The 115,343-nt window shown below is 38.7% G+C and carries 95 protein-coding genes and 1 pseudogene; 23 read left to right on the top strand and 73 right to left on the bottom strand.

Annotated features, from left to right (window positions below):
• Positions 1–295 precede the first annotated feature (295 nt).
• On the bottom strand, positions 296–973 hold the full coding sequence (locus ACYSNQ_RS02705; RefSeq protein WP_426081259.1) for a PRD domain-containing protein: 678 nt from the start codon (positions 971–973) through the stop codon (positions 296–298).
• 371 nt (positions 974–1,344) lie between these two features.
• Between ACYSNQ_RS02705 and ACYSNQ_RS02700 the strand changes: the two genes are divergently transcribed.
• Positions 1,345–2,163 (top strand): MerR family transcriptional regulator, encoded by an 819-nt coding sequence (locus ACYSNQ_RS02700; protein WP_426081257.1) that lies wholly within the window; start codon positions 1,345–1,347, stop codon positions 2,161–2,163.
• A 52-nt stretch (positions 2,164–2,215) separates the two neighbouring features.
• Here the strand turns inward: ACYSNQ_RS02700 and ACYSNQ_RS02695 are convergent, their stop codons facing one another.
• The 11 genes from ACYSNQ_RS02695 to ACYSNQ_RS02645 form a co-directional block, all read right to left on the bottom strand.
• The gene (locus ACYSNQ_RS02695; RefSeq protein ID WP_426081256.1) at positions 2,216–2,746 is read right to left on the bottom strand and encodes a dihydrofolate reductase family protein; all 531 of its coding nucleotides are present in this window, start codon (positions 2,744–2,746) and stop codon (positions 2,216–2,218) included.
• Positions 2,747–2,999: 253 nt separating this feature from the next.
• Entirely contained in the window at positions 3,000–3,746 is a 747-nt protein-coding gene (locus tag ACYSNQ_RS02690) for an SDR family oxidoreductase (RefSeq protein ID WP_426081255.1), read from the bottom strand.
• Between the two features lie 351 nt (positions 3,747–4,097).
• Positions 4,098–5,597 (bottom strand): DUF1846 domain-containing protein, encoded by a 1,500-nt coding sequence (locus ACYSNQ_RS02685; RefSeq protein WP_426081254.1) that lies wholly within the window; start codon positions 5,595–5,597, stop codon positions 4,098–4,100.
• 566 nt (positions 5,598–6,163) lie between these two features.
• Entirely contained in the window at positions 6,164–6,421 is a 258-nt protein-coding gene (locus tag ACYSNQ_RS02680) for a hypothetical protein (RefSeq protein WP_426081253.1), read from the bottom strand.
• Positions 6,415–6,762 (bottom strand): hypothetical protein, encoded by a 348-nt coding sequence (locus tag ACYSNQ_RS02675; protein ID WP_426081252.1) that lies wholly within the window; start codon positions 6,760–6,762, stop codon positions 6,415–6,417. The genes ACYSNQ_RS02680 and ACYSNQ_RS02675 overlap by 7 nt, the downstream gene beginning before the upstream one ends.
• 19 nt (positions 6,763–6,781) lie before the next feature.
• Positions 6,782–8,029 (bottom strand): hypothetical protein, encoded by a 1,248-nt coding sequence (locus tag ACYSNQ_RS02670; RefSeq protein ID WP_426081251.1) that lies wholly within the window; start codon positions 8,027–8,029, stop codon positions 6,782–6,784.
• Positions 8,030–8,347, bottom strand: a complete 318-nt coding sequence (locus ACYSNQ_RS02665; RefSeq protein WP_426081250.1) for a hypothetical protein — start codon at positions 8,345–8,347, stop codon at positions 8,030–8,032.
• Between the two features lie 345 nt (positions 8,348–8,692).
• On the bottom strand, positions 8,693–9,109 hold the full coding sequence (locus ACYSNQ_RS02660) for a hypothetical protein (RefSeq protein WP_426081249.1): 417 nt from the start codon (positions 9,107–9,109) through the stop codon (positions 8,693–8,695).
• 174 nt (positions 9,110–9,283) lie between these two features.
• A complete protein-coding gene (locus ACYSNQ_RS02655; protein WP_426081248.1) occupies positions 9,284–9,664 on the bottom strand; it encodes a hypothetical protein in 381 nt (126 codons plus the stop codon).
• Positions 9,665–9,761: 97 nt separating this feature from the next.
• Complete coding sequence (locus ACYSNQ_RS02650) at positions 9,762–10,151, bottom strand: hypothetical protein (RefSeq protein ID WP_426081247.1); 390 nt, start codon at positions 10,149–10,151, stop codon at positions 9,762–9,764.
• A gap of 99 nt (positions 10,152–10,250) precedes the next feature.
• Positions 10,251–10,637, bottom strand: coding sequence for a hypothetical protein (locus ACYSNQ_RS02645; RefSeq protein WP_426081246.1), 387 nt, complete (start codon positions 10,635–10,637; stop codon positions 10,251–10,253).
• Positions 10,638–10,872: 235 nt separating this feature from the next.
• Here ACYSNQ_RS02645 and ACYSNQ_RS02640 point away from each other — a divergent pair, with 235 nt between their 5' ends.
• The gene (locus tag ACYSNQ_RS02640; protein WP_426081244.1) at positions 10,873–11,304 is read left to right on the top strand and encodes a hypothetical protein; all 432 of its coding nucleotides are present in this window, start codon (positions 10,873–10,875) and stop codon (positions 11,302–11,304) included.
• Between the two features lie 272 nt (positions 11,305–11,576).
• Here ACYSNQ_RS02640 and ACYSNQ_RS02635 read toward each other — a convergent pair whose 3' ends face one another.
• The 4 genes from ACYSNQ_RS02635 to ACYSNQ_RS02620 form a co-directional block, all read right to left on the bottom strand.
• A complete protein-coding gene (locus ACYSNQ_RS02635) occupies positions 11,577–14,063 on the bottom strand; it encodes a polysaccharide lyase 8 family protein (protein WP_426081243.1) in 2,487 nt (828 codons plus the stop codon).
• A gap of 433 nt (positions 14,064–14,496) precedes the next feature.
• The gene (locus ACYSNQ_RS02630; protein WP_426081242.1) at positions 14,497–15,297 is read right to left on the bottom strand and encodes a PTS system mannose/fructose/sorbose family transporter subunit IID; all 801 of its coding nucleotides are present in this window, start codon (positions 15,295–15,297) and stop codon (positions 14,497–14,499) included.
• Positions 15,290–16,081, bottom strand: coding sequence for a PTS mannose/fructose/sorbose/N-acetylgalactosamine transporter subunit IIC (locus ACYSNQ_RS02625; RefSeq protein ID WP_426081241.1), 792 nt, complete (start codon positions 16,079–16,081; stop codon positions 15,290–15,292). The genes ACYSNQ_RS02630 and ACYSNQ_RS02625 overlap by 8 nt, the downstream gene beginning before the upstream one ends.
• 18 nt (positions 16,082–16,099) lie before the next feature.
• Positions 16,100–17,026, bottom strand: a complete 927-nt coding sequence (locus ACYSNQ_RS02620; protein WP_426081240.1) for a PTS mannose/fructose/sorbose transporter subunit IIAB — start codon at positions 17,024–17,026, stop codon at positions 16,100–16,102.
• A 437-nt stretch (positions 17,027–17,463) separates the two neighbouring features.
• Here ACYSNQ_RS02620 and ACYSNQ_RS02615 point away from each other — a divergent pair, with 437 nt between their 5' ends.
• On the top strand, positions 17,464–18,171 hold the full coding sequence (locus tag ACYSNQ_RS02615) for a GntR family transcriptional regulator (RefSeq protein WP_426081239.1): 708 nt from the start codon (positions 17,464–17,466) through the stop codon (positions 18,169–18,171).
• Positions 18,172–18,197: 26 nt separating this feature from the next.
• Here ACYSNQ_RS02615 and ACYSNQ_RS02610 read toward each other — a convergent pair whose 3' ends face one another.
• The 12 genes from ACYSNQ_RS02610 to ACYSNQ_RS02555 form a co-directional block, all read right to left on the bottom strand.
• Positions 18,198–19,979: a glycoside hydrolase family 35 protein gene (locus ACYSNQ_RS02610; protein ID WP_426081238.1), complete on the bottom strand. Its 1,782-nt coding sequence runs from the start codon at positions 19,977–19,979 to the stop codon at positions 18,198–18,200.
• A gap of 11 nt (positions 19,980–19,990) precedes the next feature.
• Positions 19,991–21,154, bottom strand: coding sequence for a glycoside hydrolase family 88 protein (locus ACYSNQ_RS02605; protein ID WP_426081237.1), 1,164 nt, complete (start codon positions 21,152–21,154; stop codon positions 19,991–19,993).
• Positions 21,155–21,430: 276 nt separating this feature from the next.
• Positions 21,431–22,258: a hypothetical protein gene (locus tag ACYSNQ_RS02600; protein WP_426081236.1), complete on the bottom strand. Its 828-nt coding sequence runs from the start codon at positions 22,256–22,258 to the stop codon at positions 21,431–21,433.
• A gap of 3 nt (positions 22,259–22,261) precedes the next feature.
• The gene (locus ACYSNQ_RS02595; protein WP_426081235.1) at positions 22,262–23,995 is read right to left on the bottom strand and encodes a DUF2264 domain-containing protein; all 1,734 of its coding nucleotides are present in this window, start codon (positions 23,993–23,995) and stop codon (positions 22,262–22,264) included.
• Positions 23,996–24,275: 280 nt separating this feature from the next.
• Positions 24,276–25,169: a helix-turn-helix transcriptional regulator gene (locus tag ACYSNQ_RS02590; RefSeq protein WP_426081234.1), complete on the bottom strand. Its 894-nt coding sequence runs from the start codon at positions 25,167–25,169 to the stop codon at positions 24,276–24,278.
• 234 nt (positions 25,170–25,403) lie between these two features.
• Complete coding sequence (locus ACYSNQ_RS02585; RefSeq protein WP_426081233.1) at positions 25,404–26,225, bottom strand: hypothetical protein; 822 nt, start codon at positions 26,223–26,225, stop codon at positions 25,404–25,406.
• A gap of 741 nt (positions 26,226–26,966) precedes the next feature.
• Complete coding sequence (locus tag ACYSNQ_RS02580; protein ID WP_426081232.1) at positions 26,967–28,415, bottom strand: glycoside hydrolase family 1 protein; 1,449 nt, start codon at positions 28,413–28,415, stop codon at positions 26,967–26,969.
• 38 nt (positions 28,416–28,453) lie between these two features.
• Positions 28,454–30,334, bottom strand: a complete 1,881-nt coding sequence (locus ACYSNQ_RS02575) for a beta-glucoside-specific PTS transporter subunit IIABC (protein WP_426081231.1) — start codon at positions 30,332–30,334, stop codon at positions 28,454–28,456.
• A 134-nt stretch (positions 30,335–30,468) separates the two neighbouring features.
• Entirely contained in the window at positions 30,469–31,317 is an 849-nt protein-coding gene (gene licT / locus ACYSNQ_RS02570) for a BglG family transcription antiterminator LicT (protein ID WP_426081230.1), read from the bottom strand.
• A 454-nt stretch (positions 31,318–31,771) separates the two neighbouring features.
• Positions 31,772–32,677, bottom strand: coding sequence for a magnesium transporter CorA family protein (locus ACYSNQ_RS02565; protein ID WP_426081229.1), 906 nt, complete (start codon positions 32,675–32,677; stop codon positions 31,772–31,774).
• 229 nt (positions 32,678–32,906) lie between these two features.
• Positions 32,907–34,253 (bottom strand): PTS sugar transporter subunit IIC, encoded by a 1,347-nt coding sequence (locus ACYSNQ_RS02560; protein ID WP_426081228.1) that lies wholly within the window; start codon positions 34,251–34,253, stop codon positions 32,907–32,909.
• A 144-nt stretch (positions 34,254–34,397) separates the two neighbouring features.
• Positions 34,398–35,111 carry a GntR family transcriptional regulator gene (locus tag ACYSNQ_RS02555; RefSeq protein ID WP_426081227.1) on the bottom strand — a complete coding sequence of 238 codons (714 nt, stop codon included), beginning with the start codon at positions 35,109–35,111 and terminating at the stop codon, positions 34,398–34,400.
• A gap of 178 nt (positions 35,112–35,289) precedes the next feature.
• Here ACYSNQ_RS02555 and ACYSNQ_RS02550 point away from each other — a divergent pair, with 178 nt between their 5' ends.
• Positions 35,290–36,708, top strand: coding sequence for a glycoside hydrolase family 1 protein (locus ACYSNQ_RS02550; protein ID WP_426081226.1), 1,419 nt, complete (start codon positions 35,290–35,292; stop codon positions 36,706–36,708).
• A gap of 212 nt (positions 36,709–36,920) precedes the next feature.
• Here ACYSNQ_RS02550 and ACYSNQ_RS02545 read toward each other — a convergent pair whose 3' ends face one another.
• Both ACYSNQ_RS02545 and ACYSNQ_RS02540 read right to left on the bottom strand, forming a co-directional pair.
• A complete protein-coding gene (locus tag ACYSNQ_RS02545) occupies positions 36,921–38,231 on the bottom strand; it encodes a sensor histidine kinase (RefSeq protein ID WP_426081225.1) in 1,311 nt (436 codons plus the stop codon).
• Complete coding sequence (locus tag ACYSNQ_RS02540) at positions 38,228–38,917, bottom strand: response regulator transcription factor (RefSeq protein WP_426081224.1); 690 nt, start codon at positions 38,915–38,917, stop codon at positions 38,228–38,230. Before ACYSNQ_RS02540 ends, ACYSNQ_RS02545 begins: the two co-directional genes overlap by 4 nt.
• 212 nt (positions 38,918–39,129) lie before the next feature.
• Here ACYSNQ_RS02540 and ACYSNQ_RS02535 point away from each other — a divergent pair, with 212 nt between their 5' ends.
• Entirely contained in the window at positions 39,130–40,089 is a 960-nt protein-coding gene (locus ACYSNQ_RS02535; protein ID WP_426081223.1) for a WD40/YVTN/BNR-like repeat-containing protein, read from the top strand.
• A gap of 410 nt (positions 40,090–40,499) precedes the next feature.
• Entirely contained in the window at positions 40,500–41,630 is a 1,131-nt protein-coding gene (locus tag ACYSNQ_RS02530; protein ID WP_426081221.1) for a glycerate kinase family protein, read from the top strand.
• A gap of 86 nt (positions 41,631–41,716) precedes the next feature.
• Here the strand turns inward: ACYSNQ_RS02530 and ACYSNQ_RS02525 are convergent, their stop codons facing one another.
• The 10 genes from ACYSNQ_RS02525 to ACYSNQ_RS02480 form a co-directional block, all read right to left on the bottom strand.
• Positions 41,717–43,555, bottom strand: a complete 1,839-nt coding sequence (locus tag ACYSNQ_RS02525; RefSeq protein WP_426081220.1) for a glycoside hydrolase family 13 protein — start codon at positions 43,553–43,555, stop codon at positions 41,717–41,719.
• 343 nt (positions 43,556–43,898) lie between these two features.
• Positions 43,899–46,307, bottom strand: a complete 2,409-nt coding sequence (locus ACYSNQ_RS02520; RefSeq protein ID WP_426081515.1) for a glycogen/starch/alpha-glucan phosphorylase — start codon at positions 46,305–46,307, stop codon at positions 43,899–43,901.
• Between the two features lie 262 nt (positions 46,308–46,569).
• Positions 46,570–48,003: a glycogen synthase GlgA gene (gene glgA, locus ACYSNQ_RS02515; protein WP_426081219.1), complete on the bottom strand. Its 1,434-nt coding sequence runs from the start codon at positions 48,001–48,003 to the stop codon at positions 46,570–46,572.
• Positions 48,000–49,154: a glucose-1-phosphate adenylyltransferase subunit GlgD gene (gene glgD / locus ACYSNQ_RS02510; RefSeq protein ID WP_426081218.1), complete on the bottom strand. Its 1,155-nt coding sequence runs from the start codon at positions 49,152–49,154 to the stop codon at positions 48,000–48,002. Before glgD ends, glgA begins: the two co-directional genes overlap by 4 nt.
• The gene (locus ACYSNQ_RS02505) at positions 49,144–50,286 is read right to left on the bottom strand and encodes a glucose-1-phosphate adenylyltransferase (RefSeq protein WP_426081217.1); all 1,143 of its coding nucleotides are present in this window, start codon (positions 50,284–50,286) and stop codon (positions 49,144–49,146) included. The genes glgD and ACYSNQ_RS02505 overlap by 11 nt, the downstream gene beginning before the upstream one ends.
• A gap of 114 nt (positions 50,287–50,400) precedes the next feature.
• On the bottom strand, positions 50,401–52,314 hold the full coding sequence (gene glgB / locus ACYSNQ_RS02500; protein ID WP_426081514.1) for a 1,4-alpha-glucan branching protein GlgB: 1,914 nt from the start codon (positions 52,312–52,314) through the stop codon (positions 50,401–50,403).
• A gap of 632 nt (positions 52,315–52,946) precedes the next feature.
• Positions 52,947–54,953 (bottom strand): ABC transporter permease, encoded by a 2,007-nt coding sequence (locus tag ACYSNQ_RS02495; protein ID WP_426081216.1) that lies wholly within the window; start codon positions 54,951–54,953, stop codon positions 52,947–52,949.
• Positions 54,946–55,704 carry an ABC transporter ATP-binding protein gene (locus ACYSNQ_RS02490; RefSeq protein ID WP_426081513.1) on the bottom strand — a complete coding sequence of 253 codons (759 nt, stop codon included), beginning with the start codon at positions 55,702–55,704 and terminating at the stop codon, positions 54,946–54,948. Before ACYSNQ_RS02490 ends, ACYSNQ_RS02495 begins: the two co-directional genes overlap by 8 nt.
• Before the next feature lie 145 nt (positions 55,705–55,849).
• Entirely contained in the window at positions 55,850–56,860 is a 1,011-nt protein-coding gene (locus ACYSNQ_RS02485) for a sensor histidine kinase (protein ID WP_426081215.1), read from the bottom strand.
• A complete protein-coding gene (locus ACYSNQ_RS02480) occupies positions 56,857–57,522 on the bottom strand; it encodes a response regulator transcription factor (protein ID WP_426081214.1) in 666 nt (221 codons plus the stop codon). Before ACYSNQ_RS02480 ends, ACYSNQ_RS02485 begins: the two co-directional genes overlap by 4 nt.
• A gap of 1,084 nt (positions 57,523–58,606) precedes the next feature.
• Between ACYSNQ_RS02480 and fabF the strand changes: the two genes are divergently transcribed.
• Both fabF and fabZ read left to right on the top strand, forming a co-directional pair.
• Positions 58,607–59,845 (top strand): beta-ketoacyl-ACP synthase II, encoded by a 1,239-nt coding sequence (gene fabF / locus ACYSNQ_RS02475; RefSeq protein WP_426081213.1) that lies wholly within the window; start codon positions 58,607–58,609, stop codon positions 59,843–59,845.
• A 1-nt stretch (position 59,846) separates the two neighbouring features.
• On the top strand, positions 59,847–60,281 hold the full coding sequence (fabZ, locus tag ACYSNQ_RS02470; RefSeq protein ID WP_426081212.1) for a 3-hydroxyacyl-ACP dehydratase FabZ: 435 nt from the start codon (positions 59,847–59,849) through the stop codon (positions 60,279–60,281).
• Between the two features lie 110 nt (positions 60,282–60,391).
• Here the strand turns inward: fabZ and ACYSNQ_RS02465 are convergent, their stop codons facing one another.
• From ACYSNQ_RS02465 to ACYSNQ_RS02430, 8 genes are all read right to left on the bottom strand, one after another.
• Positions 60,392–61,063, bottom strand: coding sequence for a methyltransferase family protein (locus ACYSNQ_RS02465; protein WP_426081211.1), 672 nt, complete (start codon positions 61,061–61,063; stop codon positions 60,392–60,394).
• A 296-nt stretch (positions 61,064–61,359) separates the two neighbouring features.
• Positions 61,360–62,682, bottom strand: a complete 1,323-nt coding sequence (locus ACYSNQ_RS02460) for a PTS sugar transporter subunit IIC (protein WP_426081210.1) — start codon at positions 62,680–62,682, stop codon at positions 61,360–61,362.
• Between the two features lie 12 nt (positions 62,683–62,694).
• Positions 62,695–63,969, bottom strand: a complete 1,275-nt coding sequence (locus ACYSNQ_RS02455) for an apiosidase-like domain-containing protein (RefSeq protein WP_426081209.1) — start codon at positions 63,967–63,969, stop codon at positions 62,695–62,697.
• 15 nt (positions 63,970–63,984) lie between these two features.
• Positions 63,985–64,854, bottom strand: a complete 870-nt coding sequence (locus tag ACYSNQ_RS02450; protein WP_426081208.1) for an alpha/beta hydrolase — start codon at positions 64,852–64,854, stop codon at positions 63,985–63,987.
• Positions 64,855–64,900: 46 nt separating this feature from the next.
• Positions 64,901–66,325, bottom strand: a complete 1,425-nt coding sequence (locus tag ACYSNQ_RS02445; RefSeq protein WP_426081207.1) for an FGGY-family carbohydrate kinase — start codon at positions 66,323–66,325, stop codon at positions 64,901–64,903.
• A gap of 1 nt (position 66,326) precedes the next feature.
• Positions 66,327–67,268: a transketolase family protein gene (locus ACYSNQ_RS02440; protein ID WP_426081206.1), complete on the bottom strand. Its 942-nt coding sequence runs from the start codon at positions 67,266–67,268 to the stop codon at positions 66,327–66,329.
• Entirely contained in the window at positions 67,255–68,091 is an 837-nt protein-coding gene (locus ACYSNQ_RS02435; RefSeq protein ID WP_426081205.1) for a transketolase, read from the bottom strand. The genes ACYSNQ_RS02440 and ACYSNQ_RS02435 overlap by 14 nt, the downstream gene beginning before the upstream one ends.
• A 2-nt stretch (positions 68,092–68,093) precedes the next feature.
• Positions 68,094–69,500 carry an L-fucose/L-arabinose isomerase family protein gene (locus ACYSNQ_RS02430; protein ID WP_426081204.1) on the bottom strand — a complete coding sequence of 469 codons (1,407 nt, stop codon included), beginning with the start codon at positions 69,498–69,500 and terminating at the stop codon, positions 68,094–68,096.
• A 278-nt stretch (positions 69,501–69,778) separates the two neighbouring features.
• On the opposite strand from ACYSNQ_RS02430, the gene ACYSNQ_RS02425 reads away from it, so the two are divergent.
• The gene (locus ACYSNQ_RS02425; protein WP_426081203.1) at positions 69,779–70,798 is read left to right on the top strand and encodes a LacI family DNA-binding transcriptional regulator; all 1,020 of its coding nucleotides are present in this window, start codon (positions 69,779–69,781) and stop codon (positions 70,796–70,798) included.
• Between the two features lie 169 nt (positions 70,799–70,967).
• Here ACYSNQ_RS02425 and ACYSNQ_RS02420 read toward each other — a convergent pair whose 3' ends face one another.
• From ACYSNQ_RS02420 to ACYSNQ_RS02405, 4 genes are all read right to left on the bottom strand, one after another.
• Positions 70,968–71,267, bottom strand: coding sequence for a hypothetical protein (locus tag ACYSNQ_RS02420; RefSeq protein ID WP_426081202.1), 300 nt, complete (start codon positions 71,265–71,267; stop codon positions 70,968–70,970).
• A 15-nt stretch (positions 71,268–71,282) separates the two neighbouring features.
• Positions 71,283–72,224 (bottom strand): pre-toxin TG domain-containing protein, encoded by a 942-nt coding sequence (locus ACYSNQ_RS02415; RefSeq protein ID WP_426081201.1) that lies wholly within the window; start codon positions 72,222–72,224, stop codon positions 71,283–71,285.
• Positions 72,225–72,675: 451 nt separating this feature from the next.
• A complete protein-coding gene (locus ACYSNQ_RS02410) occupies positions 72,676–74,958 on the bottom strand; it encodes a family 78 glycoside hydrolase catalytic domain (protein WP_426081200.1) in 2,283 nt (760 codons plus the stop codon).
• Positions 74,959–74,982: 24 nt separating this feature from the next.
• Complete coding sequence (locus tag ACYSNQ_RS02405) at positions 74,983–76,299, bottom strand: PTS sugar transporter subunit IIC (protein WP_426081199.1); 1,317 nt, start codon at positions 76,297–76,299, stop codon at positions 74,983–74,985.
• A gap of 176 nt (positions 76,300–76,475) precedes the next feature.
• Here ACYSNQ_RS02405 and ACYSNQ_RS02400 point away from each other — a divergent pair, with 176 nt between their 5' ends.
• Positions 76,476–77,459, top strand: a complete 984-nt coding sequence (locus ACYSNQ_RS02400) for an AraC family transcriptional regulator (protein WP_426081198.1) — start codon at positions 76,476–76,478, stop codon at positions 77,457–77,459.
• A 491-nt stretch (positions 77,460–77,950) separates the two neighbouring features.
• Here the strand turns inward: ACYSNQ_RS02400 and ACYSNQ_RS02395 are convergent, their stop codons facing one another.
• On the bottom strand, positions 77,951–78,949 hold the full coding sequence (locus tag ACYSNQ_RS02395; RefSeq protein WP_426081197.1) for an aldo/keto reductase: 999 nt from the start codon (positions 78,947–78,949) through the stop codon (positions 77,951–77,953).
• A 72-nt stretch (positions 78,950–79,021) separates the two neighbouring features.
• Here ACYSNQ_RS02395 and ACYSNQ_RS02390 point away from each other — a divergent pair, with 72 nt between their 5' ends.
• A complete protein-coding gene (locus ACYSNQ_RS02390) occupies positions 79,022–79,435 on the top strand; it encodes a MerR family transcriptional regulator (RefSeq protein ID WP_426081196.1) in 414 nt (137 codons plus the stop codon).
• A gap of 166 nt (positions 79,436–79,601) precedes the next feature.
• Here ACYSNQ_RS02390 and ACYSNQ_RS02385 read toward each other — a convergent pair whose 3' ends face one another.
• Positions 79,602–79,955: a hypothetical protein gene (locus ACYSNQ_RS02385; RefSeq protein WP_426081195.1), complete on the bottom strand. Its 354-nt coding sequence runs from the start codon at positions 79,953–79,955 to the stop codon at positions 79,602–79,604.
• A 375-nt stretch (positions 79,956–80,330) separates the two neighbouring features.
• Between ACYSNQ_RS02385 and ACYSNQ_RS02380 the strand changes: the two genes are divergently transcribed.
• Complete coding sequence (locus ACYSNQ_RS02380) at positions 80,331–81,023, top strand: phosphoribosylaminoimidazolesuccinocarboxamide synthase (protein ID WP_426081194.1); 693 nt, start codon at positions 80,331–80,333, stop codon at positions 81,021–81,023.
• Between the two features lie 305 nt (positions 81,024–81,328).
• Here the strand turns inward: ACYSNQ_RS02380 and lepA are convergent, their stop codons facing one another.
• Positions 81,329–83,164, bottom strand: coding sequence for a translation elongation factor 4 (lepA, locus tag ACYSNQ_RS02375; protein WP_426081193.1), 1,836 nt, complete (start codon positions 83,162–83,164; stop codon positions 81,329–81,331).
• 268 nt (positions 83,165–83,432) lie between these two features.
• Here lepA and ACYSNQ_RS02370 point away from each other — a divergent pair, with 268 nt between their 5' ends.
• The 4 genes from ACYSNQ_RS02370 (at position 83,433) to ACYSNQ_RS02355 (ending at position 86,444) form a co-directional block, all read left to right on the top strand.
• Entirely contained in the window at positions 83,433–84,653 is a 1,221-nt protein-coding gene (locus ACYSNQ_RS02370) for a GNAT family N-acetyltransferase (RefSeq protein ID WP_426081192.1), read from the top strand.
• A gap of 201 nt (positions 84,654–84,854) precedes the next feature.
• On the top strand, positions 84,855–85,337 hold the full coding sequence (locus ACYSNQ_RS02365) for a nucleoside 2-deoxyribosyltransferase (protein WP_426081191.1): 483 nt from the start codon (positions 84,855–84,857) through the stop codon (positions 85,335–85,337).
• A 35-nt stretch (positions 85,338–85,372) separates the two neighbouring features.
• Positions 85,373–86,059, top strand: a complete 687-nt coding sequence (locus tag ACYSNQ_RS02360) for a hypothetical protein (protein WP_426081190.1) — start codon at positions 85,373–85,375, stop codon at positions 86,057–86,059.
• 31 nt (positions 86,060–86,090) lie between these two features.
• Positions 86,091–86,444 carry a hypothetical protein gene (locus ACYSNQ_RS02355; protein ID WP_426081189.1) on the top strand — a complete coding sequence of 118 codons (354 nt, stop codon included), beginning with the start codon at positions 86,091–86,093 and terminating at the stop codon, positions 86,442–86,444.
• A 57-nt stretch (positions 86,445–86,501) separates the two neighbouring features.
• On the opposite strand, the gene ACYSNQ_RS02350 is transcribed toward ACYSNQ_RS02355, so the two are convergent.
• On the bottom strand, positions 86,502–87,308 hold the full coding sequence (locus ACYSNQ_RS02350) for a WxL domain-containing protein (RefSeq protein ID WP_426081188.1): 807 nt from the start codon (positions 87,306–87,308) through the stop codon (positions 86,502–86,504).
• 238 nt (positions 87,309–87,546) lie between these two features.
• On the opposite strand from ACYSNQ_RS02350, the gene ACYSNQ_RS02345 reads away from it, so the two are divergent.
• The 3 genes from ACYSNQ_RS02345 to ACYSNQ_RS02335 all read left to right on the top strand — a co-directional run bounded on the left by ACYSNQ_RS02345 (position 87,547) and on the right by ACYSNQ_RS02335 (position 90,729).
• Complete coding sequence (locus ACYSNQ_RS02345; protein WP_426081187.1) at positions 87,547–88,485, top strand: alpha/beta hydrolase; 939 nt, start codon at positions 87,547–87,549, stop codon at positions 88,483–88,485.
• Positions 88,486–88,848: 363 nt separating this feature from the next.
• Positions 88,849–90,222 (top strand): MATE family efflux transporter, encoded by a 1,374-nt coding sequence (locus ACYSNQ_RS02340; protein ID WP_426081186.1) that lies wholly within the window; start codon positions 88,849–88,851, stop codon positions 90,220–90,222.
• Positions 90,223–90,282: 60 nt separating this feature from the next.
• Entirely contained in the window at positions 90,283–90,729 is a 447-nt protein-coding gene (locus ACYSNQ_RS02335) for a hypothetical protein (RefSeq protein ID WP_426081185.1), read from the top strand.
• Between the two features lie 98 nt (positions 90,730–90,827).
• Here the strand turns inward: ACYSNQ_RS02335 and ACYSNQ_RS02330 are convergent, their stop codons facing one another.
• From ACYSNQ_RS02330 to ACYSNQ_RS02265, 14 genes are all read right to left on the bottom strand, one after another.
• Positions 90,828–91,748, bottom strand: coding sequence for a TMEM175 family protein (locus tag ACYSNQ_RS02330; RefSeq protein ID WP_426081184.1), 921 nt, complete (start codon positions 91,746–91,748; stop codon positions 90,828–90,830).
• A gap of 159 nt (positions 91,749–91,907) precedes the next feature.
• Positions 91,908–94,520 carry an ATP-dependent chaperone ClpB gene (gene clpB / locus ACYSNQ_RS02325; RefSeq protein ID WP_426081183.1) on the bottom strand — a complete coding sequence of 871 codons (2,613 nt, stop codon included), beginning with the start codon at positions 94,518–94,520 and terminating at the stop codon, positions 91,908–91,910.
• Positions 94,521–95,039: 519 nt separating this feature from the next.
• Positions 95,040–95,513: a hypothetical protein gene (locus ACYSNQ_RS02320; protein WP_426081182.1), complete on the bottom strand. Its 474-nt coding sequence runs from the start codon at positions 95,511–95,513 to the stop codon at positions 95,040–95,042.
• A gap of 129 nt (positions 95,514–95,642) precedes the next feature.
• The gene (gene dnaI / locus ACYSNQ_RS02315) at positions 95,643–96,572 is read right to left on the bottom strand and encodes a primosomal protein DnaI (protein WP_426081180.1); all 930 of its coding nucleotides are present in this window, start codon (positions 96,570–96,572) and stop codon (positions 95,643–95,645) included.
• Positions 96,572–97,984: a replication initiation and membrane attachment family protein gene (locus tag ACYSNQ_RS02310; RefSeq protein WP_426081179.1), complete on the bottom strand. Its 1,413-nt coding sequence runs from the start codon at positions 97,982–97,984 to the stop codon at positions 96,572–96,574. The genes dnaI and ACYSNQ_RS02310 overlap by 1 nt, the downstream gene beginning before the upstream one ends.
• Positions 97,985–97,996: 12 nt before the next feature.
• Entirely contained in the window at positions 97,997–98,482 is a 486-nt protein-coding gene (gene nrdR, locus ACYSNQ_RS02305; protein WP_426081177.1) for a transcriptional regulator NrdR, read from the bottom strand.
• Positions 98,483–98,710: 228 nt separating this feature from the next.
• On the bottom strand, positions 98,711–99,307 hold the full coding sequence (coaE, locus tag ACYSNQ_RS02300) for a dephospho-CoA kinase (RefSeq protein ID WP_426081176.1): 597 nt from the start codon (positions 99,305–99,307) through the stop codon (positions 98,711–98,713).
• Position 99,308: 1 nt separating this feature from the next.
• Positions 99,309–100,148: a DNA-formamidopyrimidine glycosylase gene (mutM, locus tag ACYSNQ_RS02295; RefSeq protein ID WP_426081175.1), complete on the bottom strand. Its 840-nt coding sequence runs from the start codon at positions 100,146–100,148 to the stop codon at positions 99,309–99,311.
• 102 nt (positions 100,149–100,250) lie between these two features.
• Positions 100,251–102,896 (bottom strand): DNA polymerase I, encoded by a 2,646-nt coding sequence (gene polA, locus ACYSNQ_RS02290; RefSeq protein WP_426081174.1) that lies wholly within the window; start codon positions 102,894–102,896, stop codon positions 100,251–100,253.
• Between the two features lie 593 nt (positions 102,897–103,489).
• Positions 103,490–104,197 carry a hypothetical protein gene (locus ACYSNQ_RS02285; protein WP_426081173.1) on the bottom strand — a complete coding sequence of 236 codons (708 nt, stop codon included), beginning with the start codon at positions 104,195–104,197 and terminating at the stop codon, positions 103,490–103,492.
• Positions 104,198–104,217: 20 nt separating this feature from the next.
• On the bottom strand, positions 104,218–105,129 hold the full coding sequence (locus ACYSNQ_RS02280) for an aldo/keto reductase (protein WP_426081172.1): 912 nt from the start codon (positions 105,127–105,129) through the stop codon (positions 104,218–104,220).
• A gap of 59 nt (positions 105,130–105,188) precedes the next feature.
• Positions 105,189–106,664, bottom strand: a complete 1,476-nt coding sequence (locus ACYSNQ_RS02275; protein ID WP_426081171.1) for a helix-turn-helix domain-containing protein — start codon at positions 106,662–106,664, stop codon at positions 105,189–105,191.
• A gap of 165 nt (positions 106,665–106,829) precedes the next feature.
• Positions 106,830–108,923: a heavy metal translocating P-type ATPase gene (locus ACYSNQ_RS02270; protein ID WP_426081170.1), complete on the bottom strand. Its 2,094-nt coding sequence runs from the start codon at positions 108,921–108,923 to the stop codon at positions 106,830–106,832.
• 96 nt (positions 108,924–109,019) lie between these two features.
• On the bottom strand, positions 109,020–109,580 hold the full coding sequence (locus ACYSNQ_RS02265; RefSeq protein ID WP_426081168.1) for a hypothetical protein: 561 nt from the start codon (positions 109,578–109,580) through the stop codon (positions 109,020–109,022).
• Between the two features lie 222 nt (positions 109,581–109,802).
• Here ACYSNQ_RS02265 and ACYSNQ_RS02260 point away from each other — a divergent pair, with 222 nt between their 5' ends.
• From ACYSNQ_RS02260 to ACYSNQ_RS02250, 3 genes are all read left to right on the top strand, one after another.
• Positions 109,803–110,423, top strand: a complete 621-nt coding sequence (locus tag ACYSNQ_RS02260; RefSeq protein WP_426081167.1) for a helix-turn-helix domain-containing protein — start codon at positions 109,803–109,805, stop codon at positions 110,421–110,423.
• A gap of 280 nt (positions 110,424–110,703) precedes the next feature.
• Positions 110,704–112,008, top strand: coding sequence for a murein hydrolase activator EnvC family protein (locus ACYSNQ_RS02255; RefSeq protein ID WP_426081166.1), 1,305 nt, complete (start codon positions 110,704–110,706; stop codon positions 112,006–112,008).
• A gap of 143 nt (positions 112,009–112,151) precedes the next feature.
• On the top strand, positions 112,152–113,204 hold the full coding sequence (locus tag ACYSNQ_RS02250) for an acyltransferase family protein (RefSeq protein ID WP_426081165.1): 1,053 nt from the start codon (positions 112,152–112,154) through the stop codon (positions 113,202–113,204).
• Between the two features lie 107 nt (positions 113,205–113,311).
• Here ACYSNQ_RS02250 and ACYSNQ_RS02245 read toward each other — a convergent pair whose 3' ends face one another.
• Genes ACYSNQ_RS02245 through ACYSNQ_RS02235 form a run of 3 tightly spaced genes read right to left on the bottom strand, consistent with a single transcriptional unit; the run spans position 113,312 to position 114,714 of the window.
• Entirely contained in the window at positions 113,312–113,377 is a 66-nt protein-coding gene (locus ACYSNQ_RS02245) for a hypothetical protein (protein WP_426081512.1), read from the bottom strand.
• Between the two features lie 39 nt (positions 113,378–113,416).
• On the bottom strand, positions 113,417–114,187 hold the full coding sequence (locus tag ACYSNQ_RS02240; RefSeq protein ID WP_426081511.1) for an IS3 family transposase: 771 nt from the start codon (positions 114,185–114,187) through the stop codon (positions 113,417–113,419).
• Positions 114,157–114,714, bottom strand: a complete 558-nt coding sequence (locus ACYSNQ_RS02235) for a transposase (protein WP_426081164.1) — start codon at positions 114,712–114,714, stop codon at positions 114,157–114,159. The genes ACYSNQ_RS02240 and ACYSNQ_RS02235 overlap by 31 nt, the downstream gene beginning before the upstream one ends.
• A 316-nt stretch (positions 114,715–115,030) precedes the next feature.
• Between ACYSNQ_RS02235 and ACYSNQ_RS02230 the strand changes: the two are divergent.
• A pseudogene (locus tag ACYSNQ_RS02230) lies at positions 115,031–115,343 on the top strand (lysozyme); the annotation flags it as partial.

Below are 115,343 nucleotides of genomic sequence, written 5' to 3'. Positions count from 1 at the left end.
ACTGAACCTGCTAAAGAAAATCTTTTCAGGTTCAGTATTCGTTTTTTATTCACTTTCTTTCGTTCTTTATAAAATCAAATAATGACTGGAACGATACAGTTACCCAGGCAGGGATAACCCTTCACTCGTAACCTTATGGTGTACTTCAGCAATAAGAAAAATTTTCTTTGAAATCGCTCGATTTTGAAGAAAGCTCGACTTAGTATCGTAGCGAGCTAGTTTGTGATGCTAACCATTAGCTGAATGGTTTTGCTTTTTCATGCTACATTTTTTCAGTATTAAATCTACTATTCTGCTAATTTTTACGCTGATAAACGAGTGAATGGATATGGATTGTCAAAAAGAGAATTTCTGTTTCTGTCAGCTCAAACTGATATTTTTTCTTTAAAAATTCAGCAATATCGACTGAGCATTGATAAGCTAGCCTGAATTTTTCTTTTGCATGCGGGGACCATTCATCAATGGTATCAACATCTTTTTGATTTGTGATTATTCGAACGGAGAGGTGCTTAAGATGCTCAATGAAACTGTGCCCCGCGGGAGAATTATAGTCCAAATGGAACATGAAGCGGTATTTAACTAGTTTAATCATCTCATTCATTTGAGTAATAATCGTGTCTATCTGGTCCGTACTGATTCGAAACTCAGCCGCTGCCGCCAGCACAGTAATTTCTGCTGCATGAAACTCATTTAACACCAAACCAAAAGAGCTGTTCATATCTGCTACAATCTTTTGAGCCAGTTCAAATTCCTGATTGAAAAATAAAGCTGTATTATGAATTTTTGGCTGATTCCTTTCAATAATGGTTCTATGAGTCAGACACTGCAGCAAATAATTATACAACGTGATATAGATAGATGAATCAAGGGTATTTGCTATGCCGCTTTTCAAAATGATTACGTATTTCTTAGTATACTCAGCATATATCGGTTTGTAGTGAAAATTACTTGTGTCAAAGATTCTGTCTTCCATATTCAACACATCCTTTACTTAAATTATTAGCTATATAAAACTCATGGGCGGAGTAGCCAGCTCCATTTGAAACAGCCCCCCTAATGGTACGCCACACAAAACAAAAGAGTAGCTGTATCGATGAACACTCAATGTCTAATTCCAAGCTTGCTTGTATAAAAACCTCCAACTTAGACTGCATACCTGCGAGAATTACAAAAACTTTTCTACTTAGGGGTTGGCTGATTAGGGCACTACTTTTATGCATAGTATAGGTAAGGGGAGCAAAACCACCCCATCGCTCAAAGCTTTATCTATTTAAAGTGTAAACTGTCCAGCCTCTTGACAGTCAAGTGATACCTAAATAAAATGAAGAAGAGGTGTTTATTATTATGAAGGAATTAGATAAAAGCATGTATTTATCCACCGGTGAATTTGCAAAAGCTGCAGGAATTCAGCGCAAACACTTGATTTACTACGATCAAATTGGGCTGTTTTCACCAGAATTGATTTTGGATAACGGGTATCGTTATTATTTTTACCGGCAGCTCTATACGCTAAACTTGATATTGACTCTTAAAGAAATTGGCATGTCCTTAAGTGACATCGGTAATTTCATTAAAGAGCGAAATCCCGAAAAAATGATTGCCTTATTTGAACAGCAGCAGCTGGTTATTCAAGAAGAAATCGACAAGCTTCTTCAAATTAAGAATATGATGACCATGCAGATTAACTCAACAAAACTGGCCCAGTCTGTATCTGTGGGAACGATTCAAATCATTGAGTGCGATGAGGAACCTATTTTTCTAGGTGATATTCCTTTATTCGTTGAGGGGGAACAGCCGCTGCTCTCTAAAATGATTTCGCGCTTTTACCAATACGCTTCTTCTCAAGGCTATGAATGTACTTTTCCCTGGGGAATGAGAATTCAGCTCAACAGGCAGCAAAATATACCTGTAGAAAAATCGGCTCAATTTTACTATCGAGTACCTGAATCAACAACCTATAAACCAGCCGGTCGCTATATTGTCCTTTACAGTTACGGCATCCACGGAGACCGAGAGGAGACTTACAAAAAAATCACCGATTATGCTAAAAAATATCACTATCAGCTAACAGATTTTGTTTATGAAGACAGCCTGCTAAACGAAATTTCTACCTGCTTTCCAGAAAATTACATTTTACAGATTTCTGTAAAAATTGATGAATAAAACAGAAGTATTTCGGATTGTTTTTATCTCCGGAATACTTCTGTTTTGTAAGCTACGGTATTTTAGTTGGATTAGGCTTTTCCAAAACAAGCTCAGCAAACTGACCATACTGATGAACTTCTTTCAGCGTATATCGTTTTATTCCTTCCTGCTGAGTAAAAAGCGGAATCCCGTCACCCAATAGCACTGGTGCAAACTGAACAATTAGTGTATCTATCAGATTTTCATCAAGTAATGAGGCTATCAACTGATTGCCTCCGATAATCCAGATATTTTTTTCTTTTGGAAACTGTTTAACAAATGCAGTGACATCTCCCGAAATGGGTGTGAAAGTCTCTGAATCAAGCCCTTCTCGATGAGTAAAAACATAATTTTCAGTTGCTTCATAATAAGAATCGAAGTCAGACATACTGCTGGTTTCATCATAGGTTTTACGCCCCATAATCGTGATGTCCATCTTGTCATAGAATTCCTGATAGCTGGTTTCCTCTGGTGTACCCGTTTCATGAAGCCAGTCGATTCGATGATGGCTATCTGCCAGGTAACCATCTAAACTAACACAGCCATAAAAATAAATACTCATTTAATTATCTCCCCTACTTATTTTTTAGCGTAATAATAGATTACATCTAAAGAGATTTTATCTTACTCTGTAATAATTTAGCAGAAATAATCAAACTACACCAGAAAATAAGAACTAGCTTGCAGCCTTTGTGTAAAGTACAAAGTTTTAACCTTATCAAGCTATTAAACCGCTAAATAATGCCAATTATTAGCTGTCCTGTTTTTTCGTCATCTATAAATATTAAATATTTTTTAACTGCTAACTCTATTAATTACCAAGGCTGTGTAGTCGGTCCAATCGTGAACTCATTAATAGTTGTGTCTTCCGGCTGGTCAATCGCAAATTCTACCACCCCAGCTACCCGCTCAGGCGTGATGCCATGCTGGGCATATAGGGCACTCATCCCTGCCATCGTTGAATCATCGGTAATCGTCTCCAGCAGCTCCGTATTAATTGCAGCTGGGTAAATAGTCGCTGTACGGATGTTGGTTCCTTCTTGAGCAGATTCCATACGTAAAACCTCCATCAAATCACGAACCGCCCATTTTGTCGCGCCGTATACTGCACCGCCAGGATAGGCTTTCAAACCTGCTACCGATGAGGTCGTAATAACATGACCGGATTTTTGTTCAATAAAGGTTGGTAAAACTGCAGCGATTCCATTCAAAACACCTTTAATATTGATATCAATCATTTGATCCCATTCATCCACCTTTAGCGCAGATAAGGGAGCACTCGGCATAATACCTGCATTCAGAAAAATGACATCTACTTTACCATAAGTAGCTAGTGCCAGTTTTACTAGCTCTGCATTATCTTGTCGCTTAACTACATCCGTTACGCGATACACTGCTTGACCATCCAACGCTTCAATCTGGCTCACTAAGTCCTTCAGCCGATCCTCCCGTCTTGCTCCAAGAACTACTTTTGCGCCTTTTAGTGCAAGGCGTTTAGCTGTAGCCTCCCCAATTCCAGAAGATGCACCGGTAATAATTACTACTTTGTCTTTAACTGTCATGATAATCCTCCACCTTGCTGTATTTTTTTATTACATTTGAACTATAGCACTTAAAGTCGGGTTTAAGTCAAGCGTTTTTATAAAATCAACTATTCAAAACAGTTAAAACGATTCAGAAAAATAACAGCCAATAAAATACTTTCTCTAAATCAATAGTAAAAAAGGAAGCTTTTGAACCCTCTTTTTATTTGGTTTTTAGACGTAGAAAGCAATGCTGATTTATTAATGACTACTCACACTATTTAAGTTCCTCCTACATAAAAAAGAACCAGCGGACTTCCCTTTTTCAAGGTAAGCCTACTGGCACATTTTTCTTCTGTACTATATTAAATTTTTTAGAATACACCCTTATTAATAATACAGCTGTTCAGATGGATAAGCCGGTGTACAGGTAATGTCAATCCCCAGCTTTTTCAGATTTTGTTCATTATTCTTATTAATTAAAACAGTGGAATGCGCTTGAGCCCCTTCCAGTTCAACCAGTTTTTCATATGCACGCTGAGCGGTTGGATTCGTCACTGCGCTGATTGCCAATGCAATCAGAACCTCATTAACGCTCAAAGAGTGGTCCTTCATATGAAGTTCATTTTTCTTTAGCTTTTGAATTGTTTCAAGAGTGATTGGCGACAGTAGGTGAATATCATCATCAATTTTAGCTAATAATTTCACAGCATTCAAAATAACCGAAGCCGCTGCCTCCATCAATGATGTTGTTCTTCCAGTGATAATCTCTTTCGAAGGAAGCTCTAACGCAATGACTCCAACCGGATCTTTTGTCAGCGATTCATACTTTTCTGCATAGTCATGAGCAGGCGCAACCACTGTTCGATCCTCTGGCTTCAGTCCCAGCTCCTCCATAATCAAGCTAATCCGATTAACTGCTTCTTCATTAACAAGCCCCTTCTTGAAGTCGCATTCTGTCTGGAAATAACGGCGAATGATTTCTTGTCTGGAAGCCTCCTTTATAATCTCATCGTTAACAAAGCCTGCTGAAATCCGATTGACTCCCATATCCGTTGGAGACTTGTAGACAGACTCTTGATTTGTTATTTTTTCAATAATCCGTTTGATAACCGGAAAGGTCTCAATATCACGATTATAGTTCACTGCCATCTGTCCATAAGAATCTAAATGGAAAGAATCAATCATATTCACATCCCCTAAATCTGCTGTTGCGGCTTCATAAGCCACATTCAACGGATGCTTCAACGGTACATTCCAAACTGGAAATGTCTCGAATTTTGAATAGCCTGCCGCATGCCCCAGCTTACTTTCATGATACAGCTGATTCAAGCAAGTCGCCAGTTTACCGCTGCCAGGTCCTGGTGCTGTCACAATAACAATCGGTTTTTCTGTTTCAATGTATTCATTTTTACCAAAACCATCTTGAGAAACGATTTTCTCCACGTTTAAAGGATAATTTTCAATAGCTTCATGCTTGTAGACTTTGATATCTCTACGTTCCAGCTTATTGATAAATACCTTGGTTGCCGGCTGATTATTATACCGTGTAATAACCACACTGTTAGTCGATAAACCATACCCTCTCAGCTCATCAATCAAACGCAGAATATCCATATCATAAGTAATTCCATAATCTCCGCGAATTTTATTACGTTCAATATCGCCTGCATAGAGACAAATCAGAATTTCTGCCTGATCCTTCAGCTTCTGCAGCAGCTTTACCTTGATGTCTTCTTCAAAGCCGGGCAGCACCCGTTTCGCATGCTTATCATCAACAAGCTTGCCGCCAAATTCCAAATATAATTTATCATATTGATTTACTCGTTCCAGAATGTACTCCGATTGCTCCGTCAAGTATTTTTCTGAATCAAATCCAATTTCTCTCACTCAAAAATTCCTCCTCGCCTGCTCCTTAACCATTCTTCCATTAATACATACATTCGTCAATATAAAACTGTTAGAAATAAAGGATTTTTTTCTTAGCTGTTTTCCACTATTTTTTTAGTAGATTGATTATTAGTTTTAAACCAAAAATGAGAAATTAAGTATCTCTAGCTGTAGTCTTTGAAAAAGGGAATTAGTCTCATTTGTGCTGCTTCCTGTATTTTAAATAGAGACTGGCGGAACAAGCTTCAGGACATTCATCTTCTAGGAAAACGCATTTGATTTTAATCAAGCATGCTGATTTTCACTCCCAAAAAAGCTGCTTTATTTCCTGCTTCGTTTAGATAAGCTTCGATGGCACATTTTCTAAAGTGATTCTCATAGTAATTCATTGAAAAACCCCTTAAGTTAGATTTTTAGTCCAACTTAAGGGGCATACCTGATGGAGCTATGTTCGTATAGTCCGGCTTATTGCTGAGAAGCGCAGGGAGCTGTGAGCTATGTTGAACACTACCTCTCTGGTCCTTAAAACAAAATACTTTTGGTCCAGCCTCTTCTCATTTTATCTGCTAAAATCCTTTTAACGACTCGCTATGTTGTTTTAAAGACTCCTGCGCTTTCTTGCCAAACTGTCCTTTTATTGAACTTCCCAAAGTTTCAGACGTGCCTCGAATGCTTTTCTTTAGCGCTTCAATCTCTTCTTCAGTATTTTTCGCAACATCACTCCGGTTTGCCGCACTTTCTTGGCAAGCAGAACCAGCAGCTGAAAAGCGAATCATTAACTTTTCACCGTTCTTACGTAATTCTTTTAATAGCTCATCTACCATTGAGAAGCTTCCTCCTCATTTTTATCGATTTGTTCAGTTAACTTCTGATAATTACGCTGATAATCTGACGCTACTTCCTCTAGCTCACTATCCAGCTTTTTTATTTCATTCTGACAGGTATCTTGAAACTCATCACCAAGTCCATTTAATGCTCGGAGACCCTCTTGTAGAGCAGACTGATCATCGGTAATTGTTTTTATATAATAGCGGCTAGCTTCAGCAAGCTCTTCTAAAATCTGTTCGCCTTTATGTTTGGCAACCCGCAAATCATCCATTTTATCTTCATATTGCTGTTTTTGCTTTAGGTAATTTTCCTCCAGCTGTTCGATTGTCTGACTCAATTCGAATTCTCCTTTATCCTTAAATCTGTCCCGCTAATAATTGATCCTTAGCAATCAGTTGAGCAATACTTGTTTTAATCTCAGAAATAAGTGATTCATACGCCTCTGCTTGGCTTTCCATTTGAGTAATTTTGTCTTTATATTCTGAGACTGGTTCATCTACGATACTTCGCTTAGAAGCGCCGCCAGATTCTAAAGCGTCCATTACTTCTGTATGATTAAGTGTTGTTCCGATATTTTTAGCCGCTTGCTCTGTTTTTTGCCATAATTGTTCCGCTTTATCAATAGCGTTCTGATATTTCTTTTTTATCGAATCGGACATCGTTTTATTCATAGCTGATGCTGCCTCAACTGCAATCAACGCCTCACTGTCATCTAAATAGATTTGTTCATTAGCAGAAAGTCCACCACCGCTAGCAGTGAATTTTTTCTTTAATTGAAATAATGCCCATTTTTGGAGTGAAGCCTGACGGGCAATCTGAGACATCTTTACGGTTGGATTCTCTGTTTTTCCAAAGACAACATTACCATCCTTATCAAACGTCCAATCCTTAATACTATGACTATCCCCATCTAACCAGAAGATAGTCCCGAAATCTGTGATTTTATCTCTTTTGTTGCCGTCCAACAAATTAACCGTTGAATCATCCAGTTTGCGGTAATTCCTAAATAACTCCGGATTTTCCAACATAAACTTCTTTTCATCTTCATTAAGAGAATCATATAAGAACCAGCCATTAAAAACAGTCGTTGGAATTTTCCATTTTGCTCCGAGCTTCAGCATATAGGCTCCTTGGCTGTAGCCACTCAACTGAGTAACGTTATAGCCTTGTTTATTAACAACGAAATCCAAAAAATCATCAGCTTGCTTCGTTTGTAAGGAGCCGCCATTTTTAGTATCTTTCGCAGTAAAAGCCGTAAAAAAATCCATCCAATCATCTGAACCTTCACCACCAACCAAAGAAGGCGGTGTTGTCCCAGCAGAAATAACCGCGACATTATTGGGATCCCCCTGAGGATAAGCATCAGTGATAGGGGCAACAGCAAATCCTTGATAGCCGTTGTTGTCAATATCTGCAGAGGCGACAACTTTGTATTTCTTTTCTATCACCTTATTGTTGTCATAACATTGGACTATGACTACATTTTTTTCTTTTCCAGTTAATTCATTATCTGGCTTAGTTACATAGGTTATACTTTCTCGATAACTAGGATCTACATTGTATACTTTTTGATTCAAATCATTTAATATCTCATCATTATACAATTATATTTCCTCCTCAGACTGATCAGAATAAATAACGTTAATCTTTTTTATGGTTTTTCCAACCTCAATTTTTATAGGACCACCATATGAACCTATACCATAATCTTCATTCTCCGGAACTGGTAAGTCAACATCAATAGTATCTATCCCATTACTAGTTATAACCTCAACGTTAACTGCAACAAAACCAGCTAAGTGATTATAGTTATACTTTTCTAAAAAGCGAATTTCTTCTATATTTGCAAATTTATTCTTTAGACGTTGAGCCGCCACTTTTTCCCATTCTACAACTTGTACCTGTTCATTCTTCTTAAACATGAGAAACCCTCCTCCAATACTTAGTATTAGTACTAACACAGCAACTACGCTTAAAATAATTTTTTTATTCATTTTTTCGTCCTTAATGTTAATTTTTAATTACTAAATTTATTATACTTGTAAGTAAAGATGAAGTCTATGTATTAAAAAAATATTATAATTAAAGTTGTCGATATCTGTCGAAGCAACTATCTATACTCACTTCTTTCAACAGTAGCATGTTTATTTGATTATTTTCCAGTTCAGAATCTATTTTAGCAACTTAAGTTTCTGAATGTTTGTTATATCCTGGATTAATATGAGATACTTTTTTGTTCAATTTATTAAATCCTTTTCAATATACAATCAAATATCCTCTTCCTTACTATCTGTATAGATTACTTTAACTGCTGAATCAGTCTTTCCCTCAATTATTTTTCCGTCTCTTAAATTAGTCTCTGCCTCAATAGTAAGAGTATTCTTCAAATCTTCCTTATCGTTAATCGGGATATTAAGAATAAGTTTTGTGCTTTCACTATTCGCTGTTTCGATATAGCAACTAACCCCAATAAAGCCAGCCGGCCAATAATTATCTGCATAATCCTTTGAAAATTTTATCTCTTTTACATCTGTAAAAGTATTTTTAATTTGTTTCGCAACAGTTCTTTCCCATTCAACAATCTGAGCTTCTTTTTCTTTCTGTTTAAACACATAAAATCCCCTACCAATACTAATTATTAGCACTAACACAGCAACTACGCTTACGACTATTTTTTTCTTCATTTTTTTATCCTTACTGTTATTTTTTATCTTTAATTATTGATTTTATTATATTTTTAATTAGCAGTAACTATTTGTGATTGAAGCGACGTAAAGTCTGAGTAATCATTGTTACTTATGTCCACAAAAGTGATTACTTATTGAAAATATTCAATTTTTACCAGTATAGCTAGACAATCAAATGTCCTCCTCACTTAAATCACTATAAATAACTTTGACTTTAGCTTCCGTTTTGCCGTCTTTCAATCTTGTTGCTCCTCCATACCCGTATGCCCCAGCTTCTTCTATAGGTAAACTAAGTTCAATAACATCTTGAGTATTTTCAGTTATAATATCTGCTCCAATCGAAACAAAACCAGCTAAGTGATTATAGTTATATTTATCAGAAAAATGTATTTCTTTAATATCTACAAATTGCTTTTTTAGACGTCGAGCAGCTACTTTTTCCCATTCAACGACCTGTGATTGTTCATTTTTCTTCAGCACATAAAATCCTCCGCTAATACTTGAGATCAACACTAACACAGCAATTATACTTACAATAATTTTTTTATTCATTTTTTCATCCTTAATTTTTAATTGCTAATTTTTTTTACTTATAATTAAAAGACAGTTAACTGTCAATGGAGATATTCAGTTTCTCATCTGTATACTCTCAGATTTCTTCCTCACTTAAGTCACTATAAACCACTTTCACTTTGTCTTTAGTCTCACCTAGTTTAAGTTTTATAGGTTTACCGTATGCACCAATACCTTCGTCTTTATTTTCTGGAACAGGCAAGCTGATTACAACAATATCTTTTACATCATTCGTTGTAATCTCAGCGCTAACCGAAACAAAGCCAGCCAAATGATTGTAGTTATATTTTTCTAAGAAATATATTTCTTTAATATTTACAAATTGCTTTTTTAGACGTCGAGCAGCCACTTTTTCCCATTCAACGACCTGTGATTGTTCATTTTTCTTCAACACATAAAATCCTCCGCTAATACTTGAGATCAACACTAACACAGCAACTATGCCTACAATAATTTTTTTATTCATTTTTTCGTCCTTAATGTTATTTTATCTTTTTCAGTTTATTGTCCAATTTTGCATTACAAGTGAATTCATCATCATATTGAAAGGAAACGAGCCATACAATCAAATTTCCTCCTCGTTGCCATCTGTGTAAATCACCTTTATTCTATTTTCTGTAACACCTTTTTGAGGAGCTATGCCGACATAAGACCGCAAAGTAGAATTTTCTATGTCAGGCGGTAACGTTACGCTCAGTTCCATACTGTCTTTATCAGTAACAATATTTACACTTACACCAGTCATGCCTGATATACTATTTTCACTTGTCATTTCAGAAAAATGAACTTCTTTTACATCTGCAAAAGTATTTTTAATTTGTTTAGCTACAACTTTTTCCCACTCAACAATCTGTGCTTCTTTTTCCTTTTGTTTAACCACATAAAATCCCCCGCCGATACTTAGTATCAGCACTAACACAACAATTATACTTACAATAATTTTCTTATTCATTTTTTCGTCCTTAATGTTAATTTTTAGTCACTTATTTCATTATACTTGTATTTAAAGATAATATCTATCTATTCAAAAATGATTAAGATTGGTTCGAACTAAGCAATCTTTAGATTATTAAAAAGCAAAAAAATCTTTATATATGAAGGTGTATATATTTTCAAAGGTTTTACTAATTTATGAAAAATGATATAATGCGAAGGTTAATAAAAATATCTAAGGGGTATTAACTAAAATGAAAAAAATGTTTGAAACAAGGGTTATCATTCTCTGCGCCTTAATTATTGTCGTTCTGGTTACAGATATTATTTCTATGTTCTCTTTCTTTATCAGTCTTCCCGGTGTATACAGATCAGCACTTTTCGGAGAGGTTCTAAAAAACTATGCCATCCACATTGTTATTCAAGGAGGCATTATTGGTTTGTCTCTATGGTCAATTAAAGAGGAAAAAATCCGTCCTGTACTTGCTATTGGACTGCTTTACTTTCTTTATAGTCTTGGTAGATTATTGTTTAATATCTCAGCAGACGTTCAAGGCTACCTGGGAAGCCTTGACTTGTTAAGAGGTCTTAATTTGATCATTGAACTGTTGATTATCCTTCTTTTAGCTTCCTTTTTTATAAGCAAAAAAATGCGTAATTATGTTTTCAATAAAGCTAGCCAATGATTCACTAAAGGAACTGTTTTCGCATCTATAATCTCACTTAGTTGTATTTTTGAAGCTGGGAGCATCATTGAACTACGGAATGGCTGATTTTTCAGAAATGGTACATCGTCGTCTTAAGTGATGTTCTAGTTCTTTTTTTATCCGTATAATCCCTTATCATAGAAATCAATTTCTTACTGTTTAAGTAATTTCAGATAAAAAAACACTTCTCGAAAAAATCGAAAAGTGTTTAAAGTAGTATATTCTTTATAGCGAACTAAGCTTCTACGTATTTATTCCACAACAATCTGTTTACTCTGCCCACTGCAGTTTGTAAAATCAACACTAAAGGTGTCAGTTGAGCTATCGTAAGCGATGCCTTCACTCATCGATAAAATTCCATTGTAGTCTTTGGGAATTTTGATTTTCATTCGGCTATTGGACTGCGTTGGATCTGAAAGAGTAAAGGTCTTTTTTGTTCCCTTTATTTGCCTCATGAGAGAAACTGGTTTATCAGAAGCAATTCCAGCTGCCTCTCCTCCAGCTGCCCGCCAAATATTGATACCAGTATAACCTTCAGCAGGTAGTTGGACTGCCTGTATATCCGCAGAGTTTTCAAGAATTTCTACTGGTTTTTCTCCAGCATAGACTTTTAAATCGGCTTCACTGATTCCCGGCAATATTACATAGGCATACTCTGCCCCAACCGGCTGCTTGCCATGATTAATCAAAAACTTCTGGTAACTGCCGTTGTATTTCTTATCGCTCGGAAAGGCTTCATTAATTTCAGTATAAGTCCCTGTTCTGGTTTCACTGACAACCTCTACTACTTCTTTTTGCGGAAAATAGTAACCTATGGACGCTTCGTCATGATCTGAGTCCAGCAGTAACCATTCTTTATTACTTTGTTCTGTCGGGGTACTGATAGGTCCATTATCTGACAATACCTGATAGTTAAACGCCTCGTTCAGAAGACGATTATCAACGACTGTTTCTATTGAAGCTGTGGTAGTTCCTGTAATTCCAGAACCCAACGCAACAATTTGACCATTTACTACAAACCAAGATTTTTTGCCCTTCAAATCCATCGGTAGAACCGTTCCATTATTTTTAGTTCCTTCTTTATTTAGTGCCATCCCCACTACTGCCTGATTTTCAAAAGAAACACCGCCAACCCATTTTTCTTTAGAGGTTACTGTTGTAAATGCGGAGACCTCATCCTTTAGTGCAACAGTGTCTACAGTGGTTCCCGGCAGCCGATAGGGATCAATCGTTGGCCAGTATGACTGATTAAACTGGACACCGTCATTCGTGTAAAGGTACATCATTCCATCTGCTGTATGCCAGCCACGCTTATTTTCCTTATTGCCTGCTTCAAAGGAAGAAATACGGTTGGAATACAAACTCAAGCTCATCATATATTCTGGCGTCCGCTGAACAAAGCGATCCATAGAAGCATACATCTTTGTTCCAATGAAAGGCAGCTGATCTCCTGAAATAGAAGTATCATCCAGCAATGACAGTGTCATCCTTAAATCATTGTAATCTCTAGTATTTGTCAAATAATAATCAGGATTTTCCTTCATCCAGTATTTTACAGCTTCTTTGAGTTTTTGCTGATAAGTATCGGGAGCAAATTGAGCGACAATCAGTAAATTGTACATCGTTGTCGAACCATAGCCTTGTTTTGTTAGAGCCGGCGCTCGGGAAATCGACCGTCCGTTGACCCCTGGCAGCATTTCTCCCTGGTATATCAAAGGTAAAAATGCCCGATCTACATTTTCTACAAAAGCTTGAACAACCTCAGAAGATAGTTCAAATTCAGAATCGTTAGTAATTCCAAGAATTTGCCCCACCCCCTTAATCAGTACATTACCATAAGAACCAGTATAAGGAATCGTATTGTGCTGAATAAATGAGCCATCTTGATAAAATCCATCTCCTTTATCAACCAATTCAAACACATCGACGATACTCGTTGATGCCTGTCTAATTTTATCAGCATTTTCCTGCAGTATTCCTAATCCCAGAACAGTCTGAGCTAAATCCGTCCGGTTTGCCCCAGAGGTGACAAAATTCGGAATAAATGCCAAATCAACAAAGGTTCCTTGAGGCTTTGTATATAGCTGCTTGAATGGATCAGGTACGTACCCGCTGATTGCGTCCGTATAGCGAAGAAGCTTTTCCTTTGGAACCTCATCTCCAAGAATCATCAATGTTCCAACAAATTTTTGAGGAACACCAATCTGCCAATCCCACCAATTTCCATGGTATTTTTTACCATCATAGCCTTTTTTCAACAACATGAAATCCAATCCAGCTTGAACCGTCTTACTGATTGCAGGATTTTGATAAAAGCTGGTTCCTTTTGTTCCGTATGCCAATGTGAGTTTTTGAAGCTTGGTAAACTGAGTAGTCAAATCTGCTGAAGGAGTATTTCCCGGTTCTAAAGACCACAGAAATGTTCGGTCAGGATTCTTATCCATTGTCTGATAGAGAGCTTCTGCTTCCTCTGAAAGCTTCTGAACATAATTGACTACTTCCTGAGATGAATCATCATACTGATCAGAAACCAGCTGATTCCGCCATTTTTCCTGTAGTTGGTCATACGTATCCGTTTCATTCTCCAGCGGAGCTTCTCCTTGACTAACAAGAGGAACAGTTTCCTTTGTCAGTTTGAGTTCTTCAGCCCATACTGCATTTGGCTGGTAGAGCAGCAGCCCGACCATCACTGAACAACTAATCACTAAAATAGACTTCTTACGTAATACTTTTACCATTCGTACACATCCTCTTCTATTTGATTGCAGCTCTCCCCCGATATCCTTGAATCAACTGTTCTTCTTGCATTAAAACCTATTTGAAAACCTCCATATGTCAGCTGATCCTTCTCACTCCCCTCTTAGTTACAATGACAGATACTGGAACTCATTTTTTTACCAACAATTACCGGAAATCCGTAGCTCTCTTGACTATTATTTTATTAAAGAATGCCTATTTGACATGTCTGAGCTTTTCCCAAAGATAGAAAAGCTCAAAAAAATGAAGGCATAAAAAAATATGCAGCTCCGAGAGCTTCAATTCTTAGCAACTCTGTTCATTTAGAGATTGATGAAATCGGAGTGAAGTGAGCTGCTTCTGGAATACCGTTCATTCGGGTTTTGAGCAAAGAAAAGAGTGGAAACTTATTGTCCCACTCTCCTCTTTTCAACGTTAACCTAAAATACCAAATGCGCTCAATGCAATCGAAAGAATTAAAATAATCCAGATAACACGGGTAGAATTTAGTTTTTTCTGTCCCAGCATCCAATATGTTAGGATGACTAATAAAATCGGTACTAATGAAGGTAGTATAGCATCTAATGTATCCTGAATTACCAGCTCAACACCATCCTTTTTGTAAACGAATGGTACCGTTGCTTTGACTACTGATGGAATGAGTGCACCAATCACAGTTACTCCCAATACGGTTGCCGCATTGGTAAAAGCAGCTAGCTTATCCTTTAGTGTTGTTACAAGCTTAACTCCCTGCTTATATCCTAGCGGAAGCAAAGCTGCCCGAGCAAACAGCAAGGCAATATTAGCGATTATCCAGATGACACAGCCGACGACAGACCCGCTTTGAGCCAGGGTTCCTGCAACCGAGCCGAAAATGGTTCCCCAGATAACGTGAAACAGGGAATCACCGACACCGGCTAATGAACCCATTAAAGCCGTTTTCAAAGCGACTATTGTTTCTTTCGCTTTGTAACCGTCCTGCTCTTCGATTGCCACATCAATCCCCATAATCAGATTTCCAAAAATTGCATTTGTATTAAAGAACTGATTATGTGTCCGCAGCATATCTTGAAATTGTGTCTCATCATGTCCATAGAATTTTTTCAGCACTGGTAAAATACCGTAAAGATAACCTGTACTCATCATTCGCTCATAGTTCCAGTTCAGCTGACTACCTAAAATATAGCGCCAGCTAATTGCATTCAGCTCTTGTTTTGTTAATTTTTGATTACTCATCCCCGTCATATCCTCCTTCAAAAGTATCTGTTCCCGTAACAGCTTGAGCCGTACCTTTCTCGCTGTCACGTTTGAAAACCAGCATCGCTGCCACCACTCCGATAATTGAAATACCTAACATTGGCACTTGTAGATAGGCAGCTAAAAAGAAGCCAAGCAACAAATAAGGAATATATTGTTTTGTCGGTAAATATCGTAATAAAATTGCCACACCAACTACCGGTAAGACACCACCAGCAGTTTTTAATCCGGTCATCAGCCATTCAGGTGTGTTTTCAGTAATCGTTGTTACCGCCGCATCTCCCACAAGCAGCATCAGCAAAATGGGAATTGCTCTGGATAATCCCCATAAAAATGAACCTGATAAAACAAACTTAGGAATTCGGCTAACCTGCATGTTATCAATCGCTTTGTCCACACGATGCAGTAAATAGACATTACAGAAGCGGGCAACAACATCTAGTTGAAGCATCAACAGGGAAACAGGAACAGCTAGTCCGATGCCGTATTCTGCTCCTTTACCAGATAGCACAGCAAATGCTGTTCCCAGCACCGCACCTGTAAAGTAATCCGGTACAGAGGCTCCGCCAAATGCAGCAATCCCCAGACGCATCAGCTGTAATGTTCCTCCAACCATTAATCCAGTGGTTAAGTCTCCCATGATTAGCCCTGAAATCATTCCGGCGATAGCCGGTTGAGTCAGCGTATTTGAAATAAGTGAATCATTAATCGCAATAAATGCATAAATAGTAATAAGAATAATTTGGTATGCTTCTAAGTGCATGGTTCTTTCCTCCTGAATTTAGTTTCGTAGTTTTTCCATAAAATCGATAGATGGATCATTAGGTACCAGCTGAGCGGTAATTTTTACTCCCTTTTCTGCAATTCCTTCAAACACAAGCTCTTCATCCTTCATAACTTTAATGCTCTTGGTTATCTCTCTGGCGCCTTCTTTATAGCTCATGTTGCCGACATTCACAGCCGTAAGCTGACCGCCTGCTTCAAGATATCTCAGAACATCTGTCGGATTCTTGAATAAAAGAAAAAGTCTCTGTTTTCCATATTTTCCTTTTTGGATATTTTCTGCTGCAGCCTCTATAGTCAAAACTGATAAACGCATCGTTGTCGGTGCAGCCATCCGCAATGAAGATTTTTGCAGCGGATCTGCTGCAGCTTCATCGTTGATGACAATAATTCGCTGTGTATTCAAACTCGTCGACCAAATCCCAGCAACCTGTCCATGAATAAGGCGCTCATCGATTCGTACATTGACGATGACGGCTTTTCCTTCAAACTCTTTGTATTTATCCAAGTCTGCGTTTGCTTCAGAAGTTTCTTCACCTTTTTCCGAGCGTTTAATCTCAGCTTTGACATCCACCATACTGCCTTTTGAAAGATTAAGCAGTTCCTTTACAGTGATTTGCTGATTGACTGCCGCTTCAATGACCATTGGAAGCGACATTCCCGCTAATATATCTACCTCTTCTTCTTCCATATAATGCTTAGCTGCCACATTACATGGCGTTCCTCCACCTAAGTCTGCTAAAATAAGTACTGGCTTGTTAAGGGCTTTCATTTTCAAAAGCAATTCGTTTTCGAACTGGATATTATCGCCGTCAGGCCGCAAAGAAACCGTATGTACTTGTTCCTGCTGCCCAACAATCATTTCCAAACTGCTTTTTATCCCTTCTGCCATCTCACCATGACTTATCAATACAATATTTTTCACTTAATCCCCTCCTATTGGTTTAAAATGTTCTCACTTAACATGTTATGTCTTGCGTAAACCTACTATATCACATATCAACTCATTCGTAAACCTAATATCTTAATATATTGAATTTTATTTTAAAATTTTGACCATGGTTATTTTACTCCATATGTTATAAAAGATAAAGCGATTGCTAATCTCAAGTTGACATGTTATCCTTAAATAGATAGATTTCTTCAAGAACGCAAGTACTGGTACGCTTTTTTAAGCACACTCTCTGCAAAATAAATTTTTTAAGTAACACGATAGCTATCTCAAAGAATTGGACTGAATAATCTTGTTTACTTCACTGATTCTTTCATCTTCTCGCTTTCTATACAGGTAGAGACTGCTTGATTTTTCCTGTATAAGCGATGAATAATCTATAATAACTATGTCATAAAAAGGAGGTTGCTATGATTCCTAAATACGAACAAATCAAACAGGAGCTCATGAGCGAAATAAAAAATCACAAATTTATTCCTGGAGATAAATTCTATTCCGAAGCTGATATCAAACGAAACTATTCTGTCAGCTCCATTACAGCGGTGAAGGCTTTAAACGAACTGACCAGCGCAGGCTACCTATACCGGATTCAGGGGAAAGGCACCTTCGTGTCAAAATCAAAGGTCTCACAAAGTGTAAAGTTTTCAGATATTGAGCTGCATTCGTTGGATACCGAAAAAATTAAGGTCCTCTCTATCGAAGAGGAACAGAACCCGGAGATACTAAAAGAATTAGGTTTGCCAGCTCACAGCTCTTACTATAAAATCAAACGTGTCCGTTCTTTTGGAGATATTCCCTTTCTGGTTCATATCACTCATTTACCTAAGAAGCTAGTCAAAGAACCTATCAATACTGATTTATCTGCCTACGCAAGCGTCTACGAGCGGGTACGTAAAGACTTTAATCTCGATCTCTTTTCATTAGCCTCTATAGAAACGAATGAGATTGTTTTCCCGGATGATGCTGAGCTGCTGAATCTTTTACGGTTAAGCTTTAGAGAACCTGCAGTCAAGCAGGTCAAACACTCCTATTTACCAGATCGTAGTGTTGCAGAGTATATCGTCAGTTATAAGCACTGGAAATATTTCAAAACAAAAATAGAAGTGGAAGCTGAGTAGCTTCCACTTCTATTTTTGTTAGCATTTCATTTTTTCACAATTGGTGCTGCCGAGAAGGATAATTCCGTAATCTCAACACCTTCTGTTTCAAAAATAACGACTTCGTTTGCTCCCTTTTGTAAAAATTCTTTTGGACAGTATAGCGTATGAATTGGACCGTTCTGCCAATAGCGCCCAAGGTTTGTTCCATTTACAAAAACAACCCCTTTACCATATGTTGAACAATCAATAAATGTATCACTCAGCTCCTCTAAATTGAACATTACTTTATAAAATGACGGCTGTTCAGAATTTTCTCCTGCTTCGTAATCAATCTTTTCCAGCTGCTCTGCAGTTAGCTCCAAAGGATAATGTGTATACCCTTGATGGAAGTGAATATCCTGCATAATTCCTCCTCGGATGCCCTTTGATTGCGTCGGACTGTTCAGCTTATAGCCATAATTGACTCTACCCAAATTTTCAATCAGCACATCCAATGCGATGGTGTCTTGGCCTGCTTGTCCCTCAATCGAAAACTCTTCTCCTACAGTTTCCTGATACTGGGTGATTTTATGTGTTCCATTTACATAAGCTTGGATGCGGTCTCCCGCTTCTACAAATTTTAGCTTGTTTTCATGAGAATAATTTTTAAGCGTTAGCGAGTACAGCATGTAGCCATATCCGGAGCCAGCTTGCTCCATCGTCAAAGGATAAGAGGATTCAATCGGCTGGGTGATCGCTTCTTTCGTTTGAAATAGGGAAACACTGGCGGTTACAGGGAATGCCCCCAAGCTGGCCAGCTGTTTTTTGCGAGGTTCAGCCTGCCAGACCTCTGGACAAACTTCTCGAATTGCCTGCTGTACTAAATAATATTTTTCTGTCGGTTCACCTGCTTCTGTCAGCAAAGCGTCATAATCATAGCTTGTAACTTGAGGTAAATCCGTCGTTCCTCTTGCTGAACACCCATTGTAAAAACCAAAATTTGTGCCGCCGTGAAACATGTACAAGTTCAATGAACCAATTTCCAGCATCTCCTTTACTTCCTTAGCTAAGTCTTTGCCGTCTCGTTTGATAACAGGCTCTCCCCAGCGATTAAACCAGCCATCCCAGTATTCCATACACATAATCGGCCATTTCTTTCCATGCCTCGACATGAACGCCTGAAGCACTGCGGCATTTTCTTTTGAATGACTGCCAAAATTCCCAGTGACAAACACATCATCTTCAATTAGCGTTCCCGCATCCAGCACTTCATCCCAGGAGCCGTCAGAAGTAAACAGCGGCACTTCAACACCGCAGTCTTCCATCAGCTTTTTCGTTTGACGCAGATACTCCTTATCCATACCATAAGAGCCAAACTCATTCTCAATCTGCATCATAATGACGGGACCGCCCTGAGTCACCTGTAGAGGCAGCAGCTTGGGCAATAGAACATTGAAGTACCTGCGCACCTTTTCCATAAACTTCGGATCTGTTGACCGCAGCCGCAGCCCATTTTCCTTCAACAGCCATGCCGGTAGTCCGCCAAACTCCCATTCAGCGCAAATATAAACAGACGGACGTAAAATAACCATTAAGCCTAACTCTTGTGCCAGTCCTACAAAAGCTTCAATGTCTTTTAGCCCGGAAAAATCAAATTGTCCTTCAACCGGTTCATGAATATTCCAGGGAATATATGTCTCAACTGTATTTGCTCCGAGTGCTTTCAGATTATATAGGCTATCCTCCCATTGTTCAGGCGTTAAACGAAAGTAATGAATTGCTCCGCTAATGAGTTTTACTGGCTGACCATCCAGTAGAAACTCTTCTTTTATCTCAAATGTTTCCATCTTCTCTCTCCTCACCAATATCTTTGCCAATCTGGTTTTGCTAACCGCATTAAAGCTTCAAAATAAAAATAGTCGCCCCATAAATTCGGTTCGTCAATCCCCTTTCCTTCAGCATGGGCATATACGCCATGCAAAAGCAGCCCTTCATTATCAGGAGCTGTCTGAGCTGTGTAATGTTCCCCCAGCTGATAAACCATCCCTCTTGCAATAGCTTCTGCATCTGAGTAAGCAGTCAGCTTTTCAGCCTCCAACAGTCCGCAGGCAGCCACTGCCAACGATGAGCTGTCTTTGTCTGAAGGATTCTCATCATTGAAATCAAAATCCCAATAAGGCACTAAGTCTGCTGGAAGCTGTTCCAGAAAAACATCAACAATCCGGCTATAAACAGCTGGAACAGAAGGCTGATTCCGTCCGCTTTCATCTAAAGGAATTCCTAATATTGCCCAGCTTTGTCCTCTAGCCCAAATAGAAGCATCACTGTTTCCCTGATGGGTTGCGCCATGGCTGGGTGCCCCCGTTTCAGTATCAAAATAGAAGGTGTGAAAAGTTGAAGCATTCGCTCTGATAACTGTTTTTAAAACAGTTTGGTAATGTTTTTCTCCAATCTCTGCATAGCGAGGCAGACCAGACACCCGTGTCGCTTCAAACAGCAACGGGACATTGATTAGAGAATCTATAATTAAACGGTATTCTTTCGGATCACCTAGTCTTCCCCAAGCCTGTATAAAATTCCCCTTCGGCTGAAAGCGGGCACTTAAAACATCTGCCGCTTGTAAAAGTGTTTTTTTGCACTGCTGATCGCCAGTAATTCGATAGCCGGCACCTGCCGATAAGCTATAAAGAAAGCCAATATCATGGTGATCCAGCACAAAGTGATCATCCAAACGCTGCTGAAAGCTGTCAATATTCTTCAACGCTTGCTGCTTGAACTTTTCTTTTCCAGTCCATTCATAAGCAAGCCACAACATCCCTGTCCAAAAGCCGTTTGTCCAATCATCATTGGCCTTGATTCGGTATTGCCCATTAACCGCTGAAGCGGACGGAAACTGATTGCCGAAGCGCAGCATATTCTTTTCAAGCTGCTGAATACAAAAATCAATCTGATTATTTAGCCATTCTTCTGTCAGCTGCTGGCCTAAATTAATCAGGCATTGTTTATTTTCATGAAGAGTCACTTTGTCCATCTCCTTAACTTGTTAACATGTTAACTTATCTCATTATAGCTTACTTCTGAAAAAAAAGCGACCTTTCTAATGGGTTAATTTATTTTCCTATTGAAAAAAATAGAAACAGAGCTGGAATAGTTATCTCCTTGCTCTCCAGATTAGTCCCAACATTCTTTTCTATCAGCAAAAAAGCTTGGAACAAAATCAGCTGCTTTCTGATTTTGATTCCAAGCTTTATCATTTTACTCTGACAACAAAAATTACTGCTTTTTCATCTCAAAAAACTCAGCTGTTCCGCCCAAACACTTCAATTTGAGTTAAGGCCGGAAATGGTGATTCGTCAGCTGCCTTCTTCATATTTTTTAAAGTAACTGTAGTTGTTTCCTTTTCTGGAAAATGGACATCCTGAAAGTTTAATGAATTATCCGTTAAGACAGTCAGCAGCTCTCCATCAGAAAACTCCAATGTCACCTCTGTCCAATAGCTGTCATGAGGATAATCTCCTCTAAGCAGCAGACGAATCCAGTCAATACGTACCTTTCGGCCAAAATCAATCGTCAATGCTGCATCTTTTTGCTGATTGATTCCCCATGAAGCAAAGGGGTACTTGCCATGAGAAAGATTGCCATATTTTCCGTCAATCGCATTTTTAGCGAAAAATACAGCTTCTCCCCTTGTTTCTACATTTGCTTCTGCGTGAGGATAGGCTCCTGACGCTTCCTTTTGATCGTGACTGTTCTGAGAAAGATTCTGATAACTGTTAACTTCAAAATCATACGCTTTTCGAACCATCAAATGGTGCCGCTTAGAACGAAAACCTGTTTCAACAGAAGCAGTCATTGCTTCTTCAGTTGTAGGAATATGATACTCCCACGATGTTTGAGGCAGATAAATCAGTGTTGGCGCCAATGTTTCATCTAGCTGAACAACGAAAAAGGAATCTTCTAACTCTGTTGTTACAACGATTTTATCTCCATTTTTATACACGTAATCCTTAATGGCTAAAACAGCCATTTCTTCGCCAGCTGCTTCAAATGCACCATTTTCTGTTTCATCATCCAGACGCCCTGTAATCAGAATATCCTCACTCGTCTTCAATGCTACTTTTATCATTCTTTATTCCCTCTCTTCTTTTGTATATAAGCCGCCAACCAAACTAATCAAGCGATGCCGTCCGCTTGGCAGCTGTTTCTTTAAATATGGAAAACTTGTTCTTGGAAAAAACAATGAAGTATTCGGCTCAGGCTGCACAATATATGCTTCTTCAAAGCCTTCAATATTGATAATTTTAGACGTTAGGGGTCCTTGCTGAACCGATGCCGTCTCCTTACTTCCAGTTGTCTGCGGCTTGCGCTCCTCAAATCCAACACTGAAGCCGCCTTCTCTTACCTCTAGAGGAAATGCTGTTTCAATCTCATGAAAGCGAACGTGCCACTCGCCAAAAGGATAAATTTCTGTTCGAATGTTCACTCCTTTAAATGGTGACCATTGATGAACAACTTTTTCCTCTGACAGTTGATAGCTTTCTGTTTCACGTTTTACTCGAAAACAGTTGCCGTCTACAGAAATCGCTAACGTATTGTCAAAGGCTCCTTCTTCATAGCGAATCCCTGCTTTAGGCACGCTAAAGCCAAATTTTGTAGAATAAACAAACTTGCTGTATTTCGCTTCTCCATGAGCCTGTCCTTCTACAAGCATTCCTGCTGGAAAGCCCAGCACATGCGCGCCATTGCTTTCATGAAGTAATAATAGCCGACCTTCTTTTACAAGCCGTTTCTCATTCCTTTTTAAATAGATTGGCTGAGCCTGCCAAAAAGGATGCGTCTCCTCAACAGCTAAAAGTAAAAATGTTTTGAAAGCCCAATATGGAGAACCTGGTGCATTGTAGCCCTCTGCCATTACCAGATTTTCATAGTGATAGCCAATGGACAGCCGTCCATCAAACGTGAAGATATCATGATCCATCCATTTTTTCATATGCTTGGACATGATTCCTTTCATCACTCCCCAAGGCACGGCTTCAACATCAGCAAAAACTAAAGCTGAAAAAAAGGCCGCCTGAGCAAAACGATAAGTTAAGCTTCGTCCATAAGGCAAGGCTTCTCCGTCAGCATCAAAATAATGCAAGAAATCCTGAGCGAAGCGGGTCGCCCGTTCAATAAATATCTGAGACCGCTCTGGATCTTCTGCCCCCATAAACTTGACATAAATTAACCCATAGTAGTGAAAAGCAAAAGGAATATAGTAATCCCTTTGTGTCTCTTTCCCATCAACATACCAGCCTTCACCAACATACATCCCATCGATGAGCAGCAGCTCTTTTTCTAACGCTTCGTGATTCAATACTTCTCCACATTGATACAATGCAATTCGAATCAGAACTTTAAAAAACATCCAGTTATTCTTAGGAATCTGCCGGTCAAGCGCCTGAGCCATCCACTGAATAAGAGTTTGCTGCTGTTTTAATGGCAGCTGTTCCCAAAAATATTCCCTGTGCAGCAATAGTGTGAGTGATAACGCCGCCATTTCCACAATATACTGGTCGTAATTCTCAACATCTCCCCAATATGCCGCATTCGCAGAATCGGTACCGGCAGCCAGCTTGTTTAAATAAGCGTCACGCAGCTGATCATCCTTTTTCAGCGTCCAATAAGGAGCCAGTCCCCACAGCGGACGAATAAGCGCTTCCATATCCGCCCGCTGCTGATTGTAAACTGCACCACTACTGCCAAGATGCACTCCTGGAAAATCAGAATGAATAATTTCTTCTCTAATCGGCTGAATCAGTTTTTCCATTGCCTGAGCATAATCCTCTCTAGTTAAGAAATCATTGTCCCACTGTTTCATCATTGCCGTCCTCTCCTTTGTCTACTGCAAAGGATAACAAGAGGACAAAACTTTTTCAACTGCTCATTTGGGTACGCTCTCACAAAGTCTTAAGCTAATTATAGACAGGAAAATCGGCTTAATCTATTGGTTCAAAAGAAATATGTTCATTCTTCCCAAAATTTGTGCACATTGAATGAAATAAACAGAAGTACTTAACTTGAATAATCTAAAAATTAGAAAAGAGAAACAAAGAACATATGAAAATAACTCTCATAAAAAAATTATGAGAGTTAGTATTATTTTAAATAGAAATAGCTGGCACTGCGATTCTAGCACCTAGCTCAGGCTGCGCTCCATAATTAAAAACCGGACCTGACTCATAAGATAGCTTATAGCCATAATCAGCTGGGATGTATTTTTCTATTGCTTCATACACCTCATCGATAATCTCGCTAAAAGACTCCTCATTTTCATAAGGAGCACTTTGGAAAGACAACATGATGCTTTCCGGTAGCTCTACAACCTCATAGCCTTGTGGAAGTATTTTATCATAATCAAACGGAACCTCAATTCCCGAAGCCGTTTTTGCAAAGCCCTCACTCAAAAATTCCGGCAGAGTCAATAGAGCAGCTGGCTCAAATTTTTCCTGAATGCTATTTTGCAGACCTTCCCAGTCACAGCCCATCTCTTCACAATAGGAGAGATAATCATCTGCATGGTGCGCAGGAAGAAAGAGCAGTTTGCGTCTTGGTTTGTGTTGAACGGTAATTGTGCACCTGCTGTGCCGATTATGGATTCTGGATGCTTCCTTATGTTCTAGAATAGCATAATAATGACTTAAGGGATGCATAGTGAATAAAGGCAGGGGTATTCTCTGATCACGATATTCTGACGGAGTCAGTCCGAATCTCTTTTTAAAGGAGCGAGTAAAGCCCTCGTGGGACTGATAGTGATTTGTTAGAGCAATTTCCAAAATACTTGTTTCCGTTTTTAACAGTTCATTGCTGCTTTGAGTCAGTCGAACTGCAGCGATATACTCCTGTAAAGTTACTCCTAGTTCGGTTTTAAACATTCTATCAATCTGTCTTCGCGAGTAGTTGACCCGCTCACATATCTTTTTAACGGAAAAATCTTCTTCCTGAAAATGAGCAGCAATATATTTTTGTATTTCTACAATTACTACCACCTTATCCATATGGTTTCACCCTCTTTTTCTCCACTATAAAGTATCAAAAAAAATTGTCTTGATTTAACTAGACAATTTTCTTATTTCTATAATAAAGCCTGCTGCTCATTATCCTCCGGACTAACTATATCGTCGAACCTAATTCAAACTATATCTTTATTCCTCAGTGGGCTAAAAAAATAATGGCCTGAAAATCGATGTATATCATCCCTATCTCAAGACTGGCTGTTTTCTTTTCAAAACTTATTCATCATAACCGTGATAAGTTTTCATTGCTTCAATCTGTTGTTGGTACGATGTTCTCCCTTCCGGTATAGCATTCGCTAGCTGCTCTAACGCTAAAATTGCCCGCTTTTTCAGCTGAAAACTGATACCGCCGGTAATTTTAATGACACCGAACCCAACAGCTACGGTAATCTGATTTGACTTAATAACCTCGCTTTGATGGTTCTCTATGAACGCTGGTTCATTTTGAATTTTTAACGAGTCCAGATAGTCGAAGCCCCATGTAGTAGAAATAAATGCCGGCAGCTCTTCGAAATCCTCTAAATCATCGTCTTCTGCTAAACGTTCTTCCAACATACGAAGCGCATCATTACCAGTATCATTGCCAAAAGGTGCATAGTCATCTGTAATATTATAATAGATTTCATCGGTAAAATGCTTCACAAAAAAAGGATGTGATGTCTCTCTGGCAACGCCTGCCTCTTCGTCATCATAATAATAATTGATTTCTGACGATACATCCTGCCAGCCTGTTTTATCCGGCAATTTTTCTGAATGATAATTCAAAAACAAGGTCAGGCATTCTTCAATTTCTCCTGTTTCCTTACGAAATTGCTGAAGCTGTCCCTCATTGTCAAATTGAATTTCAATAGTATAGAGGCCCTTTTCCCAAGCCACTTGAATAAAAGGACTGCTTTCAAATGCGGGACTGGCTTCCAGTATTAAAACATGAAACTTCCCTTGGCTCAGCTCTGCAAATGCGTTGGTAATCGTCTGAGGGGTAACTGATTCAATTACTTCATTTTCGTTAAACAATTCGAAGACTCTCTTTTTTTCCATAGCTAACACTCCTTAGCTTTCTATTTTTAAAAGTAGGGAAGACATTCATGCGCCCATGCCCTAAAACTGAATAAATGATATTCCAAAGTTTCTCTATGCTTCTAGGATTGGATAGTGAGAATAGTGTTTCTTGACAATTTCTGTATTGTCCACCTCATTGCTGAAGTACAGCGCAAGAGATGCGTGGATATTTATCATCAGTAGCTACTTGTTTTTCAAGACAGCATACTCCTTTCACATTCATCTTCAATGCCATAAGTAAATATAACATAGGCAGCTTCAAACAAACAATACCGTTTCTACCTTGTAATTAATTTGAACTACCTAAAAAAACGATTCTGTCGTATTTTTTTAGTGGAAAATTTGCCGGTACTTTTTAAGTGTTCAAATACAAAAAGGTTCAACAAACAGATAAAATGAAATCGCCTAAAATTACAGATTAAAAGTGTCACAGAAGGATTGAACAACAAGAGCAAAGTCATCAAACGTGTAGTAATGCTGTAAAATTTTATCCTCTTCATTCTCGTATTTATATTGTTCAAAGACTTATTTTTTCTCCGCATAAAAGAAAGAACTTGAAACAGCATCAGGATGTTTCTGCATTTGTTTCAAGCTCTGTGAGTTTATTCAGCTTTTGTCCTACTAACACAATTCAACCAAGAACCAAAAAACTCGCAGGTTCCGCCAGATGACGGTCCTCCGAGTTATTTTTTTACTATTCATTCATTTACATTTTTACGATTAATCCAGCTTTTTACCGTTGGACTCGATTACTTGCTTGTACCAGTCAAATGATTTTTTCTTATAACGGTTCATGCTGCCTGCTCCATTATCGTCTAAGTCGACATAAATAAAACCGTAACGCTTACTCATTTCTCCAGTGGAGGCACTAACTAAATCAATACAGCCCCATGGCGTGTAGCCCATCAAGTCAACTCCATCCTCAATAGCTTTTTCCATTGCTAAAATATGCTGGCGCAGATAATCAATTCGGTAATCATCCGCTACATAAAAGTTCTCATCAACCTGATCAATCGCTCCCAAGCCATTTTCGACAATGAACAACGGCTTCTGATAGCGGTCATACAACTCATCCAAGGCTATCCGCAAGCCTTCTGGATCAATTTGCCAGCCCCACTCGCTGGCTTTCAAGAACGGATTTTTTACTCCGCCAAGCAGATTGCCATTCACTTCTTCGCTTTTTTCAGTAATCGTTACAGCAGTAGACATGTAGTAGCTAAAGCCAATATAATCTACCGGGTAAGCCTTCAGCAAGTCCAAATCACCTTCAAGGATTTCCAGTTTTTCTGCGTCCACACCATATTTTTTAAAGATACGATTAGTATAAGCTGGGTATTCTCCCCGAACCTGTACATCTGTACAGAAGAAATTGAATTCCTGATTTTGTTCCAGAGTTGCCATTTGATTGACTGGATTTGCATCCAGGCTATACGTTGTCGCATAAATAATCATACAACCAATTTTGAGCTCCGGATTTAAATCATGTCCAATTTTGACGGCTTTGCTACTGGCGACAAATTGATTATGCCATGCCTGAAACAGATTTTGTTTATCTCCGGCACCCGTTTGTTTAATTAACCCTTGGCTTAAAACAGGCATGTGAAATGCTGAGTTGATTTCGTTAAATGTCATCCAGTACTTCACCTTTTCATGGAAACGGGTCAGAACTACCTGAGCATAACGCTCAAAGAAATCAATCAGCTTACGGTTCTTCCAACCGCCGTATTCAACTGCCAAATGAAGCGGCATTTCGTAATGGGAAATCGTGATAACAGGTTCAATCCCATAGGTCAGGCATTCATCAATCATTTCTTCATAAAACGCTAAACCAGCTTCATTTGGTTCAAGCTCATCTCCTTGTGGAAAAATACGTGCCCACGCAATAGAGAAGCGATAGCATTTAAAACCCATTTCAGCAAACAGCTTGATATCTTCCTTAAAACGATAGTAATGATCAATGCCCCGATGATTAGGATAGACATACTTCTCTTCATCAATCGACCAGTCAAAAGTCTCGCTGGAAAGGACCGCCAACCGTTCTTTTCCGCCTGGCATAGCATCAGCAACTGAAAGTCCTTTGCCGTCCTCACGATACCCGCCTTCCAGCTGATTAGCTGCTGTCGCTCCACCCCATAAAAATCCCTCTGGGAAGCCTGTCGTTTTTTTCATGTAATTTCTTCCTCCATTCCGTTTTTCTAAACCTGCTTTTATTTTACTACAACTAGAAAATCTTCTCCGTGCAGAACATTTTCCTGAGATAAATCAAGAACATCTAAAAAGCTGTTGCTGTTGGTAATAACTACAGGGGTTTCAATAGAATACCCTTTACTCGTAATTAATTCCGGATCAAATTGAACCAGTAGCTCTCCTTTTGAAATCTTATCACCAGCTTTAACAAATGTCTCGAATCCTTCTCCATTTAACTCAACCGTATCCATCCCTACATGAATCAATAGTTCAATTCCTTCGTTTGACGTAATACCTATTGCATGACCTGTTGGAAAAATAGTCGTTATTTCTCCATCAACAGGAGCATAGACACTACCATCCGTTGGACGTATAGCTAAGCCTTTACCCATTGCACCAGAGGCAAACACATCGTCCTTCACTTCAGATAAAGAGAAAAGATCTCCGCTGATTGGACTTGCTAAAACCAATTTTTGACCATTTTCAGAGCCTGCTTCTTTCTTACTTTCTGCCTCGATAACTTCGTTTTTTGTTTGTCCGCCTTCTTCAAAACCTAAAACAAGTGTCAGGACAAAGGCTAAGATGATAGCAATCCCTGTACCGATGGCTGCAGAAACAATTCCAGAAGTATCACTTGAATCTGGAGCAATAAAACCTGGCAAACTAAAGACGCTAACTAGACCAAAAACATAATTTTTTGCACCGCTGAAGGCTACAAAAGCGCCCCCAACTGCACCACCGATACAAGCTGCGATAAATGGTTTCTTAAGCGGCAGTGTAACTCCATAAACCGCTGGTTCAGTAATTCCGAAGATAGAAGTCAATGCGGCTGAAAGAGATAAGCCTTTCATTTTTACATCTTTACTCTTAAGGAAGACAGCCAATGCTGCACCACCCTGTGCCATTACTGCCGGCAATAGCATCGGCATCATTGTATCAATACCGCCGCCGGCTTCGGAAAGGTTCAGCATCATGATTGGCACGAAGCCCCAATGCATACCAAACATTACAAATACTTGCCATAATCCACCCATCACAGCGCCAGCCAACAACGGACTCAAGCCATAAATTGAATTATACGCACCGCCAAGCAGGTTCCCAGCAACTGTTCCAATTGGTCCAATTAAGATAAAAGTTAATGGCGTCATTACTAAAAATACAGCTAAAGGAACGCAAATGATTTGCAGCGCATTAGGAATGACCTTTTTAAAGAAACGTTCTACATACTGCATAACAAAAACGGCTAGAATAATCGGAATAACAGAGGATGTATAGCCGCTTGCCCCTAAAATTACCGGTATACCGAAGAAGCTCAATTCTGTTCCGGCTAAAGCATTAATACTCGGATGAACCAGTGCCATCGCTAAACAGACTGCTAAAAACTGATTCGTATTGAACTTTTTAGCTGCTGTGAAAGCCAGTAAAATCGGCAAGTAGGTGAACAGTCCGTCCGCAACTGCAAAGAGTACCAGATAAACACCTGAGTCAGCTGCCAACCACCCCATAGTCAAAGCTAACGTCAAGAAGCCTTTTAGTACCCCAGCTCCTGCCATCGCTCCTAAAAACGGTGTGAAAATGGAAGATATAATGTCAATCAGACGATTAAAAATATTACCGTTTCCTGAGGCAGTGTCTTCATGTCCTTCATTGCCTAAGCTGCTCTGTGCCAGTAATTCCTTGTAGACATCATTTACATGACTGCCGATTACGACCTGATACTGACCGCCGCTTTGAACAACCTGAATGACATCAGGGTCATTTTTTAAATCTTCCGTTTTCGCAACGCTTTCATCCTTCAGATTGAAACGTAGTCTTGTTGCACAATGGACGACTGTGTTTACGTTGGACTCTCCGCCAACCAGATTTAGTACCCGTTTTGCTATTTCTTGATTTTTACTCATAGATATACCTCTTTCTTTTTTTATATAAGAAAAACCCAAATTGAAAAAACAGTAGCACAAAACAAACTTGTACCTACTTGTCTTTTCAATCCGGGTTTAGCCTGCATTACCAGTAACAATCCTGCGATTGACTTTTATTTATTTTTTTCTGCATCTCCAACCAGCCGCTGAATATGGATGGTTAGATAGGTTTGTTCCGCTTGTCCAACCGGCTTATCGTACTTTTTCTGTAAATACTCATTAATCCGCTGAACCGCCTGAAAGGCTTTGGGATATTTGGACTGAATCAGTTCATAAAGGAATTCATCCTCTTCACTACTCAGTTCATCCTTTAAATAGCGTTGACTGAAAAATTGAAGATGAGTAACCATTCGCTGATAATTCAGAGAATCTTCATCAAACAATGTACCGAAATACCTGCCAATAATGGTTAAAATGCTGCCGACAATTTCCGTAGCAGTCATGGTAACTTCCATGGTGTTGTTGCCTTGTTCCCCATTGACAATATGAAAAGCGATGAAACCGGCTTCATCATCACCAAAGGCGACACCAAACTGCTCATTGATTAACTGTATCCCCTGCTTGGCAACTTCAAACTCCTTTGGGTAAAACTTACGTGTCTCATATTTTAAGGGATTAGGAAGTTCAATTCCATCTTTTGCTCGAGCTAAGGCGTAATGAATGTGGTCAGTCAATGTTAGATAAACATTAGATGAAAGCTCCACTCCCAGCTTTTCCTCCGCCAAATCAACAATTTTTTTAACTGCCTCCACCTCTTCTGAAGGTAGATCAGAAAACAGCTGCTGAAATTGACTAGATAAGGCTGAATCCTTGAGAACAAACTCCTTTTCAACAAACTCTGGTAAAAGCTCATCACCCACACGTTTCTTGAAAGCCAATCCACGGCCCATATAGACAGTTTCCTCTCCGGAAGCATTGCGTGCCATCACGACATTATTATTCAGTATCTTTTCAATAATCATAATGAACACCCTCCATTCCAAAATAAAAAAACCTAGAATCCACCTACTTCTCCTGCTAAAACTAGCACAATAGTTGATTCTGGTTTTGCCTGCCTAACAGTAACAATCCATTTACGGTATCAGAATAACATTATTCTTTTAAATTTACAAGCCCGAAAATTTATTTACTTCATTTTTATTAGACAAGTTGGAAACAATCAAAAAAGTGCTTTCATTCTATTCATTTTTCGTAAACTATTTTGTCAGCAAAAATATTGCAAAAAACAAGCAGTCCACGCTAAATTCAAAAGAAGCTGATTTGAAGTATTCGTAAATCAACTGTAAGAGGCTGAAGCATCGTCTGTCTAACTGATGTTCCAGTCCACTTATTTCTTTCTTCTCAAGCCTCATTTATAGCCGTTTAAGCTCCTGTCAAAGGTGTTCATGAAGCTTCTAAACACAATGTCAATCTTTCTTATTTTAGTACAAAATGCAGAATGAAGGACAATGTGAACCAGCCAACAACGCTAATTCCAATTGCAATAACCCAGCCTAGCAAGTTATGCTCTAAAGGCAGCGGCATGTTCATCCCAAAAAAGCCGGTTACAATCGTTGGAACAGTTAATAAAATAGAAAGCACGGTTAACAGCTTCATTGTATCATTCAGATTATTATTCAAAATATTGTTATACGTACCAGAAAGCTGCTGCAGTACTTGGGAAGTCAGCTGTGCCATTTCCACTAACTGCCGCGCTTCAATATGAGTATCTTCCAGCTGCTCTCTTTCGACATTATCCAATAAACGAAAAATGCTCTGTGTTTTAATCTGCTCTATCAAAACAGCATTTTGTTTTGCTGCAGACAGAAAGTAGACGACCCCTGTTTCCAGATCAGATAATGCTAAAAGATTTTTCTTCGTCGTTTTTTCCTTCAGCATATCATTAATATGATTTCTTTCTCGATTCATTTCTTCAATAATCGGAAAATAATTATCAGAAATAATAAACAAGCTTGAAAAAAGAAACTTAAATACAGAAACGGTCGAATTCTTAGCTAAATAGTTCTCCATTTCTTGAACAATATAGGCATTTTTACTATTTGAAATGGTGATTAGCTGCTGTTCCTTAACAAGAAAGGTCATGGGATTTGTTTCATAGCGAATGGCACTTTCTTTATTTTCTGGAACATTATAAATCAAGGTAAACATGTCCAGTTCACTATCAAATTCAATACGCGCCCGTTCATTTTTATCCAGCGCATAAGAAATAATCTCATTGTCAATACCATACTGTTCGTACAATTCAGAATGATCGGCCATATTGTCAGAATCTATATTGACCCAAGCACATGTATCATTTCTAAACTTCTTTTCTGTAACCATCACTAGCCCTCCACTTATAAACAAAATAAAACTGCTCAAACACACTGAAAATCCTTTCCAATTATAGCACGCCGACCACTGTAATCAAGAGAAGCAGTCTGATTTAGTTCTTTATCTCAGTATCAGGAAGTCTTTCTGGTCTAAATCCAAAAAATGATACAAGCTTGAGAGATAGATAAATATCTAAACCCTTTTCTCCCAAGCTTGTATCATTTTTAATGCTTACTTGCTACATGTTGTCTCCAACGGTTTCTTCCTTTGCCATATTGGCTGTTACTTTTTCATCTACACGAAGGAACGGCAGATAAATAAATACACTTGCAGCAATAATCAAAATCTGTAAGACGGCTGCTTTCCAATCCCCGCCTGTCGCTAAGAAGCCGGAAATAACCGGAGGTGTCGTCCAAGGAATCTGTACAACTACATGATTAATTAAGCCTGCAGCTGTAGCAAAATAGGCAACTGTTAAAGAGAAAATCGGCGCCAAAACAAAAGGAATGATTAAGCTGATATTAAAAACTATCGGCAGTCCGAAAATAATTGGTTCACTGATATTAAAGATAGCTGGCGTAACAGACAGCTTGGCAAAATCTTTATAGTCTTTCCGGCGGCTAAAAATAAAGATTGCAATTAACAGAGCAATCGTGTTGCCGGAACCGCCCATTACAGCGAAAGTATCTTTAAATGCCATATTGATAATATGAGGAATTTTTTCACCGCTAGCATAAGCAGCCATATTTTCCTGCATATTTTGGATAAGGAACGGATCTAATAAAGAGCCGGAAATCACTGCCTGATGAATCCCGAAGCCAAAGAATAAATTGGCAATTGATGTGATTAGAAGAAAGCCTGGTAAGCCTGTCGTTACTTTGCTCAGCGGACCAGTGATAACATTAGTAATTAACCCATTTACATCCATATTAAATAGCTGATTGACTATAAATGATAGAATTGCAAAGCTAGTGACCGTAATCATAATGGGAATCAACACATTAAATGATTTTAAAACTGCTGGAGGAATATTACCTGAAAGCTTGATTTGAAGCTTTTCATTACTAGATAATTTGATAAACAGCTCTGTTGCTAATAAGCCGACAAAAATCCCAACAAACATACCTGATGCTCCAGTATGAGTGACTGGAATCACTCCGCTTACTTCAACTGCTTTCTGAGCATTTTCCGGTAAGAACATTGTTTTCATTGGTGTCAATACTACAAAGGTAGAGATAGCGACCAGTACTGCTGCAATATGATTTGTATAATTGCGGCTTACGCACATATGATAAGAAACTGCAGCTACAACAAGCAAGGTCGTAATACTCAATGTACCGTTGGCAATAGATATACCAATTTCCTGAACAGTCGTTAAGGTAGCTGGATCAATGATTTTCCCCATAAATCCTGTAGGCTCTAAAATTACATAGTTAATGAGTGTGACAAAGCCGGCCAGCATCATAAAGGGCATGAATGTAGCAAAGGCATCCCTCAACGTTCTCAAATGGATTTGGTTACCCATTTTCGTGGCAATCAGTCCAAACTTTTCAAAGATAAGATCTTTTTTACTAGTCTTTTCCATGTTAACTCTCCTCGTTTTTATTGTAAGCACTTACTACAAGAAGTATCATACTACTAATTCTTGTAAAAGTAAATAACTTTATATAAAAATATATACTTTTGATTATAAGAAAAAGAAAAAGCCAAAAAATGGCTTTATTTATTACTAATTTTCTACAAATACTGCTTCAAAAACAAAATCCTGATAAAGATGCCGGGTAATTGAATATTCAAAAGGAAGACCATTCGCTAGAAAAACATTTTTTTCTACCTCAATCATAAATTCACCAGGTTCAATCGCCAAAAGACCACCATCAAATTCCGTTGCTGTATCTCCTTTAATCCGAATATGAGAAGTCTTTATCTCAAGTCCTAAATCATCTGTTATATAAGAATATACTGACTTTTTAAGATGCTTAGGCTCCAGTCCTGGAATGATAGACAATGGCATGAATGTCCGCTCAATCGAATAGGGCTGATGATCAATAAATCGACTTCGGATAATATGATAGACATATTCTTTTTTATCAATTTTTAACATCTCAGCCACCGCATCTGAAGGCAGCTCAATCGAAAACGTATGGATTTCTGAATCCACATGCTCCTCTCCAACTACACTAAAAAGCCCTTCATTTGGACCAAACACCTTTGAATTATCAATAGGCTTGCGCAGCACTTCTGTTCCAAACCCGCTTCTCGACCTGAGCACTCCTTCGGAGACTAACAAATCAATACCCTTCTTAACTGTTAATTTACTGGTTTGATACTCCCCTGCCAGTTCATCCCCAGTCGGCAGCTTCTCGCCTATCTTAAAAAAATCCTCAGTAATTTTCTTTTTTATATCTAAATAGATTTCCATATACTTAGGCAGCTTTTTCATTTCCTCTCCTCATTTCGTTATAAAAGATATAATTAATTATATACTTTTCACTACTTTTATCAAGGTAAACATAAAAAAATAAAACTCTCAAAAACAAAAGTATATACTTTTTAATATAAAACTATTTATTTTATCTTGAATTGATGATATTATATCCTTGTAAACAAGGAGGACAATCATGAATAAACAACAATTAACATTTCCAGAAGACTTTTGGTGGGGCTCTGCCTGGTCTGCTGAGCAGGCAGAGGGCAGAGGCGAAACCGGCAAAGCAGAAACGGTTTGGGAACGCTGGTACAAAGAGCAGCCCTATCGTTTTTACAATCGTATTAGCTCTGAAGTAACTACCGATCATATTCACCGCTATAAAGAGGACGTTCAGCTCATGAAAGATACTGGTCATAACTCTTTTCGTGTCTCGATTTCGTGGGCGAGAATGTTTCCAAATGACGGGACTGGCGAGGTAAATCCAAAAGCGGTTGCCTTTTATAGAGACTTATTCACCGAAATGAACAATAAAAATATCAAAGTTTTTGCCAATCTTTATCATTTTGATATGCCGGCGAAGTTACAAGATAAAGGCGGCTGGGAATCGAGAGAAGTTGTTGATGCCTATGCCAATTTTGCAGCGGCCTGTTTTAAAGAATTTGGCGACTTAGTTTATCATTGGTTTACCTTCAATGAACCGCTGGGACCAATTCTTGGTAGTTACTTAGAAGACTTTCATTATCCAAATATCATCGATTTCAAACGCGGTGCTCAAGCAGCATTCTTTACTATTCTTGCTCATGCAAAAGCCATATCTGCTCATAAAAAACAGAAACTTCCCAGTAAAATCGGGGTCATTCTGAACTTAAGTCCGACTTTCCCAAGAAGTCAAAATCCTGCGGACGTGCAGGCTGCAAAAATAGCGGATCTCTTTTATACACGCAGCTTTCTCGATCCAATGGTCAAAGGCGAGTTTCCAGAAGAGCTGACTGCTTTATTGAAAGAATATAACCAGCTGCCGGCCGATTATACAGCAGAAGACTTAACACTTATCAAAGAGAATACCGCTCAAATCCTCGGTTTGAACTATTATGAGCCCCGTCGTGTTAAAGCACGCTTAACCACTGTAAATTCTGCCGGTCCTTTCCTGCCGGAATGGTTCTTCGAAAATCATATCATGCCGGGACGCCGAATGAATGACTATCGAGGCTGGGAAATTTATGAAAAAGGAATTTTTGATCTGTGCATGGATATAAAGAATAATTATGGTAATATTGAAGCCTTTATTTCAGAAAACGGAATGGGAGTTGCTGATGAAGAACGCTTTATGGACGAAACAGGTCAAGTCATTGATGATTACCGTATTACTTATATTCAAGACCATTTGGCTTATTTATGGAAAGCTATTCAAGAAGGCTGCAATATTAAAGGCTATCATTTATGGACCTTTATTGACTGCTGGTCATGGATTAACTCCTATAAAAACCGTTACGGTTTAGTGTCGCTTGACTTGCCTACACAAAAGCGAACCATCAAAAAAAGCGGAGAGTTTTACAAACAGCTAAGTGATCAAAACGGCTTTAACTATGATATAGACTTACTCGTCTGAAAAGCTTCATTCCATCGTGCTTAGACAATAAAGAAGCGTGCATGAGCCAGTCAGGCTCCGCACGCTTCTTACTTTATACATTTTTTTCTACTTGAAGCCTTTTTCCGCTGAAGTAAATGAGCTAGCTGCCCTCTAGCACTTCAGCTGGGCTGCTTTGACTTAGTTTAACATAAATGATTCTCAGCTTTGGATGAATTACTACTACTCGGATTTCATTGAATATTGTTGAACAACTTTTTGTTTGTCACAGGAAAAGAGAGTATAAAAGAAGTTTCTATATCTGAACTGCTAACTTCAGCGTTTCCTCCCAGAGCCTCTAAAATATTTTGAGCAATCGCTAGACCAAGACCATAGCTGTTTTCATGCTGCTGTCTGACATTATTTGAACGGTAGAAACGGTCAAAAATTCTCGGCAGCTCCTCCGCTTGGATCTTCTGTCCTGAATTTCTAAATACCAAGTAGACATATTTTTGATTGGTCGTTAGCTGAACAGTAAAGCTGCCTCCATTATTTGTATATTTATAGGCATTATCAATAAAAATTCCCAGCAGCTGATCCAGCAGATTTGAATCTGTCCACATGAACGTCTTAGGAAGCTCTTTAGCAACAGTAATCTGCTTATCAGCAAATCTGCATTCATAAGCTGCCAGATTATCCAGTATAAGCTGATCTACTCTGACTTCTGAAAAATTGAGCTGCTTTGGCGCTTCAATTTTAGCCAAAGAAAGTAGATTATTTATAAGACCATTCATTCGCTCTGCTCCCTTTGAAATATTGTGCAGCCATTTTATCTGATCCGCTATTGTTTCTTCTTTATTGGTATATAAAACCCCGGCATTTGCTGTAATAATACTAAGAGGTGTTTTCAATTCATGAGAGGCATCTGCCACAAATTGCCGTTGCTTTTCCCAGGCCTTGACCATCGGCTTCATCGCACGATTAGTAAAATAAACAATCACTAAAAAAAACAAACCTAGCAAAGCAATCCCGACGCTTATCAAAGTTAATGCTAAAAAGGTCAAGCTTTTTTTTGAATCTGTAATATCTAAAAAGCGAATTAGGTAGGTATCATCCTGCTCCTTTATTTCTTCTTCTCCATTAACCAGTGAAACAATTGCTGGAGAAACAAGGTACTGCCATTCTCGGTCTCCAAGAGTCACTGTGCCCTGATTTTTATTATTCCAAGCAGTTTTAGCCGCTTTAGCAAATTCCTGCTCTGCCATTTTTACAGCAGAATCTATCGTTAATAGTTTACCGTTGTTATCTACCAGCAGGTTGAAATAAACACCGGAACCAGGAATGATACGGTTGATGACTAAAGGGTTATCTGCCAGCTTTTCTTTCCCCTGTTTCACTTCACCTCCAGTGATATGAAGCTCTTCTACTTGGCTCAATTTTTCCTGATTTTCGGCACTTATTCTTAAGTAGGTGGTTGTATAAATAATGATAAATGCAGCCAGCAAAATGACCGCTACAAAGGCCGTTGTTATTCCTATTAAATGCTTACGAAATGCGGCTATCATCCTTCCAGCTCCTCTGGCAGCTGCAGTCTATAGCCTAAGCCCCGCATTACTTTTATCTTTGCCAGACTATTGACTTGCTTTAGTTTTTTTCTTAAAAGTGAAATATGGATTTCTACGTGATTGTCTTCTGCATCTGAATCAAATCCCCAAATTTTTTCAATAATTCTTTCTTTTTCTGATAATTGAGGATAATTAACAATCAGCAATTCTAAAATACCGGCTTCTTTATTCGTTAGCTTTACTGATTTTTCTGCACCTGCCAGCATCAGCGCGTACGGATCCAAGCTGATGTCTCCAAAGGTGTAACGTCCATCCTGCTTGTATTCTCCCCGTCTGCGGCTTAATGCCTTTAAACGTGCAGACAGCTCCTCATGCTGAAAAGGCTTAGCTAGATAATCATCTGCGCCCTTGTTTAGACCATCCACCTTATCCTCCCACTCGCCTTTAGCCGTCAGCATAAGTACAGGAATTTGGATACCAGCTTCCCGCGCCTCTGTCAGCAGCGTAAGCCCATCCTTTTTTGGCAGCATAATATCCAAAACAGCTAAATCATAGATTCCTGACAGCAGACAGTCTAATCCATATTCACCATCCGCTGCAATATCAATTGAATACCCATCTTTTTTCAAAATTTGAGCAACCGCTTCTGCCAGCATCTCTTCATCTTCTACTAAAAGAAGCTTCATCTTATTATTCTCCTTTGCTACTAGTTTCAGAACATTAATTTTTATTATCATACCATAGCCTGTCCGGTCAAAAACTTGTCTTCATAAAAGCTTCAAGATAATTATCACTGTTGAACCTTTAACGAAGCCTGAATAGTTGTATTTTTACTACAGGTTCACTAAAGGTTGTTTGTTTAAAATAGTCCTATCAAACAAGAAATGAAGGTGTAATTATGACTAAACAACACATGAAAAACGAACCTGAAGCTGTGCAGAGTACTTGGCAGTCTCGTCTAAAGAAGATTCCTTTAACAGTCAGGACGGGCGCCGTTATTGCCCTTGTCGGCTTGTCTTTCGCTTCATACAGCATTGGTAAATCCGCCCAGCAAGCAGAAAGCAAAGCCCCTTTAACAATGTCAGCAGCAAACAGCTCAGCAGCATTCGAGAATGTCAATTTCCGACGAAATAATAATCGGTGGGAATTCTCGTCAGATGGCGGTAAAACTTGGTCAAAAACACCGCTGGAAGGTATTTCTCAAGACAGCAGCGGCCGATTGGGCTACGAACAGGCACAAACAAAAGAAATGAACAACACTTCAAAAAGCAGTACTTATTTCTCCCCATTTACTGACTCAGATGGAAATACTGTCATCATGAAACGAGAAGCTGATGTCTGGACATTCTCATCAGATGGGGGCGAAACGTGGTCTGAGAAAATACCCGAAGGAATCGACATTGCAGATGACGGTACTTTAACTTGGAAAAGCAGCGATGGAAAACAGCTATCCAGATTCGATCCTCAGCAGGAACGCTGGACCTATTCTGAAGACGGCGGCAAAACTTGGTCTGATCCGTTGAAAGAAATTGAAGATTGGATTGAAAATGGTGTGCCCCTTTCTGATGCTGACGGCGTATCAATGAAGCTAGAGAATGGAAAACTCCTTTATTCTACAGATGGTGGGAAGACTTGGTCTGAAAATGCACCGGAAGGATACGAAGCTGCCATGAATACTGTACTTTCTAAAACAGAGGACGGCAAAACACTTTACTCAACAGACGGCGGTAAAACCTGGTCCGAGGAGAAACCCGAAGGCTTTGATGTGCCGTCAATCGATGAGATTATGGAAGCTATTCCAGAAGAATGGCGGCCTTCTTCCGAAGAAGAGCTAGGCAGCAACCCAACAGCTATATAAGCTCCAGCCCTCTCTTATCTTTCTAAAGCATCAAAAAAGATTCTTAGTCTTGGTCATTTGAACCAGGGTCAAGAATCTTTTTTCTTTGTCCTCCAGCTATAGTTTCTATGTTTAAATTATTAAAGCAGTTATCCCTTTTAACTGTGTCTAAAAATATGATATCTTTAAGAAGCGGCAGTGTATCTTTGTCTTGTTTGTTTTCATCAAAAAGTCTAAGCTATTGGACATGTGTTGGCTGCAGAATCTTTGCATAAATAATTGACGTGTCTCTTGATAGGAACACATGCAGATCGTGCTGGCTGTTGCCGTGCTCGGTTGATCGAACTAAGCTCTCCTGTAAAAAAAACGTATCTGAATTTCAGACATGTATGATAAAGCTGTCTAAGTAAAAAATGAAGGAGTGGAAAAGGATGAACGTTACTATAGCAATCGATTCATTTAAGGAGTGTGCAACCTCAACAGAACTGGGTAAAGCTATTGAACGAGGTATCCAGCCCTTTGCAAATCCAGTCCATGTCATTCCTATTTCTGATGGTGGTGAAGGGGCAATTGAATCGGTTGCCGCTGCTTTTGATGGACAGTACATAAAATTTGATAGCCTGAATCCATTTGGTGAAGCAATTCAAGAAGACTATTTTTTAACCACGATTGAAGGAATAGAAACGGCTGTCATTGAATCTGCCCGCTTTGTCGGCATTCACTTCCTAAAAGGTCGTAAGGAAGAAAGCTATCTTGGCAGCTCTTATGGGCTTGGTCTGGCAGTCTCAGACGCTGTCAGCCGCGGAGTAAAACAACTGATTGTAACATTGGGCGGCAGTGGAACAACTGATGGTGGATTAGGGATGCTGCAGGGGCTTGGTGCCCGCTTATTTGACGCCGCCGGTCAATTATTAGCAGCTGGCTGTGAAAACCCTCTGCTGGTCACCCATCAGCTGGAAATAGAAAAAGCTAAACAGCGTTTAGCTGGTGTCAAACTAATTGTAGCAAACGATGTTGCTAATCCCTATTGCGGCAGGAAAGGCGCTGCCAGAATATTTGGTCCGCAAAAAGGATTAACAGCAGCTCAAATCGAACAGCTGGATACTCAGCTTTATCTAACCGCTGAATATCTAGTGCAAAACGGTTTTGCTGATTTACGACTCATTGCTGGTGCAGGAGCTGCCGGCGGTTTAGGCGGTGCTTTCGCCCTATTAGACGGAGAGATGCAGCCGGGATTTTCCATCTTTTCAAAATTAACTAGGCTGGAAGAACATATAGCCAAAAGTGATTGGGTAATCACTGGCGAAGGATGTCTGGATACGCAGTCCAGTGCCGGAAAAGTGCCATACGGCGTAGCACAATTAGCAGCGAAATATCACACCTCTGTACTGCTGCTCTGCGGCAGCTATGAAGAAATCCCTGAACAGGCATTGTTTGACGGCATTTTCTCCATCCAGCGGGAACCAGTCTCTCTCCAACAGGCAATGGATAGAGACTACACCTTGAAAAATATTGAAATGATCAGTCATGAATTATTCAAAATGCTGGCAAAGAAAAAATAAACAACAGAAAACCAGACGGCATATACAAGTGCTGACGTCTGGTTTTCTGTTGTTTATCATTATTCTATTCTCTAGGTTCTAAGCAGCTATTTTCTCCATTCTTTTTCAACGAAGTAATCCTGCTGCCCGGAAATCGTCACTCCTGCCAGCATGTCATAAACAAGCTGATCTGAAAAAGGCAGCTTTCTTGTAAAGCAGCATGATTCAGCTGAAACAAGAGTTTCCTCCTCACTTAGATTTATCAAATACAACGCAGCTTGCTGCTCATTGCAGCGAAGAATCCCTAAAATATTTTCAGTATAAAATGGATAAAACGCACCCTGTACCAATACAGGATTCTTTTTCCGACGATCAATCCACTTTTGATATAGGTTAAAAATCGTTTGATTTTTGTCCTTCCACGGAAAGAATTTTCGATTTTCAGGATCCTTCCCGCCAGTTAACCCCGCCTCATCACCATAATAAATCGTCGGTACTCCCGGCAGCATGAACATCATTCCAACAGCCAAATTAAGTCTGGATAAGTCATTATCCAGCAATGTCAGAATTCTTTCTGTGTCATGTGTCCCAATATTGTTCAAATTATTATAGAAAATATCCATTGGATAATTTTCCTGTAAAACTGTCAACTGCTCTGCTGTTGCCTGTGGCACCTGTTCTCTTCGAACAACAGAAAGAATCAATTCCCGAAAGGGATAATTCATCACACCATGAAGCTTCTCTCCAAAAATATACTGTCTTCTTTCACCATAGGACTGCTTTTTTGAAGCATCTTCCCAAACTTCTCCAATCAGCACCCGTTCAGGATATTGATCAAGCTTCTTTCGAAAACCTTCAATAAAGAAATCCGGCAGTTCATCCGCAACATCCAACCGCCAGCCGTCCACACCAAGACCAGTCCATTTATCTAATACACTGCTATCTCCGGCATAGATAAATTTTTGGAAATCTTCATTGGCTTTATCCACCTCAGGTAGATCCTTAATCCCCCACCACGACTTATAGTCCTCTGGGTACTCCGTAAATTTGAACCAAGGAAAGTATGGACTGTTTTGCGTTTGATACGCCCCAGCTTCTTTACCATAGCGACCGTCGAAGTTGAAATACCGGCTGTTTTTTCCAACATGGCTAAAAACACCATCTAAGATTAATCGAATACCGTTTTCGTGGAGAGCTGAAACTAGCTGTTTAAACTGCTCTTCATCACCCAAGATACCATCAATAGCCAAATAGTCTCCTGTATCATAGCGATGATTACTGGCAGCTTCAAAAATTGGGTTCAAATAGATTACCGTCACACCCAATGTTTTGATGTAAGGAATCTTTTTTATCATTCCCGGCAGGTTGCCTCCATAAAAATCCCAGCGAATGATATCGCCCTGCTCATCCTTTAGGTATATAGGTTCATCTTCATAGGTTCCGTAGATAAAGGTGTTCTTCTTTGGATTGCAGATTTCCTGGTGCTCGTTCCCGTTAAAAAAACGGTCAGGAAAAATTTGATACACAATCCCTTCGCGGTACCAGTCAGGTGCAGCATCCGCCTTGTCATAGCAAGTGATTTGATAGGGATGTACCTGCTCAAGGTCTGTTGATAAAACACATGGGCCCCCCTGGCCCTGATTCGATCCGCAGTATGTGGTTTCATATTCACTTGTTGCAGATTTGTTTACAATTTCAAAATAATAGAAGTATAACCCTGCTCCCTGAGCAAAATCATACCCACAGGTATACAGGTCATGCTCACTAGCTGTCATCGGCAGCCGTTCAAGTCCACGTTCCCCTGCTTCTTTACGCATAATCAGTGAAACCTGTTCAACCTGTTCTTCTTTGACGCTAAGTGAAAAACGAGCGTTTTTAAACTTTTCTATTGCACCAAACGGCTGCTTGTACTCGTCCAGCCAGGAATTAAAATAAATCGCAGTCATTGTGCCTCTCCTAAATCTATAAACTCCACAAAATTTTGTCTATGAAATTTACGCTTACTTTCTTTGTTTAGATACCGGGAAGTTCCTTCATACCACTTGTTTCGTATGTCGATTCTCTTACTATCCCCTATTAGTCAGCTGAACTTCCGCAGCTTCAAATGATTTTAGCTTCGTACCAGTATGTTTCCTTCATAAATGGCTCTTAATGAAAACGAAAGAAATAAACTGTCTTATTTTAGGGGTGGCGACAGTCGAAACTCTCCCACCCCTAAAATCAAATGAATAAACAGCGTCTCAACGATATTCTAGGCGCAAGGATTGAAGCAAAAGGAGAATCCTTTTGTCATCCCTTCTTTTTTAAGCCTTTGACTGGTTCAATCTGCCAGATTTCTTCTGCATACCGCTGAACAGTATAGTCAGAAGAAAAGTGACCGGCTTCTGCTGTATTGATTAAACTGATTTGCTGCCAGCGTTTTTTATCGCGGTACAGTCGCTCAATCGTTTTCTGCGCCTCAATATAGGAATGATAATCCCGTAAAGTAAAATATTCATCGTTGTATCGGATTAGAGAATCGAAAATTTCCTGTCCTTCAATTTGAATATTTGGAATTGTCCCATCGATAAACGCATTTAATATCCGCTGCAGCTCTAAGTCATTTTCATAAATTTTGATTGCCAGATAGTCCTGTGTTTCATAGTAGCTATAAACCTCATCCTCTGTCAATCCAAAAATCACAATATTTTCGTCGCCAACGATATCACGAATTTCGATATTCGCGCCATCTAAAGTCGCAATCGTCACTGCCCCATCCAGCATCAGCTTCATATTACTAGTGCCGGAAGCTTCTTTGGAAGCCAATGAAATCTGCTCACTAACATCTGCTGCCGGAATAATCATCTCTGCCAAGGAAACATTATAGTTTTCTAAAAAGACAATCTTCAGTTTCCCTTGAATTTCTTCATCATTATTAATTAGGTTTGCCGCTTCATTGATACATTTAATCACATGCTTTGCATACGTATAGCTTGGTGCTGCCTTGGCACCAAAAATAAATACGCGAGGATAGATATCCGCATCAGGATTATCCTTCAACTCAAAATAGAGCTTCAAGATGTGAAGCAGATTCAGCAGCTGGCGTTTATACGCATGAAGCCGCTTGATTTGAACATCAAAAATAGCATCCGGCGATACTTCAATTCCGGTAGCATTAAGAATGTAATTTGCCAAACGAACCTTGTTCTTTCTTTTCGTTTCAGCTAACTTTTGCAGCACAGCTTCATCATCCTTATAATTCATCAGTAGATGTAAATCATTGGGATTGCTGCGCCAAGACGTGCTGATTGTTTCATCCAGCACATTAGCTAAAGGCTCATTTGCCAGCTGCAGCCAGCGCCGCTGCGCAATTCCGTTAGTTTTATTGTTGAACCTTTCCGGGTAAAGCAGATAGAAGTCATGAAGCACGATGCTTTTCAGTAAATCGGAATGAAGCTTGGCTACACCGTTGGTACTGTGACTGCCGATAATGGCTAAATGAGCCATATGCACTTGATCCCCTTTAATGATTCGGGTACGCTCAATAATTTCCTGGTCAACCACTGAAGACATTTCTTTGACAAAGCGCCGATCGATTTCTTCAATAATCATATAGATTCTCGGAACTACTTCGCGAAGCATAAATACCGGCCATTTCTCCAATGCTTCTGCCATGATTGTATGGTTGGTGTAGCTCATCGTTTTAACTGTAATTGCCCAGGCTTTTTCCCAGCTCAGCTCCTCCTCGTCAATCAGTATCCGCATCATTTCAGCCACACAAAGCGCCGGATGGGTATCATTAATGTGAATAGCCGTATATTCTGCTAAATCCTTCATTGCTATACCTGCTCGTTTGTGGGAACGAATAATACTTTGAATTCCTGCTGACACAAAGAAATATTCTTGAACCAAGCGCATTAAACGACCTTCATAATTCGAATCGTCAGGATATAGGACTGACGTCAAGTCACGAAAATCACGACGTTCTTCAATGCTCAAATACTTGCTTTCTTCAAACTCTGGAATCTCTGCTGACCATAAACGCAAGGTATTAACCATATCGTTTTGATAGCCTACCATTCCTGTGTCATAGGGAACTGCACGCAAAACCTGCTGGTTCTCGTAAACAGGCTTTAGTCTGCCCTCTTCATCTTCTTTCAAATATACCTTGCCGCCATAATTCACATTGACTGCTTTACTTGCTTTACGAACCTCCCACACATTACCCTCACGCAGCCATTCATCCGGCAGCTCTACTTGATTGCCGTCGACAAATTTCTGCTTGAACAAGCCATAATCATAGCGGATACCATTGCCGTTGCCTGGAAGACCACACGAAGCAATAGAATCCATAAAACAAGATGCTAGTCTTCCCAGTCCGCCATTACCTAAAGCCATGTCCTTTTCTACCTTGCACAAATCCTCTAAATCGACATTCATCTCTTCTAAGCTGTCCCGCACGATGTCCAGAAGACCCATGTTCAGTAAATTGCTTTTCAGCATTTTCCCCGGTAAAAACTCAATCGAAAAGTAATAGGACTGTTTTGCCCGGTTGTCCCGAATCGTTGTCCGCGTTTGTTTCCAAGCATCTGAATAATAAGCTTGGATAACAGCTCCCAGCGAATCAAAGAGTTCTCCATTTGAAGCCTCTTCCACTTCATTTGTGAACTTTTCCTGCAGCCTGCGCCTAAAATCTTCTTTAAACTGTTCTTTCGTGATTTCCATCTGATTAAAATCCCCTTTTACCCTTTTTGAAAAACAGAAAGTTGCGACAGCAATCGGTCACAACTTCTTAAAGCCAAACGAACGTTGTTTTAGCAGCTCTTACAGCTATTCAGCGAATAGTGGATGCTTGTACGTACTCGTTAAAGCAGAAGCTTTTTCTACATTCTTCAACCACTTTCACTGATAGCCGATAAAATAACTAACGTTCTTTATAATGTTCGTTTTTCTAATAGAAAAACGATGAGCACCTATAAATTTACGCCCCTGTTAACAGCTGATACAAGTCGATGTACTGCTGTCCAGGCTGCCGCCAACTGAAATCCGTGGCCATTGCTGCTCGTATCAGCTCTTGCCATATAGCCGGCTCTTGCTTATACAGCTCTGCTGCCTGCTTGATTGCCTCCATCAAATAGAAAGAACGAAACTCATAGAAACCGAAACCAGTTCCTTCTTTTGTTATCGGATTGTAAGGAATTACCGTATCCTTCAAACCGCCAATCTCGTGAACAATCGGCAGCGTACCGTAGCGCATAGAGATCATCTGAGATAGACCGCAAGGTTCAAAAGCCGAAGGCATCAGGAACAAATCAGCGCCGGCGTAAAACAATTGGGCCAATTTAATATCAAAGGATATACTGACCGAACATTTCTCAGGGAACCGGCCGGCGAAATTCCGAAAGCCCTGCTCAAATCCAGGGTCTCCTGTTCCCAGCACAACTAGCTGGATATCTGCTGCCATCATATATTCCATCTCATCCATAATCAGCTGAAACCCTTTTTGATGGGTTAAGCGGCTGACAATTGCAAATAGCGGTACATCCCTTTCAGGCAGCCCCATTGTCTTTTGCAGCGCAGCTTTATTAACTGCTTTCCCGTTTAAATCAGCTACCGAGAAATTTGCTGGAATCAATGGATCTGTTTCGGGATTATTCATTGTATAGTTAATGCCGTTTAAGATACCGCTCAGCTTATCCTTTTCCATCCTCAGCACCCCATCCAGTCCGGACCCAAATTCCGGTGTCTGAATTTCCTGTGCATAAGAAGGACTAACTGTATTCACACGACCGGCATACAAAATTCCGGTTTTCAAAAAATTGACATTATCATCAAAACGAACGGTTCCATCAAAGTATCTTTCCGTTCCCATCCCAAATAAATCTGGCAAGATTTCTGCAGAGAATATACCTTGAAACTCAATATTATGGATAGTTAAGACCGTTTCAATTTTCTGATATTCCTGGATCCAATGATATTTTTCCCGAATTAAAAAGGGAATCATAGCTGTATGATAATCATTAACATGAACAACAGCTGGAACAAACGCAATTTTCTCCATCATTTCTATCACAGCCAGCTGGAAAAAAGCAAATCGTTCGCCATCGTCATAATGACCGTATAAGCCTTCTCTGCCAAAATAATATTGATTATCAATAAAATAGTAGGTTACATTGTCCAGCATCATTTTTTTTACACCGCAGTATTGATGGCGCCAGCCGACATCTACATAAAAGCTGAGTACATCTTCACACTGGTCTTGGTACTTCTGCGGCATTTGCTGATAGTAAGGCAGCACCACTCGAATATCCAGCCCTTTTTCTCTCAGCTCTTTCGGCAGCGCTTCTGCGACATCTCCCAAACCGCCTGTCTTAAAAAAAGGTGCGCATTCTGCTGCTGCAAATAAAATCTTCATTCAGCTTCTCCCCCAACCACATTTTCAGTAACATGTGCTCCTTTTCGAATCACAGCTAATTTATCCGGAGTCCCTTTAATCTGAACACCAGAATCAACGACGACACCTTTATCCAGTATAGCATATTCAATCTGAGCGCCCGAAGCAATTTTTGCACTGGCGTTAATGAGAGAGTGCTTCACCACTGCACCAACATCAATTTTGGTCCGACGGGAAACCAATGAATTTTCTACTGTTCCCTGGACAACACAGCCTGTGGCGAACTGACTATTCTTCACCATAGAATCAGGAGAATAATAAGTGGGTACTTCATTTTTAAACTTCGTATAGATTTTTTGATTGGAATACATCAGCGCATTAAATTTCTGCGGATCCAGCATATCCATATTCGCTTGATAATAGGACTGAATATCATGGATATTCTTAAGATAGCCAATGTACTCATAAGTGGAGCACTTCGCCTGACCAAGTTGAGATTTCATTAAATCAATCAGACTTGGTGATGCATCATTTTCCTGCGCCCATTCCAGTGTTTGAATCAGCCACTCTGTTTGAACAATATAGGCTTCCATACTCAGGTTGACTCTCTCGGCTTCTGCGCTGGCATCCTTCAAGACATGGGCTCCAGTCACACTACCTTCTTCGTTGATATCTAGTAAAGTATCCTCTGAACAGACACTTTCTTTGTTCACCCGTTTATAAACAACAGTTACATCATTTCCTTGGGCTTGATGGATTTTCAAAATGGCTCTCAAATCTAAATTACAAAGCATCCGGCTGCTCATAAATACCGTATATTCTGATTTTGATTTTTGTAGATAATCAATCAGTGAGCTATAGAACGGCTTTCTTTCATTTTTCTTTTTCACGAAATCCTGATAAAAGTAAGTGAAAAAGCGATTTTTCAATGAATCTAAATCCCACTCTTTTCCGCCGCCAATATGGTCAAAAACGGATTGGGTTTCTCCTTCATTGAAGACCATGAATAATCTGTCGATGTTTGCATTGACTAAGCTGGATAACTGAAAATCAATCAGACGATACTTACAGTCAAACGGCAGTGTGGCCAACGGTCTTTTTTCAATCAGCGGCATCAATGCATCAAATTTTTCGATATTTCCAATAATTGCACACATTCTATTAGTCTTCATCTTTTTTCACTCCGATCACTTCAGAATAACCAATCACGGCGATTTCCTCTTCATTATATACTACTGCGTTATCCCCAATTACCGCATCTTCACCAATAATTGCGTTCTTGATGGTGACATTTTGACCAATCTGAGCTCTCGGCATGATAATGCTGTTTTCAATAGTGCTTCCTTCTTTTACTTGAACATCTGTAGACAGAATACTATTTTTTATTGAGCCTGCCACATAACAGCCGTCAACAATCAGCGCATTCTCAACAGACGCCGTTTCTGTGATAAAATGAGGGGGCGAGCTGGTGTTTTTAGAGAAGATGCGCCAAGATAAATCACGAATATTAAACTCGTTATCGATATCAATAAACTCCATATTGGCTTCCCAAAGTGAATCAATTGTCCCTACATCTTTCCAGTACCCATTGAAGCGGTGCGCATACACATTTTCTCCAGAATCAAGATAAGCAGGAATTACATTTTTCCCGAAATCCAGCATTTGACTATCTTTGGAATAGCTGTTCATCAGAACCTCCCGCAGTCTAGCCCAGTTAAAAATATAAATACCCATTGAAGCTAAATTGTTTTTAGGCTCATCTGGTTTTTCTTCAAACTCAATAATACGGTCATTTTCATCCGTATTCATAATTCCAAAGCGGGAAGCTTCCTTGATTGGTACTTCAATAACTGCCACTGTTAGGGAAGCATTGTTTTGCTTATGCTCCTCCAACATGGCTTCGTAGTTCATCTTATAAATATGATCACCAGATAAAATAAGAACATATTGAGGATTCATTTGGTTGATATAGGCAATGTTCTGATAAATCGCATGGGCTGTTCCCTGAAACCATTTTTCCCCATCTGAGCTTGAATACGGCTGCAAAATCGTTAGACCTGAATTGATGCCGTCTAACCCCCAGCTTGCCCCGTTGCCTATATGACTATTCAATGCCAGCGGCTGATATTGCGTAACCACCCCAACATTTGTGATTCCGGAATTAACACAATTACTTAACGTAAAATCGATGATACGGTATCTACCGCCAAACGGCACGGCAGGTTTAGCGATATTTTTGGTTAGCTTTCCTAACCTTGTTCCTTGCCCTCCGGCTAAAATCATTGCTAGCATTTCGTTATTCATCTTTTGTGCAGGTGAATAAATTCACCCTACCTCCTTTCATCCTCAAAAACTATATTGCTTCTTCATTTGCCTGCAGTATTCAGAAAAAACGCTCCTTCTTCTACTGACAAAGTATTACCTCGTTTTTTTTCGTATCTTGATATCTTTCGGCTGTATAATAATTGCTCCCAGAGCAGGTACCGTCGTTCTAATTTGATAGTCAAACTGCTTGAAGGGTTGTTCCTCTGCAGCTGCATCTTCATTCATTTTTGTCCAGGTTCCACCGAAATCCTTCATTTCAGTATTCAGAATCTCATGATAGCTTCCTTCATAAGGCACACCGATAGAAAACCCTTGACGCTCTACTGGAGTCATGTTTAATACAACAAGTAGGAAGTCTTTTTTTGTTTTCCCCTTGCGGATAAAGCTGAGTACTGTTTCCTGACTATTGTCGGCATCAATCACCTCAATCGTGTCATAGCTGTTATCCAGCTCCCAAAGCGCTCGATGCTCCTTATAAAATTCATTTAGCGTACGGGTAAAGCACTGCATTTTTGCATTCATATCATCCTGCAAATCCCGCCATTCCAGTCCTTCATCATATTTCCACTCTAGGAACTGTCCCCACTCACTGCCCATAAATAAAAGCTTTTTCCCCGGATGGGTCATCATGTATACATAAAGATTCCTAAGCTGAGCGAATTGCTTGTAGCGATCTCCCCACATTTTATGCATCAGGCTCTTTTTCCCATGAACCACTTCGTCATGAGACAAAGGTAAAATGTAATTTTCGTCCATCATGTACATAAATGAAAAAGTGAGCAAATCGAAATGCTCTTTTCGTACAATCGGGTCCATTTCATAAAAACGTAGAGTATCGTTCATCCAGCCCATGTTCCATTTGTAATCAAAGCCTAATGCTCCTGTTTCTATCAAACCGGTAATTTGCGTTTTTGACGAACTCTCTTCAGCAATCATGATTGCTTTCGGATGAGCGAGCTTAATAACCGCATTCAGCTTCTGCAGGAAATAATACCCTTCGAAATTTCGGTTGCCTCCTTCATGATTCGGCGTCCACGGTCCTTCATCATAATCCCGATACAGCATGCTTGAAACAGCATCCACGCGAATGCCATCCAAATGGTACATTTCAAGCCAAAAAAGGGCACTGGAAATCAAAAAGCTTTGGACCTGTGGTTTGCCCAAATCAAAATTCAACGACCCCCAGCGAATGTTTTTCGCCCGATCCGGGTCTTCATATTCAAATTGCGGTGTTCCGTCATAATAAGGGAGCGTATCATCATTAATACAAAAATGACCTGGTACCCAGTCAATCAAGACACCAATATTATTCAAATGACAGCTTTCTACAAAGGCTTGCAGCTCCTCTGGTGTTCCATAATAAGAGCTTAAAGCAAAGTAGCCAATCAGCTGATAGCCCCAAGACATACCTAATGGGTGCTCCATCAGCGGCATAAATTCAATATGAGTATAGCCCAGTTCTTTTACATAAGGAATTAGCTCCTCCTCCAATGATTTAAAAGTATACGGTGTACCATCATCGTGATGGCGCCATGAACTGGCATGTACCTCGTAAATATTCATCGGCCGTTTAAAGTAATCCGAGCGTTTCTTTCTTCCCTGCCACAAACCATCTTTCCAGCGCTTTTCCGGAATCGTATGAATAACTGCTGCATCTCCCGGACGCTGCTCAAAAGCAATCGCAAAAGGATCGATTTTGAACAATTCCCTGCCGCCTGCCTGACGGATCTTGTACTTGTACAAATCCCCTTCAGCCGGCAGCTGGGTAAACAGCTCCCAAATCCCCTCGTTTCCCTTAATCATAGGCAAAGAATCTGTCCAGTCATTAAAATCCCCAACTAACCAGACCTGTTCAGCATTTGGTGCCCAAACCCGAAACACGTATCCGGATAGACCATTTTTAATATCCTTATGAAATCCAAAGTAATGCTGACTATAAAAATTTTCTCCGGAAAGAAAACGCTGTGCCTGTTCAAGACTATTTGCTTCATCTCCCGATACATTCATCTCGTTCATTCTCAACCTCCTTTATTATTCATTTTTTAGCATATATAATTGTAAAATAAATTTAATAAGCATGCATAAATATAACATAATATGCATATCTATCGCCATTAATTAATAAGGAATTCTCAAATAAAATAATCGAATAACCTTATACTTCATTTTACTATAAAAGCCCTTACAATTGTTGATATATTTGCATTTTAGGTGAAAAAAATAAAGAAATATAAATTGCAACAGCATTTTTATTCTAAATAGAAATATTTATTCACTTTTTTTGATAAAAATTACAATATTATAATTTTAAAAACATTGTAATCTTACTTATCACTAACACCTCTGTTAAAGAAGTATGTTTTACAAAGAAAAAAGCATATCCATTGACTAAAAACACTGAGTTTGTAATCAATTGAAACAACAGCTAGCTTTTCTTTTTTTTAATACAACTATTTTTTTGTATTTTTTCACATATACCAATTTTGTTCAATAAAAACTATTGATTTGCTACGCCAGAGCATAAGCTCTCAAAATATTGACCAATTCTAACACTTTCAGAATCGCCTCCATTAAACACTAAAAACGCAGGATCAATCGATTCCTGCGTTTGTTCACTAATTTTATTAAGACCATTTTATTTACTTTTCTACAGTCCGGACAAAGCTGATATAAGTTACCACAAAATAAATAAAGAAAATAGTAAGAAACATCGCTAATGCAATTAGGTAATAAATAATCCCCGGCATACTTAGCCCTGTATAGAATGCAAAGTTATTACTGACAAACAATCCCGTACATATACTAATAAATACTGAAATGATAACTGGACACAGGTAGTAAATACCCAGCTGTTTCAAAATCACTTGATTTCGTTCTCTTTTATTCATTCCCAGATTCTTCAGTATCTGATAACGGTACTTATATTTAGAGGCATCAGAAAGCTGCTGAATCGCCAGCACACTCATTGCTACCACTAAAAACACGATTCCTATATACCCCAGCGTAAAACTCATACTCGTTGTGACACTATCCAGCTCTGCAACTAAGCTTTCCCGTACTGTAATAGGTGTGCCGAAAGTAATCAGCTGTTCGCTGCTTGTTCCATACTTAATCGCTAATAGCTGATCTTCTATATCGCCATCTTCACCCAAATAACCGGAGATTTTTTCCAAGTGCTGTTCAATCTCATACATAGAAGAGCTATCCACATTTGCTGCTAAAATACTAAAGTAAGGAGTTATTTCTGCTAAGCTGCTGTCAGGAACCACCAGAATGTAGTCGGCTCCGTTCATTCCACTTTGCGTGAAAGCATCTGTGACAGTATCCTGATACACCAATGTTTCCTTGCCAACGACCAGATTATTGGCTAAGCCATAATCTGTGAATGTATCCACCAGTTTTTCTTTTGACTGAATAAGATAGTGCCCCGCTTCCAAATGAATATCCTCAAAGCCTGCCATCCGCCGCAGCTGATTATAGTCAGACAAAAGCATGTAGGTATCATAGTCAAAATATGCGCTTCGTCCTTCTGAATCATAAGCACCTTTGACATTTTTATATAAATACGCATTTAGCTCACTGCTCTTATTATTCTGATATACATGATAGATGTGTTCTGCTTCTACTTTTCCATATTGTTCAATGACTTCTTGTTGTTCATGAAAATCAGTTGTCACTTGATCTTTAAGATAAAAAACATCGATATCCATCAAGTTCGCATCGAAAACTTTCGCCTGATAATCAGAGAACAACAACACACACATCCAGCTTAAGATTGTTACCGCAAATAAAATTGTTAATGAGCCCATGGTAAAACGCATCGTTCTAATCTTTGAAGCCAACTGTCTAAAAACAAAAACATTTGCTTCTTTAGTAACCCATCTTCCTTTTTTCTGGATAAAGCTGCTCAAATAACCGGATAAGCCAATATAAAGACCATAAATAGCTGCAAATAATGCAGCCAGCATTGGCCAAATCGTTTGCATTGTGACATTTCCCGTATAAGCAACGAGATGAAAGAAAATAATATATACAAAACTAATTAAGAAGAGCTTTTTATTTTTCACACTTGGCTCATTATTGTTTTCTAAATACAGCAAATCCCGAATTTCCATCTTCTTAAATTTCCTATTGATTCTAAGCAGTGCTAGTGCGTAGGCGAAGAAGTAGACCGCAAAAGTAAGCAGATAGGTGTAGATATTGATATCAACCGTATACTGATACTTCGATTCAAAAACTGTGAAAAAAACATTAATCAGTGCAATATGCAGAAAATAACCTGGAATAAGACCTAATAAAAACGTTAGGATTCCTAAAAGCATATGCTCTCTTTTAAACATCCTAGCTACTTGCTTCTTAGTCATGCCAATCAACAAGTACGTCCCAAATTCCCTGCTCCGCCTCTCCAGCATAAAATTGATAATATATTTCGTCAGCCAGACAACAATCATCACAACAAAAAATGTAGCCAGACCGATAAAGACAATCATCGAAGTTATTTCATTCAACAGGTCTCTAATAGAATTAGAAAAAATCAGTCCATTAAAGGCAAACATCAATGATGAAATAATCGTCATTGTAATAATGTAAACCAGATAATCTTTGACTGACCGTTTGGCATTACGCAATGACAACTTATTAAGCATGGCCATCGCCTCCAATGATTGACAGTACATCAAGAATCTCATTTAAGAACGCTCTTCTTGTCTGCGTTCCTTTATACAGCTCCTGGAACACCTCTCCATCGCTAAGAAACAAAATTCGATTACAGTAGCTGGCGCTAAACGCATCATGTGTGACCATCAAAATAGTCGCCGCCATCTCCCTGTTCATTGTTTCCATCGTTTCCAGCAGCATCGTTGACGATTTTGAATCCAAGGCGCCGGTCGGCTCATCCGCCAAAATCAGCTTAGGGTTAGTAATTAACGCTCTGGCACAGGCACATCGCTGTTTTTGACCACCAGATACTTCATAAGGAAATTTGTCTCTAAACTCATAAATTCCCAGCTGTTCCATGATTTGCTTTGGCGTTCGAGTCTTGCTTTTCTTTTTTCCCTGTAGGCTTAGGGAGAGTGTAATATTCTCTTCTAATGTCAACGTATCCAACAGATTGAAATCTTGAAAAATGAACCCAAGGTTTTCTTTTCTAAAATTTGCTAACTCATCTTCTCCAAATTGAGTGATGTCTTTCTTGCCAAAGAAAATCTGTCCGGCACTTACTCGGTCGATTGTCGCCAGCATATTTAATAAGGTTGTTTTCCCACTGCCGCTGGTTCCCATAATCCCAGTAAACTCTCCTTCACTTACAGAAAAATTTACTCGATTTAAAGCTTTCGTTGTACTCCCCTTATTCCCATAATATTTTTCTACATTCACTACTTTTATTAATTCATTCATTTCCCAACACCCTTCCATTACACACCTCCAATTAAACAGCTTTGCTACAAATTGACAGTAATTAATTATCTGGAGGCGATTCACTTGATAATCCAAGTATATGACTTCTTAAAACCATGTCATATTTATCTAGATTGCATTAAAGTTACAACTCTGAAAGATAACTATTTTGGGGAAAGATAATGACGATTTCTGTATACTCATTTTCAACTGCCGCACAATCAATTTTCAGCCCTAATTTTCTACATAGCTTTTTACATAGATACAAGCCGAATCCTGTCGCTTTTCCAGCAGCTCTGCCGTTGGTTCCCGTAAAGCCTTTATCAAACACTCGAGGAAGTTCATGACTTTTGATACCGATGCCGCTATCTCTTATCGTTAGTTCGGTCTGTTCCTTGGTTGAGACAGCCGTGAAAGACAGGCTGCCCCGCCCCTCTTTTTTATACTTAACTGCATTGAAAATAAGCTGGTTAACAATAAATGCCAGCCACTTCTTATCTGTATATACAAACTCTTCACAGGCAATTGTAACCTGCATCTGATTTTGAATGAGAAGATATTTATTTTTCTTAATCAGCTCAGCGATTACTTCCTGCAGCAAAACCTCTTTTATGAAATAGTCTTGATGAACATAGTCACTTCTTGCATAAAAAAGCGTTTGATCTACTTGGTTTTCTAAGTCAATTAAATACATTTGAATTTTTCGAGCCGAATCTGTCTCCAGCTCCGCAGCGGCCAAATGCAGACTAGTCATGGGCAGCTTCACCTCATGAATCCAGGCCTCAATAAATTCTTTATAGTCAGTTTGCTCTTCCTCCAACCAGGCAATTGTCTCCATAGCAGAAGTATTCGCTTTTCTCAGAATGTCCCTATACAGCTCATCCTCATAACGCCAGTTTTTTTCTAAAAGCTCATGTATTAGATAGGGTTTATCCAGCTGTGTCATTTGCTTGTCAATCCCTCTAAAGAATCGTTTTCTCTTATAGTAATCCAAAGTAAAATAAACAAAAATAATACTTACCCAAACAAGAGCAATCAGCACAATTGTGACTGGTGTATTTCCTAGAGTTAATAAATAGAAAGATAGAATGAGCAGACAAGAAAAATGAAGCACTAAGACAAATAATTTATCATGTAGATAATAGAATAGTTTCATATTTGATAACCTACGCCTCTTTTAGTTTGAATGAAGTTTGACACACCCAGATCCTCTAGTTTACTTCTTAGTCTAGTCATATTAACGCTTAACGCATTGTCATCAATAAAAACATCATTGTCCCAAAGATAGACAATAATATCCATTCTAGGCACGACCTCTTCTTTTCGCTGGAGCAGAAAGTGAAGCAGTTTAAACTCGGTCTTCGTTAGTTCTGTTTCCTTTTCTTCAAACCGAGCCTTGTATGTTGTCAGATTTAAAGTTAATCCCTTATGTGTTAATACAAGCTGCTCCTTTGACTGGACCACCGTTCTCTTTAAAAGTGCCTGAATCCTTGCCAACAATAGTGATGGAATATAGGGCTTGGTTATAAAATCATCACCGCCCAACAAGATACAGTCCAGCTCAGTCAGTACATTGTTGTCACTGGTTAGAAAAATAACCGGCACCGTTGAGGTTTGTCTTAATGTCCGGCAAATCACCTGACCATCCTGATTTGGCAAATTCAAGTCCAGTAAAACCAAATCTGGCGCTTGTTCTTTTATTTGCTCCACTACATTTTCAAATACTTCAACAGCTGTCACCTCATAAAACGCATGCTCCAGCAGCTGTTTTAGTTCAGCTCTCACATTTTTTTCGTCTTCTATAATTAATATCTTCATAATTATCCCCGCTTTATTCTCAGCTAACTAAAGAAGCTCTTAATCAAGTTGTCTTTTTTAGCAGCCGCAGATTCCTTCTCATTATAGCATGTATTAAATACTGAAAAGAACTTCCGTTTTAAAAGGAAAATAGAGCAGCTTTATTACAATCCAAAATCGATGGCACCATAACGCGTTAAAAAACGCGAATTCTAGCCCTTTTAATTATACTGAACAGCTAAAGTCCCATTTTCCTGTCTTTACTTATTCATATTTTAGCTAAGTATTCTTAATCGCTTCATTTTACTCTTGAGCCTGCTTGAAAGTAGAGTAGCAGCCGAATTTTTCAGGGATTATTATGGAAATTAAGAAAAACCACAGGCTAGCTCATTTTAGAATAGTCATTTTTAATACTATTGATTGAAAAATGACTTTTACTTTCGGATGCATACCATTCTGTTAGCACGTCTTTAGGCAAACAGAACTGGCAATATGGTGTGTAAGCAAGTCAGTCGCCAGTTCTGTTTACTTAAATATAGTGACAGAATAGTCTGTGCTGTTTCGATAACGATTGTTTGAAAGAGACTAGCGTAACTTATCTTTAAAAATTAGTTTATCTAACGATTCGTTACTAAAATTTTTAGATATATTCTAACATCTTAGATTTTATTTTCTCTCTTCATTAGAATCTTCTTTGCCTTTCTGCCATAAGCGCTAAAATGAAAAACTAATTGAAAAATATTGAACAATCTTATAGCTATACTTGATTTTACTAAAATAATAATTTCAACAAATCTTTATTCTTCAGCATATCGAATCAATCCTATAATTATTTTAATTTGTGAATATCCCATCAATATCACATTCCTATTCAAATACCACAAATGATTTAGGTTGACGAATAAAAACACAACTGGTATCATCTGTTTGAGAATGATAATATCATTCCGTAATTGAGAATAAAAAAAAGACAGACATTTTTTAATGTCTGAATTATTAACCATTATACTTTGATAATCAAACTATTTCATTTGATAAATCAAAAAAAGTATAAGTTAATCAACCATTTATTACTTTGACTATCAAGATAACTAGGAGGATTTTAATGAAACGTGTTGTAATAACCGGCATGGGTGCAGTGACCCCCATTGGCAATACTGTAAAAGAATACTGGCAGAATTTAATTAACGGGCAATCAGGCATTGGAAAAATCACGAAATTCATTTCTGAAGAGATTGGTGTTTCCTTAGCTGGTGAAGTAAAGGACTTTGATCCCAGTGCCGTCCTTGATCGAAAAGAACAAAAACGGATGGATTTGTTCTCACAATACGGGCTGGCTGCTGCTCTAGAAGCTTGGCAAATGAGCGGGCTGACAGAAGCTCTATTCGACCCTAAACGCTTTGGCGTCATTGTAGGCAGCGGAATCGGCGGCATGACTACGCTGCAGAATCAGGTTCGAGTGATGGACAAAAAAGGACCAAACCGAGTAACTCCTTTCTTCGTCCCTATGGTCATCGCAAATATGGCTTCTGGTAATATATCCATTCGCTTAGGAGCAAAAGGAACATCACAGACTATTGTAACTGCCTGTGCCTCAGCTACAAATGCAATTGGAGAAGCGTTTCGGGCAATCAAATACGGTTCAGCTGATGTTATGATGACTGGTGGAACAGAGGCGACAATATGTGAGATTGGAATTGCGGGGTTTGCCGCATTAAATGCCTTAAATACCACAGACAACCCTGCACGTGCCTCCATTCCCTTTGATAAAGAACGCAAAGGCTTTGTTATGGGCGAAGGGGCTGGCATGCTGGTGTTGGAAGAAATGACGCACGCCCAAAAAAGAGGAGCGGTAATTCTTGGCGAAATTGTCGGCTATGGTAGCAACTGCGATGCCAGTCATATGACGGCCCCATTAAAAGACGGCAGCGGTGCAGCCGCTGCAATGCAGATGGCACTCGCCGAAGCTGATATCCAGCCGGAAGAAATCAACTATATTAATGCTCACGGCACATCCACACCAGCCAACGATGCGGCGGAAACTGCAGCTATCAAACGAGTATTTGGCGGGCAGGCAAAACATGTTCCCATTTCAAGTACCAAAAGTATGACTGGTCATCTGCTGGGGGCAGCCGGCGGCATCGAAGCAATCGCTTGTGTAAAAACACTTCAGGAAGGAATTGCTCATCCCACCATCGGCTATGAAATTCCTGATCCGGAATGTGATTTGGATTATGTAACTGGGAATGCCCGTTCACTTTCAGCAGAATATACCCTCAGTAATTCTTTTGGCTTTGGCGGACACAATGCTGTTATTTGTATGAAGAAATGGAGCGATGAATAATATGGAAAAAGTAATGACTGTTACTGAAATAATGGATTTAATCCCCAATAGATACCCAATCTGTTTTATTGATTATGTAGATGAAATCATTACCGATAAAAAAATTGTTGCTACTAAAAATGTTACAATAAATGAAGAGTTTTTTCAGGGTCACTTTCCTGGAAACCCAACAATGCCTGGCGTTTTGATTATTGAAGCACTTGCTCAGGTTGGTTCCATTCTCATTTTAAAAATGGATCAGTTCAAAGGAGAAACAGCTTATATTGGCGGAATTAACAAAGCGAAGTTTCGACAAAAAGTAGTTCCCGGCGATGTACTAAAGCTTCATTTCGAAATCGTGAAACTACGTGATTTCGTCGGCATCGGTCAGGCTATTGCTTATGTTGATGGCAAAAAGGTCTGTGAATGTGAGCTGACTTTTATTGTCGGCAGATAGCCTCAACTGGCTTTTACGACGGGTAAACTAGCCGCCAGGATTCGAAAAGAGCTGCTGTATTCTCTCATTAAAAAGAGCAGCAGCTTTTTCATGCCAAAAATGTAATGACGCTACCAGATAAAAGGGATTAATCGATATCTAACCTTCTGCTTATACGCTTCATAGCCGGTAAGCGCTTGGGAAAGCACGATTTCTTCGTTTGTTATCCGTTTTATCAATAGAAATGGATAGAGTAAAAAAATTAGCAGTGCTGGTATTGACCCTAGAACAATCGGCATTGCTAAAAAAAGAAGAATTGTGGCTAAGTACATTGGATGTCTAACCACACCATATAAACCTGTATCGATAACCTGCTGATTTTGCTGCACCTCAACCGTACGTGACAAATAGGCATTTTCCCGCATAACTTCCCCATACATAGCATAGCCTATCAGCAACAGGACGGATGCCAAAACGATTAACCACAACGGTAAACGGCTCCAGCCAAATCGAAAATCTAGGCCCGCAGTAATAAAGCCCCCTAAAAACATTATCAGAGACAGCCAAACGACCTGTTTTTGCTCGGTTTCTTTTTCTTTTGTATTTAGACGTTTTTCCAAGAGCACAGGCGTTTTTACCCACAAAACAATACCCAACACTGCCATAGGTATAAACAACAATCCCCCAAGCAGCCATGCATTCCAAAAATCCAGCGTTCCAGCTGGAAAAAACAGCAACAAAGCAATGGCAGCCAACCCTAGTATAAATTTAACTGCTGCTTGAGCTAAAAGTTTTCCCTTCATCCGATTCCCTCCATCCTCCACTTTTTAACTATAACAAAGCTGTAAAAACAAAGATAGCTGAACCGGCAAGCTGTTGCTTTATCGTGTTCATTCATTTGAACGGCTGAAGCTTCGTTGAACTAAAATACTTTTCTCATTTTTAATAATCTTTTTTATTTTTTAGGATTCAGGGCATTGACCTAAACGCTCTGCCAATTTTTCTCTTGAGACAAAAATGTTTATTGAATTCAAAAAGCGAAACAAAACAGATATTTCATTTTGTCTCGCTCATCTTTTCATTTAGCGGCCTGCAGTCTCTATACTGTTTCTCCAGCTGTATCCAGCTTGTTATTTTCTGTCTCACCATTTTCTAATGCTGCCGCCTGTTCTTCCCCTCTTACCTTCTCTTTATCCAAAATTTTTACAAAAGGAAGGTAGAGTAGGCAGCCAGCTAATACACAAATCAACTGTAGTAAAGCAATCTGCCAGCCTCCGGCTAAAAAGCCATTAAGAAAAATCGGCGTGCCAAATGGCACTTGAATTCCACTAAGACGCGGGAATAGACCACTCCATATTGCAATATAGGCAACTAGCGTTTGAACCAAAGGAGTTAAAATGAAAGGAATCGCCATAATTGGATTTAAGATTAGCGGCAAACCAAAAATCATCGGCTCATTGATAGTGAACAATCCCGGAACAGCACTTAAATTAGCGACAGTTCGCGCCTGCTTCGATTTAGCAACCAGCAGAATAACAATGATTAGCGCCAAGGTTCCACCGGCTCCGCCAATCCCCGCAAACAAGTCATAGAAAGACTTACTTAAAATATTCGGTAAATCCGACCGTGCCGCACCAGCGGATAAAGCATCCATATTTTGAACATCCATAGGCAGATACAGTGCTGTAACAAAACTGCCAACAACCAGTGAACCATGGATTCCGAAAAACCAGAGAACCATTTGAATCAGAACAATAAACAACAGCGAACCTACGCTAGAGGACAGGCTTTGCAAAGGTGTTGCCAAAATCTGATAAATAAAATCTGAAAACGACCCATACGATGTGAAGCTGAACAGCCAGCTTATAATGATTGCAATGAATCCTGAGATAATCGCTGGAATCAATCCAGCAAAGGTATCCGTTACAAACTGAGGAACACCTGCCGGCATTTTAATAGCAATGTTTTTTTCTAAAATAAAACAATAAATTCTCGCAAAAACCAGTCCGCAAATCATTGCTGTAAACAGACCGCCTGCACCTAATTTACTCATATCCAATGTTGTTGTCTCCTCCAACGTAACTAGAGGGGTCATCATTAAAAAAGCAAACAAGGAAACAATTCCCGCAGGAACAGCAGATTGATTAAATTCTGTCGCCAGTCTATGTCCGACTAGAAAAGCGGCATAAATTGAAATAACACCCACTGTCATACTATATCCGGCTGAGAGATAACCGCCAATATTAATTGAAGCAATAAAGTTTTTCCAGCCTTCAATTGGCAAAACCGCCAAGAGCAGTGCCAGCGACCCAATAATATTGACAGGCAGCGTCGCCATTAGTCCATTTGAAATAGCTTTTAAATATTTATTATTTGAAATTTTATCTGCAAATGCTAAGACGTTATCCATGTATTTTTCCATTTTTTTCACTCCTTATTTATAGGCAATAATCAAGACATCTTCTAAACAGCGGTGTGTATCAAATGTGGTTTCATTTCCCGAAATTTCATACTCCGGCTTCAAAAAGCAATTTTCTTTTAAATCAATCAGAATTACTTGATACTCAGATAAATCAATCGACACAGTAATTGTCGTATTACTAGGTATATAAATCAGATAACAAGCGGCTTCTTCCGTTTCAGCCAAACGAATCTGTTCATCTCCTCTTACTAACAGCTGATTACACGGAATGAGATTCTTGATATGAAGCATTTCAAATAGCTGTTTCATAAAGCCATAGTCATTCGCTCCCGGAAACTGCAGCGCATCCTGCCAATGCATGGGGCGATCAAAGGCTTCACCAATATTTTCAGCAAAAGTTGCGGAATGTCCATGCCAGCTCCAAATTCCGTGAGCCCCATAAGTAATCCCTGCAGCCCCTCCTGACAGTACCGATTGCCAAGCAGCTTGACGAACATCTCTTTGACTAAATCTGCCATAAACCTTTCGGGCAAAACCCATTTGTTCATAGCATGGCTCCGAATTAATGATGGGCTTTTCTTCCTCCAATTGGTAAAAATGAGAGGCAAGCGCATAAGGCATGTTCAGAAATGAACGATTATGTCCAGACTGATACAGATAAATAGCCAAACGCCGGCGGATTTCTTCTGGAATTTCTTGCAAGCGGCCTTTAATATGAATTGTTTTTAGTGTCTCTACTGAAGCTTTCTCAAAAAAATCGAAAGCTTCTATATAAGTGTCAATCGTTTCTTGTATAGGAAAGTCGGTATCTCCACCAATTAAGTAAATAGGAGAAAATTGATCAAAGGTCTCAACCACTTTTTCAAAATACTGCTGCCGATACATTTTGGGTATAACATTTCTCCGATTGTCCAGCTCACTTGCCCATGTTCCGGCTACATAGTTTGACCATAAAACAACCAACGCCAGGGTAAATCCATGCTCCTCTGCTATTTGACAAAGCTTTTCAGCACGCTTGAAATATTCCTCATTTAGCACAGAAAAGTCATAGCAACTGTTTGTTTGAGTATACGGCAGTATATCTAAGCTTCCTCTACTTCGATCCCACTGAGGCAAAATGTTGATTTGTAAAGTATTAAACCCTTGTGATTGCCGCTTCTTCAAGTAGATTAACCATTCTTCTTCTCTGATGCTGGTAAAGGCACTCCAGCAAGTGTCTGCGAAATAGAAAAAATGCTTTCCCTCTCGAAGTAACGTCCGTTTGTTTTGATTAACAGTTATTTTCATCTCATTAGCTCCTCTCTATCTTGTATTATCATGGTCAATATAGCCTCCTAGCCAGCCTTCGCATAATTCAAACCATTTTGCCACATGAGGATTAATATGACTCGGTTTTCTGGCTGTTGTCCGATCAGCCAACGCTAATCCATGTTCCCCCTTTTCAAAAATGTGCAGTTCAAAAGGAACTCCTGATTCTCTTAACGCTAGGCCCAGCTTTAGAGAATGCGCAACATCTACCAGTTTATCTTCTGTTGTATGCCAGACAAACATGGGAGGTGTCTCCTTGTTCACAGAACAAAGTATATTCATTTGTCGGACAGCGTCTTCAGATGGCTGCTCCATGCCAAAGTATCGTTCATTAGCTGTCAGCGGCTGTTTAATTAAATCAACCCCAAAACCAAGTTCATCTTTTTGAAATGCTTTCTGGTAGACTAGCGGATAACCAGTAACTGCTAAATTTACTCTAATATTCTCCTTAGTCATTTTGAGTGTCTTTAATAGTTGCGGGTCATTCCACCGTGTAGCTAACTGTAGAGCAAGGTGTCCTCCAGCGGAAAAACCGCATATAATGATGTTTTCTTTATCTATCAACCATTCATCAGCATGGCTTCGTACATAGGCAACTGTTTGAGCCGCCTCGATCAATGCATTATTGGGAATATTTTTTACCGTGTCACCTGTTGTATACCAGAGGACAATACTGTTCAGACCCATACTGTTAAACTTCAAGGCAATCGTCTCCGCTTCCCGATCACTGGTAAACGCATATCCGCCGCCAGGACAAATAATAACAGCTGGGCGTTTCTTCCCAACATTGTATTCTTGTGAATTGTGCAATAAATAAAGCTCAAAATAAGCAGTATCATTCACAACTATTTTTCCTGTTTTCACTTACCTTCACTCCTTTTGCCATTCACTTCACAAGTACGCCATCATCTCATTGCTCAATCAACCGCTTCCATTTTTTATATGCCAAATGGATATCCTCAGAATTCTGAGATGGCTTGATTGTTTCCTGTCGAATATGCTTCATCTGAAGAGCAGGATTAGCAAGGGCAGCTACGCCCAAAGCAGAGTATTCCTCAACTTCACTGACAATGACTTTTTTATCCAGTAATGATGCTAGCAAAATCATCAACGCCTTATTTTTGGAAACCCCGCCATCAATAAACACCTGATTAATCGCCTGACCGGAAACCTCCTCCATTGCATCAGTCACTGCTTTAATTTGAAAAATAATGCTTTCAAGAACGGCTCGCAGCATTTCTTTCTCTGTAGTGGTTCTTTTTATACCAAAAAATGCGGCCGTCATTGTATTATCCCAGAAAGGGGCACCCATCCCCTGCAGCGCCGGTATGAAAAAGATATCTTCTTTATTTCCTAATAATACCTCATTGCACAAGTCAGAAATACCCTCTGACACAGCTATAGTTTGACAAAACCAATTGACTGCATCCCCGCAGGAACGGATAATCCCCTCTAACGCGTAAACTGCCTCATTCTTTTTTTGCCAAGCAACTGTTGTTAAAATCTGTCTATTTTTTAGATTGTTCTGCTCCCTAATCTGCATCATTACAGAGCAGCCGGTTCCCATCGTAATTTTAACATCTCCATAGCTCGTACAGGCTTCACCCAGTAAAGCTGCCTGAGAGTCAGCCATCACACCTATTATCGGAATCCCTTGATAGCAGCCAAAGTTCTCATCCGCTGCTCTAATTTCAGGTAAATCTGTCTGGTTAATCCCAAATAGCTGGATAAGCTCTTCATCCCACTGTTGCGTATTAATATTGTACAGCAATGTTCGGCAAGCGTTACTCCCATCTGTCGCGAAAACTTTTTCCTGCGTCAAATTCCATAGCAGCCAGCTATCCATTGTGCCAATAGCCAACTCTCCTGTTCCAGATTTTCCTGCGATAGCTGGATGCTTTTCAGTCAGCCACTTAATCTTCGTACCAGAAAAATAAGGATCGAGCCGTAAGCCGGTTTTCTGATTTATCACTTTTTCCAAGCCCTGTTCAATTAGAGCTTCACAAATGTCGCTGCTTCTGTTGCACTGCCAGACAATGGCATTACATAACGGTTTTCCTGTTATCTTATCCCAAGCTAGAATCGTCTCCCGCTGATTAGTAATCGATATAGCCAGAATATCTTCTTTCTGTACCTTTTGTTCCCTAAAAACCGTTGCCAGCAGTTCTGCTGTGTTGTTCCAGATTTCGAGCGGGTCGTGCTCGACCCATCCTGTTTTCGGATAAATCTGTCGATGCTTTTTGTCGTAGCGTTTAACAATTCTCCCCTTTTTCAATAATAGAAGCTTTGTACCAGAAGTGCTTTGATCAAGGATGATTTGATAGTCTTTACCCATATCATTCACCCATGAAGCTTATCGCTGCTGCTGCTAAAGAGGGCCCATCTAAGCCGTAGTGCTGAAACAGTTCTGGTCCTGAGCCTGTAATTAGCGATTCATCTGGAAAGGCGATGATTTTCTGTTTGATTCCAGTTTCCTCAGCTACTGCCTCGGCTACTGCTGCTCCAAGTCCGTTATACAAACTATGCTCTTCAACTGTAATCACATATCCAGTTTTTTTAGCAGCCGCCAGCACCCCATCCGTATCAAACGGCTTCAATGAATGAACATTTAAAACCTCAATAGAAACACCTTTCTCCTTCAACAGCTCAGCTGCATCCAGCGCTTGCCGCACCATCTCTCCTGTAGCGATAAAGGTCAAATCCTTACCTTCGAGCATAGTCACAGCTTTTCCAATTTCAAAAGGATAGTCTGCATTTTCATAACAATCCTGAACGGGATTCCTTCCTAAACGAATATAGGCCGGAGCTTCAGACTTAACCAAGGCGTTAAACATCTGAATAGTTTCAAAACGGTCAGCCGGAACTAAAACCTGTAAATTGGGAATCGCCCGCGTCACTGCGATATCCTGCAGTGAATGATGGCTCATCCCTAAAGCGCCGTAGCTGACACCACCGCTGATTCCAACTAGCTTGACATTTTTATTTGAGTAGGCGACATCTACTTTGATTTGCTCGATACTCCGCATACTCAAAAAGCAAGCTGGGGAAGCTACAAACGGTCGTTTGTCCATATGAGCCAGACCAGCTGCAAGGCTGACAATATTTTGTTCAGCGATTCCAACTTCTACAAGCTGATCTGGTAATTCTTTTGCAAACGCCCCTAATGAAGCTGATCCACGGGAATCGCTAGTCAATACAAGAATAGACGGATCAAGCTTAGCTGCTTCAATCAATACCTCGCACATAGCCTGTCGATTTGCTATATTAGTTGTTTTCATATGTCAGAGCCTCCATTTGCTGATCTAGTTCTTTTAGTGCCTTTGCCAGTTGTTCATCCGTTGGTACTTTATGATGCCAGCCTGCCTGATTTTCAGACTCTGAGAACCCTTTTCCTTTTATCGTTTTGGCAATAATCAGCTTTGGCTGCTCTGGCTTGTTAGGTTTCGACAGTACATTCACCAACTCTGCCATGTTATTGCCATCTACTATATGCACATCCCAGCCGAACGCCTGCCATTTTTTATCCAGCGGTTCTACGCCCATCACATCCTCGGATTTCCCTGTAATCTGCAAGCCATTCCGGTCGATAATGGCTGTCAGGTTATCCAGCTTGTAATGGGCAGCTGCCATTGCGCCTTCCCAAACTGAACCTTCCGCAAGCTCTCCATCTCCCATCAGTGTATAGGTATGATACGGTCTCCGCTCCATTTTTCCCGCCAAAGCAATTCCCACAGAGACAGGCAGACCATGGCCAAGTGAACCTGTATTCATCTCAACACCAGCTACTTTATTGTTGGGATGTCCGATTAACCGGGAGCCAAATTTCGAAAAGGTTTTGAGTTCCTCTTTTGGTAAAAATCCTTTATCGGCCAGTACTGCCCATAGCACCTCAGCTGCATGTCCTTTACTTTGAATATACTGATCTCGATTTTCCAAATCCGGCTGCTGCGGATTGGTGGTCATTACTTGATAATAAAGAGCTACCAGAATATCGGTACAGGATAAGTCTGAACCAGTGTGACCTGTCTTAGCCTCATAAATCATTTGTAAAACATCTTTTCTTATCTCGATTGCTTTCTTTCTCAGCTCAATGATATCCATACTTACTCTCCTCTCAAATAGGCTTGAACCTCTTCTTCAATCGGATCATAAAAATCAGGCTGAATGCCTAAATACTTACACGCCTCATATAAAATAGGAACAACATTTTTTCTTACCGCTGCCACATGATGAATGTACGGGCCATAAACCAGCTTGAATTCCAGTCGATTCAGATTTTCAAATTCCAAGTATAAATAAGTTCCTTGATTAAATGGACCGTCTATCCCTTTCCCTGTTCCCATCAATAAAGAGTATTCTCCATTATCTCCGTCAAACCGGCATAAAGTATATTCATCTTTAATCGCTCTAAAAGCAACCGATCCAGGATAATCAAAGACAAAATGCCGTTTAGGCAGAACAGGCTTAGTTTCTGCCGTTGAATAGGCAAATACACCTAAATGCTGTAGTAATTCACCATTTTCATTTTCCGGATGACGACAGTTTACATCAGCGAAAATAGCTCGATGCTCGCCAAGCGATGCTGCTTCGATTAGTAATTCCGAAATAGCTCCATGAACATCCGTTTCACAAACGAAAGGCAGCCCTTCTTCTTGAAGAAGAGAGAGAGAAGCATAAGGCAAAATACCGATTTCATCTTGAAGCGCAGTCCAGCATTGAATAACTCCGGCATTGCAGCCATAGACCATACAGAGATTTTGCAGAGCTACTTTTAACGCAGCAACCATCTCCAACTCCTCATTTGTAATTTGAACTTCCGTATTTTTCTTGAAATAATCAATAACCATCGCTATTCTTTCGTACTCTTCAATCTTTATTCTCTCAATTTCCTGAATAACTTCTTTGATTGGCACAGGAGACAGCGAGATATTGAAGCGTTCCAATAATTCACCTTCATTGCAGATTACTGTCCAAAAATCGAACGGACGAGGACCAACCTGTAAAATTCTTGTTGCCTTAAATGTTTTGACAACATTACAAACTTTTATAAAATCTTTAATCCCTCTTTCAAACTCAGGGGTATCAATATCAGAATTTTTTATATAGGTAAATGGAACCTTGAATCTTCGAAGCACCTTGCCAATCGCAAAGAGTCCGCACTGTGTATCTCTTAAGCGTGAACCATCTTCTGCCGGCATCTCATCCTTCGGTCCCCAGAGAAGTACCGGAACGTCCAGTTTTTTAGCCAGCCGTGCACAGGCATATTCTGTTCCAAAATTTTCATTGGCTAAAAATAAACCATCAATACCCTCTGCCTTAAACTTGGCAGCTATTTTCTCTACACCCTCATCATCGTAAAGCAAGCCATCCCGATTGATATCTAAAATATCAACATAAGAAATTTCCAGCTCATTCAGTTTTTTTCTTGTCAAATTTGCATATTCAATGGCTGCTTCTGCACTAAACAAATTTCTTCTAGTAGGAGCAAAACCAATTTTCACTTTATCCACTCTCTCCAACTCCAATCCAACAAATTTATAGTATGAAACGCTTTCTTCAAAATCAGAATAGCATCGTCTAACTAAACTCACAATAAACAAATCCATTTTTTTCGTTAAAATATTTTTAGTTTAGTAAACTAACGAAAATAAAAGGACTTAACTTACTATATTGTTTTGAAAATACGTCTTTTTATCAAAAATTAAACAAAACAACTATTTTTATTTCACTAAATTTATTTGATTGTTTTTTAGTTATATGATAAATTGAAAAAGTGGAGGAATGACTTATGAAGTTAGAAGATATAGCAAGAATTGCCAATGTTTCAAAATCAGCTGCTTCCCTTGCCTTAAACGGCAAGCCTGGAGTCAGTGAAGAAACAAGAAAAGCGATTTTAGAGGTTGCTGAAAAGTATGAGTACAGCCCTTTAAGAAGACGCATAAAGAAAGAAGAGAACAGACTAAAAATTCGATTTATTGCCTGTACAAACGAAGATGTTGTACCGGAAAATTATGATCAGCTTCCTTTCTTTAAAGAGCTGCTTTCCTATATATCAACAGAAATTGGAGCCAAAGGACATATTCTTACTACGAACAGCTTGCCTAAAGAAGCTCTATTTAGTGAACTATCACTCATTGAAGAGCTTGATACTAGTGACGGTATTATTATCTTGGGAACGAATTTGACTGCCGCTCATATTAAAACAGTCAATGAACACTTTAATAATTTGGTTATTCTTGATACCCAATGCAGCAGCCTCGACTGCAACACAATTACTATGAATAATTTTCTTGGGGCCTATGACGCTACACAACACTTGCTAAAAATGGGACATCAGAATATTGGTTATATCAAAGGAATACAGCGAATCAATAATTTCTATGATCGAAGACGGGGCTTCAAAGCAGCAATAAGCGCAGCAGGTCTCTCCCCTTCCGATATGCCAAAATTTTATTTACCTGGCATGGAGATTAATCCCATACAAAATAAGCAAGAGCAATTTTTAGATTTCATAAAAGGAATTACTGCGGTCTTTTGTGAAGATGACTATATTGCAATAAGTGTCATCAAGACCTTATCAAAAATAGGTATCCGTATTCCTGAAGATCTTTCCGTCATTGGCTTTGATGATATTTCTGAAAGCCGTGTAATTACTCCTGAGCTGACCACCGTCCATGTACCAATTAAGGAAATTGCTCAAGAGGCAATTTCTCTAATCGAACAAGGAACAACAGCTACCTTAGTGAAGAAACAGCTTTTCCTCAACACAAAGCTTATTTGCCGCGATTCAGTAAAAAAAATGAATTAACTGAATTGAGGAAGAGATGGTATTCTACAAATATGGATAAAGAAGCTGGGGAAAGATTTAGGGTCTTTTCTCAGCTTCTTTCTTTATATGTTGTTAGCTATTAACAACTTGATAAGTGATCTAGTCGGAGCTCCACTATCTGACACTAATCAGATAGCGGAGTACTTTTTTATTTTATCAAATTCCAAAGCTTATTATTTAATGCGCTGATGGATTGATTGATTTCTATTCTTTTTGAGCTGTCATTATCCCAAACATAAAAATCAGTTAACCCTCCCTGAGGAGGATAAATATTCTCCGACATATCTCTTAACGTTTCTTTTTTTTCTGAACTACTCATCTCTGAATCTATAATTTCATTTATATCTCTTAATTTCTGAATTTGATAATTGATTTTTTCATTATCATATTTTATTAAAAGTGGTAATAATTGTTGTACTACAGTTTTAATCTCAAGTTCAATTTCCAAGTAACTCACCCTATCCTACTTTAATGGTTGTTTCCCTAAAACATTTACATTCTCTAAAAGCCATGGTTCTTGAATAAATACTTGATCATTATTCAAGCCTTCTTGGTAGATTCCTCCTTGAGTTCCTACAGGCCCCTTGTAAATTGTTGTACCGGTTGGTATCTCAATCTTATAAACTGTGTCTATAGTCGATGTCCCCGTTAAAGCTCCATTTTTATCAAACCATTGAGGTTTTACTGCTGAATTGATACGAACCTTTGATACTGAATTAAGCGGGGTTTCTGTAAACCATTGTCCTAGGGGACTAGTCGAATCTCCACCCCTATAGTAGATTTTCGGTTCTTTTAAAACCTCTATATCATATCTTCCACCATAAAAATCCTTATTTGGTTGTCCTCTAACTTCATTTAATGGTCCTGGATTGTCATACCCATTATATTTATAAGTATATAAATCATCATATTTTGAAGTTCCATTAACCTCACTAGCTTTCTCCGCTTCGTTTAAATCGTCCACCTTATCAACAATCTTATAATCTCCGACATCATTTAGCTTGTTGAATAATTTCAGCTCTTTTTCTGTCAGCGATACGCCATCCAAAAGCTTATTACCTAGTCTAACATTGTCTAATAATGCTAGCACCTGTTTAGCGGATAAAACCTCTAATGCCGTCCAAAATCCGGCTTGCATCCATTCCCCAAAGGTTAGGCTTTCACCTGTAATGGGGTCTTTTCCCAAAACAACCCTGTACAAGTCGTACGCACCTGAAAACTCGCCCGCTACGTTTAACATGTCCTTTAAGCTCTCCTGCATGGATAACCAGACATATTTTTCAGTTAGCTCTTTACTATACGTGCCGTTTCGATAGACTTTTAACTGGATGTCTTTATCTCTGCCCCAGTCTACAGTGAAGCGAACCGCTCTACTTTCTGGTTGATTCTCATTGAAATCCGACAATCGATTAAACCAGTCCGCCTTTTTATAACTCCTAGGGGCGTATCCATGCGTTGGGGTAAAGTGTTTTTGTGTTCTGATTTGTCGCATTCCCGTTTTTAAGTCTGAAATTGCCCCTTTATATCATCAAACACGCCACTCCTCAAAGTTTTTTTATTTAACTCTTCATGTTTATTTATTTTTATTTATTATATTATATAAATATTTTATTAAAAGAAATTTCAAGAACAAAAAAATGAGTGAGACATAACTCATTGAGTTATATCCCACTCACGTGGAATCTCGATAGACGGTGGGGCAGGAGCGCATATCAGCATTGAACTGCGACGAGTAACCGCAGGAGCACTTGCCTTACTACCATCTGCGACGAGTAACCGCAGGAGCAAGACCTGCGGAAATAAGCCGAAATTCTCGAGACTAAACACTTCTGTCCATCCTCTTTTTAACCTTTAGTTCACGTTAAGCAAGAATAAGTAATAATTAATTCATCATTTTTCTCAGCTTTCTTATCCATGCTGTAGCCGGCGACTTCTTCCAGTTGATAGCTGATATGTTGTGGAATGATCAATGTAAATACAACGACTGACCCTTTACGCTCCCAACAGGAACGGATTTCGCCCTGTTTAGTCTGAATATGCCCTTCGAACGTATTTATTTTTTTTGAAAAATAAGGTTTTATGAGTATTTTAGAAAAAGCTGCTGCATCCTCAGCAATTGATATTCCTGCTAAAGCTTCAAAATACCACTGTTGATAGCTGGCAAACATCCCGTGATTCATCGAATAATGCTCGCCTACAAATAATTCGGCTAATGCCTGATTACCGTTTTTCAGCATATTACTAAAGCTAATTTCCGATTTCTGAAACAACCATCCTTCAATAATCTCATTATAGTCATATGCATTTAAAGCTTGATACGTTAATGCCATGCCGAAAATTCCAGAATTCAAAACAAATTGATCCTTTTGTATCTTATTTGCGAGCTGTCCGGCTAATTTTTTTGAATCGCCCAAACCTAGTTCAATTGCAAAGGCAAAGGATGTCTGTGTTCTCTCACCATATGACTGATCCTCATTCAAAAATTTATCTTTCACGTTTTTTTTAAGCTCATCATAAATTTGTTCAAAACGAACAACATCCTCATTTAGAATTTGTTTCAAAAGAATATTATATTTTAGAAATAGCAACACTGTACAATAACCAACGAACAATTTATCTGGTGTAGCTTTATTGAAATGTCCTGCAATAATCGGACTGCCGTGATCGCCGATGCAACAGTGAACAACCTCATCTATCCCTTTAGATAGTAAATAGTTCATTTGTTTTTCAATGAAGGGATATTCTTTCCTTACCAGCTCTTTATCTCCATAAAATTGATAATGCTTATAAGTTAAATAGGGATAAACGAGCTGCCATAAAATAGGACCTTCTCCCTGACCAGTTCCATTGGTTTGAATTCCCATGTAAGGAGCTGTTTCAGGAATTCCGCCTTGTTCTGTCTGATCAAAGCGAAAATCATAAATCACTTTTTTAGCGAATTCTTCGAGATCAAATGTGTACAAACTCGAACTAGCTAATGCGACAATATCCCCGCCATAGCCAAGTCTTTCCCGCGAACAATCCTCAAATATTGAGTGGACATTATTCAGCTTCGTTCGTAAGGCAGCAGCAAACAGTTCATTTAAAAACAGACTATCCGTCTCCACTAGGCCTATCTGCTTCAAATCAGTATGAACATATTCAGCTTTAATCTCCAGCAAATCCTCAGCCTCACACCCTTCCAGACAAACATACCGGAATGAATGATAGGAGAATTTATTTTGAAATAGAGTCAAACCATCCTTACAAATAATGACATCTTGCTGAATTGCTTCCTCTGGCGCTCCTAACCCTCCGAATATTTTACGGTCACCTATTTTTGAACCAACACTGCCGATATAGGAGGATTCAAAATCTATTGCTATTCCTCTTCGTCTTTCTCCATAGTTCAAATAGACTTTTTGATTCTTTTTCGTTTTTAGCTTTACCATAATAAAACCTGAAATCATTTCGCCAAAATCAACAATGAAACCATTTTCCCCTTCCTCAATGCTTTGAGGAAGCACTGTTCCAGTCCGTTTGATTTTCGGAATAAAACTTTTGTTCATAAGCTTTTGTTCAGTAAAGTCTTTTGTTGTCGCTTTGTTCCATAACTCATCTTTCGTTAAATCAATCGTTTCACCTAAATAGAGATTATTAAAAATTCTATTTCCTTCGGATACTGCCCAGCTATCATCGCTGGATAATAAAATCTCATGATTTCTTTCAATGTCACAAATTAATTTGGGCGTACCAATTTTAGCTAGCCGTTCTCTCAAACTGTATTTCCCTAACAATTTAAGCGGCGAGGGATTGTACATTCCATTCCCCAGTTCAAAAACCAGCTCATTTTCACCAATCCTCAAGTATTTGGTAATATCATATACATCATAATAAATACACTTTTTAAAATTTGTCCAATCACTATTTAGTTCAAAATTTTCAATTCTCTGTCCGTTCAAGTAACCAATATAATAGCCTAAAGCAGCAGCATATAATTTAGTAGTTTCTATTTTGTCTATAGTAAAACTTTTTTTCAAAAGCGTGTGTGTATTCTTTTTATAATAAAGCTCAGCTTCTAAGCCATAATCAACCTCTTCATTTTGAATCCATTTCCCTCTGAAATTCCATTTCTCTGTGTTTAAAAGACTATTATCCATAAGCTCTCCTTACTATCAATCACCTTATTCTTCTGCCGCTTCTGAAAGATCGTCGCGGAGAGTTCCTTCTTCTTTTATTAACTGGCTATCTGCAACTTTTACAAATGGAAGCCATAATAATGTAACAGCAGCTATACAGACAATCTGCAAAATCGCACCTGCAATACTACCCGTCACTAAATATCCGCTGATTACTAAGGGGGTTGTCCAAGGGACCTGAGCCAAGCCAGTAGGAATCGGTACCAGTCCCAGCGCAAATGCACCATAGGAAATCAGAATAGATGCAACATTACTTAAAATAAAAGGAATAAAGTAAGTGACATTCATCATCAATGGTATCCCGAAAAGTGTTGGTTCACCAACGTTAAAAAGATAAGGAACACCTGCAATTTTTTTCATTTCTTTGTATCTCTTGCTTTTAGCAATAATGATGATTGAAATAATCGAACCAATAATTCCTATATTGGCAAAGCTGTCCCAAAAGCTCTGATTTATAATGTTAGAGGGGATACTTCCTGCAACAGAAGCTGCTCTATTTTCATCCTGTAGTACCTGAAAAATAGGCGACATCACTCCTCCAACAATTGAATCGCCATGGATGCCAAAGAACCAAAGCAGCTGACTAAAAATTTTAACAATGATGATTCCAAAAAGTGAACCACCCATCATTTTTAATGGAGCACCTAACGTATTATTAAATAATTCCAATGCACTCGCTGCAAAAATCCCGTCAAGAAGCAATCGGATAATCCAGAAAAACGTAACCACAAATAGTGAAGGAATAATCGATTCAAAGGGAGCTGAGACTGCGGGCGGGACCGCTGCCGGCATTTTGATTTTAAGTCCTTTCGAATCAATAAATTGATAAATTTTAGCAACTAGAACAGAAATGACTAACGCAATAAAAATTGACTGTGCTCCAAGGGAGGCGACCTCAATAACATTGCCACTTTCTTCTGATGTAAATGGGGTTAACAGCATGTAGGATACGATGGCGGTCATTAACACTTGAATCACATTAATGTTCATCTTTTCTGCAAGAGAACGACTAACTGAAACTAGCACAAGCAATCCGCCAATTCCCAAACTGGAATCACTTACAAGATTTAGCTTAGCCTGCCAGACAGCTTGCTCTACACCAGTAATCATAGTAATAAATTCACCAACCTGCGGGACTGGAAAGAAAGAAATAATTAAAAAAATTGAAGCAATGAATGTAAATGGCATATAAGCCAACATACCATCTTTAATTGCATTGATATAAATATTGCCATTTACCTTCATTGATAAATGACCAAGAATATTTTGCAAGCTATCAAAAAATGTTTTTTTGTTTTCCATAATTTTCCCCTTACTACTTTTTTATTTATTGTGAAATTCTTTTTAATAAGAGCTCTTTACTAATAAGATAACTTAATTATACGTACTGAAAAACGCTTTCACAATATCAAATATAGAGAATAGGACTATCAAAATTTTGTTTCCATGCTATAATTTACTTGTTTGGAGGTGTCGTTATGAAGTATGACGAACTGGAAGAATTATTATGGAGCCCTTCCACTTACAGTGGCATGGCTGATGAAGAATTACTAGAACACTTTAATAAAAAATTTCCTGTTGTTCCATTTAACGAGGAAAAGATGTTTGTCTTTCATCCTAATCGTGAGTTTGAAAACAAAAATCATATTATTTCCGTACATGATAGAAAAAGCGGGAAAGTTCCCATGCATATTTTCCATTATATCGTCATGACCTATGTCTATTCTGGAACCTTTACTCTGACAGTGGAGGAAGAGCTTGTCACATTAAAGGCTGGTGATATCATTATTTTAGATAAACATGTTCCTCATAGCGTTGCTCCCACAGGAGAAGGCGATTTAGGAATCAACATTATTTTAAATGAACAGTTTTTTCCAAATAAATTTATTAATCGTCTGCCCAATAATCAGCTGATTACAACCTTTATCATTGAGATGATGAACAATCGTCACACACACAATCACTATCTTTTATTTTTCACTAAAAATGATGCACTTCTTAGAAACTGTATTCAAAATATTTTATGTGAGTACTTTGATCCCAGACTTTGTTCTGATGATATTATTGACAATTATATAATGATTCTGATTTCCCATCTTGCCAGAGAAAGTTCTTATAACACTAACTTATCCGCGAGTAAAATAAAAAATCAAGAACTTATCAATAGCATTCTTGACTATATCAATCAAAATTATCAAGCTGGTAATTTAACAGATATGTGTGCTGTACTTGGCTATAATCCTTCATACATTAGTAAATTAATTAAGCAATTTTCTGGAAAAACATATAAACAGCTGATTAACGAGCAACGTATGAAAAAGGCAGTAATTCTTCTCCAAAATAATGAACTGCCAGTTTATGAAATTGCCGAACAGGTAGGAATTTCCAATTTAACCTCCTTCTATAAGCGATTCCAAGCATTTACAAACTGTACTCCTCAGGAATATAGATTAAGAATTTAACAGATATTTTGACTAGTCAAAATATTTCCTCTGAGGTGCCAAAGAGGCTTTATCAAAAAAGTTTATATAAAAATAAAGCGGCAAAAGCCGCTTTATAGGAGTTTTAATTGCTAAAATTATTACAGAACCATCATTACCCAGTCAGTAAATTTTCTTGAGAGCAAATCCTGACAGCATTTATTTAGTTTACCTGCAGCATCATTACTTTGGTTGCAATCAGGTTTCAATGTCAACCTGATTGATGGAAAGAAGCGGCAAACTATCAAAACTAGAAAAAAGATTTTTGATTGATGGCTTTATTTGGAAGCCATCTCCATATCCAGATTTTCAACTTTTTTGTTCTGACAATAAAAAAATACAACCTGAACCCTATAAACATGAGTTTCAGATTGCATTTTTACTTATTCTAAAACAGAGCTTGGGGTATAACCTAATAGCTAATCTCCTCTTTCTCTAAAAGCTGAATAAACGGCGGCACAAAACACCTTTAATCATTTAGAAAATTGAGTTAATAATTTATTAATCGCCAGCAGTTCTTCCTCGGCAAAGTCTAACTTGTCTAAAGCCTTCAGATTATCTTCCAACTGGCTAAGTCGTGATGCTCCAATCAAAACACTGGCAACAGTTTCTTGCTGAAGATTCCAGGCTAATGCCATTTCTGCCAGCGTCTGACCTCTTTTTTGAGCAATATCATTCAATGCGGCAACTAATGTTAGTGTTGGCTGAACATTTTCTGCTGACAAAAAAGGACTATCGCTGCGTGCTGCCCGGGAATCATCTGGAATCCCATTTAGGTAGCGGTTTGTTAGTATCCCTTGTGCTAAAGGACTAAATACAATAGCTCCCAGCTGCTCTTCGGCTAAAACATCTGTTAGCCCGTCTTCAATCCAGCGATCCAGCATATTATAACGAGGCTGATGAATGATAAAGGGCGTACCCATTTTTTTAAACAATGCGGCAATACTCTTTGTCTCTGCTGCTGAATAATTAGAAACACCTACATAAAGCGCCTTTCCCTGACGAACCAATAAATCTAAGGTATGTGCGGTTTCTTCTAAAGGTGTCTTCGGATCTGGACGATGATGATAAAAAATATCTACATAGTCAAGACCCATTCGCTGTAAGCTTTGATCACAGCTTGCAACCAAATATTTCTTTGAGCCCCATTCTCCATAAGGACCATCCCACATGTTAAATCCTGCCTTAGAAGAAATTATCAGTTCATCACGATAGCTGCCTAACTCTTCCTTCAGTATACGACCAAAATTCGTTTCTGCGGAACCAGGCGGCGGACCATAGTTATTGGCTAAATCAAAGTGTGTAAGCCCACGGTCAAATGCACCTAAAACAATTTCTTTCTGTGTGCTTAGGCGATCTACATCACCGAAATTGTGCCATAAACCTAATGAAATTGCAGACAGCTTTAAGCCTGAATTGCCAACACGCCGATAATTCATGTTTTTATAACGCTGTTTTTCTGCTTGATACATGTTCTTTCACCTCTTTACAAGAGCATACCACTTCAAGTACACTTGAAGTAAATAACAAAAAGGAAATTAATCATGAAAACTTATACAATTAAAGAATTATCTACACTTTTCGACTTGCCGGCTTCTACTCTTCGCTATTATGAAGAGGTTGGTTTACTGACAAATATTCAGCGGGACGGCAAGCACAGAATTTATGAAGAGTGTCATTTTAATCGACTAAAAGCTCTTTGCTGTTTTAAAGAAACTGGTATGTCGATTGCTCAGCTGCTAACCTTCTTTTCCTATGAAGAAGACGCCGATAAAAATGAAGAGATGGTGGTTTTACTCACAGAGCATACAGCAAAAGTGGCAAATCAAATCACTCGGCTCCAAGAAAATATGCAGCATGTTCAACGAAAACTCAATTTCTATCAAGATATTTGCCAGGCAGAAAAGCTGCAGCAGCCAGTACCCAGCTGGGATAATTACAAAAATAGAAGCTACTAAGCGAATTACCTTCGAGTCTTGATGCCATTTTGAATCATAGATAAAGAAATGATGGTTCTAGTATCCTTTTTAAAAATCAGGACAGCCTCTAGTCCGGATTTTTAAGTTTAGAAAACTAAATAAGTGCTGACAGAATTTCCTTCCCTCAGCACTTGTAATCAATGATTTAATATTCTTTTATTGTTACACTCGAATCGGCATCATGAACAGTTAGAAATACCTTTTGCTGGTATTTTTCTGATAATTCCTTGATTGAATCAATTAAATGGTCTTCGCAGTTTACATATAAGACAAGCGCTTCAAATCGATCCTTAACAGAAGCCATGAAAGCTTCTGTCTCCTGCAGCAGCTTTTCTTTTGTCAATGTTTCATAGACGCGCATTTGTTTTCCTCTCACAAAGCTATGAGGAAGTTCGCCCTTATGGCTCAAAACAGCCACCTTGCTACCGGAATGATCTTTTTTTACAAGATCCCAAATTGTTTCAATTTTTCTAGAATTATTTCCTTTAACTACTATCATGTCTCTTCTCCTTTATCTGCTATTCATATGCGAATAAGACACAAAGAAGCTCATAAAGACTGGCACTTCTCTGTGTCCAGCTCTTTCATGCAAGATAATCCCCTCCCAATTGCGTGTTCTATCAACCATACCATATAAAAAATAAAAAGCAATCATCTAATAATCAAAAGTGAAACACAGCTTTTACAACCATCAAAAAGCGAACAAAAAAAACAAAAAACATCCATTAAAATGCTTTTTCGCACAAATTCACTAACGAAAACACGAACTTTATCTATATTTTTCGTATTAAAAGCCAAAAAAACATCGACAGAAAAATTATCCAATGTTATGCTTTTTTAAGACACTGAATACTTTAAAGAAGGCGGGAAGAACATGAAAGAACTGTATGATGGTAAAACAAAAACAGTTTTACTTGATGAAGAAAAGAAAGAAGTTTACTTATTGTTTAAAGATAGTGCAACCGGTGAAGACGGCGTTTTTGATCCTGGCTCCAACACAGTCGGCGGCAGCGTTGCCGGCAAAGGCAAAGTTGGTTTGACTGTTTCCCAATACTTTTTTGAATTGATGGAAAAAAATGATATCCCTACTCATTACCTGGGAGCAGATATCGAAAAAGGCATTATGAAGGTTCGTCAGCTAACGGTACCAAATCTGGAATTTGTTCTACGCTATTTTACTGCTGGTAGTATGTGCCGTCGTTTTACCTTACCAGAAGGGCTGCCTTTTGACCCGCCTTATTTGGAAGTAACGTTAAAAGATGATGAACAAGGAGATCCGTTGATTACTGATCGTTTGTGTCAAATGAAAGGCATTTTAAACCCTGGACAATATGATGAAGCACTTGATATTTTAACAAAGGTTGGCGCAGTTCTTAAAGATGCTTTAGCTGATATGGACTTAACCTTGATTGATTTCAAAATTGAAATTGGCTATGATACTGATGGAAAAATGTATGTCGTTGATGAAATCACCCCTGATATTTGGCGTGTCAAAGATGAAGAAGGCAATATTCCCAACCAAATCGACTGTGCCCATCTAATCTTAGATAAAATTCAAACGGTATAATTTTTAGAGCTGGTAGAGTCTTTCTATCAGTTCTATTTTTTTAAATTAAACAACCTGAAAAAGTTCAACTACTGTATACTACGCGTCTCTGCCTTTTTCTGTTCCTTCAGTATAAGTTCGGCTTACGCTTCAAATCAAGGATACAAAAAAGCATCCCCTTTTAGGAATGCTTTCATCTTGTATCTATCTTTAACATTTTTTAAATCAATTTGCTTTTCTTGTCCTTTTGCAACTAGTACAATGGATTGAAACTGGTCTTCTTTGCAGCAGCCAAAAGCCTGCCGAAGATGCTGTTTTTCTCAAGCTTATTTCTTCGGCTCGTCCTCATCCATTTTCAGAACAGCCATAAAGGCTTCCTGCGGCACTTCCACAGAACCAATCTGCTTCATCCGCTTCTTCCCTTCTTTTTGCTTCTCTAATAGCTTACGTTTACGGGAAACATCTCCGCCATAACATTTCGCCAATACGTTTTTACGCAATGCTTTAATGTCTGAACGGGCAACAATTTTCTGTCCAATAGCTGCCTGAATTGGTACCTCAAACTGCTGACGGGGAATCAGTTTCTTCAGCTTTTCAACAATCGCTTTCCCACGTTCATAAGCAAAGTCTCTATGCACAATGAAGCTTAACGCATCGACTTTTTCAGCATTTAAAAGAATGTCCATCTTCACGAGACGGCTTGGACGATAATCGCTCATTTCATAGTCTAATGAAGCATAGCCCTTGGTACTCGATTTCAGTTTATCAAAGAAATCAAAAACAATTTCTGACAGAGGAATGTAATACACAACATTCACCCGGTAATCATCCAGGTAGTCCATCGTAATAAACTCTCCGCGTTTTCTCTGAGAAAGCTCCATCACTGCACCCACGTAATCATTCGGCACCATAATCTGAGCCTTGACGTACGGTTCTTCTACTGAGTCAATTACACCAGGATCTGGAAATTCTGCTGGATTATCAACAACCACCTGTGTACCGTCTGTTTTATTCACATGATAAATAACGGATGGTGCTGTTGTAATCAGCTCAAGATTAAATTCTCTTTCCAGACGCTCTTGGATAACATCCATGTGCAGCAGTCCTAAGAAGCCGCACCGGAATCCAAAGCCTAGAGCCTGTGATGTTTCTGGTTCAAACTGTAGCGCAGCATCGTTCAGCTGCAGCTTTTCTAATGCTTCCCTCAAATCATTATAACGAGATGTATCAATTGGATATAGACCACAATATACCATTGGGTTCATTTTTCGATAGCCGTCCAATGCTTCTTCAGCCGGATTGTCCGCTAAAGTAACAGTATCCCCTACACGAGTATCCTGAACAGTCTTGATACTAGCCGTAATATAACCTACATCTCCGACCATTAAGAAATCTCTGGCAATTCCTTTTGGAGAAAACACACCAACCTCTGTTACATCAAAGGTCTTGCCGTTACTCATCATTTGAATTTTATCACCGGGTTTAACAACTCCGTCCATGATACGGACATTCAAAACGACTCCCCGGTAGCTGTCATATACTGAATCAAAAACCAGCGCCTTCAGCGGCGCTTCAACATTGCCTGCCGGTGCTGGAACGTATTCAACAATTTGCTCAAGGATGTCTTCAATTCCGATCCCAGCTTTAGCACTTGCTAAAACGGCTTCACTAGCATCGATGCCAATCACATCTTCAATTTCCTTACGAACCCGCTCAGGATCTGCAGCCGGTAAATCAATTTTATTGATAACAGGTAGAATTTCCAAATCGTTATCCAGCGCAAGATAAACATTTGCCAGTGTTTGTGCTTCAATTCCCTGTGCAGCATCAACTACTAATATTGCTCCTTCACAGGCAGCCAAGCTACGTGACACTTCATAGGTGAAATCCACATGCCCAGGGGTATCGATCAAATGGAAAATATAGGTTTCACCGTCTTTGGCTGTATAGTTTAGTTCCACTGCATTCAGCTTGATTGTTATGCCACGTTCTCTTTCAAGATCCATAGAATCCAACAGCTGCGCCTGCATTTCACGAGAGGTCACTGTATTCGTCTTTTCCAGAATTCGATCCGCAAGTGTCGATTTCCCATGGTCAATATGGGCAATAATCGAGAAGTTGCGAATTTTCTCCTGTCTTTTTTTCATATCATCTATATTCATCGTATTCCTCATTTCTTTTCAATCAGCAATTCTCATTATAACAAGGTTTTTCATAGATTTAAAGAACTTTCAGTAAATGAGTTTTCATCCGTCAATCATATACCGGTTTTGACTCTTCATCATTGATGAAATTAGAAATACATGGTGATTTTAATTTTCTCCAAATAACAACCTGTTCTAAAAATCATGCGCTCTTCTTATCGGCTGTATGTTTTTCAGTTTTTTGATATACTTATTCTAAACGAATGTTTAATTGGAGAGAAAAATAATGGATTATCAAGAATTTCGAAAACAATTGGAGCTAAGGCCTGTTGGTCAAGAACATCTCAACCAGTACAATGAACTACTTAGCTATGTTTTTCAATTTACCGAGTCAGATTTGGAAGAAAGCGGTTTTGACAACAAACGAGAGTTCGTCCGTTCAAAACGTCCCATCCTTGAAGTTTCGAAGGTTTTCGGCTGGTTTCATGATGAGAAGCTGATTTCACAAATTTCTATTTATCCCTGTAAAGTGAATATTCACGGTCAGCTGTATGATATGGGGGGTGTCACTGGTGTGGGTACCTACCCCGAATATGCGAATCACGGATTGATGCAGGATTTAATTCATGTAGCTCTCGAAACGATGAGAGCTGATAAACAATGGATTTCCTACCTCTACCCATATAGTATTCCTTATTATCGCCGTAAAGGCTGGGAGATTCTTTCAGATAAGCTGTCCTTTAAAATCAGAGATACTCAGCTGCCCAAAAATATTGATGTATCTGGAATGGTCGAACGAGTACCAGTGGATCATGAGGATGTACTCAGTGTTTATGACCGCTTTTCCCGAGAAAATCATGGGGCTATGATTCGCAGCCCGTTTAATTGGGAGGAGTACTGGCGTTTTGAAAATGAAGAAGAGCGAACTGCAGCGATTTATTACAATAGCGAGCATCAGCCCCAAGGTGTCCTATTTTATTGGATTGCTGAGGATGTCTTCCATATCAAAGAAATGTTCTATATGAATCAGGAAGCTCGAAATGGTTTGTGGAACTTTATCTCTGCTCATTTTTCGATGGTTTACTGGGTCAAAGGCAGCATTTACAAAAATGAACCACTAGCATTTCTTTTAGAAGACAGTCAGATTAAAGAGACAATTGAACCTTATTTTATGGCGAGAATCGTTGATGTGAAGGAATTCTTGCTAAATTATCCCTTCAAAGAGACTGCCGAGCCGTTTCATCTTATTATTGATGATCCAGTTGCTGAATGGAATAACGGTGTATTTGGGCTTCAATGGGCTGAAGATGGACAGCTAGCCGTCAGCAATCAGGCCTTAGGCAATCCCGTTCGGATGAATATTCAAACCTTAACCTGTCTGTTAATGAACTATCGAAGAGCCAGCTATCTTCATAGAATTGAGCGGATACAAACAGATAAGCAAACATTGCGGATATTGGAACGGATTCTTCCTGATCAGGAAGCCTATTTCAGTGATGACTTTTAGTTAAGGGATACCTTATAAAAAATGCAGACCCGTGGGTATCTACAAAACGTTGCTATACAAAAATTGGTCATTCACACTGAAAATTTCTGTTTTTTATGGATAATGATTAGTACTAAAATTAGACAGTCTTCTTTGTCGAAAAAAATGTGCAGCATTTATCATCTGCAACAAAATAAAACCAACACTGGAGGGAATCTTTGAATGAAAATCTACTTTGCAGGACCCATGTTTGCTAATGCAGACTTACGTTATAATGAACACTTAGTTGGGAAAATTCGTGAGCTTACCTCCGAATTAGAAGTCTATCTTCCACAGGAAAATGGCGCAATTAATGATAAGACAGCCTACGCCGACAGTAAAATGATTGCATTAGCCGACACAGAAAAAGTTCTAGAAAGTCAACTGTTGGTCGCTGTGCTTGATGGCTTAACAATCGATGCCGGCGTTGCTTCCGAGATTGGTGTCGCCTATGCCAAAGGTATTCCTGTTTTGGCACTCTATACAGATACACGCCAGCAAGGCGCGGATAATTCGAAAAAGCTGGCTGCTTTGAAAGACATTGCTGAAAATCAATTTCACTATTTAAATCTTTATACGGTGGGATTAATCAAATTAAATGGGGATGTTTACAGTAATGAAGAAGCATTTTTAAAGGCGATACAAGAGTTTGTGACAAACAAATAACTTAGCTGTCTTGAGCAGCTCAGAAGGAGAAACGAATGAAACTAGAATTTGAAGACAAACAGGAACGTCTGGCCTTTTTCTTCCTGTTGATTTTTGGGTTTATTACTTTAGGTGTTAATATCGTTAAAATGTTTACAATGGAACCAGCTAGTCAGTATCAGCTGTTAACTGTAGAGATGATTGCTGGTATCGCAATTATTTTCCTGCCTTTCCTGTTCACAAAACTTACGGGGCTGGTTTTTCCAAAAATTGTTCGCCTTTACTATTGGTTTTTCCTATGGATTTCTGTATTTTTAGGAACTGGGCTGCGACTAATCATTGCCGTTCCTTTTTGGGATAAAATTCTCCATGCGGTCAGCCCTATTTTATTAGTTGCTGTTGGCTATGCGTTAATCGGCTATTATTTAAGAAAAAGCGACTTTACAACTGTTAGTCCTTGGCTGTTTATCGTTATGGGCTTTGCCTTTGCGGGACTTTGTGGTGTTTTTTGGGAGTTCTGGGAATTTTTATGTGATAGTCTAGGCAATATGAACCTGCAGCGTTATATGACCGAAGCGGGACAACCGTATATCGGGCGCGAAGCTCTAATGGATACCATGGGCGATTTATTAACGAACACAGTGGGTGCATTGATTTTAACCGTCTACAGTTTCACTCAAAGACACAAACCGGAATACTTTAAATCTTATGCTTTCCGGAAAAAGACAGACACTCTAAACTAAATAGGATGCCCTAAAAAAAGGAGGAAATGAAATGGCTAATTTATATGTAAAAAAAGGCTTATTATCCAGCAAAGAATTCATAGGCAGCTACAAAAATGGCGACGTCTATAAAAAAGATGGTGTTCTATCACAGGAAAAGGTTGGTTCCTATAAAGAAGGCACGATTTATAAAAAAGACGGCATGATTTCTAAAACAGCGATTGGTTATATCAAAGACCAGAAGATTTATCGAAAGAGCGGTTTAATAGGGAAAGATGTTGTGGGAACTTGTAAAAATGGAAAAATCTACAAAAAACGAGGCATAGTCTCTGAAGATCTCATCGCCTATTACGATGGAGACGATGATGGAGCGGCTGCTGCCGCTTTGCTCCTTTTAGATTTATAATAGATAAAAAAGACTTGGGTCGTATGTAGTGACCCAAGTCTTTTGGTTATTGTTTTATTATTTTGTAACTTCTACGGTCCAAGTAATTGTAGAGGTATATGCCCCGTCTTCTGGAATAATCGTTTTATTATCTGTTCCTAAAATGATATTTTCTTCTGTATAGCTGTATTCTTCATGTGCGCGAATTTCAGGTTGGTTAAGAACCTTCCCTTCTTGATTCGGTGCTTTAAACGGAGAAATTAAGTGTTTCCCTTTTGCAGCACTTCCCTTGTACGCTGCAATGACAGTTTTTTCTTCTGTAAGTGTTGCATGGTCTGCTAACCAGTAACTATTATCTGGTAATCCATTTGAACTATACCCATCTACTTTTTCACCTTCCACTTCAGCATTGTCGGTAAATTCACCAAAATAGAGACGTTCATTCTTCATTTGTGCTCCTGTTTCCACATGTGTCATTGGTGTCCGTTCCGCACAAAGTTTCCACTCACCAGGATTAGTTGATGGGTCTGTAATTCTAACTAAATAGGCTCTCGCGTCAACATATGTCCAATAATCAGCAACATGTCTCGGCATAATATGAAGACTATTATCAAACGGATTTTTCATCCAATCATTGTAAAATGAATCTTCCCAGCTAAACTCATTAACCATTGTATATCTTTGATTAATGGTTGGATGATAGGCCTCTCTATCTAATGACGTTTTAATAGCCCCAAAATCTAAACTTCCAGGTGCAGCTTCTAGTGAAATTCCACCAGATTCTACCTGAACTGGCATCTCTGTTGAAGCTTCTTCAGCATGTACCCTTACTCCGCCAACAGTCCCTAAAACTGTTAACATCCCTAAAATAACCCTTTTTTTCATTTTATGACCTCCCTAGTTTATGTTTCAATTTTATTTTAACATTAATCTTGTTATTTATTTTCTCTAATTTTTTTTTAAAACATAAAAAAGATGATAATATTTGATATTCGGAATTTTTTTATTAAATTTAAGAAAGTATTTTTATTTTAATAAAATATTTTCTGCTAATTTTGTATAGATAATATTATTTTCTAGTGTTACAATGTAAGCGTATAAAATAACTATTAAGGAGAACTTTATGAAAAAAACACACAACTACCATTCTGATTTCGATCAACTTAGTGAACAATATGCTTTCCTAAATACTGCTACCTTGGAAGATTTTGCAGAATTAAACGTTGACCTACGGAAAGCATGGGCAGCAAACGATAGTGATGAAGAAGTAAAAGTCACAAAAACACAAATTAAAAGCTCTGATGGTTACCTATGTGATATTCAAATTATTGAACCTGTGGGACTTAAAACTCCAGCACCTTGTCTGTTGTTTTATCACGCAGGTGGTTTTTTAATTACCGGGATGGCTCATCACATTGACCTGATTCGTGAGTATGCGTTGAAAGTTCAATGTAAAGTCATCTATATTGATTACCGTCTTATACCAGAACATCCATTTCCTGCAGCAAGTAACGACTGTTACGCTCTTTTAGAGTGGGCCTATGAAAATTCAGAGAAACTTGAGATTGACCCAAAACGCATTGCTATTGGCGGAGATAGTGCCGGGGGTTGTATGACAGCAGTTGTGGCTCAAATGGCTCGGGATAAAAATGGTCCTGCATTAGCTGGCCAAATGATGATTTTCCCTACTACAGATGCAGCGATGAGTACTAAATCAGCTCAAGAGTTTGTTGATACACCAATTTGGAATAGTAATTTATCAAAAATGATGTGGCCGCTTTACTCAAAAAACGGTGATTTTGGAACACCCCAATATCTATCTCCTATGCAAGCAGAAAGCTTTGAAAATCTGCCAAAAGCATATATGGAGACTGCTGAATTCGACTGTTTAAGAGATGAAGGAATAGCTTATGCACAGGCACTGAAAAATGCAGGTGTTCCAACAATTCTGAATGAGACGAAACGAACAGTCCACTGTTATGATGCAGAACCTAATAGCAGTATTACAAAAGAAAACATCGCAAAAAGAATCGACTTTTTAAAGAGTATTCTTTATAACTAAGCTTTGATTCTTAATTAAATAAAAAGGTTCTATATCAATTTGTGTTGGTAGGACAAAAACTGAATAGAGTCATCGTAGAGCTTGAAACAAAAAAACAGAGAATCTGTGGTTTTGTTTCAAGTTCTTTTTTGAAAGAAGGAAAGGAGCACAAATGATCTCGGCAGCTGGCCGTAAGCGACTTGGCAAACCCCGTGCCAAGTCCATTCCTAAATCGAGTCAAAGCAGCTGTAAGAACCTGGACACACAGTCGCTAATTCCCTATAAAAATGAGTATTTTCCATTCTTATCTTGACCAGCTTATTTTCTGATGGTAGACTTTAATAGAACGTTTGTTCGAAAAAACAAGAAGTTGAGGTTTTAAGTATGGAGCAGGATTTAACATTTGGACACCCCATAAAAAAAATACTCTGGTTTACGATTCCAATCTTTATCGGAAATCTATTCCAGCAGTTTTATAATTTTGCAGATACAATGATTGTTGGACGCCTGTTAGGTGTCAATGAACTTGCTGCTGTGGGAGCAACCGGCAGTCTAATGTTTGTTGTTCTTGGATTTACACAGGGATGTGGAGCAGGCTTTTCAATTATTCTCTCTCAATATTTCGGTAGTAAGGATGAAAAGAAAGTTAAAGAAGGTTTCGCCGTCAGTATTTTTTTAAGCTTAGTTATCGCTGTTATTGTTACAATTGTAAGCTTTGCATCTATTCGTCCTCTGCTTCAATTTATGCAGACCCCAACGGAAATTATGTCTCTTTCCTATGATTACTTATCAATTATTTATTTGGGAAGTATTGCTGCATTTGCGTTTAACTTGCTAAGCAACATGCTGCGGGCACTTGGTGACAGTAAAACACCTTTATATTTTCTAATCTTGGCCTGCATCCTAAATATCTTTTTAGATTGGTTTTTGATTCGCGTTATTCCGATGGGTGTTGGCGGAGCTGCTGTTGCAACAGTCATCGCTCAAGGTGCTGCTTCAATTGCCTGTATTATATACATTGGTCAGCGTTTCCCACTCCTTAAAATTAAGAAAAGGGATTTTAAATTGGAGCGTAGTGAAATAAAGAAGCAGCTGACTTTAGGAATCCCTATGGGCTTTCAATACTCAATTATTGGTCTCGGTCAGGTTGCTCTGCAATATTCTCTGAATCTTTTAGGTACTGCAGCGGTGGCAGCTTATACAGCAGCCGGCAAGATAGAATTTTTCTCGTCAATGTCCGTTCAGGCATTAGGAACTGCCCTTGCTACATTCACCGGACAAAATTTTGGTGCTGGTAAAATAGAACGAATTCGTTATGCTTTCCGAAAAATACTATGGATTGCTCTAGGCATCGCGGTTTTTATGGGCGCTATTAACTGGTTTTTAGGTGATTTCCTGATTGCTCTATTTGTTTCAAAAAGCGAAACAACGGTGATTAATCTCGGTGTTCAGGTACTACAGGCTAACGGGTTGAGCTACTGGCTCCTTGCTATCCTGTTTATCTGTCGCTTTACGCTACAAGGACTTGGTAAAAGTGTCATCCCCACTGTCTCAGGTATTATGGAGTTAGTCAGTCGTTTTATCACTGCTTTTATCCTATCCAAACAATTTGGCTTTTTCGGCATCACTTTAGCCAACCCGCTGGCATGGCTGCTGGCTGCTATCCCTTTAGCCATTGCCTGTTACGTCACACTGCGTAATTTGAAACCTTCTGAAGAACTTTCTTCTATGGATTATGACGGTACTTTACTTGATTAACTTTGGGCCGTTGAAACAAGAATTGCTGTTGAATAAATGTCATGTAAAGGAGAACAAATAATGAGTATATGCAAAGAGTGCTATAGCTCAAACAATAGGATTACCCCTATTCGTGGAGCCAAAGAATGTCTAGAAACCCATACACAATATATTTGTGGAACGTGCGGTCGCTGCATCTGCATTGAAAAAGATCCTCGCAGACACCTTCAGCGTTGGCATTTTCCTTTCCAAAAACAGGAAACGGCATTACTCTACTTACGAACTGCTGACGTTAGTGAAAAAACAAACTGTGGCATCTATCAGCTAGCAGATGTCAGCGGAAGATTATCCTATAAAATTTTCCCAACAAAAGCCGCTTTGGAAAGCTATTTGATAAAAAATAAATCGAAAAAAAGTACTTCATACTCTCCAGTTTACCAACAGGCAATTTATCAGGTTTTTCCGGACACTCAAATTCGCAGACTGACATTGGATGAAGCTGCACAATACCTATCAGAAATAAGCTAAGTAGCACGATTACTTATATATACTAATGTGTATATTTTACTCGTTCATTTAAACAAGGAGGTCTAACTGAGCATTACTCGTTCAGTTAGACCTCTTTGTTATTGTCTTTTTAATCGTTCACTCGTTCTTTCCATAATTTTTTCTATCTTTTGTTTCTCCATCAGTAAACGCTGCTGTTCTCGTTCATATTGGCGGCGCTCAGGTTCACTGGATGCTTTTCTTAGATTTTTTTCTGCTTCTTCAATCTGATCATTTAATGATTTTTTCCATTGCTGATTAAAATTCAGCCACCACTGCTGCTTCTTTTCACTCTCTTGGGAACCATCATTTAGAGAAGAACGGAGCAAATTCATATATTGTCGAACGTTGCCTCCCTTTTCTCTTCTTAAATCTTGAACATAATAATTTTTTTGTTCGGTATTCATCTGCGACACATAGGTATCTTCCTCACGATCAACAATATTCTGTAAAAATCCAAGGATTGGCAATACTAGATACGTGACCAAACCGAACTTTGGAAAGAAGTAGGCAAAAATTAGAATAATCAAGCGGAAAGCCAGCATCATCAATTGACGCTTGTCCTCTCTTTGGCGAAAATATTTCGGCAGGCGGTCCTTTTCCTCGATTTGTTCCCCCAAAGAATGAAGCAAAATAGACCATAACAGTGTCACGAAAAAGCTTAAAACACCGTATAAAAAAACAACTTGCTGATTGGTGTCTTCAATCAGTAATCTGGTAAACGTTGGTATCAAAGATAACGCGAATAAAAAGAACATATATACAACAAAATCTTTATTTTTTATTTTTCCAGTTTTAGAAAACTTTTGTGCTCCCTGATACCAAAGATCTCCTACAAAACAAAAACTAATAAAATAAATTCCAATGGAACGAAAAAGAATATAAGAATCTAATTCACCACTTGAAGAAAGCTTTATTGGCAGCTCTAATACAATAATCGTAATAATAATTGCTATGATTGCATCACCAAATGCAATAATGCGTTCTTTCATCTTTTCCATCATTTTTCTCCTCATTTCAGGTCCAATCTAATTAGTAAATCAAAACAACAGGGGCTGCGACGCAGCCCCTGTCAGCTCTTATTTACTATAGACCTAAACCAGTGGATAAATCAAATTATCTGCTGTTTAACCAGTTATTTATAGATTGTTTGTTAGTTCTTACGCTTGAACGGCTTCCAGTTGTTCATTTTCAAATACCAATTGACCATCCAGCAGCGTAATAGTTACTCTTGTCTTAGGAAGCACACGACCAGATACAATTTCTTTTGCCAACGGTGTTTCCACTTCTTTTGTTAAGAAACGCTTCAGCGGTCTAGCGCCATACGCTGGGTCATACGCCTGCTGAGCAATCCAGTCCTTAGCATCTTCAGAAATAACTAATTCTATTTCCTGATGCTCTAAACGAGCAGACAGCTGCGCCGTCAGTTTGGTAATAATGCCCTTCACATCTGCTAAGCTTAGTGGAGTAAACAGAATCGTATCATCAATTCTATTGAGAAATTCTGGTTTGAAATGACCTCTCAAAATTCCTCTGACCTGTTCTTCAACCGCTTCCGGGATTTCGCCTTCTGCAGTCACTCCTTCCAGCAGCAGCTGTGAGCCTATATTGCTGGTCATAATCATTACAGTATTTTTAAAGTCTACTACTCGACCTTTAGAATCAGTTAAACGCCCGTCATCTAAAGCCTGAAGCAAGATATTAAACACATCTGGGTGAGCCTTTTCTATTTCATCCAGTAATACAATGGTGTAAGGGTTTCTGCGGACTGATTCAGTCAGTTGTCCCCCTTCTTCATAGCCTACATATCCTGGAGGAGCACCTACTAGACGAGAAACACTATGTTTCTCCATATATTCACTCATATCAATCCGTACCATATGATCTTCAGAATCAAACAGATTTTCTGCCAATGCTTTGGCAAGTTCTGTCTTACCCACACCAGTCGGTCCTAGAAACAGGAACGAACCTAATGGACGATTAGGATCCTGTAGACCTGCTCTTGAGCGAATCACCGCGTCGCTCACAGCATCAACTGCTTCATGCTGCCCGATTACCCGTTTATGAAGAGTTTCATTCAGCTTCATCAGTTTTTCCCGTTCCCCTTCAACCAGCTTGGTTACCGGGATGCCAGTCAATCGTCCGACAACTTGGGCAATTTCATTTTCAGTAACTGATTCCTGCACCATTTTTACATGATTATCCAGATTTTTTGCTTCCAAGTCTTTCAATTCTTTTTCAAGCTCTGGAATTGTCCCATGACGTAGAACTGCAGCACGTTCTAAATCATAATTATTTTCTGCATCCTCCAACTCATGCTTTGCTTTGTCAATTTCAGCTCTTTTATTACTAACCGCATTTACTTCATCTTTTTCTGTTTCCCATTGCAGCTTCATATTGTTCGCTTCTTCTCTCAGTTCAGCCAGTTCTTCTTGAAGATGTGTTAGACGCTTCCTGCTGGCATCATCTGATTCCTTCTTTAAAGCTGCCTCTTCAATTTCCAGCTGCATCAGACGGCGTGTTACCTGATCCAGTTCGGTAGGCATTGAGTTCATTTCAACGCGAATCGTCGCACTCGCTTCATCAACTAAATCAATGGCTTTGTCCGGCAGAAAACGGTCAGTGATATAGCGGTCAGACAAAGTTGCAGCTGCAACAAGTGCGTTATCATGAATATTTACGCTATGGTGGATTTCAAATCGTTCCTTCAGCCCCCGTAGAATACTGATAGTGTCTTCAACAGTAGGTTCTTTTACCAATACTTTCTGGAAACGACGTTCCAATGCTTTATCCTTTTCCATGTACTGACGGTATTCATCTAGTGTGGTTGCACCAATCAGATGTAGCTCACCCCGAGCTAGCATTGGTTTCAACAGATTGCCGGCGTCCATGCTGCCTTCTGTTTTACCAGCACCTACTATATTATGAATTTCATCAATGAAAAGGATAATTCGACCATCGCTTTTATTGACTTCTTTTAGCACTGCCTTTAGCCGTTCTTCAAATTCTCCACGGAATTTTGCCCCAGCAATTAAGGCACCCATATCTAAAGAAAAAATTGTTTTATCCTTTAGATTTTCCGGTACATCCTTGCGTACAATCCGCTGAGCTAATCCTTCGATAATCGCTGTCTTACCAACACCCGGTTCACCGATTAACACTGGATTATTTTTTGTTTTTCTCGAAAGAATTCGAATAACGTCCCGAATTTCTTCATCTCGTCCGATGATAGGGTCCTGCTTTCCGCTTTTCACCTGTTGAACTAAATCAACCCCATATTTTTCCAGCGCTTTGTATTGTTCTTCCTGACTTTGAGAGGTCACTCGATCTCCACCCCGCATATCTTCGATATTTTTTCTCAATTCCTTTTCTGTAATTCCTTGACTTACCAAGTATTTAGTCAACCGATAATTTTTCAGCTTCATCAATGCAAGCACCACAATTTCAGTTGATAAAAACTCATCTTGAAAGCTAATCCGCAGTTGATCTGCTTCATTTAAAAGACTGAATAAATTTTGGCTCATTGTTTGCCCATACTGGACATTACCGCCTTGAACAACTGGATACTCATCCAAAGCTCGATCAACTTCATGCTCAAATCCAGCAACATCCAGTCCTGCATCTGTATAAAAGTTACGTCCAAAATGGTTTGGCTGCAATAAGATTTTCCATAAGTGAGCAATATCTATTTCCTGGTGACGACGTGTTACCGCAATTTGTTGAGCTTCAGCAACGGCTTCTTGCAATGTCGTAGTCATTTTTTCTATTTTCATTAATTCTTTCCTCCTATAACAGTAATAATCTATTTATATATCCTCGCTTCTATTATGAATCTCCCATAACTAAAAGACAAAGATAACGAATGCTTATAGTTAAATTATAGCTAATTGGTCAGTAAAGGTCAAACTAAAAACAGTGATTTTTACTGACTTTTTTTCATACTCTTTAGTTAGTCACTTCCACTAGAATCTTACCAGAGTTTTTACATAAAAAAATCAGCCCTTAGAACGAACTACATACTACAATAACCCAAGTTAATCAGCCGTCCCCATTTAGACACTAAAAACCCCCTAAGTTAGATTTTCTGGTCTAACTTAGGAGGTGTATTTCATTCACTCTTTATTTCAAAACATATTCCAAAGAAGGTTAAAACAGAAATCTAACAGCCTCGAATGAAAAGCATTTGTATTTCCTGTTATTTGAAAAGCATTTTTCTTATTACCTAAATCCCCTGAAAGGTATCTTAGCATCTGCTAGTTTCTCAAGCTGTAAGAGCTCGTTCCAAACATGCACTATACTTTTTCGATTTGTTTAATCGAGTTCCCCGGAATTTGCGGTGGAATCGACATAGTCATAATTGGCAGTCCTGTTAAGGTGAAACGGATTTTATCCCCTTCCTGCAGTTCATTCAAAGTCAGCCCTTGTGCCAGCTGATTTTCTCCAGCATTTAAAATAACGCCATCTGATTCCATCATTGGTAAAATCGTTTCAGGGTCTTCTACTGCTTCAACAGATGTTAAGGTAATACGGACAGTACCGTCTGTTTCAGCAGCACCCGTGGTCAGCACTCCTGTAAAAACAGATTGTGTTCCTTGTATATTTGATGATGCGCTTGTTTCATCAGATTGCTCTGCAGTCTTATCATTTGTTGAGTGATCAGACATGTTAGCCTCACTGCTTTCTTTTGATTTATCACTGCCAGTACCACACGCAGCTAAAAGTAATACGGTACCCACTATACATGCAATCAATTTTATTTTTTTCATCCAAAAATTCCTCCATACATACTCATACATGTTATTTGAAAGTAAGCAAACAGACTATACATCCTCATTGGTAAAATTTTGAGAAAATAAATGAGTTTATACAGTCTGCCGTTTGTTCTGTCAGCTGAGTTAACCGTTTCTTCGGTCTTGTCCGCTCAGCGTAATTTCTTTTGCCAAATAACGTATCCGCTCCATCAGCCGCTTCGCCTTCAGCGGTTCTTGCTCACCTCTTTGAGAAATTGTAAGATGGCTTTCCAGCCCTTTCATGTCAAGGTTTGAAGAAAAGAAGGTAACTAGCTGTTCCTGCATACGGTATTGAAGTATTACACTTAGAACATCATCTCTAATCCAGCTGGTCATCGATTCTGCACCGATATCATCAATCATCAGAATTGGGGCTTTCTTAACTGCGTTCAGTTTTTCACCCACCAAATCCTTTGCGATTGCCTGCTTCATCTCTACCGTAAATGTAGGAAAATGAATGATTGTTGTTAAAAAACCATCTTTCGCTAAATCATTAGCAATAGCTCCCAAAAGATATGATTTTCCCACACCAAATGTCCCTTGCAGATACAATCCCCGATGAAATTCCTTAGGATTATTGACATAGGCATCAATAAACTTTGTTGCTTCGCTTAGGGCTTCAAAGCGTCCGCTTGATGACCGGTCAAATTTTGCAAACGTCGCATTCCGTATATCCTTCGGCATGGTCATTGCACTAACCCGTCTGCGGACTTCCTCTTCCTTCTGCTTGGCCAAAAGCAATTCTGTTGGGATATATGTGACATCGATGTAATGGAAGTTCAGAGTTAATTTTGGCTCATAGCCCGGAGCTATCATATTGGGATCGTTCAATTGAAACTTCTTCTTTTCCTGAACAAACTCATAGAGCTTCGAATAGCTTTTTTGAATGTCCTCATCTGTTAGCTGATCCCGATGGTCACTAATAAATTGTTTGACATCCGGATCTTCCATCACCGAGTGAACCAGCTCATTGAATCGTTCATTCAGTTGTCTTTGCCGGATGATTTTTGACATTTCTTTTCCTACATCTTCCACTATCGTTCACCTCTTCTCCTTAAGAATTCTTCCATTTCTCTATCTAGTTTTTCCTGTGCTTCTTTAGATAACTTTTCCTCTGGAACAGGATTGTCTACCCAATCAGGCAGTTCTTCCTTTCGGACAGGATTTTGCCGGTAGCCGCTAGTATATTCGCGTTTTTTTCGTTTATTCTGATTTTCAGTTTGCTTATTTTTTAAATACTCCATTGCTTTTTCCGGAGAAAAAATTTCTTTTTTTGCCCAGTCGTTAGCAATTGTATAAGCATACTCCGCTTTTAGCGTGGCTTGTTTTTGAATGATTAACACATAAGAAATTAAAATATTAATCACGCTATTAGGCAAGCCCGATCTCTTAATCAGATATTCAATGATATATTTTTCCTGTGCAATTTCAAAACCGCCCAGCTGCTCTTTTACTGCAGCTAGATATTTTAACGGTGGAATGGTTTCACTATCAATAATCGTCCGTATATCGTCATCTGAAAAGCCATCTTTTTTTAGTGAGTTAAACCGATACGTCCGTTGCTCCTCTTCTGTTAAAGCGGCCTGCTCATTTCTTCGCACCTGAGGTTCAGCTTGTTTACGCTGCTCCTCATAGTGCTTATGAACTGCTGCTTTCAATGCTTTGGTGTCAATTTCACTCGTATGGTAGTCAAATGTTTCTTTAGCAAATTCAGCGAGTTCCAGCTCATCAGGACCATACAAGCTATTCAATGTATAGACTGCTTCTTTAACTTGCTGAGAATTCTGCGGAATTTTTATTCCAAAACGCTCCACCTGACTGACAAAAAATGCCCAGTCAAACTGCTGCTGGTTCACCGCAGTCAACGGCCGACCCGATACAGGATCTTCAAAGGATTGCTTTAAAGCGTGAAGCAGCTTATGTTCTGAAACTAGCTGTTCTTCCTTAAAAGAGTATACCTCTCTATAAGTGGAAGAAATGTTTTCATAACCCGCTAAAGCTGTATACTTTGGCTGAAAGCGTTCAAACAACTGTTCAAATTTCTTTTTTCCTACCCGATTAAGTAAGGTTAAGGTCAAAATTTCATCTTTAAAAAAACGTTCTATACTCTCAGGATGATTTAACCGATATACATAGGTGATTCCCAGCTCACTATCTGTTTTCACAAATGTATCGAGTAAGCCGATTCCTTCCAGCTTCGCTCGAGCTTCTTCCAGCTGCCTGCTGCCAAGATCCAGCTGCATAATCAGCTCCCGGTGAAAACTTATTTCACTTAATCCAGCAGCAGAAACTTCTCCCAAAAGTGTCAAATACAAGCTAAATGCATTGGCTCCAACAATCGGCTGGTATAAAAATAGTAGGATTTCTTTTTCCTGATCCGACAACGGCTGACTAACCAGCACACTAAAGATATCTTTCGGTTGGATTTCTTTCCTGTTATTTTTCACGGAAAGACCTCCTTATTCATTCTCCGTATCATTTTTTTCTGATTGTGCTTTATCAACAATTTCCTGGAGCTCCTTCAAAAAGACACTCATATCTTTAAACTGACGATAAACACTAGCAAAGCGAATATAGGCAATCTCATCCAGCATAACCAGATCCTCCATTACGAACTCACCAATTAATGTAGTTGAAACTTCATTTTCACCTAGTTCACGCACTCTATTCTCAACATTATCAACAATTTTTACCATTTGTTCCATCGCAACAGGACGCTTTTCCGCTGAACGGATAAGTCCTCTTAAAATTTTATCTCTATTGAATTCTTCACGATCACCGTTTTTCTTAATAACAAGTAACGGAGCAGCTTCAATTCGTTCAAACGTTGTAAATCGGTTATGACAGTTTTCACATTCTCTTCGTCTACGGATAGCTCTCCCGTCATCAGCCTGACGACTGTCAATTACCCGAGAATTATTATGATGGCATCTAGGACAACGCATAGTGATCACCTCAATTTTCATTTAAGTTAGTAGTTATATTATAACACGAAATGTGGTGAGAATAAAAACCCTTCATCGCGTACCAACATTTTAACATGATACTGCACCGCTATGTTGTTTGAAACTACAATTATTAAATAAAAAACAAGCTTTACGCCTATTTAATTCAAACAAATAAATAAGAGAACTACAGTTTAGCAGCTCCCTCAATCTCTCTTTAGTCATCTTTTAAATTAGCCGCTCATCTTTTAGCCAATTCAGAATCTGTCTTTCCAATTTTTCAACGGTTCCCTGATTGTCAAAAACGATATCCGCTCTCTTTTTCTTTTCCTCAATAGGCAGTTGGCTGTTCATGCGCTGGCATGCTTCTACTTCTGAGATAGCATCTCTCGCTGCTAATCGCGTAACCTGTAGTTGTTCAGGGATATAAACAACTGCAATCCTATCCACTGAATCTTCATAGTTCTTCTCATAAAGCAAAGGAATATCCGCAATCACCAGTTGACTTGTCTCAGCAGCAGCTTTAATCGCTTGACTAATCTGCTCTTGTAAAAAGGGGGCTAGGGTATCATCCAGCAACGCTCGTTTTTTATCATTTGAAAAAATCAAACGCCCCAGCTTTTTGCGGTTCAACGTGCCGTCTTCGTTTAATATTTCTTCGCCAAAAACGGCTGTCACTGCTTTAAGTCCTGGGGTTTCAGGCTCAACAACCTGCCGGGCAATCTGATCAGAATCCACAACAGGGAAACCATTTCTTTTAAACACTTTCACGGCGGTCGTTTTACCTGTTGCGATTCCGCCGGTCAGACCCAAAATTAAGCTCATGCTACTTCATTCCTTTCAGCTTTTGGCATGTGGGACAAAAATGAGTACCGCGTTGAGCAACTTTGATTTTTTGAATCGGAGTGCCGCAGCGTAGACAAGGCTCTCCAGTTTGCCCATATGCATGAAGAGATATCTGAAATTTCCCAGCCTCGCCTAAGGCATTTAAATAGCTTCGAATCGTTGTCCCCCCAGCTTCAACAGCCCTTGCCAAAACATCAATAATTGCAGCGTACAGTGCTTCTGTCTCCTTATTTTTAAGACTGTCTGCCGGTTGCTCAGGGTGAATCTTTGCTTCCCATAGTGCTTCATCTACATAGATGTTTCCCAAGCCCGTCACTAGCTTCTGATCTAACAATAACGGTTTTATTGCTTTATGATGCTTTTTTAGCCCCCTACGAAAGTCCTTCAAATGAAACACTTCCGGCAAAGGCTCCGGACCTAAAGCCAGTATCCCTTTGTATTGACTTGCCTGCTCTTTATCAACAAGAACCATCCTGCCAAATTTTCTAACGTCCAGATACCGTAGTTCGGAGCCATCCGTAAACAAAAAGCGAACATGGGTATGCTTGATGAGAGTATCAGCCGCTGATTCATGAAATTCGTATTTCCCTTCCATTCTTAAGTGGGAAATCATATCAAAATCAGTTAGTTTAAAGATTAGAAACTTCCCCCGGCGTTCAACTGCTTTGATGGTTTGGTTTTTAAGCGAAAGCTCAAATAGCTCCTTTTCCGGCTGTTCGATAATTCGTCCCCATAATACCTGTACGTCTTCGATTGTTTTTCCTACTACCAATTTCTCCAGTCCTTTACGAACTGTTTCAACCTCTGGCAATTCCGGCATATTCGTCCCTCCAATCAGTTCAATTTTCATTGTCAAAACTGTTTACTCACTTCATTTAAATAAAGAGGCGCTGCTTAGCCGCCTCTTCGATTATTCCTTAGATTATTTTGCTTCATACCAGGTTTTTCCCCAGCTGCTGTCAGTAATCAACGGAACATGGAGTTTTACGGCCTGCTCCATCTCTTCTTTAACAATTGTTTTCAACTGCTCAAGTTCTTGTTCAGGGGCTTCAAAGACAAGCTCATCATGTACTTGTAGAAGCATCGTCGCCTGTACTTTTTCTTTTTTCAGACGTTCAGCCATATTAATCATGGCAATCTTCAAAATATCTGCTGCGCTGCCTTGAATAGGCGTATTAATAGCTGTACGTTCAGCAAAAGAGCGTAGATTAAAGTTGCGGGAATTAATATCGTTTAAGTAGCGTCTGCGGTGATAAAGCGTTTCTACATAGCCTTTATCTTTTGCTTCACGGACGATTTCTTCCATGTATTTTTTAACACCTGGATATTTTTCAAAGTATGTGTCGATATACTGTTGTGCCTGTTTGCGGGTAATTCCTAAATTTTGCGAAAGACCATAATCACTAATCCCATAAACAATTCCAAAGTTTACTGCTTTGGCCTGACGGCGCATATTTGGCGTGACATCTTCCGGCTTTTCAAGACCAAACACCCGCATTGCAGTACTTGCATGAATATCTTGACCGTCAATAAAGGCCTGCTTCAAATGCTCATCGTCTGAGATATGAGCCAGAACGCGGAGTTCAATTTGAGAATAATCCGAAGAAAAAATCAGCCAGTCTGCTTTTCTCGGAACAAATGCTTGGCGAATTTTCCGTCCCTCATCTAAACGAATTGGAATATTCTGCAGGTTAGGATCGACCGAACTCAACCGGCCCGTTTGAGTTAAGGTCTGAACATAGCGGGTATGGATTTTTTCATCTGGCTGAATAACTTTCAGTAATCCCTCCACATAGGTTGACTGAATCTTGGCAATTTGACGATAGGTTAAGATATCTTCGACAATCGGCGCTTGCTCCTTCAGCTGTTCCAGTACATCTACTGCCGTTGAGTAGCCTGTCTTCGTCTTTTTAATTACTGGCAGTCCCATTTTCTCAAACAAGATAACGCCCAGTTGTTTTGGTGAGTTCAGATTAAATTCTTCGCCCGCTTCTTCATAAATTTTCTGCTCAATACCTGACAGCCGTTCAGAAAACTCAATTCGCATTTCCTTTAATCGCTGAGCATCTACTCGAATACCAGTAATTTCCATATCTCCAAGAATTTGAGACAACGGCAATTCCATTTTATAAAAGAGATCCACCTGATTCTTTTCTGTCAGTTCTTTATCCAGCGAATTCGTTAGAAAATGAATGGCTTTGATTTTTCGGGCTAAATGACTGTAAAACACTTCTTCATCTTCCGGCAGCCCTTTTTTTGCTCCTTTTCCATAGACAGCTTCATCTGAACGGATTTCAGTATAACCGTAATGCTGAGCTACACCTTCAATATCCGCATTGCTGTCGTTTGTATCCAGCAAGTATGCGGCTAAAAGAACATCAAAAGTTACTCCCTGCATCTTTCCCGAATACCTGTTTAATGCAACGTAGGTGCGTTTCATATCATAAACTTTTTTCTTATATACATCAGACAGCAGCCATTTAGTGAAATACGGATTTTCGAAAAGCGCCAAATCGCTAGTAACATAAATTTTTTCTTTTGTGCCCCATGCGACGCCAACAATTGGAGACGTATGGTAGTTATCCTCCATCATTTCCACGTACAGAGCCATGTCGTCAGTAAACATTTCTTCAGTGAAGGAATCCACTACTTGAAACAGGACATCCTCCATTTCCTGATGCTCTTCTTCAATGTTAAGCTTGCTGAGAAACTGTTTAAATTCCATCTCCTTGTAGAAAGGAACAAGCTTGTCCAAATCCTTTCCTTCATACTTCAAGCTGTCAATATCAATATCAACAGGCGCATTGACTTCAATTGTTGCCAAACGCTTAGACATAAACGCCTGCTCTTTATCATTTATCAGATTTTCTTTCATTTTACTTTGCTTCAGTTCATCAATATGCTCATAAATCCCTTCAACAGAGCCATATTCCTTCAGCAGTTTAATCGCTGTCTTCTCACCAATTTTAGTTACGCCTGGAATATTATCGGATGTATCCCCCGCTAGACCTTTCATATCAATAATCTGTAATGGCCTAAGTCCATCGTATTTTTCTGCCACATATTCAGGTGTATAGGTCTCCAAATCGCTTACACCCTTAACTGTGATATCAACTTTTACTGAATCCGTTGCCAGCTGAGTTAAATCCCGATCGCCAGAAAGAACAACTACATCAAATTCTTCTTTAGATACCTTATTAGCTAAAGTTCCGATGATATCATCTGCTTCATAGTTATCCAGTTCATAGTACTGGACACCAAGTCCCGTCAACAGCTCTCGAATGTACGGCATTTGTTCTTTAAACTCGCCTGGTGTTTTAGAACGCCCAGCTTTGTATTCTGCATAGAACTCCGTTCTGAACGTTGTTTTTCCAGCATCAAAAGCTACAAGCACATGAGTAGGGTTTTCCTTTGCCATAACATTTTCAAACATTGTATTAAAAGCATAAATTGCATTCGTATGCAGCCCGTTCTTATTTTTGAAGCGTTCTAATGAATTGTGAAGAGCAAAGAAAGCCCGAAAAGCTACACTGTTGCCATCTACTAATAAAAGTTTATTTTTTGTCATTGAATTTTCTCCCTTTTCTTGGTTTTCTTCTACTCTATGGATTTACGCTAAAAATGAATCACCTATAAGCTGGGTAAGTATTGAGCAACAGCTACTAGGTTTTCTTGCTGTGTCTCTTGACTCTTTTCGAATAATCCGTCTGGTTAGCCACTGCTTTATTATAGAAATAAATGTTCAGGAAAATTCGGTAAAATAAGGGCCACACCAATCATTTCACTAACAGCTTCTATATCTGGATAGATGGGACTCCGATTACTCAACGCAACCCGTATTTTCTAAATCACTTAACTGACAACCCAAAGCTTAGCTCTTTTGTCTCAATCTCAATAAAATATGCATTTTTTCTACTTTTACCAGAAACATAGTTCTGTTATATTCTAACAAATATCTACAGAATTTGCAGTAAGAAGGTAAAGAAAAGACCGAAACAACTTAGGAGAGCTGTTTCGGTCTTATAGGAGTTCACACACATAAATTCACACAAATGAAATTAATTTAATTTTCTATTTGTACTTATTGTACTGTGCATTTTTGAATTATTTATGACTGATTGTTTTCTAAATTGTAAAACTTACAAGAACAACAATGAACACTTAGTGAATTTTGCTTAATTTTCGCGTTCTAACAAGTTCTTCCTGAATGACTTTTTCAGAAAACGATACCTCAATCTCGGCTAAAACATCATGAGTATAGGCTGGTGGAAATGCCGAACAGAAAGTGACAAATTTCCAGACCAACAGCAAATCAGCGGAATATCTTTCATAATATGCTTTACCTTTTTCGAAATTTTCCAATGTCTGAAGCCTAGAGGAATAAAAGATTTGATAGCCTAAAGCGTCTAGTCCTTCTCTAATAGCTTCAGGTTCTTTTAACAGTTCAAAAAGCACAGCCACAGTAAATTCTCCCATATTAGCTAATGTACGGGCAATAATATCCCTTGCCAATGGATAATTCTTTTTTTTAGAACTTTTGGCGTCAGCAATAGTTTGATGCTGATTTTTTCCAAGCTTACCAATATAAGGTATCATTTGCTCGACAGTTTGGGCATTGCCCTTGCCTAAAGCAGAGCAAATTTCCATACGGGAATAGAGCTTTTTTTCGATTAGCAGACGCTCTAGTAGAGCTTTAGCTGCTCCTGCTTCCAGAATAAACGAATGCCCAATCAAACGTGCGGCGGCTGACCGCTTCACAGGGTCTGCTGCATCTAACTGGTTAACTGCCTCTTCTTTGGAAAGCTTCTGAATGGAGCTATCCTCTGGCAGATAGCCTCTACTCGCTAATTCCTTCTGCGATGATTTCATGCTATTTTTCCCCGTTCACACTATGGTAAGATGTTGCCTGCTGCTAAATAAATAGCATACCAGTCTTCCCGGCTGAGAACTATTTCTGAAGCGGCAGCAATCTCCTTGATTCTTCCGATATTCATTGTACCAGCAATCACCTGCATTTCAGCAGGGTGTCTTAAAATCCAAGCAGTTGCCAAACCGGTTGGCGTAGTGCCGTATTTTTCTGCCAGCTCTTCCATCTTAGCATTTAATTCAGGGAATTTATCATTGCCAATGAACACTCCTTCAAAGAATCCATATTGGTAAGGAGACCAAGCCTGAATTGTCATTTGATTCAATCGTGAATAATCCAAAATACTGCCGTCATGATCGAAGCTTCCTTCATCTGTCATATTTACATGAATCCCCTGATCCACCATTTCAGTGTGCTTAATGCCAAACTGAAGCTGGTTAGCCAGCAGCGGCTGAGTCACAGTCTTTTTAAGCAATTCAATCTGCATTGGCTTTTGATTACTTACGCCAAAATATTTCACTTTTCCTTGCTTTTCAAGTTGATCGAATGCAGCAGCCACTTCTTCCGGTTCCACCAATGTATCTGGCCGATGAAGCAACAGTGCGTCAACATAGTCAAGACCTAAACGCTTCAAGCTTCCTTCAACAGAATCAATGATGTGTTCTTTAGAAAAATCAAACATTCCTTTACGAATGCCGCATTTCGTTTGAACAATAATATCATCTCTGGATATACTGCTGTTTTTTAACGCTTGACCAAAAATTGTTTCACATTCTCCAGCGCCATAAATATCTGCATGGTCAAAGAAGTTAATTCCCTGATCAACAGCTGTCTCTATGATTTCTTGCGGCTTTTCCGCGCCGTTCATGCGCATACATCCTAAAATCACTGCTGCTGCGGTTAAATCACTGGTACCAAATTGAATTTGTTTCATCAAAATTCCTCCTAATCGTTTAACTCATTCCTATTTTATCACACTTGTGTGAAAGGGTTTTATTTTTTATCCTCTAAAAGTGATTCTAACTGAAAAAAGAGGATATGATCGTCCATATTCGTAATAAAGAGAACTGGGCAAGTTATATTTTCATTTGTAAAAATTGGGTGGAGGGCAGTGGTCAGGATAATATCAGCATTATTGTATTCCGTTTGCGCGCCGGCTTCAATAATTTTAATATTTTTCCTTTGTCTAAAAAAAGAAAGAATCTTAGTTTTAAGCTCTCCTTTCTGTTCTATCGGCCACTCTAAAGCCAGATAGATATTTTTTCTTTTTTCCAGCGAAACAGGAGAACAAAGTCTGGTAAAGATTTGGAAATAACGAAATAGTAACTCTTCTTTATGAATTGCCTTAAACGATTTTGAGATTTTTTGAAGCTGGCTAATCCCCTGATTCAATCGTAAAAAGCAAACTGGATAAATTAACGTCATAGCATGTAACGCTGACGTTTTTTCATAATAGAACCCTTCCCATAACTCATGATACAGATGAAAACTAAGCATGGCTATGTAAATTTTTTTCGTAAAAATAATTTCTTTTTCCCAGAATACCTGCTTTAGCATCTTCGCTCCAAGATAAGAACATATTTGAACTCTGGATTTACTTTTATAATAATCAGAAATGCTTTTATCCCCTATCCTTCGACTAAAGGTTGCTGCATATTTTGCAAGCACAGTCAGAAATAGATACATATATTCTTCTGAAGAAAGAACGGCTGCTCTTTTTTTTCTTATTTCATTTATGAAATATTTGTATAGCTCACTGTCTAAACAAAAGCTTTCCATTTCGGATTTCAGAGCAATGCTTTTTTTCTGTTCTATTCTGTGCAGCTGGATGCAGATTATCAACATCAGCTGTTGCTTTTGAATATGATTAACCCTCATCTGAAGAACCCCAATAAGCCCATCACAAAGAGTTGTTGCTTTTCCTGACAAATGCCCATTAGTCCAGCTATCAAATCCTTGAAAAATCTGCCAGCGAAATTTAGCTATAAACTCACGAATTTGGAGCTCTGTTCCTGTCAGTTCCAATGTATTGTGCCGCAGTCCTAAATAATAAGGCTTCAGCCATTCCCTGATTTTGGTAATTCTCTTTCTCATTTTTGCTTCACTTTCAGAAAAATGATTGGTCAAATCCACAATTGAGATGGGGGAAGCTGTGACTACTTTCTCTAGAATATAAACTTCGGGGGTTGAATAAATATAAAGCATACGGAACCTCTCCAAATATAGGGAATTGCTGTTCCGTAAACGCACGCTATCCTTTTCCGTCAGAGTAAGAACTAATTCTTTCTGGTACGTAGAATCCTTTAGGGCACCCTGCAGCTTATAAAGGTATTTTCGAACAGTTTTTACATGAACAGCTAATTTCTCCGCTAACGATTTTAGCAAAATATCTTCTGTAGCATTTTGAAGAATCCCTAGAATCTCTATTATTTTCTTTGTTTCAAAGTCTAAGATGTCAATTACTTCCATATAACCCCTCACATTTTTTTATCAACAGTTCATTTATAAACTACCTCTTTTTCCTGTTTTCATTTTTATTTTTACCTGTTTATAGCAAAAAATAGCCTGGGAAGCTGCCCCAGACTATTTCTGAATTAAACACAGAAAAACAAAATTTTGTAGTAAGCTTTTCTATTACTCGCCTTTTATCCTTAGTGTCATCGCATTTGAAGCCACAATCACCGTACTCAGAGACATAAGAATTGCTCCTACAGCTGGATTCAATATAAAACCGATTGGTGCAAGAATGCCGGCTGCCAAAGGAATAGCAATGATATTATATCCTGCTCCCCACCAAAGATTTTGTATCATTTTTCTTCGAGTTTGTTTAGCTAGGTCAATAAAACGAATAATATCAAACGGATCACTGTCGGTCAAAACAACATCTGCCGAATCAACAGCGACATCTGTTCCTGCACCAATAGCGACACCGATAGTTGCTCTAGCTAGAGAAGGTGCATCATTAATTCCGTCACCTACCATCATTGTTTTATTCCCTTTATCCAGATATTCCTTAACCTTTTTTTCTTTTTCTTCTGGAAGCAGTTCACTATAGAAATCATCTATTTCTAGATATGTTGCGATAGCAGCAGCAGAAACCTTGTTATCACCAGTAAGCATTACAGGAGTGATAGCCAGTTTTTTAAGCGCCTGAATGAATGCCTTAGCTTGAGGCTTAACTACATCACCTAAAGCAATCAGCGCTGCCGGCTGGTCATCAATCAGTAGATAGCTTATTGTATTTCCCTGCTTCAAATAAGCTTCCTTCTCTGACTGTTTAATGGATAGAGATAAACGTTCTACTTCCTTTTCATTCACTACTTTTACAGAAAGACCATCAATTGTTCCAGTCACTCCAACACCTGAAAGGTTCTTTAAATCCTTTGCCTGATAAGGGATAATCGTCTTCTGCTTCAAATAATTCATAATACCGGCTGCCAACGGATGGTTAGCATCAGCTTCCAATGCACCTATATATTTCAATGCTTCTTCTTCAGAGTATTTTTGATTCAATAGGCTTATTCCTGTTACAGTAAACTTTCCTTCAGTCAGGGTACCGGTTTTATCCAAAAAGACATATTGCAAATCATTAGCTTGTTCCAAGGCATTTCTATTTTTTATTAGCAATCCATGTTTGGCTGCAATAGTTGTTGATCTGGCTATTACTAAAGGAATTGCCAGTCCTAATGCATGAGGACAGGCAATGATAAATACCGTGACCATTCGCTCAAATGCCTGACTTAAATCACCAGTTACCAAAAGCCAGATGAGAAATGCAGACAGTCCAACAATTAAAGCAATATAAAAGAGCCAGCGGGCTACCTTATCTGAAATCGATTCAAGCTTTGATTTTTCAGAACGAGCCTGTTGTACCAGCTGCATAACTTTTGATAGATAACCAGATTCTCCTGTTCCGGTAACTTCAATTTCTATTGTTCCACTTCCATTAATGGCGCCGCCAATGACCGTATCTCCGGTATTTTTTGTCACCAATTTTGCTTCACCTGTAACCATCGATTCGTCTACTGAACTTGCTCCCGACAAAATCCGACCATCTGCAGGAATCTTATCTCCGGAACGGATCATCAATCTATCGCCTTTGCCAACTTCTTTTAACGATACTATTTCTTCTGTCCCATCATCCTGAAGCCGTTTTACAGTATCAGGGAGCAACGCCGCCATTTTATCCAACGCGTCTCCGGCATTTGAGATAGCATTCATTTCAATCCAGTGACCCAAAAGCATGATAACAATCAGTGTTGCCAGCTCCCAGAAAAAGTCCATGACATGTTTATCTGGAAAAAGATGATTCATGATAAAAGCGTACACACTATAAAAATAGGAAACAGAAATCCCCATAGCAATCAGCGTCATCATTGCCGGTGCTTTTGCTTTTAGCTCCATTTTGGCCCCGCTTAAAAAGGGTTGTCCGCCATAAAAGAATAAAATTGATGCTAAAACGAGTACCAGCCAGTCTGACCCAGAGAAAGTAAACTGAAAAGGCAAATCAATCCCCATCATCGGAGAAATAAAAATGATCGGTATTGCCAAAATCAGAGACAGCCAAAATTTCTGCTTGAAGTTTCCCATATGCATTGAATGATCCATCCCACTCATTTCATGCCCATGTTCGTGATGTTCATGCCCTTCATGATTCATCATAGCGTGATTCATTGTTTCAGAAGACACCGTATGCTCTGTTTTTATATGATTATGTTTGTTATCCATAGTAAGTCAACCCCTTGCTCATTTAATCTGAAAGATTTCTCTCACTCAATTACAGCATAGCATAGGATTAATCTTCAATGAAATGAATTGACTTCTTTAGCTGTGAAACTTTAAAAAACCTGAAAATCGTTTCTTTTGATACATAGAAAATCTGCAGATTTTACTAAAAAAAGATGAAAAAATACCGTCAGCCAAACTTGCTGGTGCTGACTCAATTTCCTGATACATCTGTTCAATTCTTCTTCTATTGTACTTATATTTTTTTCTAAAACCTCCAGTTACTCCATAAAAAATTTCAAATCCGTAATTTTTTTTAGCTTGAGAAGGTGCATTTTTTAGAAGTCTGTTATATTTTTTAACTAAGCTCTCTAAAATATCTTTTTTTAGTGCTTCGTTATCAACTTTTCTATTAACTATCTGATAGATTTTTTGATATTCTTCCTTAGCGGTTTTCTTATATAAACAGCATGCGTAATCGAAGCCTTTATATAATATATGAGCACTAAAAATCAGACTAACCATTCGTTCATATTCATTAGAATATGTATCAAAAATTGCCGCTTCATATTCATTTATAGAATGATTATGGGATAGTTCATTTAAAAACCGGGAGATTTTCTGCTCATTTCTTTTTTTCATCAATTTCATTTTTTTCATGCTTCCCTCCTAATTTGCATATATTTCGGTAATTCCACTTCTAAAAGTACTTGCACTTCTCACGATGAGTAAGGATACACACAAACAATTGAATATATTTCGGTAAAAAAATTATATCATAGTAAACTAAACTATTCAATATGAAGTTCATGAACACCAAAATGAAAAATGAGAATAATTGTGGTATATTAAATAAAGAACCCTATATAAGGAGGAAATCATTTGACAACAAATCTGTTTGCTGCAGGTGAAAGAATCAAAAGTATACGAAAAAAGCATCGCTATTCAATGGCAGCTTTTGCAAAATTAGTAGGGAATTCCAGTGCAAGTACAGTCAATAACTGGGAAAAAGGAAATAATCTTCCTAAAAGAGAACGTTTAGAAAAAATAGCTATTCTAGGAAATACGACTGTTTCCTGGATTAAATACGGCACCTTCACCGAGTATGTCCTAAGCCTATTAGTAGATATTAACCCTTCAATCAAGCTTTCTGACGATCAGCTGCATAAATTAATTACCACACTTCAACAGAAAAGCATCTCTTATGAAGAAGATTTAGACATACTCGCAACAGCAAAGAACCTATTTCCGACGGCATTTGATTATGTTTACGAAAAAAAAAATACTGAAGTCTTTGCATTAATTGGAGAAGAAGCAACAGACTACTTTATTGAAAAGGACCCTAGCTACCGTATACGGCTCTTGCCTGTAATTAATCAACTAGCTAAAGATGAAACTAAATTTCAACTGCTTCAGACAGCAGCAGAACTGTTAATCGAAGAAGAAGCAGAGTTCTTATCTTTTTTGAAAATCTATTCTGAAAAACAAACAGATGAGAATTAGAAGCATAATTGAGAAGCATCGTTTCCACCCGTTCAAAGACCAGAGTAAGATTGCTTTTCATTCCAGCTCCATACACTGATTATCTTAACCGCTTTTTATGTTACAATTATGTCTTCAGTTTGCGTTATTATTAAAAAACAGTAAATCACAACTATTTTTTTCTAATTTAGGGTATACTGATAAAGGAGTTTTACTTAATTGCTTTTAATGATTTCATTAGTTATATCAATTAAAGCAAAGCTATTATTTAGCATATATCGAAAAAAGTGAGGACTATAACTTGAAGAAAAAGATTATTTTGACCCTTTCCTTTGCCCTATTACTAGGCACTGCACCAGTTGCGGCATTAGCAGAAACAATTGATGATCAGATTGAAGCAAAAAATCAGAAAATCAGCGAAATAGTAACCACTCAAAAGGAAGCAAATGAATATCTGGCAACGCTGGATGCTGAGATTACTGCATTAGAAGAAGAATATAATGCTGTTCTAGCAGAAAAACAAAGCACTGAACAGGAAATCAATACATTAAATACCGAGATTACTAATCTTGAAACTAAGATTGCTAAAAGAAATGACCAGCTGGATGCACAGGCGCGGGCAACACAAACCGGACAGGATACGTCTATTCTTTCTGTAATGCTGAATGCTACTTCTATTTCTGATGCAATTTCCAAAGTCTTAGCTGTAAATACAATTGTTAGTGCAAATAATGATATTATTCAAGCACAAAAGCAAGACAAAGAAAATTTAAACAGTAAAAAAGATACGCTGGTTGAAAAAGCAGCCGCGCTTGAAGCTAAAACTGCTGAGCTATCTGAAAAAGAAGAAGGGTTAGCGCAAGCTAAACTGGACCAAAATATTAAATTAAATGAAATAGCTGCAAGCTTAGCCAAAGAAACTGCTGAAAAAGAGCAGTTTGAAAAGCAAAAAGAAGAAGCTGAAAAGCAAAAACAAGCAGAATTAAAAGCACTTGAAGAGCGCAAACAAAAAATGGCGGAAGCTCAAGCATTGGCTGAAAAACAGGCAAAAGAACAGCAGGCCGCTCAAGCAGCAGCCGAAGCAGAAGCTGCTGCCAAGTCTGAGGAAAATCAGCAAGCTCCTACTGCTGAAGCAGAAGCTACTCCTTCTGTGCCTGATACGTCACTGCCGACAGATACAGAGGACACTTCTACACCTCCTGCTTCAAATAGCGGCTGGGGACTGCCGGTAAGTAGCGTAATAGTTACCAGCGGCTATGGCTATCGTGAAGATCCTACAGGTATTTCCGGAAATTTCCATGATGGCATCGATTTTGGCGGAAGCTCAAGCACAGTGATTATGGCAGTTAAATCTGGAACAGTTGAAGTTGCCGGATATGACGGTATGTCTGGAAACTATGTGATTGTCAACCATGGAGATAGTTATTATTCTTACTACGCTCACCTAAGCAGCTATACAGTAAGCCAAGGACAGACTGTTACACTTGGACAACAGGTTGGTTTTATGGGAACAACTGGTAATTCTACTGGTGTCCATCTACATTTTGCAATTGCTACTGGAATCTGGTCAGGTTTTGTTAATCCAGGACCACTTCTAGGCATCTAAAATTTAGTACTTTGACGGAAATCTATCGATAATAGGTTTCCGTTTTTTCATTTTTTAACTGTATTTGTAACATTGCTAAACTGCTCAAAATATAGTAATGTTATTTTGGGGATTTAAAATAAATGAAAAAGAGGGTTTAAAATTTGAATAAAGCAACACGTGATACTCGAATTGATGTGCTTCGATTTTTAGCAATTATACTTATTCTTCTGGGACATTCATCTCCTCCTACACTTTTGGGGAACCTTCGTACTTTTGACGTCTCATTAATGGTTTTTGTAATGGGCATGTCTTACTCATATAGTCGAGAAAAAGGAGTGGATAAGTATGGATCTTATGTAATAAAACGCTTATCACGTCTTCTAATTCCTACTTGGAATTTCTTGGTAATTTTCTACCTATTTTTCTTTGTTTCTACTTTTATTACAAGAATAACTTATCCTTTCTCTGTTGAAACAATGATATCATCATTTCAACTTGAATCAGGTTTTGGCTTTGTTTGGATATTTCGTGTTTTTATTGTTATTTCACTGTTCTTTCCCATTAGTTACATTATTTTGTCTAAAGTAAAGTATCTAAGCATACAGTTGACCTTGTTGACTTTCCTACTACTCTTTCAGCAAAGTGTTATCCGCTTTCAACAATTTTTCCCTGAGAGTATTAGTCCACATTATCATAACTTTATAGTTATTCCTTTTGGTTATCTGATTGTCGCCGCTTTCGGGATGCTTGCAGTCAAATTAAGAAGAGAACAATTGTTTTGGGTTTTTGAACTGTATGTTGTTATATTTTTAATTTCAGCTTTTTATCAGAACTTTGAATGGGTAAATAAGTTTAAGTACCCGCCAAATGTTTATTATTTATCTTATGGTCTATTATGTTCTTTTTTATTATTATTTTTACTAACATCTAAATTTACAGCAATCTTTAGACAAAATGACATTGTCAAATGGTTTTCAACTCATTCTCTAGATTTGTATTATTGGCATCTTATCATTGAATTTATACTAAGAATATTTTTTAGAAATTGGTTGCCAAGTTGGCCGCTTAAATTTACTTTATTACTAATTGGTTCCTTCATCCTTACCGTTCTAAACAGTAAACTAGCACCTAGATTACTATCTACTAATTATCTACTGCTGCTTCTAAGAAAATTGGGTGTCTTTACAAAAAAAGCAGACCTAGTTAGAAAATAACATTCTATACCTAAAACATCAGTGAAATGAAGGCTCTATACTTTTTGATGTTGTAGTGACCCCCAAAAGTTAGACTTTTTATAGAGTGGATTTTTCCACTCTATTTTTTATGCCATTTTTTGATTGAACTGTCGAAACTCTACTGGGCTTTTCCAGTTAAGTTTTTCTTTGATTCTATAATGATTGTAATAATAAATATACTTATGAACGACTTATCTTAACTCATTTTGGCTTTGATAGACTTTTCCATAATACATTTCTTGCTTTAGAATACTGAAGAAATTCTCCATAGGAGAATTGTCTAAACAGGTTCCTTTCCGAGACATACTTTGAAAGATACGGTTATCCTTTAAGGTTTGTACATAGGTGTTCATTTGACAAGCCCAACCTTGATCAGGGTGGAAAGTGCGACGATAGAGACAATCATTTGTTTGAAAAATTGCTTCTTCTAGCCCTGCCATAACTTTTTTACCATTTGGCTGAGTAGAAAGGCTGTAGCTTAGAACTTCACTGTTATACATATCCATAAACGGATCTAAATATAGTTTTTTGGGGCGAAGAATGCCAGTTTTATCTGCTTCAAAATATTTAAATTCAGTTGTATCTGTCGTGATTTTTTGGTGAGGAACAGAGGTGTTGAATCGGCGATGAATCAAGTTTCTAGCGATCTTACCAATACTTCCTCTATATGAATTATACTTCCTTGATTTCTTAGTGAAAGCATTGACTTGTAACTGTAGCTTTTGAATTAATCGCTGCACTTTCTTTTTATTTACTTGAAGTCCAAGTCGTCTCAATTCTTGTGTCATTCTTCTATAGCCGTAATGTTGATGCTCCTTACGAATCGCTTGAATTTCTTCTTCCATCCTTTTTGTTGGATTACTTCTGTTTAATCGTTTTTGCCAATACATGTAAGTAGCTTTGGGAAACCTTAAGGTTTCCAGAATATCTTTTAATTGATAGTGTCCTCGGAGGCTGTGAATGATTCGTGCGATTCGTTCATTTTTCGTTCGTCCTCTAAACGTAGCCTCCTCAATTCTTTTAAATAGGTATTCTCAATTTTCAACATTCTGTTTTCTTTTTCTAGTGTATCTAATCTGGATTGTTCATCGGTGAGTAGCTTGACTTCTTTTGATTTCTTCTTAGGCATTGTCGTTGGACGTCCTTTCTGATTAGAGAGTCCATCTATTCCCTGTTTCCGATAGGTTCTAAGCCAACTCGCAATTAAAGGCAGATTGTTAATTTCCAGACGATTGGCTACTTCTCGATAGGACAGCTCTGTTGTTAAATACAACTCTATCGCATCTAATTTAAATTGAACAGAATAATTCCTATTTTTTCGACTACGGAGTAGTCCTTCCTTACCAAATTCATTATAAGCATTGATCCATCTTCCTATTTGACTATTACTTTTAAACCCATATTTTTTTGCGAGAAAGTTTATCCCTCGCTTTTGATCCAGATATTCATGGACTACTTTTAACTTAAAATCAAAACTATATTTTGCCATACAAAAAAACCTCCAAAAGTTAGATTTTCAGTTCTAACTTTTTGGGGTTGGTACATCGGTACATTTAATTGTTAGTCATTTTTATATCTACGAATTATGCGCTCTTATAAATTTTTCACAGTCATTCCTTTTCTTCTCTAAATAGAAAGAACTCATTATTATTGACTACAAACTCCTTAATGCCGTCAGCAGCTTTATCAATAGCTGGTCAATTTTCATAGGGAGACAAGCAACAGTAAGTTGACAGTTAGAAAACACTTATATTCGCTATACTAACGTTGTAAGATCTTACAAAAAAGTAAAGAAAGGAAAACTTATGGCAAAAACAATTGGAAAAGTAAAAAGTTTTCTTGATAGTCTTATCGGTCAAATAACAGTTGATAAATCTGATGCCGGACTAAATGGACAATGTGTTAGCTTAATTAAGAACATTCTTGAATTTGTTGGCGCACCAAATCCATATGCTGCGCGTGGAAATGCAAAAGATATCCCAGTTACGTATGTTTCAGAAGGAATTGCAAACGTCGGTTCTGGTACGCTTAACATTGCAGTTAATAGAAATGGTGGTGGCGGCTATGGACACGTTTGGGTAAAAATCGGATCTGATAGTTGGCAAGCTAACTGGGCGG

The organism is Enterococcus sp. LJL51, from assembly GCF_054871795.1.
This window is presented reverse-complemented; position numbering and strand designations above follow the sequence as displayed.

Coding starts and splice junctions, on each gene's coding strand:
- ACYSNQ_RS02350 (WP_426081188.1), bottom strand. CDS start 87,308: ATGAAAAAAAGGGTTATTTTAGGGATGTTAACAGTTTTAGGGACTGTT.
- ACYSNQ_RS02285 (WP_426081173.1), bottom strand. CDS start 104,197: ATGAAATCATCGCAGAAGGAATTAGCGAGTAGAGGCTATCTGCCAGAG.
- glgA (WP_426081219.1), bottom strand. CDS start 48,003: ATGAAGATTTTATTTGCAGCAGCAGAATGCGCACCTTTTTTTAAGACA.
- ACYSNQ_RS02385 (WP_426081195.1), bottom strand. CDS start 79,955: ATGATAGTAGTTAAAGGAAATAATTCTAGAAAAATTGAAACAATTTGG.
- ACYSNQ_RS02435 (WP_426081205.1), bottom strand. CDS start 68,091: ATGGATATCATTGAGCTGAGAAAGAAAGCAATCGAGATAAGAAAAGAT.
- ACYSNQ_RS02405 (WP_426081199.1), bottom strand. CDS start 76,299: ATGGAAAACAAAAAAACATTTTTTGATAGCTTGCAAAATATTCTTGGT.
- ACYSNQ_RS02460 (WP_426081210.1), bottom strand. CDS start 62,682: ATGGAAAAATACATGGATAACGTCTTAGCATTTGCAGATAAAATTTCA.
- ACYSNQ_RS02275 (WP_426081171.1), bottom strand. CDS start 106,664: ATGGAAGTAATTGACATCTTAGACTTTGAAACAAAGAAAATAATAGAG.
- ACYSNQ_RS02530 (WP_426081221.1), top strand. CDS start 40,500: ATGAACGTTACTATAGCAATCGATTCATTTAAGGAGTGTGCAACCTCA.
- ACYSNQ_RS02455 (WP_426081209.1), bottom strand. CDS start 63,969: ATGAAAATAACTGTTAATCAAAACAAACGGACGTTACTTCGAGAGGGA.
- ACYSNQ_RS02535 (WP_426081223.1), top strand. CDS start 39,130: ATGACTAAACAACACATGAAAAACGAACCTGAAGCTGTGCAGAGTACT.
- ACYSNQ_RS02630 (WP_426081242.1), bottom strand. CDS start 15,297: ATGAGTAATCAAAAATTAACAAAACAAGAGCTGAATGCAATTAGCTGG.
- ACYSNQ_RS02280 (WP_426081172.1), bottom strand. CDS start 105,129: ATGAAACAAATTCAATTTGGTACCAGTGATTTAACCGCAGCAGCAGTG.
- ACYSNQ_RS02425 (WP_426081203.1), top strand. CDS start 69,779: ATGAAGTTAGAAGATATAGCAAGAATTGCCAATGTTTCAAAATCAGCT.
- ACYSNQ_RS02655 (WP_426081248.1), bottom strand. CDS start 9,664: ATGAATAAAAAAATTATTGTAAGTATAATTGCTGTGTTAGTGTTGATC.
- ACYSNQ_RS02400 (WP_426081198.1), top strand. CDS start 76,476: ATGAAGTATGACGAACTGGAAGAATTATTATGGAGCCCTTCCACTTAC.
- ACYSNQ_RS02270 (WP_426081170.1), bottom strand. CDS start 108,923: ATGGATAACAAACATAATCATATAAAAACAGAGCATACGGTGTCTTCT.
- licT (WP_426081230.1), bottom strand. CDS start 31,317: ATGATTATTGAAAAGATACTGAATAATAATGTCGTGATGGCACGCAAT.
- ACYSNQ_RS02480 (WP_426081214.1), bottom strand. CDS start 57,522: ATGAAGATATTAATTATAGAAGACGAAAAAAATGTGAGAGCTGAACTA.
- ACYSNQ_RS02370 (WP_426081192.1), top strand. CDS start 83,433: ATGGATTATCAAGAATTTCGAAAACAATTGGAGCTAAGGCCTGTTGGT.
- ACYSNQ_RS02550 (WP_426081226.1), top strand. CDS start 35,290: ATGAATAAACAACAATTAACATTTCCAGAAGACTTTTGGTGGGGCTCT.
- ACYSNQ_RS02695 (WP_426081256.1), bottom strand. CDS start 2,746: ATGAGTATTTATTTTTATGGCTGTGTTAGTTTAGATGGTTACCTGGCA.
- ACYSNQ_RS02690 (WP_426081255.1), bottom strand. CDS start 3,746: ATGACAGTTAAAGACAAAGTAGTAATTATTACCGGTGCATCTTCTGGA.
- fabF (WP_426081213.1), top strand. CDS start 58,607: ATGAAACGTGTTGTAATAACCGGCATGGGTGCAGTGACCCCCATTGGC.
- ACYSNQ_RS02485 (WP_426081215.1), bottom strand. CDS start 56,860: ATGAAACTATTCTATTATCTACATGATAAATTATTTGTCTTAGTGCTT.
- ACYSNQ_RS02575 (WP_426081231.1), bottom strand. CDS start 30,334: ATGAGTAAAAATCAAGAAATAGCAAAACGGGTACTAAATCTGGTTGGC.
- glgB (WP_426081514.1), bottom strand. CDS start 52,314: ATGAATGTATCGGGAGATGAAGCAAATAGTCTTGAACAGGCACAGCGT.
- ACYSNQ_RS02335 (WP_426081185.1), top strand. CDS start 90,283: ATGAGTATATGCAAAGAGTGCTATAGCTCAAACAATAGGATTACCCCT.
- fabZ (WP_426081212.1), top strand. CDS start 59,847: ATGGAAAAAGTAATGACTGTTACTGAAATAATGGATTTAATCCCCAAT.
- ACYSNQ_RS02640 (WP_426081244.1), top strand. CDS start 10,873: ATGAAAAAAATGTTTGAAACAAGGGTTATCATTCTCTGCGCCTTAATT.
- ACYSNQ_RS02330 (WP_426081184.1), bottom strand. CDS start 91,748: ATGGAAAAGATGAAAGAACGCATTATTGCATTTGGTGATGCAATCATA.
- ACYSNQ_RS02680 (WP_426081253.1), bottom strand. CDS start 6,421: ATGGTAGATGAGCTATTAAAAGAATTACGTAAGAACGGTGAAAAGTTA.
- ACYSNQ_RS02615 (WP_426081239.1), top strand. CDS start 17,464: ATGATTCCTAAATACGAACAAATCAAACAGGAGCTCATGAGCGAAATA.
- ACYSNQ_RS02590 (WP_426081234.1), bottom strand. CDS start 25,169: ATGGATAAGGTGGTAGTAATTGTAGAAATACAAAAATATATTGCTGCT.
- ACYSNQ_RS02525 (WP_426081220.1), bottom strand. CDS start 43,555: ATGACTGCGATTTATTTTAATTCCTGGCTGGACGAGTACAAGCAGCCG.
- ACYSNQ_RS02665 (WP_426081250.1), bottom strand. CDS start 8,347: ATGTTTAAGAAGAATGAACAGGTACAAGTTGTAGAATGGGAAAAAGTG.
- ACYSNQ_RS02465 (WP_426081211.1), bottom strand. CDS start 61,063: ATGAAGGGAAAACTTTTAGCTCAAGCAGCAGTTAAATTTATACTAGGG.
- ACYSNQ_RS02625 (WP_426081241.1), bottom strand. CDS start 16,081: ATGCACTTAGAAGCATACCAAATTATTCTTATTACTATTTATGCATTT.
- ACYSNQ_RS02650 (WP_426081247.1), bottom strand. CDS start 10,151: ATGAATAAAAAAATTATTGTAGGCATAGTTGCTGTGTTAGTGTTGATC.
- ACYSNQ_RS02705 (WP_426081259.1), bottom strand. CDS start 973: ATGGAAGACAGAATCTTTGACACAAGTAATTTTCACTACAAACCGATA.
- coaE (WP_426081176.1), bottom strand. CDS start 99,307: ATGAGCTTAATTTTGGGTCTGACCGGCGGAATCGCAACAGGTAAAACG.
- ACYSNQ_RS02610 (WP_426081238.1), bottom strand. CDS start 19,979: ATGGAAACATTTGAGATAAAAGAAGAGTTTCTACTGGATGGTCAGCCA.
- ACYSNQ_RS02595 (WP_426081235.1), bottom strand. CDS start 23,995: ATGATGAAACAGTGGGACAATGATTTCTTAACTAGAGAGGATTATGCT.
- ACYSNQ_RS02265 (WP_426081168.1), bottom strand. CDS start 109,580: ATGAAAAAAATGAAATTGATGAAAAAAAGAAATGAGCAGAAAATCTCC.
- ACYSNQ_RS02340 (WP_426081186.1), top strand. CDS start 88,849: ATGGAGCAGGATTTAACATTTGGACACCCCATAAAAAAAATACTCTGG.
- ACYSNQ_RS02545 (WP_426081225.1), bottom strand. CDS start 38,231: ATGATAGCCGCATTTCGTAAGCATTTAATAGGAATAACAACGGCCTTT.
- ACYSNQ_RS02320 (WP_426081182.1), bottom strand. CDS start 95,513: ATGAAAAAAATAAAATTGATTGCATGTATAGTGGGTACCGTATTACTT.
- ACYSNQ_RS02560 (WP_426081228.1), bottom strand. CDS start 34,253: ATGGAAAAGACTAGTAAAAAAGATCTTATCTTTGAAAAGTTTGGACTG.
- ACYSNQ_RS02410 (WP_426081200.1), bottom strand. CDS start 74,958: ATGGATAATAGTCTTTTAAACACAGAGAAATGGAATTTCAGAGGGAAA.
- ACYSNQ_RS02600 (WP_426081236.1), bottom strand. CDS start 22,258: ATGATAAAAGTAGCATTGAAGACGAGTGAGGATATTCTGATTACAGGG.
- mutM (WP_426081175.1), bottom strand. CDS start 100,148: ATGCCGGAATTGCCAGAGGTTGAAACAGTTCGTAAAGGACTGGAGAAA.
- ACYSNQ_RS02235 (WP_426081164.1), bottom strand. CDS start 114,714: ATGGCAAAATATAGTTTTGATTTTAAGTTAAAAGTAGTCCATGAATAT.
- nrdR (WP_426081177.1), bottom strand. CDS start 98,482: ATGCGTTGTCCTAGATGCCATCATAATAATTCTCGGGTAATTGACAGT.
- ACYSNQ_RS02580 (WP_426081232.1), bottom strand. CDS start 28,415: ATGAAAAAAACGACAGGCTTCCCAGAGGGATTTTTATGGGGTGGAGCG.
- ACYSNQ_RS02345 (WP_426081187.1), top strand. CDS start 87,547: ATGAAAAAAACACACAACTACCATTCTGATTTCGATCAACTTAGTGAA.
- ACYSNQ_RS02355 (WP_426081189.1), top strand. CDS start 86,091: ATGGCTAATTTATATGTAAAAAAAGGCTTATTATCCAGCAAAGAATTC.
- ACYSNQ_RS02585 (WP_426081233.1), bottom strand. CDS start 26,225: ATGGAAAAAAAGAGAGTCTTCGAATTGTTTAACGAAAATGAAGTAATT.
- clpB (WP_426081183.1), bottom strand. CDS start 94,520: ATGAAAATAGAAAAAATGACTACGACATTGCAAGAAGCCGTTGCTGAA.
- ACYSNQ_RS02380 (WP_426081194.1), top strand. CDS start 80,331: ATGAAAGAACTGTATGATGGTAAAACAAAAACAGTTTTACTTGATGAA.
- ACYSNQ_RS02490 (WP_426081513.1), bottom strand. CDS start 55,704: ATGAATGAATTAATAAAAGTAGTGAATGTAGAAAAATATTATGGGAAT.
- ACYSNQ_RS02540 (WP_426081224.1), bottom strand. CDS start 38,917: ATGAAGCTTCTTTTAGTAGAAGATGAAGAGATGCTGGCAGAAGCGGTT.
- ACYSNQ_RS02390 (WP_426081196.1), top strand. CDS start 79,022: ATGAAAACTTATACAATTAAAGAATTATCTACACTTTTCGACTTGCCG.
- polA (WP_426081174.1), bottom strand. CDS start 102,896: ATGACAAAAAATAAACTTTTATTAGTAGATGGCAACAGTGTAGCTTTT.
- ACYSNQ_RS02395 (WP_426081197.1), bottom strand. CDS start 78,949: ATGTATCAAGCAGAAAAACAGCGTTATAAAAACATGAATTATCGGCGT.
- ACYSNQ_RS02505 (WP_426081217.1), bottom strand. CDS start 50,286: ATGAATAACGAAATGCTAGCAATGATTTTAGCCGGAGGGCAAGGAACA.
- lepA (WP_426081193.1), bottom strand. CDS start 83,164: ATGAATATAGATGATATGAAAAAAAGACAGGAGAAAATTCGCAACTTC.
- ACYSNQ_RS02365 (WP_426081191.1), top strand. CDS start 84,855: ATGAAAATCTACTTTGCAGGACCCATGTTTGCTAATGCAGACTTACGT.
- glgD (WP_426081218.1), bottom strand. CDS start 49,154: ATGAAGACTAATAGAATGTGTGCAATTATTGGAAATATCGAAAAATTT.
- ACYSNQ_RS02565 (WP_426081229.1), bottom strand. CDS start 32,677: ATGGTTACAGAAAAGAAGTTTAGAAATGATACATGTGCTTGGGTCAAT.
- ACYSNQ_RS02445 (WP_426081207.1), bottom strand. CDS start 66,325: ATGGGTAAAGACTATCAAATCATCCTTGATCAAAGCACTTCTGGTACA.
- ACYSNQ_RS02495 (WP_426081216.1), bottom strand. CDS start 54,953: ATGCTTAATAAGTTGTCATTGCGTAATGCCAAACGGTCAGTCAAAGAT.
- ACYSNQ_RS02440 (WP_426081206.1), bottom strand. CDS start 67,268: ATGAAAACAACTAATATAGCAAATCGACAGGCTATGTGCGAGGTATTG.
- ACYSNQ_RS02700 (WP_426081257.1), top strand. CDS start 1,345: ATGAAGGAATTAGATAAAAGCATGTATTTATCCACCGGTGAATTTGCA.
- ACYSNQ_RS02660 (WP_426081249.1), bottom strand. CDS start 9,109: ATGAAGAAAAAAATAGTCGTAAGCGTAGTTGCTGTGTTAGTGCTAATA.
- ACYSNQ_RS02360 (WP_426081190.1), top strand. CDS start 85,373: ATGAAACTAGAATTTGAAGACAAACAGGAACGTCTGGCCTTTTTCTTC.
- ACYSNQ_RS02555 (WP_426081227.1), bottom strand. CDS start 35,111: ATGAAAAAGCTGCCTAAGTATATGGAAATCTATTTAGATATAAAAAAG.
- ACYSNQ_RS02645 (WP_426081246.1), bottom strand. CDS start 10,637: ATGAATAAGAAAATTATTGTAAGTATAATTGTTGTGTTAGTGCTGATA.
- ACYSNQ_RS02635 (WP_426081243.1), bottom strand. CDS start 14,063: ATGGTAAAAGTATTACGTAAGAAGTCTATTTTAGTGATTAGTTGTTCA.